General features: G+C 65.5%; 107 protein-coding genes (1 of these 107 cut by a window edge). 45 read left to right on the top strand and 62 right to left on the bottom strand.

The window, feature by feature from the left end; genetic code table 11:
* The 4 genes from QW845_RS28220 to QW845_RS28205 all read right to left on the bottom strand — a co-directional run.
* Window positions 1–2,791 carry the 5' portion of a multidrug efflux RND transporter permease subunit gene (locus QW845_RS28220; protein ID WP_315804774.1) on the bottom strand. 365 nt of this gene lie to the left of the window's left edge, so 2,791 of the gene's 3,156 nt are visible here — the first part of the coding sequence; its start codon is at window positions 2,789–2,791; its stop codon lies beyond the left edge, outside the window.
* Between the two features lie 6 nt (window positions 2,792–2,797).
* On the bottom strand, window positions 2,798–3,994 hold the full coding sequence (locus QW845_RS28215; RefSeq protein WP_315804844.1) for an efflux RND transporter periplasmic adaptor subunit: 1,197 nt from the start codon (window positions 3,992–3,994) through the stop codon (window positions 2,798–2,800).
* Between the two features lie 283 nt (window positions 3,995–4,277).
* A complete protein-coding gene (locus QW845_RS28210; RefSeq protein ID WP_315804773.1) occupies window positions 4,278–5,306 on the bottom strand; it encodes a cyclopropane-fatty-acyl-phospholipid synthase family protein in 1,029 nt (342 codons plus the stop codon).
* On the bottom strand, window positions 5,303–6,118 hold the full coding sequence (locus QW845_RS28205) for a DUF1295 domain-containing protein (RefSeq protein ID WP_315804772.1): 816 nt from the start codon (window positions 6,116–6,118) through the stop codon (window positions 5,303–5,305). The genes QW845_RS28210 and QW845_RS28205 overlap by 4 nt, the downstream gene beginning before the upstream one ends.
* A 181-nt stretch (window positions 6,119–6,299) precedes the next feature.
* Between QW845_RS28205 and QW845_RS28200 the strand changes: the two genes are divergently transcribed.
* From QW845_RS28200 to QW845_RS28190, 3 genes are read left to right on the top strand one after another with little or no spacing between them, the layout of a single operon-like run.
* A complete protein-coding gene (locus QW845_RS28200) occupies window positions 6,300–7,289 on the top strand; it encodes a flagellar motor protein MotA (protein WP_315804771.1) in 990 nt (329 codons plus the stop codon).
* 54 nt (window positions 7,290–7,343) lie between these two features.
* A complete protein-coding gene (locus tag QW845_RS28195; protein ID WP_315804770.1) occupies window positions 7,344–8,372 on the top strand; it encodes a peptidoglycan -binding protein in 1,029 nt (342 codons plus the stop codon).
* A complete protein-coding gene (locus QW845_RS28190; RefSeq protein ID WP_315804769.1) occupies window positions 8,369–8,818 on the top strand; it encodes a GNAT family N-acetyltransferase in 450 nt (149 codons plus the stop codon). The genes QW845_RS28195 and QW845_RS28190 overlap by 4 nt, the downstream gene beginning before the upstream one ends.
* Window positions 8,819–9,019: 201 nt before the next feature.
* On the opposite strand, the gene QW845_RS28185 is transcribed toward QW845_RS28190, so the two are convergent.
* Complete coding sequence (locus QW845_RS28185; RefSeq protein WP_006614616.1) at window positions 9,020–9,220, bottom strand: hypothetical protein; 201 nt, start codon at window positions 9,218–9,220, stop codon at window positions 9,020–9,022.
* A 143-nt stretch (window positions 9,221–9,363) separates the two neighbouring features.
* Window positions 9,364–11,220: an ABC transporter ATP-binding protein/permease gene (locus QW845_RS28180; protein WP_315804768.1), complete on the bottom strand. Its 1,857-nt coding sequence runs from the start codon at window positions 11,218–11,220 to the stop codon at window positions 9,364–9,366.
* 222 nt (window positions 11,221–11,442) lie between these two features.
* Between QW845_RS28180 and rpmE the strand changes: the two genes are divergently transcribed.
* Entirely contained in the window at window positions 11,443–11,670 is a 228-nt protein-coding gene (rpmE, locus tag QW845_RS28175) for a 50S ribosomal protein L31 (RefSeq protein WP_012046762.1), read from the top strand.
* A 158-nt stretch (window positions 11,671–11,828) separates the two neighbouring features.
* On the opposite strand, the gene QW845_RS28170 is transcribed toward rpmE, so the two are convergent.
* Both QW845_RS28170 and QW845_RS28165 read right to left on the bottom strand, forming a co-directional pair.
* Complete coding sequence (locus QW845_RS28170) at window positions 11,829–12,341, bottom strand: DUF1465 family protein (RefSeq protein WP_315804767.1); 513 nt, start codon at window positions 12,339–12,341, stop codon at window positions 11,829–11,831.
* Between the two features lie 614 nt (window positions 12,342–12,955).
* Window positions 12,956–13,147 (bottom strand): DUF1192 domain-containing protein, encoded by a 192-nt coding sequence (locus QW845_RS28165; RefSeq protein WP_315713892.1) that lies wholly within the window; start codon window positions 13,145–13,147, stop codon window positions 12,956–12,958.
* An 86-nt stretch (window positions 13,148–13,233) separates the two neighbouring features.
* Here QW845_RS28165 and QW845_RS28160 point away from each other — a divergent pair, with 86 nt between their 5' ends.
* Both QW845_RS28160 and QW845_RS28155 read left to right on the top strand, forming a co-directional pair.
* Complete coding sequence (locus tag QW845_RS28160) at window positions 13,234–14,232, top strand: NAD(P)H-quinone oxidoreductase (RefSeq protein ID WP_315804766.1); 999 nt, start codon at window positions 13,234–13,236, stop codon at window positions 14,230–14,232.
* Between the two features lie 169 nt (window positions 14,233–14,401).
* Window positions 14,402–17,281: an EAL domain-containing protein gene (locus QW845_RS28155; protein WP_315804765.1), complete on the top strand. Its 2,880-nt coding sequence runs from the start codon at window positions 14,402–14,404 to the stop codon at window positions 17,279–17,281.
* Between the two features lie 164 nt (window positions 17,282–17,445).
* Here QW845_RS28155 and QW845_RS28150 read toward each other — a convergent pair whose 3' ends face one another.
* Window positions 17,446–17,925, bottom strand: coding sequence for a MarR family winged helix-turn-helix transcriptional regulator (locus QW845_RS28150; protein WP_315804764.1), 480 nt, complete (start codon window positions 17,923–17,925; stop codon window positions 17,446–17,448).
* 300 nt (window positions 17,926–18,225) lie between these two features.
* Here QW845_RS28150 and QW845_RS28145 point away from each other — a divergent pair, with 300 nt between their 5' ends.
* Window positions 18,226–20,082, top strand: coding sequence for a feruloyl-CoA synthase (locus QW845_RS28145; protein WP_315804763.1), 1,857 nt, complete (start codon window positions 18,226–18,228; stop codon window positions 20,080–20,082).
* 165 nt (window positions 20,083–20,247) lie between these two features.
* Window positions 20,248–22,233, top strand: coding sequence for a cache domain-containing protein (locus tag QW845_RS28140; RefSeq protein ID WP_315804762.1), 1,986 nt, complete (start codon window positions 20,248–20,250; stop codon window positions 22,231–22,233).
* 16 nt (window positions 22,234–22,249) lie between these two features.
* On the opposite strand, the gene QW845_RS28135 is transcribed toward QW845_RS28140, so the two are convergent.
* From QW845_RS28135 to QW845_RS28105, 7 genes are all read right to left on the bottom strand, one after another.
* Entirely contained in the window at window positions 22,250–23,248 is a 999-nt protein-coding gene (locus QW845_RS28135; protein WP_315804761.1) for a dipeptide ABC transporter ATP-binding protein, read from the bottom strand.
* On the bottom strand, window positions 23,248–24,246 hold the full coding sequence (locus QW845_RS28130; protein ID WP_315804760.1) for an ABC transporter ATP-binding protein: 999 nt from the start codon (window positions 24,244–24,246) through the stop codon (window positions 23,248–23,250). Before QW845_RS28130 ends, QW845_RS28135 begins: the two co-directional genes overlap by 1 nt.
* The gene (locus tag QW845_RS28125; protein ID WP_315804759.1) at window positions 24,246–25,187 is read right to left on the bottom strand and encodes an ABC transporter permease; all 942 of its coding nucleotides are present in this window, start codon (window positions 25,185–25,187) and stop codon (window positions 24,246–24,248) included. Before QW845_RS28125 ends, QW845_RS28130 begins: the two co-directional genes overlap by 1 nt.
* Window positions 25,153–26,112: an ABC transporter permease gene (locus QW845_RS28120; RefSeq protein ID WP_315804758.1), complete on the bottom strand. Its 960-nt coding sequence runs from the start codon at window positions 26,110–26,112 to the stop codon at window positions 25,153–25,155. The genes QW845_RS28125 and QW845_RS28120 overlap by 35 nt, the downstream gene beginning before the upstream one ends.
* Window positions 26,113–26,152: 40 nt before the next feature.
* Window positions 26,153–27,946, bottom strand: a complete 1,794-nt coding sequence (locus QW845_RS28115; protein ID WP_315804757.1) for a peptide ABC transporter substrate-binding protein — start codon at window positions 27,944–27,946, stop codon at window positions 26,153–26,155.
* Window positions 27,947–28,192: 246 nt separating this feature from the next.
* Entirely contained in the window at window positions 28,193–29,986 is a 1,794-nt protein-coding gene (locus QW845_RS28110) for a peptide ABC transporter substrate-binding protein (protein ID WP_315804756.1), read from the bottom strand.
* Between the two features lie 119 nt (window positions 29,987–30,105).
* Window positions 30,106–30,363 (bottom strand): hypothetical protein, encoded by a 258-nt coding sequence (locus QW845_RS28105; protein ID WP_315804755.1) that lies wholly within the window; start codon window positions 30,361–30,363, stop codon window positions 30,106–30,108.
* Between the two features lie 142 nt (window positions 30,364–30,505).
* Here QW845_RS28105 and QW845_RS28100 point away from each other — a divergent pair, with 142 nt between their 5' ends.
* Complete coding sequence (locus QW845_RS28100) at window positions 30,506–32,014, top strand: sensor domain-containing diguanylate cyclase (protein WP_315804754.1); 1,509 nt, start codon at window positions 30,506–30,508, stop codon at window positions 32,012–32,014.
* Window positions 32,015–32,060: 46 nt separating this feature from the next.
* Here the strand turns inward: QW845_RS28100 and galU are convergent, their stop codons facing one another.
* A complete protein-coding gene (gene galU, locus QW845_RS28095) occupies window positions 32,061–32,942 on the bottom strand; it encodes a UTP--glucose-1-phosphate uridylyltransferase GalU (RefSeq protein ID WP_315804753.1) in 882 nt (293 codons plus the stop codon).
* A gap of 218 nt (window positions 32,943–33,160) precedes the next feature.
* Between galU and QW845_RS28090 the strand changes: the two genes are divergently transcribed.
* Both QW845_RS28090 and QW845_RS28085 read left to right on the top strand, forming a co-directional pair.
* On the top strand, window positions 33,161–34,555 hold the full coding sequence (locus tag QW845_RS28090; RefSeq protein ID WP_315804752.1) for a lytic murein transglycosylase: 1,395 nt from the start codon (window positions 33,161–33,163) through the stop codon (window positions 34,553–34,555).
* Window positions 34,556–34,696: 141 nt separating this feature from the next.
* Window positions 34,697–36,439, top strand: a complete 1,743-nt coding sequence (locus QW845_RS28085) for a DUF459 domain-containing protein (protein ID WP_315804751.1) — start codon at window positions 34,697–34,699, stop codon at window positions 36,437–36,439.
* 130 nt (window positions 36,440–36,569) lie between these two features.
* On the opposite strand, the gene QW845_RS28080 is transcribed toward QW845_RS28085, so the two are convergent.
* From QW845_RS28080 to QW845_RS28070, 3 genes are all read right to left on the bottom strand, one after another.
* Entirely contained in the window at window positions 36,570–36,941 is a 372-nt protein-coding gene (locus QW845_RS28080) for a CsbD family protein (protein ID WP_315804750.1), read from the bottom strand.
* A 74-nt stretch (window positions 36,942–37,015) separates the two neighbouring features.
* On the bottom strand, window positions 37,016–37,750 hold the full coding sequence (locus QW845_RS28075) for an SDR family oxidoreductase (RefSeq protein WP_315804749.1): 735 nt from the start codon (window positions 37,748–37,750) through the stop codon (window positions 37,016–37,018).
* A gap of 121 nt (window positions 37,751–37,871) precedes the next feature.
* Window positions 37,872–39,014 carry a PQQ-dependent sugar dehydrogenase gene (locus QW845_RS28070; RefSeq protein WP_315804748.1) on the bottom strand — a complete coding sequence of 381 codons (1,143 nt, stop codon included), beginning with the start codon at window positions 39,012–39,014 and terminating at the stop codon, window positions 37,872–37,874.
* A gap of 136 nt (window positions 39,015–39,150) precedes the next feature.
* On the opposite strand from QW845_RS28070, the gene QW845_RS28065 reads away from it, so the two are divergent.
* The gene (locus QW845_RS28065) at window positions 39,151–39,930 is read left to right on the top strand and encodes an SDR family NAD(P)-dependent oxidoreductase (protein WP_315804747.1); all 780 of its coding nucleotides are present in this window, start codon (window positions 39,151–39,153) and stop codon (window positions 39,928–39,930) included.
* Between the two features lie 133 nt (window positions 39,931–40,063).
* Window positions 40,064–40,951 carry a TauD/TfdA family dioxygenase gene (locus tag QW845_RS28060; protein WP_315804746.1) on the top strand — a complete coding sequence of 296 codons (888 nt, stop codon included), beginning with the start codon at window positions 40,064–40,066 and terminating at the stop codon, window positions 40,949–40,951.
* Between the two features lie 191 nt (window positions 40,952–41,142).
* Here QW845_RS28060 and QW845_RS28055 read toward each other — a convergent pair whose 3' ends face one another.
* On the bottom strand, window positions 41,143–41,793 hold the full coding sequence (locus tag QW845_RS28055; protein ID WP_315713870.1) for a YqgE/AlgH family protein: 651 nt from the start codon (window positions 41,791–41,793) through the stop codon (window positions 41,143–41,145).
* Between the two features lie 136 nt (window positions 41,794–41,929).
* Between QW845_RS28055 and QW845_RS28050 the strand changes: the two genes are divergently transcribed.
* The 3 genes from QW845_RS28050 to QW845_RS28040 all read left to right on the top strand — a co-directional run bounded on the left by QW845_RS28050 (window position 41,930) and on the right by QW845_RS28040 (window position 45,082).
* Complete coding sequence (locus QW845_RS28050; protein WP_315804745.1) at window positions 41,930–42,769, top strand: protein-disulfide reductase DsbD domain-containing protein; 840 nt, start codon at window positions 41,930–41,932, stop codon at window positions 42,767–42,769.
* A 112-nt stretch (window positions 42,770–42,881) separates the two neighbouring features.
* Window positions 42,882–44,258, top strand: a complete 1,377-nt coding sequence (locus tag QW845_RS28045) for a lipopolysaccharide biosynthesis protein (RefSeq protein ID WP_315804744.1) — start codon at window positions 42,882–42,884, stop codon at window positions 44,256–44,258.
* Between the two features lie 164 nt (window positions 44,259–44,422).
* On the top strand, window positions 44,423–45,082 hold the full coding sequence (locus QW845_RS28040) for a L,D-transpeptidase (RefSeq protein ID WP_315804743.1): 660 nt from the start codon (window positions 44,423–44,425) through the stop codon (window positions 45,080–45,082).
* 15 nt (window positions 45,083–45,097) lie between these two features.
* On the opposite strand, the gene QW845_RS28035 is transcribed toward QW845_RS28040, so the two are convergent.
* The 8 genes from QW845_RS28035 to QW845_RS28000 all read right to left on the bottom strand — a co-directional run bounded on the left by QW845_RS28035 (window position 45,098) and on the right by QW845_RS28000 (window position 52,514).
* Window positions 45,098–45,349, bottom strand: coding sequence for a SemiSWEET transporter (locus QW845_RS28035; RefSeq protein ID WP_006614646.1), 252 nt, complete (start codon window positions 45,347–45,349; stop codon window positions 45,098–45,100).
* 112 nt (window positions 45,350–45,461) lie between these two features.
* Window positions 45,462–46,253, bottom strand: coding sequence for a 3-hydroxybutyrate dehydrogenase (locus QW845_RS28030; RefSeq protein WP_315804742.1), 792 nt, complete (start codon window positions 46,251–46,253; stop codon window positions 45,462–45,464).
* A gap of 4 nt (window positions 46,254–46,257) precedes the next feature.
* Complete coding sequence (locus QW845_RS28025; RefSeq protein WP_315804741.1) at window positions 46,258–47,433, bottom strand: patatin-like phospholipase family protein; 1,176 nt, start codon at window positions 47,431–47,433, stop codon at window positions 46,258–46,260.
* A 145-nt stretch (window positions 47,434–47,578) separates the two neighbouring features.
* Window positions 47,579–48,094: a CAP domain-containing protein gene (locus tag QW845_RS28020; RefSeq protein ID WP_315804740.1), complete on the bottom strand. Its 516-nt coding sequence runs from the start codon at window positions 48,092–48,094 to the stop codon at window positions 47,579–47,581.
* Window positions 48,095–48,539: 445 nt separating this feature from the next.
* On the bottom strand, window positions 48,540–49,577 hold the full coding sequence (locus tag QW845_RS28015) for a sulfate ABC transporter ATP-binding protein (protein WP_315804739.1): 1,038 nt from the start codon (window positions 49,575–49,577) through the stop codon (window positions 48,540–48,542).
* On the bottom strand, window positions 49,567–50,475 hold the full coding sequence (gene cysW, locus QW845_RS28010; RefSeq protein WP_315804738.1) for a sulfate ABC transporter permease subunit CysW: 909 nt from the start codon (window positions 50,473–50,475) through the stop codon (window positions 49,567–49,569). Before cysW ends, QW845_RS28015 begins: the two co-directional genes overlap by 11 nt.
* An 8-nt stretch (window positions 50,476–50,483) precedes the next feature.
* Entirely contained in the window at window positions 50,484–51,320 is an 837-nt protein-coding gene (gene cysT, locus QW845_RS28005; protein ID WP_315804737.1) for a sulfate ABC transporter permease subunit CysT, read from the bottom strand.
* Window positions 51,321–51,527: 207 nt separating this feature from the next.
* Window positions 51,528–52,514 carry a sulfate ABC transporter substrate-binding protein gene (locus tag QW845_RS28000; RefSeq protein ID WP_315804736.1) on the bottom strand — a complete coding sequence of 329 codons (987 nt, stop codon included), beginning with the start codon at window positions 52,512–52,514 and terminating at the stop codon, window positions 51,528–51,530.
* 296 nt (window positions 52,515–52,810) lie between these two features.
* On the opposite strand from QW845_RS28000, the gene QW845_RS27995 reads away from it, so the two are divergent.
* On the top strand, window positions 52,811–53,407 hold the full coding sequence (locus QW845_RS27995) for a hypothetical protein (protein WP_315804735.1): 597 nt from the start codon (window positions 52,811–52,813) through the stop codon (window positions 53,405–53,407).
* On the opposite strand, the gene QW845_RS27990 is transcribed toward QW845_RS27995, so the two are convergent.
* From QW845_RS27990 to cysG, 5 genes are read right to left on the bottom strand one after another with little or no spacing between them, the layout of a single operon-like run.
* Entirely contained in the window at window positions 53,404–54,129 is a 726-nt protein-coding gene (locus tag QW845_RS27990; protein ID WP_315804734.1) for a phosphoadenylyl-sulfate reductase, read from the bottom strand. The genes QW845_RS27995 and QW845_RS27990 overlap by 4 nt on opposite strands.
* Window positions 54,126–54,644 carry a DUF934 domain-containing protein gene (locus QW845_RS27985; protein ID WP_315804733.1) on the bottom strand — a complete coding sequence of 173 codons (519 nt, stop codon included), beginning with the start codon at window positions 54,642–54,644 and terminating at the stop codon, window positions 54,126–54,128. Before QW845_RS27985 ends, QW845_RS27990 begins: the two co-directional genes overlap by 4 nt.
* On the bottom strand, window positions 54,631–56,286 hold the full coding sequence (locus QW845_RS27980) for a nitrite/sulfite reductase (protein ID WP_315804732.1): 1,656 nt from the start codon (window positions 56,284–56,286) through the stop codon (window positions 54,631–54,633). Before QW845_RS27980 ends, QW845_RS27985 begins: the two co-directional genes overlap by 14 nt.
* Window positions 56,287–56,296: 10 nt before the next feature.
* The gene (locus tag QW845_RS27975; protein WP_315804731.1) at window positions 56,297–56,611 is read right to left on the bottom strand and encodes a DUF2849 domain-containing protein; all 315 of its coding nucleotides are present in this window, start codon (window positions 56,609–56,611) and stop codon (window positions 56,297–56,299) included.
* Window positions 56,612–58,042, bottom strand: coding sequence for a siroheme synthase CysG (cysG, locus tag QW845_RS27970; protein ID WP_315804730.1), 1,431 nt, complete (start codon window positions 58,040–58,042; stop codon window positions 56,612–56,614).
* A gap of 234 nt (window positions 58,043–58,276) precedes the next feature.
* Here cysG and cysD point away from each other — a divergent pair, with 234 nt between their 5' ends.
* Both cysD and cysC read left to right on the top strand, forming a co-directional pair.
* Window positions 58,277–59,071 (top strand): sulfate adenylyltransferase subunit CysD, encoded by a 795-nt coding sequence (cysD, locus tag QW845_RS27965; RefSeq protein ID WP_315804843.1) that lies wholly within the window; start codon window positions 58,277–58,279, stop codon window positions 59,069–59,071.
* Between the two features lie 15 nt (window positions 59,072–59,086).
* Window positions 59,087–61,003, top strand: coding sequence for an adenylyl-sulfate kinase (cysC, locus tag QW845_RS27960; protein WP_315804729.1), 1,917 nt, complete (start codon window positions 59,087–59,089; stop codon window positions 61,001–61,003).
* Between the two features lie 226 nt (window positions 61,004–61,229).
* On the opposite strand, the gene QW845_RS27955 is transcribed toward cysC, so the two are convergent.
* Complete coding sequence (locus tag QW845_RS27955; protein WP_315804728.1) at window positions 61,230–62,213, bottom strand: cytochrome-c peroxidase; 984 nt, start codon at window positions 62,211–62,213, stop codon at window positions 61,230–61,232.
* A 371-nt stretch (window positions 62,214–62,584) separates the two neighbouring features.
* Here QW845_RS27955 and QW845_RS27950 point away from each other — a divergent pair, with 371 nt between their 5' ends.
* The 3 genes from QW845_RS27950 to QW845_RS27940 all read left to right on the top strand — a co-directional run bounded on the left by QW845_RS27950 (window position 62,585) and on the right by QW845_RS27940 (window position 64,717).
* Window positions 62,585–63,313 (top strand): MgtC/SapB family protein, encoded by a 729-nt coding sequence (locus QW845_RS27950; RefSeq protein ID WP_315804727.1) that lies wholly within the window; start codon window positions 62,585–62,587, stop codon window positions 63,311–63,313.
* Window positions 63,314–63,775: 462 nt separating this feature from the next.
* Window positions 63,776–64,303 carry a hypothetical protein gene (locus tag QW845_RS27945; RefSeq protein ID WP_315804726.1) on the top strand — a complete coding sequence of 176 codons (528 nt, stop codon included), beginning with the start codon at window positions 63,776–63,778 and terminating at the stop codon, window positions 64,301–64,303.
* A gap of 21 nt (window positions 64,304–64,324) precedes the next feature.
* Window positions 64,325–64,717, top strand: a complete 393-nt coding sequence (locus QW845_RS27940) for a hypothetical protein (RefSeq protein ID WP_315804725.1) — start codon at window positions 64,325–64,327, stop codon at window positions 64,715–64,717.
* 11 nt (window positions 64,718–64,728) lie between these two features.
* Here QW845_RS27940 and QW845_RS27935 read toward each other — a convergent pair whose 3' ends face one another.
* Together QW845_RS27935 and QW845_RS27930 are read right to left on the bottom strand one after the other, a co-directional pair.
* Entirely contained in the window at window positions 64,729–65,295 is a 567-nt protein-coding gene (locus tag QW845_RS27935; RefSeq protein WP_315804724.1) for a PIN domain-containing protein, read from the bottom strand.
* Window positions 65,282–66,061 (bottom strand): hypothetical protein, encoded by a 780-nt coding sequence (locus tag QW845_RS27930; RefSeq protein ID WP_315804723.1) that lies wholly within the window; start codon window positions 66,059–66,061, stop codon window positions 65,282–65,284. Before QW845_RS27930 ends, QW845_RS27935 begins: the two co-directional genes overlap by 14 nt.
* Window positions 66,062–67,373: 1,312 nt before the next feature.
* On the opposite strand from QW845_RS27930, the gene QW845_RS27925 reads away from it, so the two are divergent.
* Entirely contained in the window at window positions 67,374–69,536 is a 2,163-nt protein-coding gene (locus QW845_RS27925) for a malate synthase G (RefSeq protein ID WP_315804722.1), read from the top strand.
* 64 nt (window positions 69,537–69,600) lie between these two features.
* Here QW845_RS27925 and QW845_RS27920 read toward each other — a convergent pair whose 3' ends face one another.
* Window positions 69,601–69,756, bottom strand: a complete 156-nt coding sequence (locus QW845_RS27920) for a Thivi_2564 family membrane protein (protein ID WP_315804721.1) — start codon at window positions 69,754–69,756, stop codon at window positions 69,601–69,603.
* Window positions 69,757–69,931: 175 nt separating this feature from the next.
* Here QW845_RS27920 and QW845_RS27915 point away from each other — a divergent pair, with 175 nt between their 5' ends.
* Window positions 69,932–72,025, top strand: a complete 2,094-nt coding sequence (locus QW845_RS27915) for a methyl-accepting chemotaxis protein (protein ID WP_315804720.1) — start codon at window positions 69,932–69,934, stop codon at window positions 72,023–72,025.
* Window positions 72,026–72,038: 13 nt separating this feature from the next.
* Here the strand turns inward: QW845_RS27915 and QW845_RS27910 are convergent, their stop codons facing one another.
* Both QW845_RS27910 and QW845_RS27905 read right to left on the bottom strand, forming a co-directional pair.
* Window positions 72,039–72,698, bottom strand: coding sequence for a DUF2865 domain-containing protein (locus QW845_RS27910; RefSeq protein ID WP_315804719.1), 660 nt, complete (start codon window positions 72,696–72,698; stop codon window positions 72,039–72,041).
* 15 nt (window positions 72,699–72,713) lie between these two features.
* The gene (locus tag QW845_RS27905; protein WP_315804718.1) at window positions 72,714–73,466 is read right to left on the bottom strand and encodes a L,D-transpeptidase; all 753 of its coding nucleotides are present in this window, start codon (window positions 73,464–73,466) and stop codon (window positions 72,714–72,716) included.
* A 222-nt stretch (window positions 73,467–73,688) separates the two neighbouring features.
* Here QW845_RS27905 and QW845_RS27900 point away from each other — a divergent pair, with 222 nt between their 5' ends.
* From QW845_RS27900 to QW845_RS27890, 3 genes are all read left to right on the top strand, one after another.
* Window positions 73,689–74,807: an AI-2E family transporter gene (locus tag QW845_RS27900; protein ID WP_315804717.1), complete on the top strand. Its 1,119-nt coding sequence runs from the start codon at window positions 73,689–73,691 to the stop codon at window positions 74,805–74,807.
* Between the two features lie 80 nt (window positions 74,808–74,887).
* Window positions 74,888–75,259, top strand: coding sequence for a YqjD family protein (locus QW845_RS27895; RefSeq protein ID WP_315804716.1), 372 nt, complete (start codon window positions 74,888–74,890; stop codon window positions 75,257–75,259).
* Between the two features lie 103 nt (window positions 75,260–75,362).
* The gene (locus tag QW845_RS27890; protein WP_315804715.1) at window positions 75,363–75,806 is read left to right on the top strand and encodes a hypothetical protein; all 444 of its coding nucleotides are present in this window, start codon (window positions 75,363–75,365) and stop codon (window positions 75,804–75,806) included.
* A gap of 57 nt (window positions 75,807–75,863) precedes the next feature.
* Here the strand turns inward: QW845_RS27890 and QW845_RS27885 are convergent, their stop codons facing one another.
* On the bottom strand, window positions 75,864–76,304 hold the full coding sequence (locus QW845_RS27885; RefSeq protein WP_315804714.1) for a hypothetical protein: 441 nt from the start codon (window positions 76,302–76,304) through the stop codon (window positions 75,864–75,866).
* A gap of 375 nt (window positions 76,305–76,679) precedes the next feature.
* Here QW845_RS27885 and QW845_RS27880 point away from each other — a divergent pair, with 375 nt between their 5' ends.
* Window positions 76,680–77,135, top strand: a complete 456-nt coding sequence (locus QW845_RS27880; RefSeq protein ID WP_315804713.1) for an energy transducer TonB — start codon at window positions 76,680–76,682, stop codon at window positions 77,133–77,135.
* 81 nt (window positions 77,136–77,216) lie between these two features.
* Here the strand turns inward: QW845_RS27880 and QW845_RS27875 are convergent, their stop codons facing one another.
* On the bottom strand, window positions 77,217–78,020 hold the full coding sequence (locus QW845_RS27875) for a response regulator (RefSeq protein WP_315713838.1): 804 nt from the start codon (window positions 78,018–78,020) through the stop codon (window positions 77,217–77,219).
* Window positions 78,021–78,215: 195 nt separating this feature from the next.
* Here QW845_RS27875 and QW845_RS27870 point away from each other — a divergent pair, with 195 nt between their 5' ends.
* A complete protein-coding gene (locus tag QW845_RS27870; RefSeq protein WP_315713837.1) occupies window positions 78,216–78,452 on the top strand; it encodes a NepR family anti-sigma factor in 237 nt (78 codons plus the stop codon).
* Window positions 78,453–79,001, top strand: a complete 549-nt coding sequence (locus tag QW845_RS27865) for a sigma-70 family RNA polymerase sigma factor (protein ID WP_006612137.1) — start codon at window positions 78,453–78,455, stop codon at window positions 78,999–79,001.
* Between the two features lie 126 nt (window positions 79,002–79,127).
* Here QW845_RS27865 and QW845_RS27860 read toward each other — a convergent pair whose 3' ends face one another.
* From QW845_RS27860 to urtA, 15 genes are all read right to left on the bottom strand, one after another.
* On the bottom strand, window positions 79,128–80,783 hold the full coding sequence (locus tag QW845_RS27860) for an HWE histidine kinase domain-containing protein (RefSeq protein WP_315804712.1): 1,656 nt from the start codon (window positions 80,781–80,783) through the stop codon (window positions 79,128–79,130).
* Window positions 80,784–81,076: 293 nt separating this feature from the next.
* Window positions 81,077–81,700, bottom strand: a complete 624-nt coding sequence (gene ureG, locus QW845_RS27855; RefSeq protein ID WP_315804711.1) for an urease accessory protein UreG — start codon at window positions 81,698–81,700, stop codon at window positions 81,077–81,079.
* 69 nt (window positions 81,701–81,769) lie between these two features.
* Complete coding sequence (locus QW845_RS27850; RefSeq protein ID WP_315804842.1) at window positions 81,770–82,492, bottom strand: urease accessory protein UreF; 723 nt, start codon at window positions 82,490–82,492, stop codon at window positions 81,770–81,772.
* Window positions 82,479–83,090 (bottom strand): urease accessory protein UreE, encoded by a 612-nt coding sequence (locus tag QW845_RS27845; RefSeq protein WP_315804710.1) that lies wholly within the window; start codon window positions 83,088–83,090, stop codon window positions 82,479–82,481. Before QW845_RS27845 ends, QW845_RS27850 begins: the two co-directional genes overlap by 14 nt.
* A gap of 42 nt (window positions 83,091–83,132) precedes the next feature.
* Window positions 83,133–83,432, bottom strand: a complete 300-nt coding sequence (locus QW845_RS27840) for a putative quinol monooxygenase (protein WP_172243535.1) — start codon at window positions 83,430–83,432, stop codon at window positions 83,133–83,135.
* A gap of 48 nt (window positions 83,433–83,480) precedes the next feature.
* A complete protein-coding gene (ureC, locus tag QW845_RS27835) occupies window positions 83,481–85,196 on the bottom strand; it encodes an urease subunit alpha (RefSeq protein ID WP_315804709.1) in 1,716 nt (571 codons plus the stop codon).
* A 54-nt stretch (window positions 85,197–85,250) separates the two neighbouring features.
* A complete protein-coding gene (locus QW845_RS27830) occupies window positions 85,251–85,790 on the bottom strand; it encodes an HD domain-containing protein (protein ID WP_315804708.1) in 540 nt (179 codons plus the stop codon).
* A 3-nt stretch (window positions 85,791–85,793) separates the two neighbouring features.
* Window positions 85,794–86,099, bottom strand: coding sequence for an urease subunit beta (locus QW845_RS27825; RefSeq protein ID WP_315804707.1), 306 nt, complete (start codon window positions 86,097–86,099; stop codon window positions 85,794–85,796).
* A 124-nt stretch (window positions 86,100–86,223) separates the two neighbouring features.
* The gene (locus tag QW845_RS27820) at window positions 86,224–86,526 is read right to left on the bottom strand and encodes an urease subunit gamma (RefSeq protein WP_015669637.1); all 303 of its coding nucleotides are present in this window, start codon (window positions 86,524–86,526) and stop codon (window positions 86,224–86,226) included.
* 48 nt (window positions 86,527–86,574) lie between these two features.
* Entirely contained in the window at window positions 86,575–87,411 is an 837-nt protein-coding gene (locus QW845_RS27815; RefSeq protein ID WP_315804706.1) for an urease accessory protein UreD, read from the bottom strand.
* A 58-nt stretch (window positions 87,412–87,469) separates the two neighbouring features.
* A complete protein-coding gene (gene urtE / locus QW845_RS27810; protein ID WP_315804705.1) occupies window positions 87,470–88,165 on the bottom strand; it encodes an urea ABC transporter ATP-binding subunit UrtE in 696 nt (231 codons plus the stop codon).
* 3 nt (window positions 88,166–88,168) lie between these two features.
* On the bottom strand, window positions 88,169–88,930 hold the full coding sequence (gene urtD, locus QW845_RS27805) for an urea ABC transporter ATP-binding protein UrtD (protein ID WP_315804704.1): 762 nt from the start codon (window positions 88,928–88,930) through the stop codon (window positions 88,169–88,171).
* A 4-nt stretch (window positions 88,931–88,934) separates the two neighbouring features.
* Window positions 88,935–90,098 carry an urea ABC transporter permease subunit UrtC gene (gene urtC / locus QW845_RS27800; RefSeq protein ID WP_315804703.1) on the bottom strand — a complete coding sequence of 388 codons (1,164 nt, stop codon included), beginning with the start codon at window positions 90,096–90,098 and terminating at the stop codon, window positions 88,935–88,937.
* Window positions 90,095–91,708 carry an urea ABC transporter permease subunit UrtB gene (urtB, locus tag QW845_RS27795; protein WP_409997975.1) on the bottom strand — a complete coding sequence of 538 codons (1,614 nt, stop codon included), beginning with the start codon at window positions 91,706–91,708 and terminating at the stop codon, window positions 90,095–90,097. Before urtB ends, urtC begins: the two co-directional genes overlap by 4 nt.
* Window positions 91,709–91,796: 88 nt before the next feature.
* Complete coding sequence (gene urtA, locus QW845_RS27790; protein ID WP_315804702.1) at window positions 91,797–93,119, bottom strand: urea ABC transporter substrate-binding protein; 1,323 nt, start codon at window positions 93,117–93,119, stop codon at window positions 91,797–91,799.
* Between the two features lie 508 nt (window positions 93,120–93,627).
* Here urtA and QW845_RS27785 point away from each other — a divergent pair.
* The 3 genes from QW845_RS27785 (at window position 93,628) to QW845_RS27775 (ending at window position 95,866) form a co-directional block, all read left to right on the top strand.
* On the top strand, window positions 93,628–95,037 hold the full coding sequence (locus tag QW845_RS27785; protein WP_315804840.1) for a DEAD/DEAH box helicase: 1,410 nt from the start codon (window positions 93,628–93,630) through the stop codon (window positions 95,035–95,037).
* Window positions 95,038–95,061: 24 nt separating this feature from the next.
* The gene (gene infA / locus QW845_RS27780; protein WP_315804701.1) at window positions 95,062–95,352 is read left to right on the top strand and encodes a translation initiation factor IF-1; all 291 of its coding nucleotides are present in this window, start codon (window positions 95,062–95,064) and stop codon (window positions 95,350–95,352) included.
* A gap of 301 nt (window positions 95,353–95,653) precedes the next feature.
* Complete coding sequence (locus QW845_RS27775; protein WP_006612155.1) at window positions 95,654–95,866, top strand: cold-shock protein; 213 nt, start codon at window positions 95,654–95,656, stop codon at window positions 95,864–95,866.
* Between the two features lie 171 nt (window positions 95,867–96,037).
* Here QW845_RS27775 and QW845_RS27770 read toward each other — a convergent pair whose 3' ends face one another.
* From QW845_RS27770 to QW845_RS27755, 4 genes are all read right to left on the bottom strand, one after another.
* Entirely contained in the window at window positions 96,038–96,598 is a 561-nt protein-coding gene (locus QW845_RS27770) for a TadE/TadG family type IV pilus assembly protein (RefSeq protein WP_315804700.1), read from the bottom strand.
* 68 nt (window positions 96,599–96,666) lie between these two features.
* Window positions 96,667–97,212: a TadE/TadG family type IV pilus assembly protein gene (locus tag QW845_RS27765; protein ID WP_315804699.1), complete on the bottom strand. Its 546-nt coding sequence runs from the start codon at window positions 97,210–97,212 to the stop codon at window positions 96,667–96,669.
* A gap of 534 nt (window positions 97,213–97,746) precedes the next feature.
* Complete coding sequence (locus QW845_RS27760; protein WP_315804698.1) at window positions 97,747–98,247, bottom strand: pilus assembly protein N-terminal domain-containing protein; 501 nt, start codon at window positions 98,245–98,247, stop codon at window positions 97,747–97,749.
* 134 nt (window positions 98,248–98,381) lie between these two features.
* A complete protein-coding gene (locus tag QW845_RS27755) occupies window positions 98,382–99,209 on the bottom strand; it encodes a sterol desaturase family protein (RefSeq protein WP_315804697.1) in 828 nt (275 codons plus the stop codon).
* A 451-nt stretch (window positions 99,210–99,660) separates the two neighbouring features.
* Between QW845_RS27755 and QW845_RS27750 the strand changes: the two genes are divergently transcribed.
* From QW845_RS27750 to QW845_RS27705, 10 genes are all read left to right on the top strand, one after another.
* On the top strand, window positions 99,661–99,825 hold the full coding sequence (locus QW845_RS27750; RefSeq protein ID WP_231317342.1) for a Flp family type IVb pilin: 165 nt from the start codon (window positions 99,661–99,663) through the stop codon (window positions 99,823–99,825).
* A gap of 326 nt (window positions 99,826–100,151) precedes the next feature.
* Complete coding sequence (locus tag QW845_RS27745; protein ID WP_315734617.1) at window positions 100,152–100,676, top strand: prepilin peptidase; 525 nt, start codon at window positions 100,152–100,154, stop codon at window positions 100,674–100,676.
* 126 nt (window positions 100,677–100,802) lie between these two features.
* A complete protein-coding gene (gene cpaB, locus QW845_RS27740) occupies window positions 100,803–101,603 on the top strand; it encodes a Flp pilus assembly protein CpaB (protein ID WP_315713815.1) in 801 nt (266 codons plus the stop codon).
* A gap of 17 nt (window positions 101,604–101,620) precedes the next feature.
* Entirely contained in the window at window positions 101,621–103,102 is a 1,482-nt protein-coding gene (locus QW845_RS27735) for a type II and III secretion system protein family protein (protein WP_315804839.1), read from the top strand.
* A 22-nt stretch (window positions 103,103–103,124) separates the two neighbouring features.
* Window positions 103,125–103,865 carry a CpaD family pilus assembly protein gene (locus QW845_RS27730; RefSeq protein WP_315804696.1) on the top strand — a complete coding sequence of 247 codons (741 nt, stop codon included), beginning with the start codon at window positions 103,125–103,127 and terminating at the stop codon, window positions 103,863–103,865.
* Entirely contained in the window at window positions 103,862–105,130 is a 1,269-nt protein-coding gene (locus tag QW845_RS27725; protein ID WP_315804695.1) for a CpaE family protein, read from the top strand. The genes QW845_RS27730 and QW845_RS27725 overlap by 4 nt, the downstream gene beginning before the upstream one ends.
* Window positions 105,131–105,151: 21 nt before the next feature.
* Window positions 105,152–106,615, top strand: a complete 1,464-nt coding sequence (locus QW845_RS27720) for a CpaF family protein (protein ID WP_315804694.1) — start codon at window positions 105,152–105,154, stop codon at window positions 106,613–106,615.
* A gap of 11 nt (window positions 106,616–106,626) precedes the next feature.
* Window positions 106,627–107,601: a type II secretion system F family protein gene (locus tag QW845_RS27715; protein WP_315804693.1), complete on the top strand. Its 975-nt coding sequence runs from the start codon at window positions 106,627–106,629 to the stop codon at window positions 107,599–107,601.
* 8 nt (window positions 107,602–107,609) lie between these two features.
* Window positions 107,610–108,584 carry a type II secretion system F family protein gene (locus QW845_RS27710; protein ID WP_315753445.1) on the top strand — a complete coding sequence of 325 codons (975 nt, stop codon included), beginning with the start codon at window positions 107,610–107,612 and terminating at the stop codon, window positions 108,582–108,584.
* A gap of 84 nt (window positions 108,585–108,668) precedes the next feature.
* Entirely contained in the window at window positions 108,669–109,910 is a 1,242-nt protein-coding gene (locus QW845_RS27705; protein ID WP_315804692.1) for a Zn-dependent hydrolase, read from the top strand.
* 25 nt (window positions 109,911–109,935) lie between these two features.
* Here the strand turns inward: QW845_RS27705 and QW845_RS27700 are convergent, their stop codons facing one another.
* Window positions 109,936–110,742 carry a tetratricopeptide repeat protein gene (locus QW845_RS27700; protein ID WP_315804691.1) on the bottom strand — a complete coding sequence of 269 codons (807 nt, stop codon included), beginning with the start codon at window positions 110,740–110,742 and terminating at the stop codon, window positions 109,936–109,938.
* 193 nt (window positions 110,743–110,935) lie between these two features.
* Here QW845_RS27700 and QW845_RS27695 point away from each other — a divergent pair, with 193 nt between their 5' ends.
* Window positions 110,936–112,318, top strand: a complete 1,383-nt coding sequence (locus QW845_RS27695) for a leucyl aminopeptidase family protein (protein WP_315804690.1) — start codon at window positions 110,936–110,938, stop codon at window positions 112,316–112,318.
* The gene (locus tag QW845_RS27690) at window positions 112,311–113,150 is read left to right on the top strand and encodes an NlpC/P60 family protein (RefSeq protein ID WP_315804689.1); all 840 of its coding nucleotides are present in this window, start codon (window positions 112,311–112,313) and stop codon (window positions 113,148–113,150) included. The genes QW845_RS27695 and QW845_RS27690 overlap by 8 nt, the downstream gene beginning before the upstream one ends.
* Window positions 113,151–113,593: the final 443 nt, after the last annotated feature.

Below are 113,593 nucleotides of genomic sequence, written 5' to 3'. Positions count from 1 at the left end.
CGATGATGGTGATCAGCGCCACCGTGAAGTACACGTCGTTCGACAGGCCGCGCAGATTGGCGGCGACGACGGCGCCGAGGATGCCGAGCGGCACGGTCAGGAGCACCGCGAGCGGGATCGTCCAGCTCTCGTAGAGCGCAGCGAGACACAGGAACACGACCAGCGCCGAGAGACCGAGCAGCAGCGGCGCCTGCGAGCCCGACAGCTTCTCCTGCAGCGACTGCCCGGTCCATTCATAGCCGAAGCCGCGCGGCAACTTGCCGGCGAGCCGCTCCATCTCCTTGAGCGCATCGCCCGAGGTGTAGCCCGGCTTGGCTTCGCCGGAGATGCGGATCGCCGGATAGTAGTTGAAGCCGGCGATCTGGGTCGGTCCCTTGGCCCATTGGATGGTCGCGAACGACGAGAACGGCACCAGCTGTCCCTTGGCGTTCTTGACGCTGTAGTTGAGGATGTCGTCCGCGTTCATGCGGCTGATGCGGTCGGCCTGCACCACGACCCGCTGCATGCGGCCGCGGTTCGGAAAGTCGTTGACGTAAGTAGAGCCGAGATTGGTCGAGATCGTGTTGTTGATGTCCTCGAAGGTGACGCCGAAGGCGCCGGCCTTCTCGCGGTCGATCATCAGATTGACCTGGGGACCCTGCGGCAGGCCTTCGATGAAGACCTTCTGCAGCACCTGGCTGGCATTGGCCTCGGCGATCAGCTGGTCGGCGGCCGCGGTCAGCGCGGCATAGCCCTTCTGGCCGCGGTCCTGCAGGCGGAAGCTGAAGCCGGAGGAGTTGCCGAGATTGTCGATCGGCGGCGGCTGCAGCGCGGTGATCTTGGCGTCGCGCAAGCCGGCGAGATCGCGGTTGATGTCGGCGACCAGTGCCGCGGCGCTGTCATGCTTGCCGCGCTCCGACCAGTCCTTCAGCGAGATGAAGGCCTGGGCGGTGTTGACGCCCTGGCCGGCATAGCTGAAGCCGGTCAGGAAGGTGACGTCCTCGATGCCCGCGCGCTTGGCGAGATACTTCTCGACCGCCTCCACCGCGGCCTGCGTCCGCGCGTAGGACGAGTCCGCCGGCGTCTGCACGTCCGTCGTGATGAAGCCCTGGTCGTCGACCGGCAGGAAGCCGCCGGGCAACTGGATGAAGGCGAAGGTCAGCCCGACCAGGAAGATCGCATAGATCAGCATCAGCCGGCCGGTGCGCTTCAGCGCGCCGCCGACCACGCCGGTGTAGCGGTTGCGGCTGTTGTCCATGAAGCGGTTGAACCAGCCGAACAGGCCCTTCTTCGCGTGACCGTGACCGGCCGTGACCGGCTTGAGCAGGGTCGCGCACAGCGCCGGCGTCAGCGACAGCGCCAGCAGCGCCGAGAAGCCGATCGCCGCCACCATGGTAACCGAGAACTGCCGGTAGATGATGCCGACCGAGCCGGGGAAGAACGCCATCGGCACGAACACCGCCATCAGCACCAGCGTGATGCCGATGATCGCGCCGGTGATCTGGCCCATCGCCTTGCGCGTCGCCTCCTTCGGCGACAGCCCCTCCTCGGTCATGATGCGCTCGACGTTCTCGACCACGACGATGGCGTCGTCGACGAGGATGCCGACCGCGAGCACCATGCCGAACATCGTCAGCATGTTGATGGAGTAGCCGACCAGCATCAAGGTGGCGCAGGTGCCGAGCAGCGCCACGGGCACCACGATGGTCGGAATGATGGTGTAGCGGATGTTCTGCAGGAACAGGAACATCACCACGAACACCAGCACGACGGCTTCGACCAGGGTCATCAGCACCCGCTTGATCGAGGCCTTCACCACCGGCGTGATGTCGTAGGGAATCTCATAGGTGATGTTGGAGGGGAAGAAGCGCGACAGCTCCTTCATCTTGGCCTCGACCGCACCAGCGGTCGCCAGCGCATTGCCGGTCGGCGACAGCAGCACCGAGAGACCGGCGGTCGGCTTGCCGTTGAGGCGGGTGTTGAACTGATAGCTGAGGCCGCCGATCTCGACGCGCGCGACGTCGCGCAGCCGCACCGTCGAGCCGTCGGGGTTGGCGCGCAGGATGATCGCGCTGAACTCGTCGGGTGAATCGAGCTGGCCCTTGACCAGCACCAGCGCCGAGGTGCGCTGCGAGGTCGTCGCGGGCTCGGCGCCGATGCTGCCGGAGGCGACCTGCGCGTTCTGGGCGCCGATCGCCTTGGTGACGTCGTCGGCGGTCAGACCGTAGCCGATCAGCTTGGCCGGATCGAGCCAGACGCGCAGCGAGCGCTCGGTCGAATACAGCGTGGCACGGCCGACGCCGGGGATGCGCCGGATTTCGCCGAGCACGTTGCGGATCATGAAGTCGCCGAGGCCGACCTCGTCGAGGCTGCCGTCGGTCGACTGCAGGGTGATGATTTGCAGCACCGCGGCGGAGGCTTCCTCGACCAGGATGCCCTGCTGGATGACGGCGCGCGGCAGCCGCGCCTCGACACGCTTGAGGCGGTTCTGCACCTCGACCGAGGCATCGTTGGTCGACGTGCCCGGCACGAAGTTGGCGGTGATCTCGACCTGGCCGAGCGAGTCGCTGGTGGATTCGAAATTGAGGATGCCGGAGGCGCCGTTGAGCTCCTCCTCGATCAGCCGCGTCACGCTGTTGTAGAGGTTCTCGGGCGACGCGCCGGGATAGCTGGTCGAGATCGAGATCGAGGGCGGCGCGATGATCGGATATTGCGCCACCGCCAGCAGCGGGATCGCGATCGCGCCGATCAGGCAGATGAACAGCGCGACCACCCAGGCGAAGATCGGCCTGTCGATGAAGAAGCTCGGCATGGCGACTTACCGCGACGTCGACTTCGATTCGAGCTGCGTCGCGGCGCTGACCTCGGTCCAGACCTGCGGCGCGACCCTGTCGCCGGCGGCAAACTTCTGGAAGCCGTCGACCACGACCTTGTCGCCGGCGCGCAGGCCGTCGGTGATCAGCACCAGGCCATCTTGGATCGGACCGGTGCGGATCGGCCTCGCGATCGCGCGGTTGTCGTCGCGGATGACGTAGACCTCGGAGCCGCCGGCCGCATTGCGCTGCACCGCCTGCTGCGGCACGCCGACGGAGTCGCTGTCAATGCCCTGCTCGATGCGGACGCGGACATACATGCCCGGCAGCAGCTCGCGCTTCGGATTGGCGAACTCGCCGCGCAGGGTGACCTGACCAGTGGCGGCATCGACCTTGGCGTCGGAGAACAGCAGCTTGCCCGGGATCGAGTACGGCGTGCCGTCGTCGAGCACGAGACGGACCTTGATCGCGTCGGGCGAGATCTGGTCGAGATCGCCGGACTCGAACGCGCGGCGCAGGCGGTTCAGCTCGCTCACAGACTGGGTGAAGTCGGCATAGATCGGGTCGAGCTGCTGGATCGTGACCAGCGAGGTCTCGTTCTGGACCGCGATGGCGCCTTCGCTCACCTGGGCCGCACCGACGATACCGTCGATCGGCGCGCGCACGGTCGCGTAGTCGAGATTGAGCTGGGCGCGCGCGAGATCGGCCTTGCGGGCCTCGATATCGGCCGCAGCCTCACGTTCCGACGAGATCGCCTTCTCGTTCTCGACGGCTGGCGCCGCGCGCTCCTTGAACAGCTGCGCGATGCGGTTCGCCTGCTGCACGGCGCGCTCATGCACCGCTTCGGCCTTGGCCAGCGCCGCACGGCTCGACAGGATCTCGACCTCGAAGGGTCGCGGATCGATCCGATAGAGCGGATCACCCGCCTTGACCTCGCTGCCCTGACGGAACAGCCGCTCGACGACGATGCCCGAGACGCGCGGGCGCACGTCGGAGACGCGGGTCGGCGCGATGCGGCCGGGCAGCTCGCGCACGATCGCGCGCGCCTTCTGCTCGACGGTCACGATGCCGACCTCGGGGATGACGATCTGCTCATTGGCGGAGGCCTGAGCCTGGATGGGGTCGTTGCAGCCGGCCAGCAGCGGCGCGGCGGCCGCGAGCATCAATGCACTGCTGACCAGCGACGCGCGAAAACGAGACATGAGTGGAGGAGCCCCCTCGATGATGATGAAAACCAGTCGACCGGATGGCCCGGTCATGGCGCCATTCTGGCGCTCGCCTTGCGTGCAACATAGAAAATAGCTGCTGCGACGCAACGCGGAACCTGGGCGGCTTGATGTCACACGAACTACGTAGCTGATAGATTTAGCTTTTTCGCGACTCACCTGATTGTGAGCGCTTTGTGGCAACAAGTTCCGGGCAGGTTCCGCAGAGCGAAACGCGAATCCCATGACGGCGCTGCGGCATCCCGCCGCAGCGAACAAATTAGTTGGCCGGCCGCAGACGGTAATGGCTGACGCCCCATTCGCGGCCTTCGTCATGGCCGAACAGACCCGCGGTGGCGAGGAAGAACCAGCGCCAGCGGCGCATCCAAAGCGTCGCGTCGTCGCCATAGACGGGCTGCAGCACCTGCAGGATGCGGTCGCGGTCGGCGTCGAAATTGGCGAGCCAGTCCCGCGCCGTGCGCTGATAATGCGCGCCGCTCCAACGCCATTCTTTCTCGACCGCGAACAGATCGTCGTACTGCCGGATCAGCCCGTGGCTCGGCATGATGCCGCCGGTGAAGAAGTGCTGCGCGATCCAATCCTCGCGATCGTTGCGGTCGAACAGGTAGGATGCGGTGCGATGGGTGAAGATGTGCATGAACAGCCGGCCATCCGGCAGGAGCCATGCCCGGACCCGCGACAGCAGCTCGCGCCAGTTCATCATGTGCTCGAACATCTCCACCGAGACGATGCGATCGAACCGCGCGTCGGGAGCGAACCCGTTCATGTCGGCGGTGACGACCCGCAAATTGAGCAGGCCGCGCGCGGCCGCCATCTCCTCGATCGCGCGGCGCTGCGAATGTGAGTTGGAGACCGCCGTGATCTTCGCACGCGGGAACTGCCGGGCCATGAACAGCGACAGCGAGCCCCAGCCGCAGCCGAGCTCCAGAATGCTCTGGCCGTCCTGCAGATCGGCATTGGCCACCGTCTGGCGCAGCGCCTCCTCCTCCGCCTCCTGCAGGGTCGAGACCGGCTCCTTGTAGAAGCAGCAGGAATATTTGCGGTTCGGCCCGAGCACGCGGGCGAAGAACGCCGCCGGCACCTCGTAGTGCTGGCTGTTCGCCGCGTCGGTATGCTCGGCGATCGGCCGCGTCGTCAGCAGGCGGGCGAACTCTGCGTCGCCCATCGCATCGGCCCCGCCGAGCCGCGCCGCCGTGCGCGCGCACAATTCGGAGATCGCCGAGCGGATGACGGCATCGGGCAGCGGCACACGCTCGGCGGCGCCGATGATGGTCGAGATGAAGCTCATGCTGTGGCTCCGTTGCGGGGCGGCAGGGGAAAGAACGCGCTGGTGCGCGCCTGGTAGGCCCGGTAGCGATCGCCGCGCGAGCGCAGCATCTGCTGCTCCAGCGGCGGGATGCCGGTGACGTGGACCAGGATCCAGTACATGAACAGCGGCGCGAGCAGGCTGGCGAAGCCCCACGGGTGGTCGAACGACAGCGCGATGACCGGGTAGGACAGCCAGCACACCCATTCGAAGAAATAGTTGGGATGGCGCGACCAGCGCCACAGGCCGACGTCGCACACCTTGCCCTTGTTGGCGGGATCGGCGCGGAACGCCTTGAGCTGAGCGTCGGCGACGCCCTCGCCGGCGATCCCTGCGAACAGCACGAGGATGCCGAGATAGTCCTGCAGGCGCAGCTCGGCGGCCGGCGCATGGGCGGCGACGAACATCGCGAACACCAGCGGGACCGAGCCCCAGGCCTGCTGCTGCAGGAACAGGAACATCTTTCGCGGTGCGGCCGCGCCCCATTGCCGGGCAAACTCCGCATAGCGCGGGTCGTCGGAGATGCCGCGGCTGCGCGCCGCAACATGGCCGCCGAGCCGCAGCGACCAGACCGCTACCAGCACCGCGACCAGCCATTGCCGCGCGTTGGGGGCGGCGCCGCCGGCGGGCCAGATCGCGCCGGCGGCGCCGACCAGCCCGACGGAAAACGTCCAGATCGTGTCGACCCAGCCGGAGTTGCCGCTGCGCTGCTGCACGACCCAGGCGAGCCCCATCAGCACCGACATCGCCACGGCCATCGCCAGCAGCGCTTGCAGATATTCAACGACGGTCATGACAAAGCCAGGGCGTTCCCGCTAGATATGAGCCACGGGACTAACTACGCCGCGGGTGCCCGCCGGTTTCAGCCATAGTTCCGCGCAGGGGACGGGATTGCGCCGATCGCGGCTTTTTTCCCGCTGCTGCTGTGCCATAGTGGATTTCAGGGACCGGTCCCCGCAACGGATGTCATCGACAATGCCTCAAGGCTCCCCCTCCCGCTCCGCGATGGACGTCGAACGGACCAAGCTGTCCACGCCCCGGATCTTCCTGGTGCGGATGCTGGTCTTCCTGGTGCTGTGCGCCCTGGTCGGCGTCGTGCTCTACAAGCAGATCGTCATGGCGTTCTTCGCCAATCCCGGCCTCAACGCCCTGATCGGGGCCGTGCTGCTGATCGGCGTCATCCTGTCGTTCCGACAGGTGGTCCGGCTTTATCCGGAAGTGTCCTGGGTCAACAATTTCCGCATCGCCGATCCCGGCCTGGCGGTGCCGCGCCACCCGGTCCTGCTGGCGCCGATGGCCGCCATCCTCGGCCGCGAGCGCTCCGGGCGGATGTCGATCTCGCAGCAGACCATGCGCCATCTGCTCGACTCTATCGCGACCCGGCTCGACGAGGCCCGCGACATCTCGCGCTACATGACCGGCCTCCTGGTGTTCCTGGGCCTGCTCGGCACGTTCTGGGGCCTGATCGAGACGGTCGGCTCGGTCGGCAAGGTGATCGAAGGGCTGAAGGTCGGCGGCGACGCCGGTGCGCTGTTCGACACGCTGAAGGGCGGCCTTGCCGCGCCGCTGGGCGGCATGGGCATCTCGTTCTCGTCCTCGCTGTTCGGCCTCGCCGGCTCGCTGATCCTCGGCTTCCTCGACCTGCAATCGAGCCAGGCGCAGAACCGCTTCTATACCGATCTGGAGGACTGGCTCGCCGGCACCGTGCGGGAATATGGCGGCAGCGGCGACACCGGTGCCGACCTCTCGGTTGCCATCGAGCGGCTGCGCACCGCCATGGAAGAAGGCTCCAACCGCGGCGCCACCGCGGCGATGGCCAACCTCGCCGAGGCGATCCAGGGCCTGGTCGGGCACATGCGCACCGAGCAGCAGATGATCCGCGAATGGGCCGACGGCCAGGGCGAGCAGAACCGCGAGATCAAGCGGCTGCTGGAGCGGCTGGCGCGGCAGACGGAGAAGAGTTGAGCTGCTCCGTCGGCCGGCCCAGGCCGAACTACTAGACGAGCTAGGAGACGCTGAATGGCGCTTGCCCGTACCCGCCGCGGAGATTCCGGCCTCAACTACTGGCCGGGCTTCGTTGACGCGCTGTCGACGCTGGTGCTGTCGATCGTGTTCCTGCTGACCGTGTTCCTGGTGGTGCAGTTCTTCCTGTCGCAGGAGGTCACCGGCAAGGACAAGGCGCTGGAGCAGCTCAACGCCAAGATCGCGCAGCTCAACGAGATGCTGTCCCTGGAGAAGCTCGGCAAGCTCTCGCTGGACGACCAGGTTGCGCAGCTGCGCGCCGGGCTCGCGAACGCCGAGGCCGAGCGCGACCGCGTCAAGGGCCTCTATGACGGGCTCGCCAATGCCGGCAGCAATGCCGCCGGCCGCGCCAACGAGCTCAACCGGGCGCTCGACTCCGAGAAGCAGGTCACGGCGCGGGCGCTGGCCCAGATCGAGGTGCTCAACCAGCAGATCAGCGCACTGCGCCGCCAGCTCGCCGCGCTCGAGGATGCGCTCGATGCCTCGGAGAAGCGCGACAAGGAATCGCAGAGCCGCATCGCCGATCTCGGCTCGCGCCTCAACGTCGCGCTGGCACAGCGGGTGCAGGAGCTGACCCGGTACCGCTCGGAGTTCTTCGGCCGGCTGCGCGCCATCCTCGGCAACCGTCCCGACATCCGCGTCGTCGGCGACCGCTTCGTGTTCCAGTCGGAGGTGTTCTTCGACACCGGACAGGCCACCCTGCTGCCCGAGGGCCAGCAGGAGCTGAACTCGGTGGCGACCGCGCTGGTCGACCTCGACAAGCAGATCCCCGCTGAGATCTCCTGGGTGCTGCGGGTCGACGGCCACACCGACGTTCGTCCGATCAACAGCCCGGTGTTCAAGTCGAACTGGGAATTGTCCTCGGCGCGCGCCATCTCGGTGGTGCAATATCTGATCTCGCTCGGCGTACCGGCCCAGCGCCTGGTCGCGGCGGGCTTCGCCGAATTCCAGCCGCTCGATCCTGCGAACACCGAGGAAGCGTTCCGCCGCAACCGGCGTATCGAGCTGAAGCTGACGGAGCGGTGACGTCGAACTCCACCCTGCGCCCCTATCGCGCCGAGGACGAGGACGCGGCGATCGCGCTGTGGCAGGAGACGTGGCAGCTCGCCTATCCCGCCATCGATTTTGCCGCGCGCGTACCGTGGTGGCGCGAGCGCTGGCGCAATGAGCTGGTGCCGAACGCAGAGGTGATCGTCGCCGAGACGGAGGGGACGCTCGCCGGCTTCGTGACGATCGACGCAACAGGCTATCTCGATCAGCTCGTGGTCTCGCCCCAACATTGGGGCTCGCCGCTCGCCACGCAGCTGGTCGATGCCGCCAAGCAGAAATCTCCTGGAGGCATCACGCTGCTGGTCAACAAGGATAACGCTCGCGCGATCAGCTTCTACAGGCGCAACGGCTTCGTCGATGCCGGCGAGGACGTCAACCCGACCTCGGGCCGTCCCGTGCTGCGGATGGCGTGGACGCCTTAGTCGCCGCGACGGGCCGCATCACGGTCACATCAACGATGTCGTCCCGAACGACCGGGCGCAGCAAGGGCAGATCCGGCACCCATACTCCGCAGCAGACGTTTTGAAGGACGCGGCCACGGGCATTTGCCCGTCAAATATCGGGCTGTGGTTATGGGCCCCTGCTTTCGCAGGGGCGACACCGAGTGTGGGGTGGCCAGGCAACTACACGCCGCGGAACAGCACGCCGATGGTCAGCACCACGAAGGCAATCGCCAGCGCATCGAAGGCGTGCGCTGCCGACAGCAGCGGCACCGACGCGTGCATGTAGTGCGCGAGCATCGCGACGAGCGCGAGCACCAGCGCGATCGCGAAGATGACGAACGAGGGTGGGGTGAGGGCAAAACTGCCACGGCGATAAGGCATGCGCGTTGCTCCTGTGCGGTTGGGCGCGCAGCTGGACGGCGCGCCATCTGTTCCGGCAGGGAACGTATAAAGCGGGAGAAAGGTTGCAGGGTCGGGAACAAGAATTCCGAGAGTGTTGCCGCTCATCCACGGTGTTGCCGAAACTACACGCCCTCGAACTGCAACCGCGCCAGCCGCGCATAGAGGCCGTTGGCCGCAACCAGCGACGTGTGCGTGCCCTGCTCGACGATGCGGCCGCGGTCCATGACCAGGATGCGGTCGCAGGACAGCACCGTCGCGAGGCGATGCGCGATCACCAGGGTGGTACGGTCCTTCATCAGCCCCTCGAGCGCGGTCTGCACCAGCGTCTCGCTCTCGGCGTCGAGCGCCGAGGTCGCCTCGTCGAGCAGCAGCAGCGGCGCATCGCGCAGGATGGCGCGCGCGATGGCGATGCGCTGGCGCTGACCGCCGGACAGCGTGACGCCGCGCTCGCCCAGCGCCGCGTCGAAGCCGTTCGGCAGGCGGCGGATGAATTCGCTGGCATGAGCGAGATCGGCGGCACGCTCGACCTCGGCGTCGGTCGCCTCGGGCCGGCCGAAGCGGATGTTCTCGCGCGCGCTTGTCGCGAACACCACGGATTCCTGCGGCACCAGCGCGATGCGCTCGCGCATCTTGCGCGGGTCGGCCGCGCGTACCGGCACACCGTCGAACGAGATCGAGCCGGAGGCCGGATCGTAGAAGCGCAGCAGAAGATGGAACAGCGTGCTCTTGCCGGCGCCGGAGGGGCCGACGATCGCGACCTTCTCGCCGGCGCTGATCGCAAACGAGACGTCATCGAGGACGCGGACGTCGGGGCGGCTCGGATAGGCGAAGCTGACGTGGTCGAAGCCGAGGTCGCCGCGCGCCGGCTCCGGCATCGGGCGCGGCTGCGCGGGCGCCGTGATCTCCGGCTGCACATGCAACAGCTCGAACAGCCGCTCGGCCGCGCCGGACGCCGCCGACACTTCGCCCCAGACCTCCGAGAGCTGGCCGAGACCGGCGGCGGCAAAGGCCGCGTAGAGCACGAACTGACCGAGCCGGCCGGCGCTGATCGCGCCGGTCAACACGTCGTGCGAGCCGACCCAGAGGATCGCGACCACGCTGGAGAAGACGATGAAGATGATGATCGCGGTGAGCACGCCGCGCGCCTGGGTCGAGACCCGCGCCGCCTCGTAGGCCTGCTCGACCTCGCCGCCGAAACGCGCCGCGGCGAGCTTCTCGCTGGTATAGGCCTGCACCGTCCTGATCGAACCGATCAGCTCGGACGCATAGGCCGAGGCGTCGGCGAGCGTGTCCTGGGCGTTGCGCGACAGCCGCCGGACCCAGCGCCCGAACGCCACCAGCGGCAGCACGATCAGCGGGATCGCCAGCAGCACGAAGCCGGACAGCTTCGGGCTCGTGATCACCATCATCGCGGTGGCGCCGATGAACAGCAGCAGATTGCGCAGCGCGATGGACACGGAGGCGCCCGCCGCCGATTTGATCTGGGTGGTGTCGGCGGTGAGCCGCGACACCAGCTCGCCGGAGCGGGCGGAATCGAAGAAGGACGGCGACAGCGACATCAGATGCGCGAACACGTCGCGCCGGAGATCGGCGACGATGCGCTCGCCGATCGTCATGACGAGGTAGTAGCGGGCCGCGCTTGCCAGCGCGAGCACCGCCACGACGGCGATCATGACGCTGAAATAGCTGTTGATCAGCTCGATGCCCTTCGGCGTGAAGCCGAAATCGATCATGCGGCGGACCGCGATCGGCACCAGCAGCGTGGTCAGGGCCGCGACCGTGAGCGCGATCAGCGCCAGGAGGGCGCGGCCGCGATAGCGCAGGACATAGGGAGACAGCGCCAGCAGCGGGCGCAGCTTCGAGCGCCGCACAGGGGTTGCCGGCTCGGCCAATGCCTCGACGGCCGCAACGGCATCTCCGACCGGATCCTGCCCCGTGGCAGCGCCCTGCCGTTCGTCAAGCCGTTCCACTGCGCTCATGAGCCACCTGAGAATTCTTCCAAATGCGATCTGCCGTCCTGATAGGCCCGCCGGACCGGGCTTGGCAAATCCGGAAACGTACCAAGGTGTTCAACCGCGACCTTGGCTTGTTTTGGGCAGAACCTTGGGCTATAGAGCCCGCCAATTGTCCCCCTTCAGTGACGACGGGATCAGGCGCGGCCGCGCCGCATCATGTCTTCGCATCGTGCCGCAGGATCAGCCATGAAAGCCGACATTCACCCGAATTATCATACGATTACGGTCGTGATGACCGATGGCACCGAGTACCAGACCCGCTCGACCTGGGGCAAAGAGGGCGACAAGCTCAACCTCGACATCGACCCCAAGTCGCACCCGGCCTGGACCGGCGGCACCCAGCAGATCATGGATCGCGGCGGCCGTGTCTCGCGCTTCCAGAAGAAGTTCCAGGGCTTCCTCAAGAAGGATTGATCCTTCCTGGGCCCTCGGCACCGGCCATCCTGGCCTGCGCCGATGGACAGCTCACAGCAAAACGCCCCCGGACACGGGGGCGTTTTTGTTTCTGGGCTGGACGCAACGAGACCTCCGGGTGAGGCGAGCGGCCCGGCAGGGCCGCCCGATGCCGCGGCCTACTGCTCGAACGCGGCCTTCAGCCGATTGAGATGCGGGACCAGCGGATTGCCGATCGCGCTCTGGTCCGGCGGCGGGGAATGAATGGTCGAGTCGAGCCGGCGGACCCGCACCTGAAGGCTCATCGAGCGCGAGATCAGGCTCTGCAGCTGCTGCGGCAGCTTCTCCAGCAGATCATCCGGCCCGGGATCTGCGGCGGTCAGCTTGACCTTGGTCTTCTCGCGGTTGGCCTGGCTCAGGGTCATCTCGCCCTCCTTCACCGCGCGGTGCAGGAGCAGCCAGGACGCCAGCTGCATCAGGCGGGTGGTGAGACGCATGCTCTCGGTCGCGTAGGTCAGGCTGACGGCGCGGTCGAGCGCCTTGGCCTCGTTGCGGCCGTCGCCATCGAGATAGGCGGCGGTCTCCTCGACCAGATCCATGCCTTCCCGGAACAGCGCGCCGAATGCAGCAGAATTGGTGAGCCGCTCGTTGAACTGAACCAGAGCGCCATCGCTCAGCAAACGGTCCGACATGGTTAACGCCTCTTAAACGCGACTGTTTACGCAACCCGGCAACGGCGCCGGTATGATGAACAAATCATTGCGCGGCCGGTTTCGAGAGTCCAGCAGCAACGCCTTTTATGGTTTCCACGGCGTGGGCCATGCCGTGCCCTCGTACCACTTGCGACTGCAACACGGCCGTTTCAGGCCGAGTCGCACGATCAGCTCAACTAGCAACCATGATCACGGCAATAGTTTGCAGTGGTCGAACCAGGATCGTCACGCCTGCCGCGGCGCACAGGATTTTCGCGCGTGACCGGCTGGCGACCGAAGACCGGCACGGGCGCAATGAGCAGGTACGACAATCGTTCCACGATCGCCCGCCTGCGGATGGACGAGCGCGCCACGGGCGACCGCCCGGTTCGCCCGGCTCGGCGAGCGCGCAAAAAAAGAGCCGCCGTTTCCGGCGGCTTTGAAGTTGATAACAGGGAGGCGTCAAACAGAGTGGACAGGAGCCACTCGGTGTCCAAACGAGGACGGTTCCGGTTGTAAACGCGAAAGCTTAATCAACCGTAAATGGCGAAAATTTTTCAATCTTCGTTAGCCATGTCGGCCACTGGCCGACCGTGTTTCCACGGCCGCGAGGCTCACGACTTGAAGATGCTGGCGGCGGCATCACGCGAGGCGCGCTTTTTCGCCACCGCCTGCTCGATGCGCTCGATCTCGGCGCGGAGCAGCGCCACCCGGCTGGTCAGCTCCTCGACCGACAGCATCGACAGATCCTGCCCGATCTCGTGCGAAACGGCCTTGCGCGGCCGGTCGTCGTCCTCGTTGGCCATCTCACCCTCCTCCCGGTTGCCAGCCATGCCCCGGCTGGCTTAAGCACGCGGCAGCATCGCTTTCAGCCCTCGCCGAAGGATTTCTCATGGAACAGCTGCCCGCGCAAATGACCGTGGTCGCCATCAGCCAGCCGGGCGGACCCGAGGTGCTCAAGCCGGAAACCCGGCCCCTCCCCAAGCCGGGCCCCGGCGAGATCCTGATCAAGGTGAAGGCCGCTGGCGTTAACCGTCCCGACGTCGCCCAGCGCTCCGGCAGCTACCCGCCGCCGCCCGGCGCCAGCGACCTGCCCGGGCTGGAAGTGGCCGGGGAGGTCGTGGCGCTCGGCGAGGGCGCGGTCCGGCACAAGCTCGGCGACACCGTGATGTCCCTGGTCGCCGGCGGCGGCTATGCGCAATATTGCATCGCACAAGACGCGCAGGCGATGGCGGTCCCCTCCTCACTCTCCATTCTGGAGGCCGGCGCCCTGCCCGAGACCCTGATGACGGTCTGGCACAACGTATTCGAGCGCGGCGGTCTGAAGGCGGGTGAGACCCTGCTGATCCATGGCGGCTCTTCGGGCATCGGCACCATGGCGATCCAGCTCGCCACGGCATTCGGCGCCAAGGTGCTGGTCACCGTCGGCTCGCAGGACAAGGCCGACGCCTGCGTCAAGCTCGGCGCCATCAGAGCCATCAACTACAAGACGGAGGACTTCGTCGCCGTGGTCAAGGAGGCGACTGGCGGCAAGGGTGCCGACGTCATCCTGGACATGGTCGGCGGCGACTACATCGAGCGCAACTACGACGCCGCGGCGATCGATGGCCGTATCGTCCAGATCGCCTTCCTCGCCAGCCCCAAGGCGTCAGTCAATTTCGTCAAGCTGATGGTGAAGCGCCTGACCCATACCGGATCCACGCTGCGCCCGCGCAGCAACGCCGACAAGGCGGCGATGGTGGCGGCGATCGAGGCCAAGGTGATGCCGTTCCTGCGCGAGGGCCGCATCAAGCCGCTGATGGACTCGACCTTTCCCCTCGTGGACGCCGCGAAAGCGCATGCACGCATGGAGACCAGCCAACATATTGGCAAAATTGTGTTGGAAATCTAGGCGCAGTCTAAACAGAGCGTGTTTGGAAACTCTTTGATTCTCCTCGCTTTCGTGCCAATGATCGCGCACATCTGAACCGTGCCTGGAACGGCTCCAATTAGCCCGGCGACGACCTCTTTCGATTTGGCTTGTTTCGCTTTGGATTGGTGTCGAACGCGGAGATTTGACATTGCGTCTGATCAGGTGCCTCGCGTCGTTGGCGGCGCTGGGCCTCGTGATGTGTGGTGCCGCTGCCCCCGCTCAGGCCGTTGACGCCGTCAGCGTTCGCAGCGACGCGCCTGCGATCGACCTCACGGGCATCCTCGATCATCAGCGCAGCGAGAACGACCGCATCCAGGTCTCGACCGCGCCCGGCACCGACGGCATCGTCCGCCGCATCGAGGTGCGGGCCCGCGAGGGCGGCCAGAACTGGATCGTGTTCGCGCTGGCCAACAACACCGACGACCAGCTCGACCGCCTGATCGTGGCACCGCACTACCGCGTGGTCGGCTCCGGCGTGTTGTGGCCCGATCTCGGCCTGTCGCGCATCGCCACCATCACGCCCTCGGTCGGCGACCTGCCGGAGCGGCAGGAGAGCCCGACCGCCGACGTCTTCCGCGTCACCCTCGATCCCGGCTCGGTCGTCACCTTCGTGGCCGAGCTGCGCACCGACAAGCTGCCGCAGCTCTATCTGTGGGAGCCCGAGGCCTACAAGGACAAGGTCAACTCGTTCACGCTGTACCAGGGCATCGTGATCGGCATCTCCGGACTTCTCGCCCTCGTTCTCACGATCCTGTTCGTGGTCAAGGGCAGCATCATGTTTCCGGCGGCCGCGGCGCTGGCCTGGGCGGTGCTGGTCTATATCGGCGTCGATTTCGGCTTCTGGGGCAAGGTCCTGGACATGTCGAACAATGCCGAGCGCGTCTGGCGCGCGGCCGGCGAGGCGATCCTCGCCGCGACCCTGCTGGTGTTCCTGTTCGCCTATCTCAACCTGTCGCGATGGCACGTTCGCTACTCGCACATCACGCTGGGCTGGCTGTTCTTCTTAGGGTCCCTGGTCGCGGTGGCGCTGTTCGACCCGGCGGTGGCCTCGGGCATCGCGCGCATGTCGCTGCTCCTGATCGCCGTGCTCGGCTTTGCGCTGATCGTCTATCTCTCCAGCCACGGCTTCGACCGCGCGGTGCTGCTGATCCCGACCTGGTTCCTGCTCACGGTGTGGGTCGCCGCCGCCGGCATGACGGTCGCGGGCCAGGTCACCAACGACATCGTCGGTCCGGCCCTGCTCGGCGGCCTGGTGCTGATCGTGATGCTGATCGGCTTCACGGTGATGCAGCACGCCTTCGCCGGCGGCGGCGCCACCACCGGCATCGTCTCCGACGTCGAACGCCGCGCGCTGGCGCTGGCCGGCTCCGGCGACCTGATCTGGGACTGGGACGTCTCCGCCGACAAGGTGTTCACCAGCCCGGAGACCGAGAGCCTGCTCGGCCTCAAGCGCGGCACGCTCGAAGGCCCGGCCGCCAAATGGCTCGAGGTGCTGCATCCCCTCGATCAGGACCGCTTCCGCGCCGCGCTCGACAGTGTCCTCGACCAGCGCCGCGGCCGCCTGGTGCAGGACTTCCGATTGCGCACCCCCGACGGCCATTTCATGTGGTTCGCGCTGAAGGCGCGGCCCGTGGTCGGCTCGGACGGCGAGGTCTCGCGCGTCGTCGGCACCTTGACGGACGTGACCGAGTTCAAGAATGCCGAGGAGCGCCTGCTCCACGACAGCGTGCACGACAACCTGACCGGCCTGCCCAACCGCAAGCTGTTCATCGATCGTCTTGCCGCCGTCGCCAATTTCGCCAAATCGATGCCGGCCATGCGGCCGACCCTGATGGTGATCGATCTCGACCGCTTCAAGCAGGTCAACGACTCCGTCGGCATCGCGGTCGGCGATTCCATCCTGTTGACCCTGGCGCGGCGGCTGTCGCGCATCCTCAAGCCCCAGGACACGCTGGCGCGGCTGGCCGGCGATCAGTTCGGCCTGATCCTCTTGTCGGAGCAGGACCCCGCCCGCATCACCGCGTTCGCCGAGACCATCCGCAAGACCATCCGCGCGCCGATCGCCTTCAACGAGCGCGAGATCTTCCTGACCGCCTCGATCGGGCTCGCGCTGTCCGACCCGCAGACGCAGCTCTCGGAGGACATCATCAAGGATGCCGAGCTTGCGATGTATCACTCCAAGCGCATCGGCGGCGACCGCATCGACGTCTACAAGCCGGCGATGCGCGCGCGCAAGAACGACCGCCTGACCCTGGAGAGCGAGCTGCGCCGCTCGATCGAGCGCCAGGAGATCACGATCCTGTACCAGCCGATCGTGCGGCTGGAGGATCGCTCGGTCGCCGGCTTCGAGGCGCTCGCGCGCTGGGATCACCCCAAACTCGGCCGGATGTCGCCGATCGAGTTCATCACCATCGCCGAGGAGATCGGCCTGATCGTCGATCTCGGCACCTTCGTGCTCGACCAGACCGCGCGGCAGCTCTCGGTGTGGCAGCGCGCAACGCGGCTGCGCGAGCCGATCTTCGCCAGCGTCAACGTCTCCTCGCGCCAGCTGCTCCGCCACGACCTGATCCACGACATCCGCTCGGTGCTGGCGCGCTCGTCGGTGGCACGCGGCTCGCTCAAGATCGAGCTGACGGAATCGCTCGTGATGGAAAACCCCGAGCACGCCGCGCAGATGCTGGCGCGCATCCGCGAGCTCGGCGTCGGCCTGTCGATCGACGATTTCGGCACCGGCCATTCGTCGCTGGCCTATCTGCAGCGCTTCCCGTTCGATACCTTGAAGATCGATCAGTCGTTCGTGCGCACCACGGCGCGCGGCACCCGTCCCGTGATCCTCAAATCGATCATCGCGCTGGCGCACGACCTCGGCATGGACGTGGTGGCCGAAGGCGCGGAGACCGACTCCGATGCCGTCGAGCTCTACCAGCTCGGCTGCGAATACGCCCAGGGCTACGCCTTCGGCGAGCCGATGGATGCCGATGCCGCGATGCGGCTGCTGACCGAAGAGCGGCTGGAAGCGGCGAGCTGAGGGCCGCAATGCATCCATGATGGCAACAGCCTCAGGATGCATCTTTCCTTTTGCCTCGTTTGAGGTAGAGTTACCACGGTACCGCGTAAAGGGTGCCGTGTGAGTGATGACCAATGCGTGCTTGCGGGGCAGAAGGCTCGCGACCTGGCCCGTTCGCGACGAGCCTAGTCCGTCTCGAACTGCGACAGCGCCGTGAGCGCGCGGCGATAATTGTCGGCACCGAGCCGGCATGCCACCCGCTTCTCGTGCGCCGCGACCAGGGCATTGGCCTTCTTCAGGATCAGGCGGCCACGCGGCGTCAGGCCGAGCGCATGGGCCCTGCGGTCGTGCTCGGAGCGTTCGCGCACGATCAGACCGGCCTGCTGCAGGTCGTCGAGCAGCGCGACCATGCGCGCGCGCTCGATGCCCAGCGCGCCGGCGATCGCGATCTGCGCGGCGCCGGGATTGGCGGCGATCGTCTCCAGGATCGAATAGAGGATGACGTCAAGTTCGACCGCCGCAAGCGCGGCGTTGACGTCGCGGAAGATCCAGTGCTGCAGACGGCGGACGAAATAGCCGAGATGGTTCTCGAGCTCACCGAGACCGATCCCGGACTCCCGGCTGGTTGCGTCTCGCTGCGCTCCGGCGCTCGCGCTCTTGGGCATGCTGGCTCGCTGACATGAAGCATCCCTGCCTAGACCGATGCCGTCGCCAGGGCAAGCCGCCCCGATTGGTCACATCCACAATAATTGCAAAGTACAACCATTCTGTTAGTCTCGCGCTCAACGACTACACCATGGGAGGGAAACGCATGCCGTCAAAGACGACGACGGCTGCCTGCATTGCGACCGCAATGCGGCGGCAGATGGCACCCGATCGCGGCGCCTGCCGCGCGGCATCCTCCCTCCCCGCCTCCTCCCGCATTGCGGCTTCCGCGATCACGTCCCGCAGCCCGGAGACACGCCATGGCTGATGCAGAACGCCGCGCCTCCGAGCCTGCGATGTTCGCCGAGCCGTCGATCGAGGCTGTCAGGCGCGACGACGGCACGATCATCCTGCGCTCGCGCACGCCGCTGCAGCCGGCCGCGCGCTGCACCGGCGAATGGCTGGAGCATTGGGGCCGCCATTTCCCGGATCGCACGTTCCTGGCCGAACGCCGTGGCGACAACTGGACCTGGCTCACCTACGGCGAAACATTGATGCAGGTCCGCGCCGCCGCGGCCTGGATGCTCGCCCAGGGCCTGGGTCCCGAGCATCCGCTCGCGATCCTCTCCGACAACAGCATTGCGCACGCCGTGCTGGCGCTCGCCGCGCAACATGTCGGTGTCCCCGTCTGCGCGATCTCGCCGGCCTATTCGCTGATGTCGACGGATCACGAGAAGCTGCGTGCGATGATCCGTCTGCTCGATCCAGGCGCCATCTTCGTCGCGCAGCGCGAGCCGTTCGCGCGCGCGCTCGCCGCCATCGACGGCCTGCACCGGGCAACGATCATCGCCGGCGATGGCGATGGAACGAGCGCGGTGCCGCTGCAGACCCTGCTCGCGACGAAGCCAGGCGCCGAGGTCGACCGCGCCTTTGCCGCCGTCACGCCGGACACGGTGGCCAAGCTGCTGTTCACCTCGGGCTCGACCGGGCAGCCGAAAGCGGTGATCAACACGCACCGGATGCTGACCATGAGCCAGCAGGCCAAGGCGCAGCTCTGGACGTTCCTGCGCGAGGTCGAGGGCGGCCCCGTCATCGTCGACTGGCTGCCATGGAGCCACACCTTCGGCGCCAACCACAATTTCAACCTGGTGCTGAGCCACGGCGGGTCGATCTACATCGACGGCGGCAAGCCGGCGCCCGGCCTGTTCGAGACGTCGCTCGCCAATCTGCGCAGCCTGGTGCCGACGATCTATTTCAACGTCCCGCGCGGCTTCGACATGCTGGTCGCCGCACTCAGGGCCGATGACGATCTGCGCCGCAGATTTTTCTCCGGCGTCAGGTGCATCCTCTATGCGGCCGCGGCCTTGCCGCAAAATCTGTGGGATGCGCTCAACGAGATGAGCCGCGCCACGATCGGCCGTCCTGCGCCGCTGGTGTCGGCGTGGGGCGCCACCGAGACATCGCCGCTCGCGACCGACTGCCACTTCTTCGCCGAGCGCGCCGGCAACATCGGCGTGCCCATCCCCGGCACAGAGCTCAAGCTGGTGCCGACCGGCGAGAAGCTGGAGGTCCGCGTGCGCGGGCCGAACGTGATGCCCGGCTATTGGAAGGCGCCCGAGATCACGACCGCGGCTTTCGACGAGGAGGGCTTCTACAGGATCGGCGACGCGGTGAAGCTCGCAGATCCCGAGCATCCGGAGCGCGGCCTGTTCTTCGACGGCCGCATCACCGAGGATTTCAAGCTCAGCTCCGGGACATGGGTGAACGTCGGCGCGCTACGCGTCGCCGGCATCGCGGCGCTGGCACCGTTGGCGCAGGATATCGTGATCGCCGGCCACGGCACCGACGAGGTGCACTTTCTCATCGTGCCCAACATCGCGGCCTGCCGCGGCGTCACGGGGCTGACCGAGACGACGCCAGCCAGCGACGTTCTGGCGCATCCATCGGTGCGCACCGCCATCGCGCGAGGATTGGCCAGGCTTCGCACTGACGCGGTCGGCTCGTCGCGCTATGCGAGCCGTGCGCTGTTGATGGCGGAGCCGCCCTTGCTCGATGCCGGCGAGATCACCGACAAGGGCTATATCAACCAGCGCGCGGTGCTCAGCCGCCGCGCCGATCTGGTCGCACGACTGAAGGATGAAACCGCGACCGAGCTGATCAGGCCCGACATGTCCTGATCCGGAACTACACGACTACTCGACTCACTCACAAAATGTCGCACGTATAATTACGGAAACGCCTCGCGAATACGGCAATTAGCTACCAGTCACACTTAACCGGGCATCAACTGCGAATCCTTAAAATGGCTTGCATCTAGCTCCCTCATTTGTCCGGACCGCCCCATGGCCAAGCCGCGTTTCTCTCTCGCCCTCCGCATCTACGCGATCATCGGCCTGTCATTCTGTGGACTGGTCGGGCTCGCCGCAACGCAGAGCCAGAACCTCGAGACCGCTCTCAAGGATCAGCGGCAGAGCGAGCTGAGCCATCTGGCACAGACGGCAGTCAGCATCGCCCGCGAGGAATATGACGCGATCGCGCGCGACAAGGTGGCGCCCGAGGTCGCGCAGAAGAAGGCGGCCGAGCGAATCGGCAAGCTGCGCTACGGCAGCGGCGACTATTTCTGGATCAACGACATGGGTCCGAAGATGGTCATGCATCCGATCAAGCCGGAGCTGAATGGCCAGAACCTCGCTGACAACAAGGACCCGACCGGCAAGCGGCTGTTCGTCGAAATGGTCGATGTCGTCAAGCGTCAGGGCGCCGGCGTCGTCGACTACATGTGGCCGAAGCCCGGCAAGGATGCGCCGCAGCCGAAGATGTCCTATGTCGCCGGCTTCGAGCCCTGGGGCTGGATCATCGGCACCGGTGTCTATGTCGACGATCTCGAAGCCCAGATGTGGGAGAGCAAGCGCAGCGTGTTCATTGCCGCCATGCTGGTGATGCTGATCATCGGATCGATCACGCTGATCATCGCGCGGCGGATGTCATCGGCGCTGGCCGCGATGAGCGGCGCGCTGACCGAGCTCGGCAACGGAAACTTCGACATCAAGCTGCCGGGTCAGAACCGCAGCGACGAACTCGGCGACATGGCGCGCTCGATCGAGCAGTTCAGGCAGAAGACCGAAGAGAAGGCGCGGCAGACCGCGATGCTCGAAGACGAGCAGCGCCAGGTCGCCGAACGCATCAAGACCAGGGCGCTGCAGGAGATGGCCGAAGCCGTCGAGCAGGCCGCCAGCAACGCGGTCGGCGAGGTCGCGCAGGGCACCGGCCACATGGCCGACAATGCCAAGTCGATGACCGACAGTGCGCTGACGCTGGAGCGCAACTCGAGCAGCGTTGCGGCGGCGGCCGAGCAGGCTCTCGCCACCACCCAGACGGTCGCCAAGGCGTCCGCCCAGCTCGCCGCCTCGATCTCGCAGATCTCCAGCCAGGTCAGCTCGTCGCGCGAGCTCACGCGCAAGGCCGTCGCCGCCTCGTCCGATGCCCAGGCCACCATCGCGAAGCTGTCGGAGGCCGCCGACAAGGTCGGCGCCGTGACCAGTCTGATCAGCGAGATCGCCGGCCAGACCAATCTGCTGGCGCTGAACGCCACCATCGAGGCCGCCCGGGCCGGCGATGCCGGCCGTGGCTTTGCGGTCGTCGCCTCCGAGGTCAAATCGCTCGCCGAGCAGACCGCCAAGGCGACCAGCGAGATCGCGCAGCAGATTGCCGAGATTCAGGACTCGACGCGCGCCTCGGTGACCTCGATCGGGGCGATCGGCGAAGTCATCCGCAACGTCGAAGCCGTATCCTCCGGCATTGCCGATGCGATCCAGGCGCAGAACGGTGTGACCATCGAGATTTCGCGCACGGTCGAAGAGACGTCCGCCGCCGCGCGCGAGGTCGCGAGCCAGATCGCCGAGGTCTCGCGCGAGGCCAGCGAGGCCGGCCGGCGCTCGACCGACATCCGCGACGGCTCGACCGTTGTCGCCGACAAGGTACAGCGACTGCGCACCGAGCTGGTGCGGGTGATCCGGACCTCGACGGCCGACGTCGATCGCCGGCTGTCGACGCGGCTCAACATCAATCGCCCGGGCACGCTGCAGGTGAACGGCGAAGCGATCCCCGTCACCGTGCGCAACCTCTCGCTCGGCGGCGCCCTGCTCGAAGCCGTTCCGGTTCGTCTGACGATGAACACGTCGGTGACGCTTGCCATCACCGGCATGGTGTCCGATCTGCCGGGGACCGTGACCCGCGTCGGCGACCGCACCGCGCTGGTGCAGTTCGCACTGAACCCGGAGCAATCGGCGCGGCTGACGGCGCTGGTCTCGGACCGTCAGGCGGCGTAGCGCGCCGACCTCCGCCTCAACGGAAATGGCAGGCGACGAGATGCCCCTCGGCGCTCGCCTTCAATGGCGGCACTTCCTTGCTGCAGACGTCCTTGGCGATCGGGCAGCGGGTGTGAAAGTGACAGCCCGATGGTGGATTGATCGGGCTCGGCACCTCGCCCTTGAGCCGCACGCGCTTGCGCTTGATGCTCGGGTCCGGGATCGGCACTGCCGACAACAGCGCTTCCGTGTAGGGATGTTTCGGCGCCGAATACAGCTGGCGTGACGGCGCGGTCTCGACGATGCGGCCGAGATACATCACCGCGACGCGGCGGCTGATGTGCTCGACGACCGAGAGGTCGTGCGCGACGAACAGATAGGCGATGCCGAACTTCTGCTGCAGGTCCTCGAGCAGGTTGATGACCTGGGCCTGGATCGACACGTCGAGCGCCGACACCGGCTCGTCGCAGATGATCAGCTTGGGCTCGACCGCGATCGCACGCGCAATGCCGATGCGCTGGCGCTGGCCGCCGGAGAACTCGTGCGGATAGCGCGTCATGTGATCGGCCTGCAGGCCGACGGTCTCCAAGAGATGAACGATGCGCGCCTCGTATTGCTGGCGTGAAGTCGCCAGCCCGTGGATCGTCAGCGCCTCGCCGATGATGGCGCCGATGGTCATGCGCGGGTTGAGCGAGGCATAGGGGTCCTGGAAGATGATCTGGATGTCGCGGCGGAGCGCGCGCAGGCCTTCGCCGGACAGCGCGATGACGTCCTTGCCTTCGAAATTCAGCTCGCCCGAGCTCGGCTCGATCAGCCTGAGGACGCAGCGCCCGGTGGTCGACTTGCCGCAGCCGGACTCGCCGACGAGGCCGAAGGTCTCGCTCGGCTCGATGTGGAAGTTGACGCCGTCCACCGCGCGCACGCTGCCGATCTGGCGCTTCAAGAGCCCACCCCGGATCGGGAACGCCTTGGTCAGGTTGCGTACGCTGAGCAGAGGCGCGGGTGCGGCGGGCGTGGCAATCGCAGCTTCGGTCATCACAGTAACGTCTCTTCGGCGCGGATGCACGCCACCTTGTGGCCGGGCTCGATCTCGCGCAGCAGAGGCTGCGCGGTCCTGCAATCGGGAATGGCGAAGCGGCAGCGCGAGGCGAAGCGGCAGCCCTCCGGCGGATTGACCAGCTTCGGCACGCTGCCGGGAATGCTCTCCAGCCGGCTCTTCCTGACCGCGTCGAGATCGATGCGCGGGATCGAGCGGATCAGGCCCTGCGTGTAGGGATGGCGCGGATTGGCGAACAGACGATCGACCGGCGCCTCCTCGGCCACCCGGCCCGCATACATCACCACGACGCGCTGGGCGACCTCGGCGACGACGCCCATCGCGTGGGTGATCAGCATGATCGACATGCCGAGCCGCTCCTTCATGTCGAGCAGCAGATCGAGGATCTGCGCCTGGATCGTGACGTCGAGCGCGGTGGTCGGCTCGTCGGCGATCAGGAGCTTCGGGTTGCACGACAGCGCCATCGCGATCATCACCCGCTGGCGCATGCCGCCGGAGAAGTGATGCGGATAATCGTGCACGCGGGCTTTCGGATTGGGGATCTGCACCAGCGCCAGCATCTCCGCCGCCCGATCCATCGCCGCCTTCTTGGACAGGCCCTGATGCAGCCGGATCACCTCCGCGATCTGATCGCCGACGGTGTAGACCGGGTTGAGCGAGGTCATCGGCTCCTGGAACACGATCGCGATCTCGCTGGCGCGGATCTTGTTCATCTCGGACGAGCCGAGCGACACCAGGTCACGACCCTGCCACAGGATCTGGCCCCCGGCGATGCGGCCGGGCGGCATCGCGATCAGCTTCAGCACCGACATCGCGGTGACGGTCTTGCCGGAGCCGGACTCGCCGACCACGCACAGGGTCTCGCCGCTGCCGATCGAGATGTCGACGCCGTCGACGGCCTGGACCTCGCCCTCGTCGGTGTTGAAATAGGTCTTCAGCCCCTTGATCTCGAGCAGCGGAGCCACGCGCGCGTCCATCACATCACCTTCCGCGGATCGAGCGCATCGCGCAGGCCATCGCCGATGAAGTTGATCGCGATGACCGTGAGGAAGATCGCGCCGCCGGCGAACAGCGCCCAATGCGGCGCGATGTCGAGATAGTCCTTGGCGTCGAACAGCAGCCGGCCCCAGGTCGGAATGTCCGGCGGGAAGCCGAGACCGAGGAACGACAACGTCGATTCCGCGATGATCGCCGCCGCGACGTCGATGGTGCCGGCGACGATCACGGGTCCCAGCGCGTTCGGCAGGATGTGGCGGACGACGAGACGGGCGTTGGAGGCGCCGAGCGCGCGCGCCGCCTCGACGAACTCCTTCTCGCGCAGCGACAGGAACTGCGCGCGCACCAGCCGCGCCACCGGCATCCAGCGGAAGCCGCCGATCACGAGCACGATCAGGACGAAGGTGCCGCCCTCCGGCCCGACAAGGCCCTTCAGCAAGTCGCGGAACAGATAGATCACGAGCAGCAGCAGCGGCAGCTGCGGCAGCGACAGGAACAGGTCAGTCAGCCACATCAGCGCGGCATCGACCGGCCCCTTGGAGTTGCCGGCAATGGCGCCGATGACCACGCCGACGAACAGGCCGACCGCCATTGCCGCAAAGCCGACGGCGAGCGAGATGCGGCCGCCATAGATCATGCGCGCCAGGAGATCCTGCCCGAGATCATCGGTGCCAAACGGATGGTCCCAGGACGGCGCCGCGAGCCGCGCGGTGAAATCGATCTCGTTGATCGGCACGCGCCAGATCCACGGGCCAACGACGATCGCAAGCGCCAGCAGCGCCAGCACGACAATACTCGCGGCCGCGAGGCGGTGACGCAGGAAGCGCCTGACCGCATCTCGTCCGGGCGAGAATCGGCGCTTCGTCGAAGCCGGCGCGAGCGGCGTCTCAACGGAAGGAGATGCGTGGGTCAAGCCAGCCATACAGGATATCGGCGATAAGGTTGAATAGGACGACGAGGCAGGCGAACACGAAGGTCACCGCCATGATGACGGGCGTATCGTTCGCGAGGATCGCGCTGATCAGGAGCGAGCCGATGCCGGGAATGCGGAATATCTGCTCGGTGACGATGGCGCCGCCGAACACAGTCGGCATCTGCAGCGCCACCAGCGTCACCACCGGAATCAGCGCGTTGCGCACCACGTGCTTGACGATGACCTTGCTCTCGTCGAGCCCCTTGGAGCGCGCCGTCGTGACGTAATCGAGCTTGATGACGTCGAGCACGGCCGAACGCACGTAGCGCGTATACGACGCGGCCTGGTAGAGGCCGAGCACGGTGACCGGCATCACCGCCTGCTTGAAGTTTTCCCACCACCACATCCAGCCCGTGGCCTGGATGTCGGCACGATAGACGAATGGCAGCCAGCCGAGATTGACGCTGAAGATCAGGATCAGCAGCAGCCCGGTAAAGAAGGTCGGCAGCGAGAAGCCGATGAAGGCGAAGGTGTTGGCGATCTGGTCGAAGATCGAATAGGGCCGGCGTGCTGCAAGCACGCCGACCGGAATCGCCACGATCAGCGCGAGGAGCTGCGCGGTTCCGACCACGTAGAGCGTTGCCGGAATGCGCTGCAGGATCAGTGTGTCGACGTTGACGCGGCTGGCGAAGGAGAAGCCCCAGTCGCCATGCAACATCGCAATCAGCCAGTGGAAGTAGCGCACCATGATCGGGTCATCCATGCCGAACTTGACGCGTAGGGCCTCGCGGACCTCCGGGGGAATGTTCGGGTTGCTCGCGAGCTCGCCGAACGGATCGCCCGGTGCGAGCGCCAGCAGCACGAACAGGATGACGCTGATGCCGAGCAGGCTCGGCACCGCGACGATGAGGCGCCTGAGGAGGTAGTTTCCCATCGCTCAGCCTCTCAGATGTCTAATCATGCTGGTGGCGCAATCAGGTCTCGCGATACCAGTTGGCGATCTGCCAGAGATCGTTGTCCCAACCGCTCTTGTTGGCGACCATGCCGTTCTTCAACCCGATGCAGTTGCGGCGATTGATCTCGGGCAGGATGTAATTGTCCTGAACGACGAGATCGTTGAGCTTAATGAACAGCGCCGCGCGCTTGACCGGGTCGAGCTCGCTCGAGGCCTGCTTGTAGGTCTCGTCATATTCCTTGTTCTGCCAGCGCGAGACATTGCGGCCCTGCCACTTGTTCTCCTTGTTCGAGACCTCCCACGAGGTGAACTGGTTCATGAAGAACTGCGGATCCGCCTGCGGCATCGTGGTCTGGTACATCTCCATGTCGCAGTAGAAATGGGTGTAGGTGTCGGGGTTGGCCGCGTCGGAGGAGAAGAACACCGACGCGACGACCGATTTCAGCTCGACCTCGATGCCCGCCTTCTGAAAAGCCTGCTTGATGATCGCCTGGTTCTTCTGGCGCGGCGCGTTGATCGACGTCTGGAATACCAGCTTGATCGGCTTGCCGTCCTTTTCGCGAATGCCGGACGAGTTCTTCTTCCAGCCCGCCTCCTCCAGGATCTGATTGGCCTTGTCGATGTTGAACTCGAACTTGTTGTTCGGCGAGCGGAAGCGCTCGGGATTGTTGAGGAAGTTGGGCGTCGCGACGCCAGCGCGCCCGTAGATGAACTTCTGCACCGAGGCGCGATCGATCAACAGGTTGATCGCCTTACGGACGGCCGGATCGGAGAACACCGGATGCTTGGTCTTGATGCTCGCGCGCTCGCCGTCGACCTCGGTCCAGGGATCGGTGACGTTGAGCGCGATATATTCAATGTGACCGGTCACCGTGAGCTGCGCCTTGCCCTGGCCGCCGGCCTCCAGCTTGGTCAGGATCTCGTCCTCGACCTGGAGATTGTAGGCGTAGTCGTATTCACCGGTCTGCAGCACCGCGCGTGCCGCCGACACCGCGTCGCCGCCGCCCTTGACCTCGACCGTGTCGAAATAGGGCCGGTTTTCCTGATGATAATCGGGGTTGCGCTTGGCGGAGATGGAATCGCCGGGCTTGAAATCGACGTAGACGTACGGGCCGGTGCCCACCGGCTTCAGATTTGCCGGCGCCTCACGCGACTTGCCGCCGATATAGTCGGCGAACAGATGCTTCGGAATCACCGGACCGTAGGCTGCAACGAAGGCATCCGCCCAGAACGGCGTCGGCTGCTTGAACGTCAGCTTGACAGTGTGGTCGTCGATCTTCTCTGCCGATTTGATACCCCGGTAGCTGCCGATCGAAACCGCAGCGGTGTCGGGATTGACGGAATATTCCCAGTTGAAGATCACGTCGTCTGCGGTGAACGGCTTGCCGTCGTGCCATTTCACGCCCTGCTTCAGCTTCCAGGTGACCGACAGGCCGTCGGCGCCGAGCAGGCCGTTCTCCTTGCTCGGAATCTTGGCCGCGAGAATCGGCACGAGATTGCCGTCGGCGTCCCAGCCGGCGAGCGGCTCGTAGAACAGCCGGCAGGCCTCCTGATCCTTGGTGCCGTTGGCGAAGTGCGGGTTGAGCAAAGTCGGCGCCTGCCAGAACAGCAGCTTGAGCGGGCCGCCGCCGCCGGCCTTGGTCGGCTTGTATGCGATCGGCTCGGCGGCCATCGCAACGCCGGAATGGGCGAGCATCGCGCCGGCCATCGGCGCGGTCAGCCCCACGGCAATCATCCGCTGCACAAATTCGCGCCGTGACAGGCGTCCTGCTTTGACATCAGCGATCTGGCTACGGAGGTCACGCTCGTTCATTCATCGACTCCAAAGTGGTGCTGAATGCCAAAAACGCGTCCCCGTCATGCATCGATCGGGAACTGCACAAAATTGGATCAGCCTTCGAAGCGACTGTCAAAGCAGAATCCGGGCCAATTCCGCAATAAAGAATGGATCGATTGTCGCACTTCGCAGATGCGGGAAGAATGACTGCCAGAGCATCCCGGAAAATGGAACTACGTCGTCAACGACGGTCGCCCCGCACCGGGACGCCGTAAGGAGTGCTCAGCTCTCGCGATACCAGTTGGGCAGCTGCCAGAGGTCGTTGTCCCACCCCGAGGAATGGGTTTGCAGACCCTTGCGGATGCCGCTGACGCGCGGACGATTGAGCTCCGGCAGCACGTGACGACCGGCGCAGACCGCGTCGTTGAGCTTGATGTAGAGCGCCGCACGCTTCACCGGATCGAGCTCGCGCGTGAGCTCGTTGTAGAGATCGTCATACTCCTTGCTCTGCCAGCGCGAGATGTTGCGACCCTGCCATTTGTTGGCCTTGCTCGCCACTTCCCACGACACGTACTGAGTCATGAAGGCCTGCGGCTCGGGCGACGACATCGTGATCATCAGCATTTCCATGTCGCAATAGAAGTGCGTGTAGGTGTCGGGATTGGCGACGTCGCTGGAGAAGAACACCGAACCCACCACCGACTTCAGCTCGAGCTCGATGCCGGCCTTCTGGCAGGCCTGTTTGACGATCGCCTGGTTCTTTTGCCGCGGCCCGTTGGTGGAGGTCTGGAAGACGAGCTTCAGCTGCTTGCCGTCCTTCTCCCGAATCCCGCTCGTCCCCTTCTTCCAGCCGGCGTTCTCCAGGATCTCGTTCGCCTTGTCGATGTTGAACTCGAAGCGCGTGTTGGGCGAGCGATAGCGCGCGGGATTGTTGACGCAGTTCGCCGTGGCGATGCCGCCGCGGCCATAGACGAATTTCTGGATCGATGCGCGATCGATCAGGAGGTTGATGGCCTCGCGCACCGCCGGGTCCGAGAACAGCGGGTGCTTGGTCTTGAGGCTCGACCGCTCGCCGTCGACCTCGACATTGGGATCGGTGGCATTGAGCAGGATGAATTCGAGATTGCCGGTCGGCACGATCTCGGCGACCCCGGTCCCGCCGGTCTCCAGCTTGACGAGGATCTCGTCCTCGACCTGCAGATTCCAGGCGTAGTCATATTCGCCGGTCTGCAGCACCGCGCGTGCCGCCGATACCGCGTCGCCGCCGCCCTTGATCTCGAGCGTGTCGAAATGCGGCCGGTTCGGAACGTGGTAGTCGGGATTGAGCCTGCCGGTCAGGATGTCGCCCGGCTTGAAGTCGACGAACAGATAGGCGCCGGTGCCGACCGGCTTGAGATTGTTCGGCGCCTCGCGCGACTTGGCGCCGACGTAGTCGCCGAACAGATGCTTCGGAATGATGGCACCGCGGCCGCCGACGAACGGCGTGAACCATTGCGGCGTCGGCTGGCTGAACACGAGGCGAACAGTGTGGTCGTCGATCTTCTCGATCGTCTTGATGTCCTTGTAGTCGCCGATGGTGACCGCGGACGTCTCTGTGTTGGTGGCATATTGCCAGTTGAAGATCACATCGTCGGCAGTGAACGGCTGGCCGTCGTGCCACTTCACGCCCTGCTTGAGCTTCCAGATGACCCAGGTGCCGTCGGCCGCGACGGTGCCGTTGGCCACGCTGGGAATCTCGCTCGCCAGCACCGGGACGAGATTGCCGTCGGCGTCCCAGCCGGCCAGCGGCTCGTAGAAGGCGCGCGCGGATTCCTGGTCCTTGGCGCCGATGGCGAAATGCGGATTGAGCAGGGTTGGCGCCTGCCAGAACAGGAGCTTCAGCGCGCCGCCGCCGCCCGCCTTGGTCGGCTTGTAGGGGAATTCCTGCGCCGCCATTGCCACTCCCGAATGCGCCAGCATCATGCCGGCCAGCGGCGCCGTCAGTCCGGCCGCCAGCATCCGCTGCACGAAGTCGCGGCGCGACAGCCGCCCGTCCTTGACCGCGGCGATCTCGTGGCGCAGGTCCTGCTCGTTCATGTCCGTCTCTCCAGATCCTCAGTCACAATGCGGGCTCGATCGCGCCCTGAAAGCTCAACCACACTGCAGTACCGCCCGGAAAGCAGGATGCAGGCCAATTGTCGCGGACATGATGCAGCTCAGCGCTCCGGCTTCAGCTTGCGGAAGCGGACACCCTTGCCGTCGGGCAGCCGGGTCGCGACATACCCCGCCGCCAGGCAGGCCTCGCGCTGCGGCATCTTCTCCTGCGGACTCCTCAGGCTGTCCCACCACGAGGCGCGCTGCGCCGCGCGCGGCAGGCCGTCGCCGATCATCTCCTCGATCTCCTCGAGGCTGAGCACCAGTTCGGGGCGGGTCTGCCGCTTCAGATAATCTCGAAGCGCATCATAGTCCGGCAAGTCTCGACTCCCTCATACCAGCGCGTGTGCGGCCGCCTTGACGACAGGCGCAGCGAACGCAACCGCTCGTTAACCTAACATGCGTTACTTCGGCCTGATCCGTCAGTCTACGGACGGGGTTTCACGGGGACGGGACGAGCCGATGCGCTGGACACGCCGAACGGGCCGGGCGACGCAGCCTTGGCGGCTCTCGGCGCGCACGCTGATCACCTGCTCCATCTCGACCATCATCGGTTTCTCCGCCATCTGCGCCAGCGTCATGATCGACCTGCGCCGGAGCGAGGAGGTCCGCGCCCGGCAGGCGCTGGAGAACATGGCCGCCAGCATCGGCGCCGACATCAGCCGCAACGTCGAGCTCTACGATCTCTCGCTGCGGGCCGTGGCCAGCAACATGTTGCTGCCCGAAATCAACGAGGTCAGCAAGCCGGTCCGCCAATTGATCCTGTTCGACCGTTCGTCGACCGCGAAGAATTTCGGCATCATCCAGGTCTTTGACGCCCGCGGGCGGCTGTCGCTCGAATCGTCGACGCTCGACCCGCTGCCGGAGGACCGCAGCGACGCCGATTTCTTCCAGGTGCATCGCGACGGGCCCGACACCGGGCTCTATGTCGGGCGGCCCGCCCAGCATCATGGCCAATATTCCATCGTTCTCAGTCGCCGCATCTCGACGCCGGACGGACGCTTCGCCGGCGTCGTCGCCGGCTCGATCCGCCTCGGCTATTTCCGCGACCTGTTCGCGCGGCTCACGCTCGGAACGGGCGACAACATCACCGTGCTCCGGCGCGACGGCACCGTCATCGTCGGCGCGCCGTTCGATCCTGCCGCGATCGGACGCAACCTGGCGCGGGCGCCGGCCGTGACCCGCGCGCTCACCGAGCCGGCCGGCTGGTCGAGCAGCCATGGCGCGCTCGACGATCTGCCGCGGCTCCTGGTCTGGCGCAACGGCACCGAGCCGCTGGTCGTGATCGCCAGCAAGTCGTGGGACAGCGTCTTCGCCTATTGGCGCAACGAAGCTGCGCAGATCGGCGCGATGATGCTGGCGCTGATCGTGTTCGTGCTGGCTGCGACGCAGGTCGCCGCGCGCGAGATCCAGCTCCGGGCGAAGGTCGAATCCAGGCTGGAGCAGCTTGCCACCACGGATCCACTGACCGGCCTGAAGAATCGGCGCAAGTTCGACGAGACCATCGAGCTCGAATGGCGGCGGGCGCAGCGCGCCGGCGCGCCGCTGGGGCTCTTGATGATCGATGCCGATCACTTCAAGAGCTACAACGACACCCACGGGCACCAGGCCGGCGACCAGGTGCTGGTCGGCATTGCCGTGTGCATTTCCGATTCGGTGCGGCGCGCCGGCGATTGCGCCGCGCGCTATGGCGGCGAGGAGTTCGCGGTGCTGCTGCCGGGGACCTCGGAAGCGGATGCGCTGCGCGTCGCGGAGACGATCCGCAGCAAGGTCAAGCTGTGGGCGGGAGAGGCGTGCACCACCTCGATCAGCATCGGTGCCGCCAGTGTCACGCCGTCGCGCGACACGGATTGGACCGGCCTGCTCAATGCCGCCGACCGCGCCCTCTACATGGCCAAGGCCGCAGGCCGCAACCGCTGCGCCAGCGCAGCGGTGCATAACCCGTCACCCGCGGCCTCGCTGGCGGCGTGATGCCACCAACTGTCTCGAAGGCGCGGCATTTCTCGTCGGCTGGGCCTCAGCCCTTGCCGTCGAGATAGCGCTTCATGTCCTCGCGCAGGCCATCGCGCAGGTCGGGTCGCGCCATGGCGAAGGCGATGTTGGCCTTCAGGAAGCCGGACTTCGAGCCGCAATCGTGCCGCTCGCCGTCGAAATCCACGCCGTAGAATTTCTGCGTCTTGGACAACCCGATCATCGCGTCGGTGAGCTGGATCTCGCCGCCGGCGCCGCGCTCCTGCGTCGCCAGGATCTTGAAGATCTCCGGCTGCAGGATGTAGCGGCCGGTGATCGAGAAGTTCGACGGCGCGGTGCCCTTGGCCGGCTTCTCGACCATGCCGTCGACCTCGAAGATCTTGCCGTCACGCTTGCCGACGCCGCAGATGCCGTATTGATGGGTCTGGTCGGCCGGCACCTCCTGCACCGCGAGCACATTGCTCTTCTCGGGCAGCTTGTTCGCGGCGGCGATCATCTGCGCCAGGCACCCCGGCGCGTTCAGCACCAGTTCGTCCGGCAGCACCACCGCGAACGGCTCGTCGCCGACGATGTCGCGCGCGCACCACACGGCATGGCCGAGCCCGAGCGGGGCCTGCTGGCGGGTGAAGCTGACGGCGCCGGCCTCCGGCTGGTCGCGCGCCAGGATTTCCATCTCGGTCTTCTTGCCGCGCGCCGCGAGCGTCGCGTCGAGCTCGTACATGCGGTCGAAATGATCCTCGATCGCGGTCTTGTTTCGCCCGGTCACGAACACGAAATGCTCGATGCCCGCCTCCTTGGCTTCATCGAAGACGTATTGGATGAGCGGCTTGTCGACGATCGTCAGCATTTCCTTCGGCATCGCCTTGGTGGCGGGAAGGACGCGGGTGCCGAGACCGGCGACCGGAAAAACGGCTTTGCGGATCTTCATGGGGATGACTAGACCTTGTGGCGATATGAATGCGAAATCGATCGCATTTTAGGTAGCTCGTTTGCAGCCGAGAACAAAGGCGGATGTTGGTCCGGTGTCCCGCTCGACATGGACCGAACGGCTAAATTTCGCTGCGGAAATCGTTAACCTTGTTAATCTCCCGTTAAGCAGGACCGGGCCTCGTGGAGGCCGATCTTCCATGCGATCTGGATCGAGACATGATGCGACGGAACGTGATGCTGACAGCTCTGAAGGCGGGTGCCGGCGCGGCGGTTCTGGTCACGGCGTTGACGGTGGTGTCCGGTTCCGCTGTCGCGCAATCCGGCGGCGGGCCGCTGAACTTTCTCGACGGCCTGTTCACGGGCACCTTGACCAAGGGCAACCCCGCCCCCAACCAGCCCCCTGCCGCCGGCGGGCCGCAGCCGTGGAGCGGCGAGGACGGCGCCTCCGGCCATCCGCTGATGACGGCGGCGGCGATCCGCGAGGCCGCCGGCAATTTCGACAATTGCGTCGCCGGCATGTGGCCAGATGCCGCAAGGCGCAACATCACGCAGGACAATTTCCAGCGCTTTACCGCCGGCCTGTCGCCGGACCTGCGCATCATGGACCTGCTCGACGCGCAGCCCGAATTCACCAAATCGATCTGGGACTATCTCGACATCCTGGTGAACGACAACCGGCTGGCGAAGGGCCGCGAGGTGCTGGCGAAGTACAAGCCGCAGTTCGATGCGGCCGAGCGTGCCTACGGCGTCGACCGTTACATCGTCGCCTCGATCTGGGGCATCGAGTCCAACTACTCGACCCAGATCGGTGACCGCAGCGTGCTGCAGTCGACCGCGACGCTCGCCTGCATCGGCCGCCGCCAGGCCTATTTCAAGGATGAGTTCCTCTCCGCCCTGGAAATCCTCAATCGCGGCGATCTGCGCCCCGAGCAGCTGCGCGGCTCCTGGGCAGGCGCCTTCGGCCCGACCCAGTTCATGCCGACCGCGTTCAAGCGCTTCGCCGTCGATGCCGATGGTGATGGCCGCCGCGACGTCGTCGACAATCCGGCCGACCTGATCGCCTCGACCGCCAACAATCTGAAGAAGGACGGCTGGCAGAGCGGCCAGAGCTGGGGCTACGAGGTCGTGGTGCCCCAGGGCTTCAACTACATGCTCGCCGACCGCGCCAAGAGCATGAGCTTCCGCCAGTGGGAACAGCTCGGCCTGCGACGGGCCAATGGTCAGCCGTTCCCGACTAGCGCCGAAAAGGCCTATCTGCTGGCGCCGGCCGGCGCCCAGGGCCCCGGCTTCCTGATGCTGCAGAACTTCCGCGTCATCATGAAATACAACCCTGCGGAAGCCTATGCGCTGGCGATCGGACACTTCGCTGACCGCCTGCGCGGCGCGCCGCCGTTCGTTCAGGCCTGGCCGCGCGAGGAGCGAACGCTGTCGCGCGGCGAACGGCTCGAGCTGCAGCAATTGCTCGCCGAGCGCGGATTTTACCGCGGAACGCCGGACGGCCAGTTCGGTGGCCAGACGCGCGAGGCGCTGCGGAACTTCCAGGCCTCGATCGGGGCGCCGGCGGACGGATTTGCCACCTCGGACGTGCTCGAACGGCTGCGGGCGCGCTGATCGCAGCCCAATCTGCCCTGCCGGTAACCTTCTGGGGTGATTACCGGCGCGCCGTCAACACCATCCGGTGAATGCCCGTTTGCGGCCTGATTCGCGTCCTATTATATGGATCGTCACGATCACGCCGCGCGACGGGTGCGCATGTCAAAGCTGAAGTCCATCCTCAAGCTGTTGAACGAGCCCGGCCCGCTGGTCGTGCTGGCGGTCGTCATCGCCATGCTCGTCGGCATCGCCGGCCCCGCCTCGGCCCAGTTCTTCAACTTCAACCCGTTCGCTTCGCCCCGCCCGGCCCCGCGCGGCGGTGGAGGTGGCGGAGGCTGGTTCGGCGGCGACTTCTTCGCTCCGTTCCCGCAGCAACAGCCCAAGCGGGTGATCCAGGACTATTCCAAGGCGCCGCCGCCGGAAAAGCGTGACGGCGCCCCGGACCGCTACGTGCTGGTGCTGGGCGACGCCATGGCCGACTGGCTCGCCTATGGCCTGGAAGAGGCCTATGCCGAGCAGCCCGACATGGGCGTGACCCGCAGGATCAGGACCACGTCGGGCCTCATCAAGTACCAGCCCAGGGGCGAGCCGGCCGACTGGGCCGCCGCCGCCAAGGGCATCCTGGCGACCGAGCGCGCCGACGCCATCGTCATCATGCTCGGCCTCAACGACCGCATCTCGCTGCGCGAGCCTGCGGTGGAGAAGACCGAGAAGCCGGACGACAAGAAGGGCGACAAGGCCAAGAAGGATGCCAAGGGCAAGCCCGGCGAGACAAAGCCCGGTGAGGCCAAGCCGGGCGAAGCCAAGCCGGACGGCAAGGCCGACACGGCGGCCAAGCCCGACGACAAGGCTGCCGATACCGATCTGCCGCAGGACGAGGTCGACAACGACACGCCCGCGGTCGCGGCACCGGAGAAGGCCGCCCGCTCGCCGGGCGGCCTCTATGAGTTCCGGGACGAGCGCTGGGTCGAGCTGTATGCGAAGAAGATCGAGGAGATGATCGCGATCGCCAAGAGCAAGGGCGTGCCCGTGCTCTGGGTCGGCCTGCCCGCGGTTCGCGGTCCCAAGGGCACCGCGGACACGCTGTTCCTCGACTCGCTGTATCGCGATGCCGCCGGCAAGGCCGGCATCACCTATGTCGATGTCTGGGACGGCTTCGTCGACGAGTCCGGCCGCTTCCTGCAGAAGGGCCCGGACTTCGAGGGCCAGATCCGCCAGTTGCGCTCCTATGACGGCGTCTATTTCACCAAGCCGGGCGCGCGCAAGCTCGCCCACTATGCCGAGCGAGAGATCAACCGGCTGCTCGCGGCCCGTTCTGCGCCGCTCGAGCTGCCAAACGAGCCGGCGACGCCGGACGCCAATGCCGTGCCCGGCCAGCCGGCGCCGCGGCCGGTCGCCGGCCCGATCCTGCCGCTGGTGGCGTCATCCGTCGGCACCGACCAGTTGCTGGGCGGCCCCGGCTCCCGACCTGCGGCGGTCGACGCGCTGGCGGCCCGAACCCTGGTCAAGGGCGAGGCCCTGAGCCCGCCGGCCGGCCGCGCCGACGATTTCGTCTGGCCCCGCCGCGAGGTCGGCCGCGAACAGGCCAAGGAGCCGCCGAAGGAGCTGACCCGGCCCGAAGCGCCGATGGCAGCGACCACGCCGGCGGAAGCAACGCCGGCCGCGCCGACACCGGCGCCACCGAGACAGAAGCGGCTGACCGCGCCGACGGCCCCCGGCCAGCAGCCGCCAGCCCAGGCACAGCAGCCGAATCAGCCAGGTCAGGGCGTCCGTGAATTCTTCGGCTTCGGCGCGCCTCAGCAGCCGGCACGGCCCCCTGCCGCGCGCAATCCGAACGTGCCGCCGCGGCCGCCAGCATCGGTCGGCCGCTCGGCGGCAGCGCTGGAGTCCCAGGGACGCTGATCGTGGCCGCGCCTGAGCGCCAGGGGTGATCGACGCGATCGTCCGAAACGAAATGCCCACAACAAGATCGGCCCGCATTCGCGGCGAATGCGGGCCGATTGTCATCTGATCGTCAGGGGGACTTACGGATTCAGTAGCGCCAGCGCTGCGGCGGCTGCGGCCGACTCGGCGAGCGCATCAGCATCGCCAGCAGGAAGCCGATGCCGCCGGCGACCAGGAGCGCGCCCATCGGATTGTCCTGAACCCGCTTGGTCAGGGCCTGCGTGCCGTCACGCAGCGTCTCGGAGCCGTTACCGAATTTATCCTTGGCGAAATCCATCGCCGCATCGCCGGCCTCGCGCGCCGCGTCCTTGGCCTGGCCATACATGTTCTGCACGACGCCCGCGGCCTCGCGTGCACGGCCCGAGGCCTGCGTGCTCTTGTCGCCCAACATCTCGCCGACGCCGCCCTCGATCTTGCCTGCGACATCCTTGGCCGTACCGGTCAGCCGATCCTGATCCATTGCCGCTCTCCTTCTCTGCACTGTGCGGGATTGCTGGCCTGCTAACCGGCCAGCGCGGCGCAGGTTCCGAACGACTACAAAATCAGGCCGCCGTCGACGACGAGGGTCTGGCCGATGATGTAGGACGACAGTGGCGAGGCCAGGAACAGCGCCGCACCGGCCATGTCCTGCGGCGTCCCCAGCCGCCGCAGCGGGATGCGCTGCAGCGCGCCCTCGAGGCGCTTCGGATTGGCGGTCGTCACTTTGGTCATCTTGGTGTCGACGAGCCCGGGCGCGATCCCGTTGACGCGGATGCCGTCTTCCGCCCACGCCTCAGCCAGGGTTCGCGTCAATCCCATCGCGCCGGTCTTCGAGGCGTTGTAGGCCGGATTGCCCATGGTCGAATGATAGGCCGCAGTCGACGAGACGATGATGAGCGCGCCCCTGGCATCGCGCAGCAGGCCGTGAAATTTCGTCGCACAGGCCATCAGGCTGATGAGGTTGACCTCGACCACCTTGCGGAAGCCCTCCATGGCGAATTCGCCGCGGCGGTACAACACCGCGCCCTGCGCCAGCACCAGCACATCGAGCCGATCGAGCCGCGGCGCGAAGCTTTCGATCGCGCCGGGATCGCTCACATCGAGCTGATGGTAGTTCACCCCTGCGAGATCGGAGCCCTCTCCTTCGGCATAATCGGCAGCGCTCGCCCGCGTGCCGCTGATGTCGACGCGCGCGCCCTGCGCGCGAAACGCCTGCGCGATGCCGTTGCCGATGCCGCTCGATCCGCCGATCACCAGCACCGAACGTCCCGTGAAATCGAGTGCGTTCATCTCCCCACTCCTTCCATTGTTGTTTGTCGGATGGTGTGGGGATCGGCGCAGGCCCTGTCAACGGCATCGCGGCTGTGGCGACACCGGCATCGGCACCTTTCGCATCAATGCTGCTGCGCAGCTAATTCATCGGCGTCAGCCGCAGCAGGCGGCCGGGCGAATCGTCCTCGATCACCCAGACAGCGCCATCCGGCGCCACGGCGACATCTCGGATACGCTCGCCCATGTCCCAGCGCTCGGCCTCGTCAGGCTGACCATCGGGCCGGAAGGCAACGCGGACCAGCGCCTGCGCCCGCAAGCCTCCAATCAATGCCGATCCCTTCCATTGCGGAAACATCGGACCATCATAGAAGACGAGGCCGGCCGGCGCGATCACGGGATCCCAATACAGCGCCGGCGGCGCGAGGTCGGGCCGCGTCGCATGCCGCGGGATCGGCGTGCCGTCGTAGTTGTCGCCGTTGGACACCAGCGGCCAGCCGTAGTTCTTGCCCGGCTCGATCAGGTTCAGCTCGTCGCCGCCGCGCGGTCCCATCTCGTGCAGCCAGAGCTTGCCATCTGATGCGAAGGCGAGCCCGTACGGATTGCGGTGGCCGCTGGTCCACGTCTGGGCCGGCACGCCCTTGTCCTCGGCCATGGGATTGTCCGACGGAGTCGCGCCGTCGAGATTGAGCCTGAGCACTTTTCCGCGCGCCTGCCGTGGATCCTGCGCGCTGTTCGGCTGCATGCGGTCGCCGATGGTCAGGAACAGATGCGTTCCCGACGGATCGAACGCGATGATGCCGCCGGGCTGGCCGCCGCCGCCGGCCGGCGTCTGGCGCCAGATGACGACGGGGTCGGTCAGCGCGGCGCTGTCGTTTGCGAGCGACAGCACTGCGCGGGTCAGCACGAGCCGGCTGCCCTCCCTGCTCGGCTCGGTGTAGGTGAGATAGATCTGCGACGTCGTCGCGAAGCTCGGCGACACCGCAATGTCCAGGAGACCGTTCTGTCCGCGCGCCGCGACCGCAGGCACGTTGCCGATCTGGATCTTCTTCCCATCCTGCGTGACGAGAAAGATCCGGCCGGGCTTCTCCGTGACCAGCATCCGCCCGTCGGGCAGGAAGGCGATGGCCCAGGGCGTATCGAACTCGGCAACGCTCCGCGCCTCGAACGGCCGCACCGCGCTTGCCTTGCGATCGCCGGCGTTGATGCTCTCGGCTCGCGCGGCCGTGGTCGCAACGAGTCCCATCACCAATGCCAAGCGCATGAAGGTCGTGGAGAGCACCATGATCACTCCGGTTTGTTGTTTCGCGTCGCTAGCAACGAGAATTCGGCCATGCTGGATCGGTGCCTATCGAATGCGTCCGATCAGTGATAATCCCGACGGCGAGCATGCGATGCGCATTTTTCCGTGAGCCGCAAATATGCACCAGCACAGGCAACTCAGCCGCTCGGTCGAGGGATTGACCGTCCTGATCACCGGCGCGGCGTCGGGGATGGGGCGCGCGACCGCGCACGTGTTCGCAGATGAAGGCGCCAGGGTCGCAGTCACCGATATCGATGAGGACGGAGCCCGCGCGGTGGTGGCGGATATCCTGGCCTGCGGCGGAACATCACGTGCCTGGCGGCTCGACCTCGCCGACCGCGACGCCATCAGCGCCGTCGTTGGCGAGGCCGCGGCGCATTTCGGCGGGCTCGACATCGTCGTCAACAATGCCGGCATCTCGGTGCGCGTCGCGATCGACGACGCGGCCTACGACGAGGCCTGGACAAGAGGGCTTGCGATCATGCTGACGGCACAGCAGCGCGTCATCCGTGCCGCGCTGCCACATCTGCGCCGCTCGAACAGCCCGCGCATCGTCAACATCGCCTCGACCGAGGCGCTCGGCGCAACTGCGCTGCACAGCGCCTATTCGGCTGCAAAGGCCGGGGTGACCGGATTGACGCGCGCGCTCGCGGTCGAGCTCGGCCGCGATGGCATCACCGTCAACTGCATCTGTCCGGGACCGATCACGACCGCCATGACCGCGCGCATTCCGGACGAGCAGAAGGCGGTCTATGCGCGGCGCCGCACCGCGCTTGGCCGCTATGGTGACCCCGAAGAAGTGGCGCACATGACCTTGAGCCTGAGCCTGCCGGCCGCCTCGTTCCTCACCGGAGCGGTGATCCCGGTGGATGGCGGGCTGATGGCCCGCAATGCGTGATGTCTGCCGCCCCGGCATGACAGCCGTGCACGCGGCGCTCCGCGCCTTGCGTTGACTTCGCACATCGCCGGCGTAGCCTCCATCAGAAGAAGCGGACAGGAGTCCGCCCTCATGAGGACGCGAGGAGGACACCATGGCAATCGCCATCCGACAGCTGCACCCGCATTTCGTCGGCGAAGTGTCCGGTATCGATCTGCGCAAGCCTCTCGCCGGGGACGACGTCGCGCAGCTGCAGGCCGCGATCGATCACTACGCCGTTCTCGTATTTCATGATCAGGACCTCACCGACGCGCAGCAGCTCGGCTTTGCGCTCAGCTTCGGCGAGCGCGAGCAGGCGCGCGGCGGCACCGTCACCAAGAAGGAAGACTACCGCCTAACCACTGGCCTCAACGACGTCTCCAATCTCGGCAAGGATGGCAAGCCGCTGCCACCGGACCATCGCACGCATCTGTTCAATCTCGGCAACTGCCTGTGGCACTCCGACAGCTCGTTCCGGCCGATCCCGGCGAAATACTCGATTCTCTCCGCGCGCATCGTGAACCCGAAGGGCGGCAACACCGAATTCGCCGACATGCGCGCCGCCTATGACGCGCTCGACCAGGAGACCAGGGACGAGATCGAGGATCTCGTCTGCGAACATTCGCTGATGTATTCGCGCGGCGCGCTCGGCTTCCTCGACTACACGGACGAGGAGAAGGAGATGTTCAAGCCGGTCAGGCAGCGACTGGTGCGAACGCATCCCGCGCACGGCCGCAAGTCGCTCTATCTGTCATCGCATGCCGGCGCCATCATCGGCATGAGCATGCCGGAGGGCCGGCTGCTGCTGCGCGACCTCACCGAGCATGCGACACAGCCCGAGTTCGTCTACGTCCACAAATGGCGGCTGCACGACCTGATCATGTGGGACAACAGGCAGACCATGCACCGCGTGCGCCGCTATGACCAGTCGCAGCCGCGCGACATGCGCCGCGCCACGGTCGCCGGCACCGAACCGACGGTGGCGCAGCAGGCGGCGGAGTAGCGCCCTTTCACACACTGTCGTGAGAGATGCCGTCATTGCGAGGAGCGAAGCGACGAAGCAATCCAGAGTCGCGGGCGGGACTCTGGATTGCTTCGCTTCGCTCGCAATGACGGTTGGAGAAACAGGCGATACCTCGATAACGCGCTTCTTCGATCCCGGCGCGCGCCGGACCATCAGCAGGATGATCGCCTCTACGCATGCCCCGCGGCGTTGGAGAGCATGCCGGGATCGATGCCGATCTTGCGCAGCGCGAGATCGTATTTGGCGTCGACATTGTCGCCGAAGATCAGCTCCGGATCGGCGTCGCAATGCAGCCAGCCATTGTCCTGGATCTCTTCCTCCAACTGGCCGGCGCGCCAGCCGGCATAGCCGAGCGCGAGGATCGCGTGCTTTGGACCGTCGCCCTTGGCGATCGCCTTGAGGATGTCGATGGTCGTCGTCAGGCAGACGCCGTCGTTGATCTTCAAGGTCGCGTTGGCGATGAAGTAGTCGCTCGAATGCAGCACGAAGCCGCGGCCGGTATCGACAGGGCCGCCGCTCAGCACCTTCATCGTCTCGGCGCTGTCGGGCAGGCTGATCTGATCGCTCTTCTCGATGATATTCAGTTGCATCAGGAGCTGAGGGAAGTCGATGCTGCCCGCCGGCCGGTTCACCATGATACCCATGGCGCCCTCGGCCGAGTGCGCGCAGAGATAGATCACCGAGCGCTCGAACCGGGAATCGCCCATCACGGGCATTGCAACCAGCAGCTGGCCGTCGAGGTAACCACCGTGAGAGGTGTGATCCCCGATCCCCGTCACTTTGCGGCGAATGTCGCCCAGCCTTTTTGCCTCAGGATTCATCCGCAAGGACTCTCATGATCATCGATATCCTGATATTGGGATGCGCATCTGTCAATCAAGGTTCAGGTCCTCGCGAGGAAATCTGCTCACAAGCATTTCAATGGTTTGCGCCCGAACCGCACTCTAAAGACGTCTCATGTCCGCCTTGGTTCCTCACCACTCTGCCACACTGCTGGTCGCGACCGTCGTATCATCCTGCCTTGCGTTCGGCGCGCAGGCGCAGGATTCCTCGCCCTGGCAGCGCGACAGCCACTCCGCGGTGCGCCTGCTCGCGGGCTCGCGCAGCGGTCCGGTCATGCTGGGCGGCATCGCCCTTGCGCTGCAGCCGGGATGGAAGACCTATTGGCGGACGCCCGGCGATTCCGGCGTGCCGCCACGGTTCGACTTTTCCAAGTCGGAGAACGTCGAAGCGGTGACGGTTCTGTGGCCCGCGCCGACAAAGTTCGATGACGGCGCCGGTGGACACTCGCTCGGCTATCATGATCAGGTCGTGCTGCCGCTGCGCATCGTCGCCAAGAACCCCGACAAGCCGATGACCCTGCGCGCCGACATCAGCTACGCGGTTTGCGAGAAGATCTGCATTCCCGTCGAGGCAAAGGCCGAGCTCGCCTTCACCAGCGTCGCCAGCACCGAAGATACGACGCTCTCGGCGGCCCTCGACACGGTGCCGAAGCCGGCCACTGTCGGCGATGCCAATCCCTTGACGATCCGCGACGTCAAGCGCGACGGCCAGAAGGACGTCGTCGTCGACGTCGCCGTCGCCGATCCGCGCAGCGTCCAGCTCTATGTCGAGGGTCCGACGCCCGACTGGGCGCTGCCGATCCCGACCGCGCGCGACAGCGGCATGCCGGGCATCAAGCGCTTCGCCTTCGAGCTCGACGGCGTTCCGCCGGGCGTGAAGCCGGACGGCGCGGCGCTGAAATTCACGCTGGTCGGCCCCGACAAGTCTTACGAGTTCAATTTCACTCTGCCGTGACGGCTGGTGCGCCGCGCGACCGACGCGGCGCCGGTCCAACTCAATCTTAACGTTGCGTTGATAGGGAGGACCATCGCCGCCATCCGCGCGGCCGTGGAGCCGGACCCCCGCCGTGGCCGTGATGGATGCCCGCAATGACCCCGCACCGACCGGCCTCGCGGCCCGCCTGAAGGCGCGCTTGGCCGCGCTCGGCGGCAGCGGCGAGGCTTCGCTGACGCGCCGCCTCGCCGGCACCATCTTCCTTATCCGCGTGCTCAGCGCCGGCCTGGCCTATCTCAGCCAGATCCTGCTCGCGCGCTGGATGGGCGGCTCGGACTACGGCACCTACGTCTATGTCTGGACCTGGGTGCTGCTGCTCGGCAGCATGCTCGATGTCGGCATCGCCTCCTCGGCGCAGAAGATCATTCCGGACTACCGCACCTCGGGCCAGCAGGCGCTGCTGCGCGGCTTCCTCTCCGGCGGACGCTGGCTGACCTTGGCGACCTCCACGGCTGCCGCGCTGCTGCTCGCCGGCCTGGTCGCGCTGCTGTCGCCCTGGATCGACGCCGGCGAGCGCATGCCGCTCTATATCGGCTGTCTCACCCTGCCCGCCTTCGTCGTCGCCAACACCCAGGACGGCATCGCCCGCTCGCACGACTGGATGACGCTCGGGCTGATGCCGCAATTCATCATCCGCCAGACGCTGATCATCGGCTTCACCGCCGGCGCCGTCGTGCTCGGTCTCGATCTCGGCGCCACCGCGGCGATGGCCGCGAGCGCGGCCGCGGTGTGGCTCGCGATGCTCGGCCAGATGCTGGTGCTGAACGACAGGCTCCGCCTCCACATCGAACCGGGACCGAAGCAATATGATCTGCGCGGCTGGCTCGCGATCTCGCTGCCGATCCTCCTGGTCGAGAGCTTCTATCTGCTGCTGTCCTACACCGACGTGCTGGTGCTGCAGCAGTTCCGCTCTTCCGAGGAGGTCGGCATCTATTTCGCGGTGGTGAAGACGCTCGCGCTGGTGTCGTTCATCCACTACGCGATGTCGGCGACGACGGCGCATCGCTTCGCCGAATATCACGCGCTCGGCGACAAGGTGCGGCTGTCGGCCTATGTCGCGCATGCCATCAAGTGGACGTTCTGGCCGTCGCTCGCGGCGACGCTGGTGCTGCTCGCGCTCGGCAAGCCGCTGCTGTTTCTGTTCGGCGCGCAGTTCACCGCCGGCTACGACATCATGTTCATCGCCGCGATCGGCCTCGTCGTGCGCGCCGCGATCGGGCCGGTCGAGCGGCTCTTGAACATGCTGGGCCAGCAGCGCGCCTGCGCCATGGCCTATGCGGCGGCCTTCGTCATGAACCTCGTGCTCTGCATTCTGCTGGTGCCGCAGTTCGGCGGCCACGGCGCCGCGGCGGCGACCTCGCTGTCGCTGGCCTTCGAGACCGTGCTGCTGTTCCGGATCGTCAAGCAGCGGTTGGGGCTGCATGTCCTCGCCTTCGGCAAGGCATCTTGAGGAAACCATGTTGACGCATCTGTTGCGTCATCTTGTCCTCGTCTTGTCGGAACTGCGAGCGCAGCGCGCCGCGCGCGACGATCACGCAAGTGTTGGGTGCAACGCCTTGATATTGGCGCGATCCTCCAGGCACATGATTTGATCGCGCGCTGGGGGAGAATGAGATGTCGAGACTGGGGGTCGCACTCTCGCTGGCCGGAACCGTGATGCTGGCCGGCTGCATGGAAGCGACGCTGTCGCCGACGTCGGACGCGGCGTTGACGCCGCGCGACCGCCAGTTGCTGTCGCGCGCGCCTTATGCCGAGGCGCAGATCCCGCAACAGTTCCAGCGGCACATCGTCGACTACACAAGGCAGGAGCAGCCGGGCACGATCGTCGTCGATACCGATGCGCGCTTCCTGTACTACGTTCTGCCGGACCGCAAGGCGATCCGCTACGGCGTCGCCGTCGGCGAGGAGGCGATGGCGTTCTCCGGCGTCGCCACGGTCGGCAAGCTCGCCGAATGGCCGGACTGGGTTCCGACCGCCGACATCCAGGCGCGCCTCGGGCCGTATCCCAAGCGCGTCGCCGGCGGCCCGGCGAATCCGCTCGGCGCCCGCGCGATCTATCTGTACGAGGGCAACAAGGACACCCTGTACCGCATCCACGGCACCAACCAGCCCGAATATATCGGCCAGGCGATCTCGTCGGGCTGCATCCGCATGACCAACACCGACGTCGCCGACCTCTACACCCACGTCCAGCTCGGCTCGACCGTGGTCGTGCTGCCTCCGGGCCAGAGCGTCGCCTCCACCACACCGAACGTGTTCGCGCGCCGTAGCTGATCGGCTGGCGTCCCGCTAGCCGTAGCGCAGCTTCAAGCCGAGGATCGCCGCCACCAGGCCGAGCGTGATGGCGTTGGCGACGACCAGCGGCAGATCGCTGATCAGCGCGCCGTACAGCAGCCACATCGAGTTGCCGGTGGTCTGCAGCACGAACATGCCCATCGAGATGTCATGGGTCGAGCGCGAGCGCCAGGCCTTGATGACCTGCGGCAGGAACGAGCATGTGGTGCAGGTGGCGGCGCCGAGGCCGATGATGGTGGTCAGCAAGGTGAGGTCCGTGGGCGTGCGTCCAAGAGAAGCACGCTTGTAGAACGGACCGCGCCGAAGCGAAACCCGCCTCGGCGCGAAACTGGCGCTTTGTCCGGCGCTTGCGCAGCGATCAAGCCGCGGTCCAGCCGCCGTCGATCGAGAGATTGGTGCCGGTGATCTGCGCCGCATCGTCACCGCACAGGAACAGCGCCAGCGCCGCGACCTGCTCGGATGTCACGAACTCCTTGGTCGGCTGCGCCGCCAGCAGCACGTCGTTGATGACCTGCTCCTTGGTGAGGTTGCGCGCCTTCATCGTGTCCGGAATCTGCTTCTCGACCAGCGGCGTCCACACATAGCCCGGCGAGATGCAGTTGCAGGTGATCTTGAAGGTCGCGAGCTCGAGCGCCACGGTCTTGGTCAGGCCGGCAATGCCGTGCTTGGCCGAGACATAGGCCGACTTGAACGGCGAGGCGACCAGCGAATGCGCCGACGCCGTGTTGATGATGCGGCCCCAGCCGCGCTTCTTCATGCCGGGCACCGCGGCGCGGATGCCGTAGAACGCGGAGGATAGGTTGATCGCGATGATCTGCTCCCACTTCTCCGGCGGGAAGTCCTCGACCGGCGAGACGAACTGGATGCCGGCATTGTTGACGAGGATGTCGACCGCGCCGAACGTGGTCTCGCCGAGCGCGATCATGCCGGCGATCTCGGCCGGCTTGCTCATGTCCGCCGGCGAGTGCACGGCCTTGACCTTGTAGTCGCTCTCGATCGCCGCCCGCTCCTTCTCGATATCGGCAGGCGCGCCGAAGCCGTTGAGCACGATGTTGGCGCCGGCGGAGGCGAAGGCGCGTGCATAGGCCAGCCCGATGCCGCTGGTCGAGCCGGTCACGACCGCGGTCTTGCCCTTCAGATTCGTCGTCATTGCTTCACTCCTTCTTGGCGGCAGCGGGACTGCCGTCCTGCGTGAGATCGTAGGTGACCATGGTCTCGCCGGACTGCGGCCGCTGCAGCCAGTCCTTGTGGCGCATCGACTGGTGGACGTCGCGCACGCCCGCCTCCCAATGCTCGACCATCGCGACATGGGAGAAGTCGTAGTCCTTCGATGAGCTCTCGTAGCTCTTGCTGCGATAGATCAGGTGCACCACCGTCACCGTGTTCTCCTGCGCCGCCTTGCACAGGATCTCGAGCGACGGATCGTTGCGCAGCTCGTCCGGCAGCCGGGCGTAGAGCTCGCGCAGCGCCTTGCGCGTGTTGTGGATCATGCGGTTCTTGTCGGTGTTCATCCGCGTCCGGCTGGAATAGCGAATGTCCTTCTCGCGCTCCGCGGCCTCCAGCAGCGTTCGCGGCAGATCGCCGCGCGCGGAGAACAGATCGACCTGGAAGATCAGGAGATCGCGATCGGTCTCCATGTCGAGCACGTAGTCGAGCGGCGTGTTGGAGGCGATGCCGCCATCCCAATAGTGCTCGCCATCGATCTCGACCGGCGGGAAGCCGGGCGGCAGCGCGCCCGACGCCATGATGTGCTCGGGCCCGATCCGCTTGCCCCGCTTGCTGAATTCGACATTGTCGAAATAGGTGAAATTGCCGGTGGTGACGCCGACGGCGCCGACGGAGAGCCGCGTCTTCAGATCGTTGATGCGGTCGAAATCCACCAGCCGCTCCAGGGTCCGCTTCAGCGGCGCGGTGTCGTAATAGCTGACCGACTGCGGCGTGCCCGACGGCCACAGCGGCGCCGGCGGAAAGCGCGGCGTGAAGAAGCCGGGCACGCCGAAGGCCGCGATCAGCCCGGCGCTGACTTCGTTGAAGGCCGAGCGGTGATGATCACCATTGAGCAGCGGCTTCCACGGCACCGGCGACGACACCATCTCCCAGAATTCCTTGAGACGGCCGATGCGTTTCTCGCGGTCGTTGCCGGCGATGATCGCGGCATTGATGGCGCCGATCGAGATACCGGCAACCCATTCCGGTTCGAAATCAAAATGGCACAGCGCCTGATAGGCGCCGGCCTGATAGGAGCCAAGCGCGCCACCGCCCTGCAGGACGAGCACGCGTTGCGATTCGGCTGGAGTTGCAGGCAGCGGGGGAAATGGATGTTGCGTCATCACTGCGGTCATTAGCAAAGCAAGGCGCCACCGTGGCGTCACTTCGCGGTGACGTCAATCCACCCCCAGGGATAGCACCCTGCACCGGGACGCGTGTCGGCGTCGAGCGAGCCTCCGCTGCACAGGCCCGGAGCGGGCCTGCCCGTTATGACGGCTTCTTGCCGTCCGGCGCGGCGAGGATCATGGTCCAGAACACCTTGTACTTGGTGTTCGGAGCATAGCTCGCGGCGATGCCTATTTTTGTGACACCGCTCTTGAGCATGTTGGCGCGGTGGGGCGGCGAGTCGCGCCAGCCGGAAAACGCTTCCGCCAGCGTGTGATAGCCGGCCGACACGTTCTCGACCGCGACGGTGGCGTCGTAGCCCGCGCCGTTCAGCCGCTTGGCCAGCGGGGCGCGCACGTCATGATCGAGCTTGTTCTTGTCGGCCATCGCCTGCGACTGCGACTCCGCCAGCCGCATCAGCTCGGGATCGACCTCGACCGTGCCGAGCCCGTTGTTCTGGCGGTATTGCGAGATCATCGTCGCGGCAGCGACAGCATCGAGCTTGGCGCCTGCGACCGCCATGTCGGCATACATCGTCGGCGCCTGCACGACCGGCGTCTCGGCCGCGCAGCCGGCGAGCAGGAATGCCAAGGAGAAAGCGAGTGCCCGATGCTTCAATGAACCAGTCCCTATGCCGATACGAGAGGCGGGTTGTTGCACATCAACCGTGGCTGAAAGGTGAATCGGCGGTATGTTCCGTCGGTACAATTGCGGCCATTCCGGCCGGTTACGGTTCGTTGACCATAAGAGCGGCGCGGTCAAGCCTGCCGGGTGGGACAAAGCCTCTTTAGCCCTGCCAATCGTGTGACGAGCAAGGCGCCCCAAAGCCGGTGTCGTCCCGGCCTCCGCGCCGGGACCCATAACCCCAGGGAGTGGTTCGAGGCAGGCGGGACGACCAGCCGTTTCTAGCCGCGACATCACCCGGTATGGGTCCCGGCGTTCGCCGGGACGACAGCGGAGGCTACGGCGCGCAGCTGCGCCAATTAGGACGTTGCCGGGCTTCCTGTTTGGCCGACTGTCTTGGACCAACTACCTATAGTCGGGGGCTGAGCTCAGCGTGTCGTCACCCGCCCGCAAAAATCCGATAGTGCCGTGGCTTCAATCCGACCCGTTCGCCGATGCGGAGGTCGCGGTCGCGTGGCGCGTCGATCTCGATGGTGGATCCCTCCGTCAGCGCGATCTCGGCGCGCTGCACCGGGCCGAAGCTGCGGACGTGGGTCACGGCACCATGCAGCGTGCCGCTGTCAGCCGGACCGATCAGCATGTCGTGACGACGCACGAACAGAGTGGACGCGCCCGCGGCATCGCCAGGCGCAGCAATGTCCAGCGGCCGTCCGTTCAGATGCACGGCGCCGCCGGTGATCTCCACCGGCAGCATGATCGACTCGCCGATGAAGCCGTGGACGAAGGCGGTCGCCGGCGCGTCATAGACGTCGCTCGGCGAGCCGACCTGCTCGATGCGGCCCTTGTCCATCACCACCACGCGGTGCGCGACCTCGAGCGCCTCCTCCTGGTCGTGGGTGACGAAGATCGAGGTGACGTTGATGGAGTGATGCAGGGTGCGCAGCCATTGCCGCAGCTCCTTGCGTACCTTGGCATCGAGCGCGCCGAACGGCTCGTCGAGCAGGAGGATGCGCGGCTCGATCGCGAGCGCGCGCGCCAATGCGATGCGCTGGCGCTGGCCGCCGGAGAGCTGGCTCGGATAGCGGTCGGCGAGCCAGTCGAGCTGGACGAGATCGAGCAGCTCCTTCACGCGCGCGCGGATCTCGGCCTCGCTCTTGCGGATGCGGCGCGGCTGCACGCGCAGGCCGAAGGCGACGTTCTCGAACACGTTCATGTGCCGGAACAGCGCGTAGTGCTGAAACACGAAGCCGACGTGGCGCTCGCGCGCGCCGCGATCGAGCGCACTCTCGCCGTCGAACAGGATCTCGCCGGAGTCGGGCCATTCCAGCCCCGCGATGATGCGCAGCAGGGTCGTCTTGCCCGATCCGGACGGGCCGAGCAGCGCCAGCAATTCGCCGTCAGCGACCTTGAGATCGACGCCGTCGAGCGCCTTGAAGGTGCCGAACGTCTTGACGACACCCCTGACTTCAATGGTCACGCGGACCTCCCTCATCGAGTTGCCGTTCGAGGACGGTTTTGACGACCAGCGTGATCAGCGCGAGCATCGCCAGCAGCGAGGCGATCGCGAACGAGGCGACCATCTGGTATTCGTTGTAGAGAATCTCGACCAGCAGCGGCATCGTGTTGGTCTCGCCGCGGATGTGGCCGGACACGACCGAGACGGCGCCGAACTCGCCCATCGCACGTGCGTTGCAGAGAAGCACGCCGTACAGCACGCCCCATTTGATGTTCGGTAAGGTGACGCGGAAGAAGGTCTGCAGGCCGGACGCGCCGAGCGAGACCGCCGCCTCCTCTTCCTGCGTGCCCTGCTCCTGCATCAGCGGAATCAGCGCGCGGGCGACGAACGGGAACGTCACGAACACGGTCGCGAGCGCGATGCCGGGAAAGGCGAACAGGATCTGCAGGCCATGGCGCTGCATCCATGGACCGAAGAAACCCTGCGCGCCGAACAACAGCACGAACACGAGGCCCGAGATCACCGGGCTCACCGAGAACGGCAGATCGATCAGGGTGATCAGGAACGTCTTGCCCGGGAAGTCGAACTTGGCGATCGCCCAGGCGGCGCACAGGCCGAACACGAGATTGGTCCCGACCGAGACCAGCGCCACCAGCAGGGTGAGGCGGATCGCGTCCCACGCCTCGGCATCGGCGAGCGCGCTGAAATAGGCCGCGATGCCCTTGCCGAACGCTTCCACGAACACGACGATCAGCGGCAGCACCACGAACACCGACAGGAACGCCAATGCCAGCGTCGTGATGACGATGCGGACCAGGCGCGGCTCGGTACGCGGATCGGGTCGGCCGGCCTGCGCGACGCGCCGGCTGGTCGCGGACGATGCCACGGACGGCGCCTGCAGGGTCATCTCCACGCTCATGTCGGGTCCTAGTTCAAGGGCGCCCGGCTCTGCGCCCAGCGCTGCAACCGGTTCACGGCAAAGATGATCAGGAACGCCACGACGAGCATCACCACCGCGATCGCGGTGGCATCGGCGTAGCGGAATTCGGACAGCCGGATCACGATCAGCAGCGGCGCGATCTCGGAGACGTTCGGCAGATTGCCGGCGATAAAGATCACCGATCCGTACTCGCCGACCGCGCGCGCAAAGGCGAGTGCGAAGCCAGTGAGCAGCGCCGGCGTCAAGCTCGGCAGGATCACGCGGGCCACGATCTGCCAGCGCCCGGCGCCGAGGCTCGCCGCCGCCTCCTCGATCTCCGGATCGAGATCGATCAGCACCGGCTGCACGGTGCGGACGACAAAGGGGATGCCGATGAAGATCATCGCAACGAAGATGCCGAGCGGCGTGAACGCCACCTTGATGCCCATTGCGGCGAGCGGCGCGCCGAGCCAGCCCTTCTGGGTGAACAGCGCCGTCAGCGCCACGCCCGCCACAGCGGTCGGCAGCGCAAAGGGAACGTCGACGATCGCGTCGAACAGGCGGCGCCCCGGAAAGCGGTAGCGCACCAGCGCCCACACGACGATGGTGCCCATCACCAGGTTCACGCAGGCCGCGGCGAAGGCGAGTCCGAACGAGATCTTGAGCGCGCTCAAGGTGCGCCGGCTGGTGACGATGCCCCAGAACTGGTCGAGGCTGAGATCAGTCGAGCGGACGAACAGTCCCGCCAGAGGAATCAGAACGATCAGCGACAGCCAGGTCAGCGTCAGTCCCATGGTGAGACCAAAGCCCGGCAAGGTGCTGCGGCGTGGTGCAAGTACGTTCAAAAAAAGGCCTGGTCCGTTGATGATCAGTGTCGATAGTCGGTGTCCGCCCGCGGCCCCCCGTCTCGTCTTGTCGATCGAGACCGGGGACAGCGTCTCACGCGCAATGTCGCAGATTGCCGCAACACCAGCTTACTGCCTTCGTTTTTTCTGCCTTGCCGTCGAGGCCGTAGCAGACCGGCGGTCACCAACTCGTTCCCTATGATTCGATCAATTCTTGTAGATTTGATCGAAGATCCCGCCTTCCGCAAAGTGTTCCTTCTGAGCCTTGGTCCAGCCGCCGAACACCTCGTCGATGGTGAACAGCTCGACCTTGGCAAAGTCAGCCTCATGCTTCTTCGCGACCTCAGGATCGCGCGGACGGTAGGAGTTGCGTGCGGCAATTTCCTGACCTTCCTTTGTATACCAGTATTTCAGGTAGGATTCAGCCACACTTCGCGTGCCCTTCTTGTCGGCCACCGAGTCGACCACCGCAACTGGCGGTTCGGCCAGGATGGAGAGCTGCGGCGCGACGATCTCGAACTTGTCCTTGCCGAACTCACGCAGGGCCAGATGCGCCTCGTTCTCCCAGGCGAGCAGAACGTCGCCGACCCCGCGCTCCACGAAGGTCACGGTGGCGCCGCGGGCGCCGGTATCGAGCACAGGGACGTGCTGATAGAGGTCGCCGACGAACTGCTTGGCCTTGTCGGCCGAGCCGAACTTCTTCAGCGCATAGCCCCAGGCGGCCAGGTAGTTCCAGCGCGCGCCGCCGGATGTCTTCGGATTGGGCGTGATGACGTCGACGCCCTTCTTGAGCAGATCGTCCCAGTCCTTGATGCCCTTGGGATTGCCTTTGCGCACCAGGAAAACGATGGTCGAGGTGTAGGGCGATGCATTCTGCGGCAGCCGCTTCTGCCACTCCTTGTCGAGCAGCCCCCTGCCGGCGATCGCGTCGATGTCATAGGCAAGCGCCAGAGTCACGACATCGGCCTGCAGCCCGTCGATGACGCTGCGGGCCTGCGCGCCGGAGCCGCCATGCGACTGCTTGACCTCGACGCTCTTGCCGGTCTCCTTCTGATAGCTCGCCGCGAACGCCTTGTTGAACTCGACGTAGAGCTCACGGGTCGGGTCGTAGGAGACGTTGAGCAGGGTGATGTCGGCCGCATAGGCCGGGCCTGCCCATGCCAGTCCCGCGACCACAGCCAGAACACGCCGCATGATTCGAGCACTCCATTTCCAGGCCCCGCGATGTTGCAGGCGCGCACGCCAGATCGCCGGATGTGCACGTCAGAGTCAACGAAAGCGGATTTTCTTGTTTCCGGCAGGACATGGGCATTTTGCTATGAAGCGCCGCGCAACGGGATTGGCATTCTTCGCCGCGACACATTGCCGTCATCGGCGCGCTGGTGACCACGATAGGGCGCGATCTCGAAAAGATTGCAACAGGGCGAGGCTTGACATTGTTCACTTTATGTTCGCAAAATAGCCGGCAACCTCAGCAGGAGAACAGAGCGGTGGCAACGAGGGACGTGATCGACGGGAGCGCACTCGCACGCTGGCTGAAGCTGGCCATCATGACAATCGTGTTGCCCGCTTTCCCCGCTCTGCTGGTGATGTCCACGGTCGCCCGGGCCGACGATCGGACCGGCTTCCGGGTCGGCGAGATCGACGGCGGCCCGGTTGCCCGGATCGACGTTCGGCTAAAGACGAAGAAATATCCGGGAATGCTGCGCTGCCTCGATCAATCCATAGCGCTCTATATCGTCGACCGCGATGGTGCTGTCCCTCCGCCTCTCCGCAATCTCAAGGACAGGCCCGCGGAATTGCAGGATGCCAAGCAGCGCACGCTGAAAGCGTCTGCGACCTATCTGCCTGGCAAGACGGCGAAGGACGGCGTCATGCTGTTCAAGGTTGAGGGGCTGAAGGCCTCGTCTTTCGCAGGCACCGGATTGATGCTCTGGGATCTCGCGCCGCCTGACTCTGCAGATCTCAGCGCGACCGCCGACAAGATCATATGGGCGGACACTGTGACCAACTTCACCTTTGTGATCCGGGCCGACAACGGCGAACAAGTGTTACCGACGGTCCTGAAATCCTGTGGTGTCTCTTAGCTCGACGACGTCACCACCGTGTGGATGCCGCATTCCGTCTTGCCGCGGCCCCGCCAGCGTCCGGCGCGGTCGTCCTCGCCGGTGTCGGAGCGGCTGGTGCAGGGCATGCAGCCGATCGAACGGAAGCCGGCGGCCATGAGCGGATGCTGCGGCAGGTTCGCGGAGCGATAGATGTCCGCGATGTCTTCGCGGGTGACATTGGCGAACGGGTTGAACTTCGCCCGGGCGCCGTCCTGCTCGACGACTTGAATCGCGGCACGCAGGCCGCCCTGGAAACGCTTGCGGCCATTGATCCAGGCCGTAAACGGCACCAGCGCGCGCGCCAGCGGCTCGACTTTGCGGATCCGGCAGCAGGCGTCGGGGTCGGAGAACCACAGCTCGTTGTCGGCGTCCTCGCGCTTCAGTGCTGCGGCATCCGGCTTGATCGAGCGCACGTCGCGCAGGCCGAGGAGCTCGATCAGCTGGTCGCGATAGGCGAGCGTCTCTGCGAACATGTGCCCGGTGTCGAGGAAGATCACCGGAATCGCCGGATCGACATCGGCCGTGACCTTCAGCAGCGCCGCCGACTCCGTGCCGAACGACGACACCACGGCGAGCCGCTCGCGCCCGATCGCCCCGAGAGCGGCAGCAATGATCTCCTGCGGCGCAGCGGTGCGCAACGCGGCGTCGAGCGCCGCGACTGGGATCTCCGCAACGGAAGGCGATGCAGCCAGCGTGCTCACAGCCCGGCACTCTCCGAATGGCGCAGTTGCAGGCGCTGATGCAGCGCGGAGATCCGGCCGTCGCCGGCCGGCTGGTAGAACACCGAATAGCGCTTCACGGTCTCGGTGAAGGCCTCGGCGTCGGCCTGCTTCTTGACCTCGAAGGCGTCGAAGCCGGCGCGCAGCATGAACACGAACTGGTCGCGCAGCACCTGGCCCGTCGCGCGCAGCTCGCCGCGATAGCCATAGCGCTCGCGCAGCAGGCGCGCCTGGGTATAGGCGCGGCCGTCGCGGAAGCTCGGAAACACCAGCGCGACCAGCGCAAGGCGATCGAGGTATGGCACGAGATCGTCGACATCGCGATTGTTCGGCCAGATCACGCCGAGCTTGCCGAGGGCGCGGCTGACCAGCGCGTCGGGGCCGGCGAGGAAGCGCGTCTCCGGGACGAGGATCGCACCCTCTGCCGGCAGCTCGGCATCGTCGGTGATGCGGACGAACGCGTCCGCGATGATGTGTCCGCCCTTAACGAGTGGCATAAACCCGCTCCCTGAATGGTTCGACCCCGAGCCGCTTCACCGTGTCGACGAACAGCTCCTCAGGGTGCGCGCGCAGCGCAAGATAGGCTTCGACGATGTCCTCGACGACATCGGCCACTTCGGCATAGGGTACCGCGGGTCCGATCAGGGTGCCGAGCGCGGCGCCCTCGTCGGCACGGCCGCCGATCGTGATCTGATAGAATTCCTCGTTGTTCTTCTCGACGCCGAGGATGCCGATATGGCCGACATGGTGGTGGCCGCAGGCATTGATGCAGCCGGAGATGTTGATGTGCAGCCGGCCGATCAGGTTCGCCGTGTCGTGGTTGGCGAAGCGCCGCGTGATCTCCTGCGCGATCGGAATCGAGCGGGCGTTCGCCAGCGAGCAGTAGTCCAGGCCCGGACAAGCGATGATGTCGGAGACGAGATTGACGTTGGGGATGGCGAGCCCGATCGCCTCGAGCGCCTTCCACACCGCCGGCAGATCACGCTTGCGGACATGCGGCAGCGCCAGGTTCTGCTCATGCCCGACGCGGATCTCGCCGAACGAGTATTTGTCGGCGATGTCGGCCAGCGCATCCATCTGGTCGGCGGTCGCATCGCCCGGCGGCTTGCCGATCGGCTTCAGCGACACGGTGACGATCGCATAACCCTGCACCTTGTGCGAGACCACCGAGTTCTTGCGCCAGGCCTCGAACTTCTGATCATGCGCGGCCTGCCTGAGCTCGTCCGGCATTGCTGGCTGCGTCTCATAGGCCGGATAGAAGAAGCGCGAGCGGATGTCCTCGACGATGCCGTCGTCCAGCTTGAGCACGCCGTCACGGATCTGCTGCCACTCCTCCTCGACCTCGGCCGCGAACTTCTCGATGCCGAGCTCATGGACCAGGATCTTGATGCGCGCCTTGTAGATGTTGTCGCGGCGGCCGTACTGGTTGTAGACGCGCAGGATCGCCTCGACATAGCTCAGGATGTCATGGCCGTGCACGAACGGCTTGACCGTCTTGGCGATGAAGGGCGAGCGTCCCAGGCCGCCGCCGACCAGCACCTCGAAGCCGGTCTCGCCCTGCTCGTTCTTCTTGAGACGAAGACCGATGTCGTGGATCTTGATCGCGGCGCGGTCGTGCTCGGACGCCGTGATCGCGATCTTGAACTTGCGCGGCAGGAATGAGAATTCCGGATGAAGCGTCGTGAACTGGCGCAGCAGCTCGGCCCAGATCCTGGGATCCTCGATCTCGCCCGGCGCGACGCCGGCCCATTGGTCGGAGGTCACGTTGCGCATGTTGTTGCCGGAGGTCTGCATCGACTGGATGCCCACTTCCGCCAGATCGGCCATCGCATCCGGCAGCTCGGCGAGCTTGATCCAGTTGAACTGGATGTTCTGCCGCGTCGTGAAGTGGCCATAGCCGCGATCGTAGCGCCGCGCGACATGCGCCAGCCTGCGCAGCTGGTTCGACGCCAGCGTGCCATAGGGGATGGCGACACGGTACATGTAGGCGTGCAGCTGCAGATAGACGCCGTTCTGCAGCCGCAGCATCTTGAACTCGTCCTCGGACAATTCGCCCGAGAGGCGCCGCTTCACCTGGTCGCGGAATTCGGCGACGCGCTCGTTGACCAAAGTGCGGTCGATTTCGTCATAAGCATACATGACAGGGCCTTCAGGCTTGAGCCGGGAGCGCGATGGAAGCGCCCGTCAGCCGGATGTGTTCGCGCATGTTGCCGGGCTTGACCGCACCGTCGGCGCCCACCTCGACCGGGGCGATGTAGGGACCGATCGCACCGAGATCGTCGGCCACCGCTTCGGTCAGCAGGGCGCGCGCCTCGTCGGCGGTGCGCACGATCGCCGCATCGGAGAGCTCATCCGACCAGCTCTTGGCGCCGGTGCGGTAGATCACCGCGCCGTCCCAGGTCCGGTTCGCGGTGATGATCGAGGGACCGGCGATCTTGATCTTCTGTTGCAGCGGGGAGGTCATTCAGACGGGTTCCAGGAGTTGTGCGATCACGCCACTGAGGGTCTGCTGACGCCACGGCGCGGAGTGCGCCACGACATCGCCGATGATGAGGATGGCCGGGCCGCCATCGATTTGGCCGACGAGATCCGGCAACTGATCGAGCGTGCCGACCGCCGCCTGCGCATCGGGGCGCGTCACCTTGGCGAACACGCCGACCGGCGTCTGCGGCGAGCGGCCGGCGGCGAGGAGCCCCGCGCGCACCGCCGGCGCCGCGGTCATGCCCATATAGACGACGACGGTCATCTTGGTGTCGGTCAGCGCAGACCAGTCGACCGCCTCGGCATCGCGCTCCTTGTGCGCGGTGAGGAAGGTGATGCGCAGCGCTTTGCTGCGGAAGGTCAAGGGCACCTCGAACTGCGCGGCGGCGCCGAGGCCGGCGGTGATGCCGGGCACGATGGTGTAGGACACGCCCGCCTTGCGCAGCGCGTCGACCTCCTCGCCGCCACGGCCGAACACGAAGCCATCGCCGCCCTTCAGCCTGACCGCGCGCTTGCCCTCGCGCGCCGCCTCGATCAAGAGCTTGTTGACGGCATCCTGGCCGATGCCGGGCTTGCCGACCCTGCGGCCGACCGGCACGCGCGAAGCATCGCGGCGAATGCGGTCGAGAATCTCGGGTGTGACGAGCTCGTCGTAGTACACGACGTCGGCGTCCTGCAGCGCCCGCAGCGCCTTGATGGTCAGAAGATCGGGATCGCCCGGACCGGCGCCGACCAGGGTCACATGCCCGTTGCTGCGGCCGGCATGATCGGCGCCCGCAAAAGCACTGGGATCGGCAATGCCGTGCAGCGCCGCCTCGGCCTCCTGCTTGCGCCCCGCCAGCACCAGCGCGCCGATCGGGCCGTCGACGATGCGCTCCCAGAAGCGGCGGCGCAGCGGCATCTCCGCAATCAGCGGATTGATGGTCTTGCGGAAGTCGCCGATGAAGCCCGCGAGCTCGCCGATCCGCGCCGGCAGCAGCGCCTCGATGCGCTCGCGCACGCGGCGTGCCACGACGGGCGACGAGCCGCCGGTGCCGATCGCCACGACGACATCGCCGCGATCGACGATCGCCGGAAAGATGAAGCTGGAATGCGCGAGGTCGTCCATCACGTTGACGGGCAGACCGACGCTGCGTGCCCGCGCGGACATCGCCACGCCGATGTCGCCGGCGCCCGCGCACAGCACGGCGATGACGCCAGTGAGATCGGCGCTCAGCGGGTCGCCTTCGGCGCGCTCGATCTGGCCGTGCTCATCGCGCAGACCCGCGAGATCGAAGTCGCCGTCGGTGGCGAACCAACGAATCCGCGCGCCCGCGGACAGCAACACGCGAAGCTTGGCGCGCACGAGCTCGCCCGCGCCGATCAGCAGCACGGGGCCGGTCTTCAGGTCGAGAAACACCGGCAGATATTGCATTGCGTTCTTCAGCTTCGGCACTTCGGGGTTGACTGGAATTATTTTCTATATAAGTGTCTCGCCTACGACGTAAAGAGAAAATTATTCCTTGGCTTCGCCATAGAATTTTCTCCCAGGCAGGCGATGGCTGATAGCATGCACATTCTCACCAACGACGTTTCCAGAGATCGGTTGCCCTCCTCCGAGATCGAGCAAGCATCTTCCATGCCGCGCGTCCTCAACGCCGCGCCGGCGATGGACCATCTCGATGAGCTGGAGGCGCAGAGCATCTACATCCTTCGCGAGGCCTTTGCACGGCTGAAGAAGCTGGCGCTGCTGTGGTCGCTGGGAAAAGATTCCAACGTGATGATCTGGCTGGCGCGCAAGGCGTTCTTCGGCCGCGTGCCGTTTCCGGCCATGCATGTCGATACGGCCAAGAAGTTTCCGGAGATGTACGCCTTCCGCGACACCTACGCGAAGGAATGGGGCCTGGACCTGAAGATCGAGCCGTGCCCGCCGATCGATGCCGTCGATCCGACCTTGCCGCCCGCGGCGCGCTCGGCTGCGCGCAAGACCGAAGGCCTGAAGATGGCGCTCGCCAAGCACGGCTTCGATGGCCTGATCGCCGGCATCCGCCGTGACGAAGAGGCGACGCGCGCCAAGGAGCGCGTGTTCTCGCCGCGCGGCGCCGAAGGCCATTGGGACGTGCGCGACCAGCCGCCGGAATTCTGGGATCACTTCAACGCCTCGCCGCCGCAGGGCGCTCACTTGCGCATCCATCCGATCCTGCATTGGACCGAGGCCGACATCTGGGCCTACACGGCGCGGGAGAACATCCCGATCATCCCGCTGTACCTCTCGAAGAACGGCAAGCGCTATCGCTCGCTCGGCGACCAGGACATCACCTTCCCCGTCGCGTCCACCGCCTCGAACATCCCCGAGATTCTCGCCGAGCTCGAAAGCACCAAGGTGCCCGAGCGTGCGGGACGCGCGCTCGACCACGAGACCGAGGACGCCTTCGAGCGGCTGCGCGTCGCCGGCTATCTGTGAGCGGAGCCTGAGGCAATGAACATGAGAGTCCCGGCCGCCGCTCCCGCCACACCGAACGGCACCACCCGTCCCCAGGTCCGCATCGTGATCGTCGGCCATGTCGATCACGGCAAGTCGACCCTGGTCGGACGCCTGCTGCACGAGACCGGCAGCCTGCCCGAGGGCAAGCTCGAAATGCTGCAGGCCGTCTCGGCCCGCCGCGGCATGCCGTTCGAATGGTCGTTCCTGCTCGACGCGCTGCAGACCGAGCGCGACCAGGGCATCACCATCGACACCACGCAGATCCGCTTCCGCACCAATGCGCGCGAGGTCGTGCTGATCGACGCGCCCGGCCATGCCGAATTCCTGCGCAACATGATCACCGGCGCCGCGCAGGCCGACGGCGCGGTGCTGATCATCGACGCGCTCGAGGGCGTGCGCGACCAGACCCGCCGCCATGGCTATCTGCTGCATCTGCTCGGCGTGAAGCAGGTGGCGGTCGTCGTCAACAAGATGGACCGTGTCGATTTCGGCGAGGACCGCTTCGATGCGATCAAAGCCGAGATCTCGGCGCATCTCGAAGGCCTCGGCGTCAAGCCGGTCGCCGTGATCCCGATTTCCGCGCGCGACGGTGATGGCGTCGCCGCGCTAACGTCGCGGATCGGCTGGTACGACGGCCCGACCGTGGTCGAGGCGCTCGATGGGCTGGAGCCGGCCAAGCCGCTGTCGAGCCTGCCGCTGCGCCTGCCGGTGCAGGCGATCTACAAGTTCGACGATCGCCGCATCGTCGCCGGCCGCGTCGAGGCCGGGGAATTGCGCGCCGGCGACGAGATCGTGATCATGCCGGCCGGCAAGATCGCCAAGATCAAGACCGTCGAGGGCTGGCCGCAGACCCCGGTGACCACGCCGCAAGGCGCAGGCCGCTCGGTCGGCATCACCCTCGACCGCGAGCTGTTCATCGAGCGCGGCGACGTCATCGCCCATGTCGGCCGCGAGCCGCAGGCGGCGCGCCGGCTGCACGCCCGCATCTTCTGGCTGCACGACCAGCCGCTCGCCAAGGGCGACAACATCCTGGTCCGGCTGGGCACCCGCGAGGCGCGCGGCAGCGTGGTCGCGATCGAGAAAGCCGTCGATCCGGGCTCGCTATCCAACGAGCAGAACGCGTCGATCGCGCGCAACCATGTCGGCGAGATCGAGATCGCGCTGACCCAGCCGGTCGCCGTCGATCCCTACACCGAGAATGCGCGCACCGGCCGCCTCGTCATCGAGGTGCAGGGCCGCATCGCCGGCGGCGGACTGGTGCTGTCGATCGCAGCCGGCAAGCGCGCCGCGCCGGTCGACATCATGCCGGTGGAATCGGCCCTGCAGCCGCAGGAGCGCGCCGACCGCTATCGCCACAAGGGCGCGGTGGTCTGGATGACCGGCCTGCCCGGCGCCGGCAAGTCGACCTTGGCGCGTGCGCTGGAGCGGCGGCTGTTCAGCCGCGGCGGCGCGCCCGTGCTGCTCGACGGCGACACCGTGCGCGCCGGCCTCAACAAGGATCTCGGCTTCACGCCGGAGGACCGCGCCGAGAACATCCGCCGCCTCGCCGAGGTCGCGACCCATCTCGCCCGCAACGGCCACATCGCGATCGTCGCCGCGGTGTCGCCGGCGCGCGAGGACCGCGCGGCTGCGCGCCGCGTGGCCGGCGACCTGTTCCGTGAGGTCTACGTCGCCACCGCCGCCGAGATCTGCGAGAGCCGCGACCCCAAGGGCCACTACGCCAAGGCCCGCGCCGGAAACCTGCAGAACTTCACCGGCATCGGCACCGACTACGAGCCGCCGCTCGATGCCGAGTTGGTAATCGACACCGCGACGCGCGGGATTGCGGACGCCACCGACGAGCTCGAGGCGCTGCTGTCGCGGACATCAGTGCTGTTCGACGACATCGCCGATCTCGGCGCGAATATCTGAGGCGCCGTACAAGCTCCCAAAGCTTGTAGCAGGCGGCCTGCCCCAAACCGTCCTTCATACCCAATGTGCAGCTCTGGCTTCGGAGCTGACCCCTCATGGTGAGGAGCGCCGCCTTCGGCGCGTTCAGGCGATGCTCTCGCATCGCCTTGAGAACCATGAGGCCCAGTCATCGCAGATCTTCGGCGAGGTATCGCCGCGACGACGATTGTTAGTTCCGGCCCGCCGCCTACAGCGCTCCGACATAGGCGGTGAGATCGTCGAGCTCGGCCTCGGTCGGCAGCCGCGTCTCCATCTTCTTGGCATAGAACTCCCACATCAGCTTGACGGCGTCGCGCAGCGAAGCCGTGCGGCCGTCGTGGAAATACGGCGCGGTCGACGCGGCCGCATGCAGGGTCGGCACCTTGAACTTGCCGCCGGTGCCGATGTCGTCCTTGCTCTTCTTGTCGAAGCTCGGCAATTGGTGGCAGGTGCCGCAGCCGCCGTCGCCGATATAGAGCTCATAGCCGCGCCTGACGGCCGCGCTGGCATCCTCCCGCGGCGTGCCGTCCTCCTTGACCTGCCAGTTGGCCGGATAGTTCAGCGTGCGCACATAGGCGACCAGCGCCGCCAGGGTCTCCGGCGACGGCTCCGGCCCCTTCATGCGGTTGACGATGATGCCGCGGATGCTGTCCTCCAGCGTCGGCGCCTGGCCGGCCCAGCCGAACACCGCACGCTCGCCGACGCCCCACAGCGTCGGCGTATTGCGGCCGTTGGGATCGCCGTCGGCGACCACGTCGAGGCCGACATAGGTCTTGTTGTTGGTGTGCCCGGTCGAGAAGTGACAGGTGGCGCAGGATGCCTTGCCGCCGCCGGAGAGGCTTGCGTCGTTGAACAGCTCCAGCCCCTTGGCGGCGAGCTCCACTTCGGAGAGCTGCGCGGGTGCCGCCACGGCCGCACCGACCGTAGTGGGCGAGGCCACCGGCGCCTCGGTCACGACAGGTGCTGAGGCCTTCGGCCTCCTCTTCGCCGCGGCCTGGCGGAGTCTCGGCCTGTACTCGGGCACGGCCGGGTGCGCGGATTTCGGCTTCAGCGCCGACGCGAGCATTTGCAGCAAGGTCGGCTTTTCCGGAGCCGCCGCAAGGTATGGCGCCGTCGACATGTCGGCGGCGAGGGCGGGCACGGCGAGCAGACCGAGGCACAGGACGATCGACCGCAGCCCAGTGAACGACATGATGCGTCTCCCCACACCCCGCTAGATGCAATTAGTTATCGATAGCCTTTACGTCCGAAGTGGGACTGTGCGGGGGCAATGAATCGGCGCAGGTGGGATCGAGCGACAACATCGCGCCCGCCTGCGAGCGCCTCGCCGAGGTGCCGTCCGCAGCGCGGCCACGAGTCGGCCTCGTGACATGACGCGCGACATCGGCGCACAGCGATCGCCGCAGCCAAGCGTGGTCACATCCTGCCCGAAGAACTACGGAGGAGTGCGCTGGTTCGCTCTTGGACGCCAGCCTGGCCATCGGGCCGCCGGACGATCTGCAAGCAGAAATTAGCACTTCATCCGCACAGTTCACGGCACGCGCAGCAACGCTGTCGAGGCGCATGATGGAGCATCTGGCGGCCTATTGGTCGAGGGCGGAGCTGGAGACGAACGGAATTCTGCTGCTGCACCTGATGGGTGCTGCGGCCGTCGGCCTGTTGCTGGGCTACGAGCGCACCTATCACGGACGCGCGGCCGGCATGCGGACCTATGCGCTGGTCTGCGTCGCATCGACCTTGCTGACGGCGATCAACGGTTTTCCCGGCAGCTGGTATGGCGGCATCGCGGTGTCGCCGACCGTGTCCGATCCGACACGCGTGATCCAGGGCCTGATGACCGGCATCGGCTTCCTCGGCGCTGGCGTCATCATCAAGGACGGCTTCACCATCCGCGGCGTGTCGACCGCCGCCTCGATCTGGATGACGTCGGCGATCGGCATCATCATCGGCATCGGCCTCTACGGCACCGCGCTGTGCGCTACGGCCTTGTCTCTGGCCGCGATGACCCTGCTCGGCGCGGTCGAGCAATGGCTGCCGCACCAGACCACGCTGTCGCTGTCGGTCGTCTATCGCCACGGCCTGCAGCCGAGCGAGGCCGAATTGCGCGAATGCATGCGGGCTTATGGCTTCGACGTGCTGGACTGGTGCTACGAATACAGCGAGACGAAGCGCCAATTCCATTTCGAGCTGGTGCTGCAGGCCGCCGGCCGGTTCGAAACCGCGCAGATGGCGCGCGACCTCTCCGGCGCCGAAGACGTCGTCGAGTTCCGTTTGGCGCCGTCGCGCGCGTGAGGGCGGAGTAGTCCGGGATCGACCGTAGCCCGCACGAGCGCAGCGACATCCAGGACTAGCCGCACAAGAGCTCACGCGGGCCACGTCCGCTGCACTGGCGTTCGTTCGTATTCGTTGGGTGGGCAAAGCGGCGCCGAAACGGCGGCGCGTGCCCGCCGTCTCAAACCGAGCAAGCAAATGTTGGCCGGGCCGCTCCCGCGCGATGCGCGGGCGCGTCTTTGCCCACCGTACGACCTCAGTATGAGACCAACAGCGATACGCAATACAGCGCCCTCGCCCCTTGCGGGAGAGGGCATCTCAGGCCCATCCGCACGCTCGGCGGCGGCTCGGTTGGCTGGCGACAGGAGCTGTGCGCGCGGTATTCCGGGGATAACGGCATCCATCGGTTGCATACCGGCCCGCGACGGGCCTCAAAGGTGGTCGGTCGTTACGACCGCCGAGCCAAGCTGGAGCGCGCCGTCAATGGCATTCCGGCGCAAGGAGATGCAGGCTGCGATCACGGGGCAGGGAAAATCAATGAATGATCTGAAACCCTATCAAAAGCCGAGCCTGACGCTCACGGCCGGCGCGCGCTTCATTCGCGGCTTCACGCGGATCGGCGCGGTTATCGCTGTGCTGACGGTGGTGATCGGCGTCTCGGCCTCCATTATGGCCGGGATCAACAGTTACAACTCTGATGTAGACAAGCACGAAGCTGCACAGTGTATCGCGCGGCTCGCGCGCAGTGGCGTCACGTTCAAGCCGAAATACGAATACAGCAGAGATCTCGACTATGACGTGGGCGGATGCTCCGGTGGATACAGGTTCTCCTACAACTCCGTCGCCCAAGTGATCGCCATCGCCGACGCGCCAGCGCCGACCCTCCTGACAAGCGATGGCGTGACAAACCTCGGCATCGGGTTGATGATCACCGGCATCATTGCCGTCGTGGCCTATCTCGGCTTCTGGTGCATTGGCTGGCTCTGCGCCGGCTTCACGCGGGACGCATAGCTATTTAGGGGAGCTGAAAACGTGGCTCAATCTGACGATGGCGGTGCCGTATATTTTCTTTTCGGGTTGGCGGCTCTTTGGTTCTTTGCTCCGGACAGTTGGACGAATGCGCTTTGGTATGGCGTAAAATACCAAGTTGGCTTCGATAAAATTCAGACGAGCACCAAGCCAAAAGACTGCGACTTCATGCACGCGCCTCTTGGTGACAAAGGCTGCAGCTACAAGGTGCACGTGAAGGCCTATAATGCAGGCGGTGCGTTGGTCGGTGGGGAAGACGCGCCAAAATACGGGCGCGATAGCAAAACCGGAAGCCCCATCATCTCTTACAACGATGGCAAGACGTGGGACTGGTATGCGGGGGATACTCCGGATCCCAAAGTGGCATCCGTCGTCGTTTTTTGGCTCAAGGAGTAGACGGACTCGCCTCAACCTTCGTCGCCGGATATGGCTTCAACGCCCGCAGTCGCCGGTTCAAGTTGAAGGTCGAGCTGGTCCTTCTCAGGTGGCAGCGGCAAGTCTGCCAATCGGATGACCTTGATCTTCGCACGCGCGCCAAGAGCAGCAATGTCGCTATCGTCAGAGTAAATTTCAGTCACGCCGTGGACCTTCGCTATGGCAACAATCTGACGATCAAACTTCACCTTTTGCCACGGAGCTGTTGAGTTTGCTTTTTTGTTGCCGTTTGCAAGAGCTGTGCGGGACATCGCCGCAACCTCCAGCGCTGCCCGCGTATCGAAAGGCTCGATGCTAAACACCGCATACTTTTGCAGTTCATCAACGATCTGCTGCGAGGCCGCAGCTCCTGCCTTTACGAGCGCCTCACCCAACGCAGGTGTCGGAATGATGATTTTTGATTTTGCCTTGTTCAGCCGCGCGACCAAATAGTCGATCCGCTCTTTGGCGCGATCGATCGGCTTTCCGTCAGCGCCGCGGGGGACTCGCGTCTCAGGCCGGAGCATCAGCAGCAGGTTGGTGGAATCAATGACCACCATTTTTTCGGCTCCCCCGTCCCTTCCGCTCATCGGTCAGCTCGGTATATGCGTCGTCACCCCATTCCGTTGGGATGTCGCGAAGAGCCGCGAGCGCGTCAGCGAGCGAGGCATCCTGCAGAGGCTCAATGCTCTCGATCCGAAAATGCTCAAGCGTCCACTCGCCATCGCCCTCACGCACCCAGCGGCCTCGCCCGAACAGGCGCACGGGCTCGAACAGCTTGGCACCAAGCTGCTTTGCGATAGCGCGGGTAGTTTCGCAGCCGCTGATCTGCCGACCTTCTGATTGAAGCGTCACGTGGATAGTCGCATCCTTGCCGCGCACCCCGGTGACGAATCCGTCGATCGAGCCCTGCTGGCGCACGGTTAACTTCTCTTCGGTCAGCTCGCGGCCGGGAAAGCGGATCACCACCGCGCCACGAGGCGCGGCATCCCGCAACACGCCAACAGCATTGTCGGCCCTGAGAAGTGTGTTCAAGGCATTGAAGGCACGCTGAGCGTCAGCGTTAGCGTCTCCCGCCCGCACCGCGACCATACGATCGTGAACCTTCGGCGCGGCTTCACGGTCAACGCGCGCGTTCAGAATGGTGCTGCCCTTGGTGAGACCGCGAAAGTGGACGGAGTCGCGCTCGCCGAGCAGGATCGCCAGCTCATTCATGTATTGAGCAAGGCGGCCCATCGGGATCGTCGCCGGGGTATAGGCATCGATCTTGAACCGGTAATGCTCGGTGCCGTCAGCGCGGCTTTTCCGCTTGCGAGGCGTGGCCATGGAGAACTCAGCGAAGGGAGACCTGTATAGACCCCAGTAAAGCAGAGGGATTTTAACAATACCACCAATGCGCGCACTGACTTTCGGGGGTGACCCGGTCCCCGGCGACGCGCTAAACGGGCGGGGAATCGATGCTCGGCGACGTCATCAACAGCTTTTCCCGCGCTCGGCCAGCCTGGACAGAACGGCGGGCCGTGGATGTCCATCGCGTTGTTTTTATGAGACTATTCGGGACCTCGCATCTCCCGCAAGGGGAGAGGGTCCATTCATGGGGCACTGCGGCTCGCTTTCAAGGCGCGACGTCAGAGACCGAATACGTTTTCCGCCGTAGCCGATCCGGAGAGGTCAGAAGCTGTCGACTTCATGATAAGCGGAGCACGTTCGGACTTTCATGAACGGCGCACTATTCAAATTCGCCTGTTCCGAAAAACCGAATTCACAATCCCCTCAACCTGATTTGCCCTGTCCAGTCCTTGTCCGAAAATATTCTACTTTCTTTTTTTCGGAAATCATGTATATCTCTCCGCATCCCGTCCCACACGAGGGACAGTTCGCGACCGTCACGGACGTCGGGTGCGGGATGCGGTGGGCGCTTTGGGCTGCGGCGTGAGCGATCATGTCGACGGACAGTCCCGAGGCGCACGGCCAAGCCGTGGGGTCCTGGCATCCCGACGCTGATGCCACGTCTGCGACAGCGCCAACGCGCTGCGCGGGCAACGGTGACCAGAAAGCCCGGCGCACCGGGGAGACCACGGAGCAACCGTAAGACCATCGCGCAGGGAAGGCCGGATGTCCGGCTCGTACCTGTGGTGACTGCCGCCTGCATTTTTTTCTGCAGGCGGGCCATGGGTGCAGCCTGCACCCGGCCTTCCCTGCGCCTCTCGTTAGCAGAGGCGTTCAACTGGCAAAGCTCGGACGCCAACAGGCGCCGCGAGAACGTTGGCGACTGTTCGCAAGCGCACGATCCAAATGAGCAGCGAGATGCAACCTCAGGCGTCGTTGCGAGCGAAGCGAAGCAATCCAGACCATCTCCGCAGCGACAGTCTGGATTGCTTCGTCGCTTCGCTCCTCGCAATGACGGCGGAGGCCGGGGCAAGGGCCGCGGGCTTCCGCAACACCGGATCGACAGGATCGGCCCCTCGCCCCCGATCTCGGAACCGACGCCCTCCCCGACCAACTGCGATACCCCTCCCCCCCTTCCGTGGCTCCCGCTTTGGCGCTAAATGCACTGCACACGCCGCCTTCGAGGCGGCCATTCAGCATGCCCAATTCGCGCGCAACGCCGCGCCCTCCGAGAGAGAAACGTCTCATCATGACCCGTATCGACGCCCATGGACTGAAGATCGCCCCCGTTCTGTTCGACTTCATCGCCAAGGAGGCCGCGCCGAAGACCGGGATCGATCCGGACGCGTTCTGGGCCGGCGTGGCCGCGATCCTGCGCGATCTCGGCCCTAAGAACCGCGAGCTGCTCGCGGTCCGCGACGCCCTGCAGGGCAAGATCGACGCCTGGCACCTCGCCAACAAGGGCAAGGCCTTCGACCTCGGCGCCTACACGGCGTTCTTGAAGGAGATCGGCTACCTACTGCCCGAGCCGGCGACCCACAAGGTCGAGACCGCCAATGTGGACGAGGAGATCGGCAAAATCTGCGGACCGCAGCTGGTGGTGCCGCTGACCAACGCCCGCTACGCGCTGAACGCGGCGAATGCGCGCTGGGGCTCGCTGTACGACGCGTTCTACGGCACCGACGCCATCCCGCATGACCCGAGCGAAGCGGGCAAGGGCTACAACAAGGCCCGCGGCGACAAGGTGATCGCCAAGGCCAAGGCCTTCCTCGATACGGCCGCGCCGCTCGCCACCGGCAGCCACACCGACGTCACCGCCTACAGCGTCATTGCCGGCCAGCTCTCGGCCAAGCTGAAGAGCGGCAACGCCACCGCGCTGAAGGACGCCGCGCAGTTCGCCGGCTATCAGGGCTCGGCGGAGACGCCGTCCGTGATCCTGCTCGCCAACAACGGCCTGCACGTCGAGGTCGTGATCGACCGCAGCCATGTCATCGGCAAGGACGATCCGGCCGGCGTCTCCGACATGATCCTGGAAGCCGCGGTCTCGACCATCCTCGACATGGAGGATTCCGTCGCCGCCGTCGACGCCGAGGACAAGGTGCTGGTCTACCGCAACACGCTCGGCCTGATGAACGGCACGCTGTCGGCCGATTTCGAGAAGGGTGGCAAGACGCTGACGCGCGCCCTGAACAGCGACCGCAGCTACACCACGCCGGCCGGCGGCACGCTCACCCTGCACGGCCGCAGCCTGCTGCTGATCCGCAATTGCGGGCACCACATGTTCACCGACGCCGTGCTCAACTCCGAGGGCAAGGAGGTGCCGGAGGGCATTCTCGACGCCGCCGTCACCGGCCTGCTGGCGATCCACGACCTCAAGGGCAACTCCAAGGTCAAGAACAGCCGCACCCGCTCGATCTATATCGTCAAGCCGAAGATGCACGGCCCGGACGAGGTCGCGCTCACGGTCGAGCTGTTCGCGCGCGTCGAGAAGATGCTCGGCCTGCCGGAGAACAGCATGAAGGTCGGCATCATGGACGAGGAGCGCCGCACCACGGTCAACCTCAAGGCCTGCATCCAGCAGGCGTCGAAGCGCATCGTCTTCATCAACACCGGCTTCCTCGACCGCACCGGCGACGAGATCCACACCTCGATGGAAGCGGGTCCGATGATCCGCAAGAACGAGATGAAGGCGCAGCCCTGGATCAAGGCCTATGAGGACTGGAACGTCGACATGGGCCTGATCGACGGCCTGCCCGGCCACGCCCAGATCGGCAAGGGCATGTGGGCGGCGCCGGACAAGATGGCGGACATGCTGGCGCAGAAGATCGGCCACCCGCAGGCCGGCGCCACCACCGCCTGGGTGCCGTCGCCGACCGCGGCGACCCTGCACGCCCTGCATTATCATCAGGTCAACGTGCACGCCCGCCAGGCCGAGCTCACCAAGGGTGGCCCGCGCGCCAAGCTCGGCGACATCCTCACCATCCCGGTGTCGAACTCGAACTGGGCGCCGGACGACGTCCGCCAGGAGATCGACAACAACTGCCAGGGCATTCTCGGTTACGTCGTGCGCTGGATCGACCAGGGCGTCGGCTGCTCCAAGGTTCCGGATATCCACGACGTCGGCCTGATGGAGGACCGTGCGACGTTGCGCATCTCCAGCCAGCATCTCGCCAACTGGCTGCACCATGGCGTGGTCAGCAAGGACCAGGTGATGGACTCGCTGAAGCGCATGGCCGTCGTGGTCGACAAGCAGAATGCCGGCGATGCGCTCTATCAGCCGATGGCACCGTCGTTCGACGGCGTGGCGTTCAAGGCGGCCTGCGACCTCGTTTTCGAAGGCCGCACCCAGCCGAACGGCTACACCGAATACATCCTCACGGCGCGGCGGCGCGAGGCGAAGGCAAACGCCTGATGCGAAAAGCCCCGGCCATCCGCCGGGGCTTTTTTTGATCAGTCGGAGGTAACATGATGCCGGATCATATCACCGCGATGAAGCGGAGCAGCGAGATCACACCGAGCACGATGACGATGACCCGGCAGATCTGCTTGGCGCGGCCGTCGATCGGCAGCAGGTTGATCAAATAGAGAATGAGGATGACGACGAGAAAGGTGACGAGTGCACTGATCAGCATGACGAGCCCCTTGGCGAGAACGATGCGCTGGCGTTGGTCAGCTAACCCGCTTGCGGGCTGGTAGTTCCGCACCCGGAACCGTGAGCCCTCTGGGCCGCCTCCGTAGTTCCACGGAGCCACCCCTCATCCAGATTTTTACCGGTTTGCGGTCAGATACGGTGAATCGGAGATCAACATGCTGAACCGCCTGACCATTTCCACGACGTTGAAGGCCATCATCCTGGTGACGGCGTGCCTGTTTGTCGGCCTGTTCGCCTCGCGGGCCTATTATTCGTGGCAGCAGCTCAAGCTCACCGCGCGCATCACCTCGATCGTCGATGCCTCCGGAAGCATGTTCAAGGCGATGGACAAGCTGCGGGCCGACCGCTCCACCTCGAACCGCATGGTGACCGTGGACGAGAAGGTCGAACCGGAGACCGAGCGATACGTCCGCGCCCTGCGTGACGTTGCCATGCCGTCCATGGGCCGCGCGCTCGGCATCCTTCCGGGCATCGCGTTTGCCGACAAGGCGGCGCTGCTCTCGCAATTCCAGCAATTGCTGGCGACGCTGAGCGATCAGCAGAAGGAATTCTGGCTGGAGGTCGCCAAGCCGAAGGCGTCGCGCCGATTGGCGCTCGGCAAGGAATACATGCAGACCGAGGACAGGCTGCTGGAGACGCTGGAGAAGATCCAGGCCATTCTCGCCGCCGAGGTCAACCACGCGGACCCGACCATCGATCAGCTGCTGCAGATCAAGCAGATCGCATGGCTGCTGCGCAACACCGCCGGCGACGCCTCCTTCCTGGTGTCGAACGGGCTCGCCGCAGGCAAGATCACGCCCGAGGCGCGGCTGAACTATACCAAGGCGGTCGGCGGCGCCGAGGCCGCATGGAAGGCGCTCGAACTGGCGACCACCGGCGCGAAATGGCCGGCCGCGATGACCGCCGCGCTGGAGACCACACGCAAGGCCTATTTCGACGCGGAATACACCGCGTTGAGGGATCGCCTCGTCAACGCGGTCGCGAGCGGCGAGACGCCGGAGATGGTCGCCAACAAATGGAGCCCGTTCACGGTCGGGCGCCTCAATGCCGCGGTTGCGGTCGCCGAGGCCGCGCTTGAAACCGCAAGGACCTATATCGAGGAGCAGCATGCGGCCGCCATGCGGACCCTCGGCATCGAACTCTGCCTCCTGATCGCGGCGACCGGGATCGGCGGCGCCGCGCTGATGCTGGTGAGCCGCCGGGTGATCCAGCCCCTCAACAGAATGCGCGATGCCATGCTGGCGGTTGCGGGCGGCGACCTCGGCGTCGAGACGGGCTACATGCAGCGCCAGGACGAGATCGGGGCGCTGGCGGGCGCGCTCGAAACGTTCAAGCAGCAGGCCAAGGACAAGCTCGCGATCGAGGCCCAGGAGCGCCAACGCAACGAAACGACGGTTGCGCGCCAGCGGGCGATCGAAAGCTATGTGAGCGAATTCGAGGGGCTGGTGCGCGATTCGCTCGAGCAGCTTGGCCGCGCCTCCACCGGCATGCAGGCGACGTCCGCCGGCCTGACCAACGTATCGCGGCAGACCAACGCCCGCGCCGAGGAGGCCTCGAAGGCCTCCAGCGATGCCTCGATGAGCGTGCAGACGGTGGCCTCCGCCGCGGAGGAATTGAACGCCTCGATCGCCGACATCAGCAAGCAGGCGTCGCATGCGGCCGGGATCGCCAGCCGCGCGGTGGAGCAGGCCCGCATGACCGACGGCACCGTGCAGGGGCTGGCGCAGTCGGCGAACCGGATCGGCGAGGTGGTCGGGCTGATCAACAGCATCGCCTCGCAGACCAACCTGCTGGCGCTGAACGCCACCATCGAGGCGGCGCGCGCCGGCGAGGCCGGCAAGGGTTTCGCCGTCGTCGCCTCCGAGGTGAAGACGCTGGCGAGCCAGACCGCAAAGGCGACCGACGATATCTCGGAGCAGATCGCCGACATCCAGCGTGTCGCCAATGACGCGATCGACGCGATCAAGCGCATCGGCGGCATCATCGGCGAGGTCAACGAGGTGGCGACCGCGATCGCCGCGGCGGTGCAGGAGCAAGGGGCGGCGACGCAGGAAATCTCGCGCAGCACCCAGTTCGCGGCCGACGGCACCAAGCACGTCTCCGACAACATCACCGGCGTGAAGTCGGACGCCGATGCCGCTGCGGCGGCCGCCGACAACGTGCGCAATGCCTCAGAGACGCTGGAGAGCCAGAGCAGGAACCTCGGTCATCAGGTCACGGACTTCCTCGGCAAGATCCGCGCGGCCTGACGGCCTCGCAGGATCAGTCGGACGCCATCACCGGCGCGCGCTCGTACTTCGCGCGCAGTGCCGCGGGCGCCGGCGAGAAGTTCAGCTCGGCACGCTTGCCGCTGCCGGTCCGGTTGGCGACCTTGAGGCCGTCGTCGCTCGCGACGACGTCGCCCTTGCGCAAGGTGGGGTCGTTGTCGATCGACACCTTGGCAAGGCCGAATTGGTCCTTGCCGTTGCAGGTGCAGCCGTCGACGATCTCGGTGCGATACTTGAAGGCGTTGGGCAGCGCCGAATATGGCTTGCCGCCATCCGTCTCGGCGGCGTCGATCGAGCTGCCGTAGACGATCTCGGTCTTGGCCGCCGGGCAGAAGCTGTTGCAGGCGGCTTCCTTGCTCTGGTCGCCGGTGGCTCCGAGCGGGAAGTAGCGCCCGTCGCAGGTGCGGACACACCAGGCGACGCTGCTGCTGCCGCCGCGATAGCTGACATCGCCCCGCGGGGCCGGCCGTGGCGCCGGTGGCGCCTCGTCGGCGAACGGCATCCGGATGTAGGGCGCCTGGCGCTGCGGCGCGTTGAAGCCGCCGAACAGCGCGGAGAAGAAATCCTGCGCCCCCGCCGAGGTCGGCGCTGCCAACGCACCCGCGGTTGCCATGGTTGCCACTGCGATCGCGGCGAGTGCACGTCGACCTTTCATCGTCCCACTCCCAGATCAGTTGATGGCCGAGACCGGCAGCGACATCGCCTGACGCCCCGACGGCAGCGAGGTCACGCGCGGCGCCCGGTCGGAATTCGCGCGCGCCTGCAGCGATGCGGCCTTCGGCAGCACGACGACCTTCGTCCCCACCTGCACGCGGCTGAACAGGTCGCTCACGTCCTCATTGGTCAGGCGGATGCAGCCCGAGGACACGAACTTGCCGATCGTGGTCGGATCGTTGGTGCCGTGGATGCGATACTCGCTGGAGCCGAGATACATGGCCCGCGCGCCGAGCGGATTGCCCGGGCCGCCAGCCATGAAACGCGGCAGATAGGGCTGGCGCGCGATCATCTGCGCCGGCGGATGCCAGTCCGGCCATTCCGCCTTGCGGGTCACCGTCTGCACACCCGACCAGGTGAAGCCCTCGCGCCCGACGCCAACGCCATAGCGCAGCGCGCGGCCGCCGCCGAGCACGTAGTACAGGTAAGTATTGGCGGTATCGATGATGATCGTCCCCGGCGCTTCCCGCGTATCCAGATTGACGATCGTGCGACGCAGCCGGTCCGGAAGCTGGCTGTCCTCGTCCTGCTCCACGGCGGGTGCAGTCGCCTGGTCGGGCGGGAAGGCCTGCTGCTGCTCGACCGGCGCATAGCCGAGGCTCTGCGCGTGAGACGCGGCGGGACCCGCGACGAGAAGAACCGCGACGCCGACGATCAGCGAAGCGGTCCGCCGCGAAAGGTTGCGATGGCCGGAAACGAGCTGTGTCATGGAGTGCCCCTGTCAGACGAGCATCGCGGTGCGATGCATGATTGCCTTCCAAACGCCGAACGGCTCGCCGCAGTTCCGGCTCCGCTGTGGTCGCCCTGCGTCAGTCAAGCGTAGCTGCTGTCACGTTCTCGCGACGGAACCCGGCGCCGTCTCGCCAGTTAGGCGAAAGAAGAACGTCATCACGCGAACTGTGCGCGAACGACCCGATCGGGGGGACCTATGGTGCGTGTACTTCCCACCGAGCGGCTGCTCGCGAGCGGGAGCGAAGGCGCGGCGCTGGATGAAAGCCGCCACGAGCTTCCTCCTGTGATCAGGCGGGCCGAAGTTGTCGCCATCGCGCTCGTGATTCTTACCGCGATCTGCGTCACCGGCGTTCTCTACGTCGCCCGCGGGTTCTTTCTGCCGATCGTGATGGCGTTCGTGGTCGGCACCATGCTGTCGCCGGCCGCCAACTTTCTCGAACGCCACCACGTGCCGCGCGGCGTCGGCGCCGTGCTGATCGTGATCGCCGTTGCCGCGGGACTGGCCTTCATCATCGGCCTGATCTCGGCGCCGGTCCTCGACTGGACCAATCGCCTTCCCGAGCTCGCCACGACGCTCAAGGCCAAGCTGCACGTCTTCGATCGGCCGCTGGCGCTGTGGCACGAAATGCAGGCGGCGATCGGCGGTGGAAGCGGGCAGGCCTCGACCAGCCTGGAGCTGCCCAAGTTCGATTGGGTTCAGCCGACGATCGAATTCCTGTCGCCGACCTTCACGGAATTCCTGCTGTTCTTCGCCACGCTGGTGCTGTTCATCGCGAGCTGGCGGGACCTGCGGCGCACCTTGATCATGACCTTCGGTGATCATGAGGCCCGGCTTCGGACGCTGCGCATCCTGAACGAGCTCGAACTGCACCTCGGCAACTATCTGCTGACGGTCACGCTCATCAACACCGGGGTCGGCATCGCCGCAGGCCTCGCCTGCGCCATCGCCGGCATGCCAAACCCCGCCGGGCTCGGCGCGCTCGCAGCGACGCTGAACTTCATCCCCATCATCGGCCCGATCGCAATGTTTGCGGTGCTCGTCCTGGTCGGCGCGGTCGCATTCCCGACCCTGAGCGCCGGCATGGTCGCGCCCGCCATCTTCGCCGTGATCACCTTCATGGAAGGCCATTTCGTCACGCCGACCATCATCGGCAGGCGGCTCGCGCTCAACGCACTCGCGGTGTTCATTGCGCTGGCATTCTGGACCTGGCTGTGGGGCCCGATGGGAGCCTTCCTCGCCTCGCCGCTGCTGATCGTCGCCCTCATCGTCAAAGAGCATCTGCTGCCGGACGATACGCCGCAACTGCCGGCGGACTAATTCGGTTTCCAGCGTCGGAACTTCGGCTGAGACCCCGCGTTTGTCGAGCAGACGCAATCACCTTGCTCCGGGAGCTTGCCATGCCACCGACTGACGGTGAGACCGCCCTGAAAGATCTCGTCGACAAAGCGAACTACGAACGCCTGCAGAAGGATGTCCACGCCGTGAAAAACGATATCGCAGCTCTCACCGAACAGATCACCGACGCGCTGAATGCTTTCGCCGGGCAGGCGAGCAAGCAGGCCCGCAGCGGCTATCGACAGGCGCGCGAGAACGCGGACCAGACGCTCGACGACATGTCCGAGCGCGGCACGGCCATGTTTGGTGCGGCCCAGGAGGCCGCGAACTCGCTGGAGGAGCGCCTCGAGGACGTGATCTCGCAGCGTCCGCTCGCCACCGTGGGTCTCGCGCTCGGACTTGGATTTCTCATCGGCGCCGCCTGGAGACGCTGAGGATTTGGCCCCTGAAATCCAGAGGCTTGTCTCGTTTCGGCGCCGCGTCTTCGGCGCCGATTTGAGTCTGTTGCGCAGATGAATGAGATCGGGAGGGAATGACATGCTGCAGCGCCTGATTGCGGACTTCCAGGAATCGACCGGGCATGCCGTTAGGCTCACGTCGCTCGCAATCGCTGCAGCGGTCGGACTGTTCGTAACCACGAGCTTTCTGTGCGCCGCCGCTTTCGTCGCCGTCCTGGATCGATACGGGCTCGTGGCCGCGTGCCTCACCGGTGCCGCCATCTTCTTCGTGGTGACGTTGATCGCCGCGATCAGCTACATGGCGCGCAAGCGCGCGATCGAGAGCCGTGCCGCGCGAAGCGCGGAAACGGCGCGGTCGGCAGTCCAATCGGCTTTTGCAGACCCGATGCTGCTGGCCAGCGGCTTGCAGATCGTCCGCATGATCGGCATCAAGCGGCTGATTCCCATTCTGGCCGTCGGCGGTCTGGCGCTCGGATTCATGGTCAGCCGCCCAGCGGCGGAGGAGCAAACGCCCGCAGAGTGAGGATCCAAGGCGTTGATCGAGTGCTTAGGCGGCGGATCGGGTGCAAGCTGCTATCAACTAAGTCACACACCGTCCCGGTTGCAGGCGCTTGGCGATCTCCGTCAGCACCGACACCGACGGCTCGCACGCCACCGGATGCTCGACGGCCTGCCGCTCGTTGCCGGTGGTGATGAGCTGCGATCCCTGCGGCGACGGCAACGAGCCCGCGCTCACAGCGGCGGGGTTGACGGGAAGCCGCACCAGGAAGGACGTCTCCGCGAAGGCTGCCAGCTTGATCGACACAGTTTGTGACGGCGCCACAGTACCGCTTTGTTGCGCGCGGTCAGACTTGGCGGCCCGGTTCACGTCGTTCGCGGTCGCGACGATCGTCTCGCGGGCGGAGTTCTGGAGCGGCAGGTTGGCGCCAAGATCATGGCCGGAGGCCAGTTGCATTGCACCCACGAGCATTGCGGAAGCCGCAAGCGAACCCAAAACGATAACCTTCCTGGTCTGCGACATGTCTCTGCTCCCCTCGCCGCAAGGCGATCGGCATACCAACGTAAGTCGCAGGAACTGGGTTCTCGGTCGGGCAAATCACTTAACCGTGTGTAAACTGCGGCGACATTCTTCAAATTCGTGGCGTCAAAAAATTCGATCTCACGCGGAACGACTTTTCGGGTCGCGCGTCATCTTGGCAGCCGGTTATTCCCCCTGCCCCATTGACCGGCGACGCGGGGCACCGCCGTGGTGATGCCGGCGGTGCCCCGCATTCTTTTCTGATCCATCTGCTCGATCGGATCCCAGCCCGACATTCCCGGCGCTTTATCCGCTTTTCCCCTGAGGTATATGTGGCAGTGGCGCGGCCACGTTCATCGTCCGCGCATGGGGGCGGAGATGCTGAGCTCGTTGGATGGCGTGCGGAAGGGGCTTGGGCTAGCGCTGGCTCTCCTGTGCCTGTTTCCCGCGATGGGAGCGGCTGAGAGCGCCAAGGAGACCTGGATCAAGAATCTCGTCGCACAATTGAAGATTCAGCGCCGTTATCCACTGCGGGCTTCGGATGAGGGCGGGACGGCCAAGGTCCTGTTCCACATCGACCGCGAGGGTCATCTCATCTCGGCGGTGCTGGCGGAAACGACCGGCGATCCCGCGCTTGACCAGGAGGCGCTCGCCATGGTCCGGCGCGCCCAGCCATTTGCCCCACCTCCGCCGGAGCTGGCGGATGGGGATCTGACGTTTCTCGTGCCGATCGTTTTCGCGCCCCGGCGGACGTCGCAAATCTTGCAGACGGACATCGATCCGAGTGACGCGGTCCTGAAGGCACGACTCGGCGGGGTGTGCCGCGGCTGCTGATCTCGCAATTCGATGCTGCAAAAGAAGCCGGCGCGCTCCACGAGGAACGCGCCGGAACAGGATCGTGCACGCGTGGCCTGATCAGGCTGCCGGCTTCGGCATCCGGTTGCGCGAATTGCGCTGGAAGAACAGCGCCTGACTCGCCACCGCCGACACCATGGCCGGCTGGAACGGCTTGGAGATGAGGAACGCCGGCTCGGGCCGCTCACCGGTGAGGAAGCGCTCCGGATAGGCGGTGATGAAGACCACCGGTACCTCGAAGGTGCGCAGTAGCTCGTTGACGGCGTCCAGGCCGGACGAACCATCGGCGAGCTGAATATCAGCCAGGATCAGACCGGGCTTCTTGTTCTTTGCGAGAGCCACCGCATCGGCATGAGTGCGCGCCACGCCGATGACGTTGTGGCCGAGATTCTTGACCAGGCTCTCGAGGTCCATCGCGATGAACGTCTCGTCCTCGATGATCAGCACATCGGTAGCGATTTCGGCGGCGAGCTCCCGTCCGGCAGCATCCGCCAGCCGGCGGGTTTCCGCGACGTCGATGTCGAGGATGAAGGCCACTTCCTCCTCTGGAAAACCCTCGAGCGAGAGCAGCAGGAAGGCCTGGCGCGGTAAGGGGGTGATATTCGAGAGCCGCCGTTCCGGCGGCATCGGCAGGGTCGCCACTTCGGCGTCGTCGTTGAGCGCCACCGAATTCCAGATCTGGGTGAACAGGCGGAACAGGGCCGCCCGCGGTCCATAGCGCTCGTCCAGCAGCGCCGGGTCTTGGATCAGAGCCTCCAGCATTGCTCCGACATAGGCGTCTCCGGAACCCTGGCTGCCGGTGAGGGCCCTCGCATACCGGCGCAACAGCGGCAAATGTTCAGCAACAAGCTGTGATCGGCTCATCCCCACTCCATTCGGTCATCTGGGCTTCCGCCCGGGTTCCATGATGCGCTGATTACGCCCGAACCGACGAAAAGTTCCCCAAACGCGTGGAACTTTTATCGCCCCGTCGCATTAGTTCCCGACAGACCCTCTCGGTGGCGAGAATAATTCTTGAAGCTTCAGGGACTTAACTCTCGGGGAAACGTGGAAAAGGTCATGAAAGATGTAAAGTCTCAAGCCAGCAAGAATGCGGCACCGCGCAAGCCCGGCGGACTGAACGCGGAAATTCAATCCAGAATCGGTCATCAACTCCGCGCGATGTACGACGACGTCGTCCGTCAGGGAGTGCCGGACCGCTTCGCGGATCTGGTGCGGAAGCTTGATGCGCCGGCAGCACAGTCCCACGTGGAGAACGGCGGGGGATCCAACGACCAAACCGACGGGAGGGAGTGAATGCCTCTCACTGATTCCTTGCGGGACGATATCCTCGCGGCCGTCCCCAGCCTTCGCGCATTTGCGATTTCCTTGAGTGGTAACAGCGATCGTGCCGACGACCTCGTGCAGGAAACCCTGCTCCGGGCGCTGGCCAACATCGACTCGTTTCAACCGGGATCGAATCTGCCTGCCTGGCTGTTCACGATCCTGCGCAACCTGTTCCGATCCGACTACCGCAAACGCCGGCGCGAAGTGGAAGATGCCGAAGGCAACTACGCCAAGACGCTCAAGACACATCCCTCGCAGGGCGCGCATCTCGAGTTCGAGGAGTTCCGCGCGGCGCTCGAGAAGCTGCCTCAGGACCAGCGCGAGGCACTGATCCTGGTCGGTGCATCGGGCTTTTCCTACGAGGATGCGGCAGCGATCTGCGGCTGCGCGGTGGGCACCATCAAGAGCCGCGTGAACCGCGCGCGCTCGAAGCTGGCAGCGCTGCTCTACGTCGAAGGCGCCGAGGATTTCGGCCCGGACGAGACCGTGCGGGCGGTGATCGGCGGCAGCGGCGGCTGATAAGCCAAGCCGTCGCAAACGAACCAGCAAAGAGGCGGCTCCTCAGCGAGCCGCCTCTTCTTGTTGTTGATCTCTTGTGCCCGGGATCGTACGCCCCGGCAGCCTGTTCGCCGACCAGCGCTGCGGCTATCGCGCCGGATGCAGTGGTGCGGAGAACTGCTCGGTCCGATCGCGCTCGGTCATGTCGATGACCGTCTCCATCGGCGCGCTCAGCTCATAGACATAGCTCGCCTCGGTGAAGAAGCGCTTTGACGTGCCGCCGAGCGCCTCCGGCGCAACGCGATCGAGCAGGATCAGTCCGAAATCGCTGTCCGGCCGCCGCGTTGCTTCACTGGTGTTCAATTCCTCCCAACGGAAGTGGAAGACGGCATTCGGCTCCTCGCCAGTCACCTCCCATTTGGCGGTGATGTGCGGGTGCTTTCCCACCAGCGAGAGGCCTTCGTCCGAGTGCGAGGCGAGTTCAAAGAACAGCAGCGACAGGCTCTGCGCGGCACGCGCGCTCACGGTGATGTCGGGTCCGTTGACCGCAATCCTGTCGGCATGCGGGATGGCGCGAGCTTCGAACAGTCCGCGCAATTGCACGCCCTGCCATTGACTCTCGCTGAGCAGCGTGACGACGTTCGACATCGCATGGATCCGCCCGATCAGCAGCTCGCGCGCGACATCGATGTCGCTGCCATGACGCAGCGTGCGCGTCACGATGGACTGGATCACCGCCAGGATGTTCTTGACCCGGTGGTTCAGCTCGTCGATGACCGCCGTCAGTCGGCGCTCGAAGCCGATCCGCACCTGGATTTCGCGACTCAGGCGCAGATTATTGTAGGCGACGTAGCCGAACAGGCCGCAGATGATACCGGTCAGCGCCATCCCGATGACGCCGACGATCGCCGCGGTCTGTTGCGCACGCCGGACCGCATTGCTCTTGGCGTAATAGACCAGCGACCAGTCGTGATTGCCGAAGGCTACGGTGCGGGTCGACGACGGAGCAGGATCGTCCGGCCCCCGGGTCCGGCTCGTCACCGCGCCCTGATCATTGGCAACCAGCTCGTCCGAGGCGTTGCGCGGATCCTTCAACGCTACCGAGAACAACGACAGATCGTCATTGGTGAGCAGCAGCGGCCCGATCTCGTAGGAAAACGTCACGAAGCCCGCCGGCGCAGTGGCACCTTGCGGGACGACCGGGGCTGCCAGCACGATCCCGATCGGACCGTCGCTCCGCACCAGAGGGGTGGGGTCGGAAGCGACCGGCTTGCCCTCGGCCATGGCGCGCGCAAGCATCGGTCCGACGATCGGCTGCCGGTCGAGTGCGATGCCGGGAAGCCTGGAGGTCTCGGCATTGCGTGGCTCGAGATCCATCAGAACGTCCAACGGACGATCGACGTTCGGCCCCAGCGGCGTGTCGTCGAAATTGCGAATGGTTGGATTCGGGAAGCCAGCCTGGCGCAGCTCGGTTTGCGCGATGGAGAGCTCATCCGGCCGCAGCCGCGCGATCCACGATGCCACCACGAAGTCGGTCTTGAACGCGTAGATCGACGATCGCAGCGGCTCCAGCATATTGGCCTTGATCACCGAGGGAGCGCGGAACAGCCCGGAGGCCACCCGGGCCAGCAGCTCACGTTCGGTCAGCCGGTCCTGGACGAGGCTGGCATGGACGTCGATGGCTCGGGCCAGCGCAATGCGATCGAGGGCCAGCTCCTGGTCGTGGACGCGATAGGCGGCCAAGCCGGACAGCGCCGTCCCGACCAGCGCGATCAAACCGATGATGACACCCAGCCGGAGCACTCGTTTACTCTGAAGTAAAGGGTTGGCGAAGGAGGAGACGAGTCATCCAATAACCGGGCCTGCAACTCAAGGACGCACCTCGGGGCGATCGGAAGTGATCGGAGCGATCAGTGGATAGCGATCCCAGGATACCGGTGCATCGGCGCCGAGACGCCTTGGGCAAGGCGCACCCCGGGTCGAGGAAACACCCGAGGGCTCAAGTTGTTCCGGCCGGATGAGGCTTTTTTGCGTCTGTCATTGCAGCAGACGCATCGGGCAACGAAGAACGCTGCGACGCAGATCAGTCCCGGCGCTCAGGCCGACGGCTTCAGACCGCCCTTGGCTTCGATGAAGCCGATGATCCGGTCAAGCCCCTGGCTCTTCTTCAGATTGGTCATGACGAAGGGCCGTGCGCCGCGCATGCGCTTGGCATCCGTCTCCATCTTCTCCAGAGAAGCGCCCACATGGGGTGCCAAGTCAATCTTGTTGATCACCAGAAGGTCGGAGCGGGTGATACCCGGTCCGCCCTTCGACGGGATCTTGTCGCCCGCCGCGACGTCGATGACGTAGATCGTGATATCGGCGAGTTCCGGCGAGAACGTTGCCGCGAGGTTGTCGCCGCCCGACTCGATCAACACCAGGTCGAGTCCGGGAAACTTGGCCCGCATGTCGGCCACTGCGGCGAGGTTCATGGAAGCGTCCTCGCGGATCGCAGTGTGCGGGCAGCCGCCGGTCTCCACGCCGGCGATACGATCCGGGGTGAGCGATCCCGAGCGAACGAGAAACTCCGCGTCCCACTTGGTGTAGATGTCGTTGGTGATCGCGGCGATGTCGTAGCGCTCCCGCATCGATTTGCACAGGAGATCCATCAGCGCAGTCTTGCCGGACCCGACCGGGCCACCGACGCCAACGCGGAGCGGACCGTGAGACGATGCCATGTCATTTACCCTTCTGTCGTACGCGTAACCGCGCGGGGCCGTGATCGGAGCAGCCGTTGCCCCGCTTCATCACGACCGAAACAGCCTTGTATATTGCGTCTCGTGATGAAGGCTTGCGAGATCAGCGCGAAATGTTGCGCCGCCGATGTCGTCGAGCGAGGCGAGCAGGGCGCGGTCCGCCGTCGCAGCGACGACAGGCTCCAACGCGGCGAGCACGCGCTGGCTGTCGGTCTGCCCCAACGGTACGAGACGACTGCCGGCGGAAATCCAGTTCGACGTCAGGGCGTGCAGGAAGCCGTGCAGCAGGGGTCCCAGAGGAACGCCGTGAACAGCGCCGACCAGCCCCACGGCGACCGGATAGACGATGCTCTCACATCGCGCCACCGCCTCGTCGAGGCCTGCGCAGTTCCAGGCGGACCGCGCGATCTCGATGAAGGCACGGCCCTGCGCCGTGGTTTCGAGCTGACGCTCGCGCGACGGTACGAAAGCGGCGGCAAGCTCGGCCACCTCGCGGAGGCTTGCCATATCGTCGAGCTCAGCCGCGCGATACGCGTGCGCGAGGAAAGCCGCGTCGCATAAGCCGGAGCCATTGGTCAGCATCGTCGCGAGCCAGCCGCGCAGCGCCGCCGCATCGCCGATGTCGCCCGCCTCGACCGCCCATTCGATGCCGCTCGAATAGGAGAATCCGCCAATCGGAAACGCCGGCGACAGCCATGTCAGCAGCCGATACAGCGCAGCCGGATCCGTGGCGCTGATTGCAGCCGGCCGAGCCCCCTCCTCACTTGTGCTCATGAGCATGGGAATGACCGTGATCGTGATGGTCATGGCCGCAGTGCTCGTCATGCACGTGATGATCATGTGCATGGCCGTGGTCGTGATGCGCGTGATCGTGCCCGGCATGATCGTGATGATGATCGTGGCCGTGGTGATCATGATCATCATGGCCATGCGCATGGCTGGGCTCGGCGTAAGCACCGCCCTCCGGATCGAACGGCGCCTCGATCTCGATGACGCGCGCGCCGAGGCCCTTGACCATGGCCTCGATCACGTGGTCGCGGCGAATGCGCAGGCTCTTGGGCATGAGCTGCGTCGGCAGGTGCCGGTTGCCGAGATGCCAGGCGAGCCGCACCAGATGATGCGGATCGGAAGCCCGGATCTCGAGCAGCGGCTCGGCCGCCGCCACGACCTCGATCAGCCGGCCGTCCTCCAGCACCAGGGCATCGCCACCGCGCAAGGCGGTGGCGTGCTCGAGGTCCAACAGAAACTCCAGCCCACGCGTTCCGGTCATCACCAGCCGCCGCCGGTGCCGGTCATCGAAATCGAGCAGGACGGAATCGGCGGCGGCCTCTTTCCAACGATGCTGCCCGAGCACGCGTGTCGCGCGGATCATGCTGAAACTCTCATTCTCTTATTCCGCTCACTCTTATTCCGCTCAGCGGACATCGACCTTCTCAGGCGTAATGATCTCGATCTTCGGCGGGGCCGCCATGCATTTGACCGCGACGCGCCCGAACGTCTTCATGTGCTCGGTCGCGCGGTGCGGCACCAAGGCCTCGGCGTTTTCCCACTGCTCGACGAAGACCATCCTGCTCGGGTCGGTGACGCTCTCATGCAAATCATAGGCGATATTGCCGGGTTCTTTGCGGGTCCCCGCAATGCAGGCGGTTGCAGCGGCAATGAATTCCGCACGGGTTTCGGGCTTGATGGTCAAGGTGGCAACGACATAGATCACGCAGCAGTCCTCCCGGTACGTTTCTGGTTCTGGGTACCGAGCGGAAGCTTAGAACATGAAGTAGCGCTGCGCCATGGGCAGCACCTCGGCCGGCTCGCAGGTCAGGAGCTCGCCGTCGGCGCGCACCTCATAGGTCTCCGGATCGACCTCGATCTTCGGCGTCGCGTCGTTGTGGATCATGCTCTTCTTCGAGATCCTGCCGCGGGTGTTTTGCACCGCATAGAGCTTCTTGGACAGGCCGAGCTTGCGCGCGAGCCCGCCGGTGACGGCAGCCTTCGAGGTGAAGATCACCGAGGAGGCCGTCAGCGACTTGCCGAACGCGCCGAACATCGGCTGGTAATGCACCGGCTGCGGCGTCGGGATCGAGGCGTTGGGATCGCCCATCGGAGCTGCGACGATGGTGCCGCCCTTGATGACGCAGTCGGGCTTGACGCCGAAGAAGGCGGGCGACCACAGCACGAGATCGGCGAGCTTGCCCTTCTCGACCGAGCCGATCAGCTTCGACACGCCATGGGCGATCGCCGGGTTGATCGTGTATTTGGCAATGTAGCGCTTGACGCGAAAATTGTCGTTGTCCTTGCCCTTGTCCTGCGGCAGCGCGCCGCGCTGCTTCTTCATCTTGTCGGCGGTCTGCCATGTGCGGATGATGACCTCGCCGAGCCGGCCCATCGCCTGCGAATCCGATGACATCATCGAGAGCGCGCCGAGATCGTGCAGGATGTCCTCGGCCGCGATCGTCTCCTTGCGGATGCGGCTTTCGGCAAAGGCGAGATCCTCGGCGATCGACGGATCGAGATGGTGACACACCATCAGCATGTCCAGATGCTCATCGATCGTGTTGCGCGTGAACGGCCGCGTCGGATTGGTCGACGACGGCAGCACGTTCTTCAGGCCCGCGACCTTGATGATATCAGGCGCGTGGCCACCGCCGGCGCCTTCGGTGTGGAAGGCGTGGATCGTGCGGCCCTTGAAGGCCTTGATCGTGTCCTCGACGAAGCCGGATTCGTTGAGCGTGTCCGAGTGCAGCATCACCTGGACGTCGTAGTCGTCGGCCACTGACAAGCAATTGTCGATCGCCGCCGGCGTCGTGCCCCAGTCCTCATGCAGCTTCAGCGCGCAGGCGCCGGCCTTGATCATCTCGACCAGCGCGGCCGGGCGCGAGGCGTTGCCCTTGCCGGAAATGCCGAGGTTCACCGGAAAAGCGTCGAACGACTGCATCATCCGCCCGATGTGCCATGGGCCGGGCGTGCAGGTCGTCGCGAAGGTGCCGTGCGACGGACCGGTGCCGCCGCCGAGCAGCGAGGTGACGCCACTCATCAGCGCATGCTCGATCTGCTGCGGGCAGATGAAGTGGATGTGGCTGTCGAAGCCGCCGGCGGTGAGGATCTTGCCCTCGCCCGCGATCACGTCGGTGCCCGGGCCGATCACGATGGTCACGCCAGGCTGGATGTCGGGATTGCCGGCCTTGCCGATCGCTGAGATCATGCCGTCCTTGATCGCGACGTCGGCCTTCACGACCCCCCAATGATCGACGATCAGCGCATTGGTGATGACGGTGTCGGCGGCGCCCTGCTTGTTGGTCGCCTGCGACTGGCCCATGCCGTCGCGGATGACCTTGCCGCCGCCGAACTTCACCTCCTCGCCATAGACGGTGAAGTCCTTCTCGACCTCGATGATCAGGTCCGTGTCGGCGAGCCGGACCTTGTCGCCGGTCGTGGGACCGAACATGTCGGCGTAGACGGAACGCTTGATCTTGACGGACATCGTTGGCCCCCAATTAGCTCTGCTTGTCTTGTTCTCGCAACGCCGACGGTCCGCTCACAGCGTCCCCCGCGCGTTCGCAACGGTCTCGTCGAACAGCGCGTCCAGCGCCACATTCACACCGCGGCAGCCTGCGACGACCTGCTCGGCCCAGCCAAGATACTCCATCAGCTCGAGCTGCTGCTCGAGATCCGGCTCGAACACAATGCGGGCGCGGATGTTGCTGATCTTGTCGGCGATCTTGATCTGCTTGGCGCCATCAGACTTGCCGGGAGCCGCGATGACCTGGACCGCGCGCCGCTCGCTCTTCGGCAGGGTCATGTCGTCGGTGACCTCCTCGACCAGCCCGGCGACGCGCGAGCCGAAACGCTGCATCAGCTCGTCGTGGCTGGTGTCGGTGTCCTCGATGCTGTCGTGGAGCCAGCCGGCCGCGACGAGCTCGGCGTCCTCGCCGTTGCAGGCGACCGCGAGGATGTTGGCGACCTCAGCGAGATGATTGATGTACGGCTCCTCGTCGCGGCCCTTGCGCTGCTGGCCGGCATGACGGCGCGCCGCCAGCTCGGCCGCTTCGGAGACGAGGCGCAATCCGGTCAGCATCGTCTACAGCTTGCCCATCACGTCGCCGCGGAAGCCGTAGACCGTGCGCTTGCCGCCGAGCGCGACCAGCTGCACCTCGCGGGTCTGGCCGGGCTCGAAGCGCACCGCCGTGCCGGCGGCGATATCGAGCCGCATGCCCCTGGCTTTCTTGCGGTCGAACTTCAGCGCCGGATTGGTCTCGAAGAAATGGTAATGCGAGCCGACCTGGATCGGCCGGTCGCCGGTGTTGGCGACCGACAGCGTCACGGTCTTGCGGCCGGCATTGAGCTCGATCTCGCCGTCCTGGATGAAAAATTCGCCGGGGATCATGTGTCTTTCTCCGTCATTCCGGGGCGGTCCGCAGGACCGAACCCGGAATCTCAAAATCGATTGCAGACAATCTCTGGATTCCGGATTCAGCCCTGCGGGCTGCCCCGGAATGACGTGCAAGAACTTAGCGGATCGGCTCGTGCACCGTGACCAGCTTGGTGCCGTCCGGAAACGTCGCCTCGACCTGGATGTCGTGGATCATCTCGGGGATGCCCGGCATCACCTGATCGCGGGTCAGGACCTGGGCGCCGGCCTGCATCAGCTCGGCCACGGTGCGGCCGTCACGCGCGCCTTCCAGAATGAAGTCGGAGATGATCGCGACCGCTTCGGGATGGTTCAGCTTGACGCCGCGCTCGAGCCTGCGGCGGGCCACGATGGCGGCCATCGAGATCAGGAGCTTGTCCTTTTCGCGGGGAGACAGGTTCATGCGGACTCTCTGGTGATCGTCTTCTAATGATCGTCAGTTGGTAAACGTCTAGTTGAGCCACAGCCGCGGCAGCGGTCCGGCCGATGCGCAGCCGAGCACCGCCATCATGTCGGCGCGCAGGCTCGCGGCATCTTGGGCACAGAAGCGCGCCATTGCAAATCCATTCCAGGCGGACAGTCCGGCCTCGCCCCGAAACGCCGGCAGGCTCTCCCTGATGCGCTCCACCAGCGCGGCGTCGCCGGGCACGATCAGCGCAGTCCCGATGGCCGCGGCGCCCTTGGCGATCGCGGGCTGCGCCAGCTTGTCGCCGATGTCGCCGTCGAGGCGGACCGTCTCGGCGAACACCAGCTTGCCGCCGCGCTTGAGCCGCCAGCGATCGACGAACTCGCCCTCGCGCATGCGCTCGCCCATGGCCGTGCGGCCGAACACGACGATCTCGCACAACAATAGCGAGGCGGTGTCGGCGAGGTCGATGTCGATGCGGCGATGAATGCGGGCGCGGTCGAACAGGATGGTCTCCTGCGGCAGCCACGAGATGTGCGCGCCGGCATGAGCCGTCAGCGCGATATCGAGCTCGGCTGGCTTGCCCGGCGCGCGATAGACCTTCTCGGCCGCGGCGCTCGACAGCGTGACGCGGCTGCCTTCGCCCGCCGCGACCTCGATCGCGAAATGGTCGCCGCCGGCGATTCCGCCGGCGGTGTTGACGAACATCGCCGACAGACCGTCGTCCTCGGGCGAGGGAAAGCGGACGCGCAGCGAGCCGGATTCATGCAGGTGATGGCGCCGCGTCACGTCGTCCTGCAGCCGCACGTCGAAGCGCACCGCGCCGCGGGCGCGGTTGGCCTCGAAGATGTCGGCAGCGGCGTTGGCGGGATCGGCCCGCATCGATCCCCTCCCCTGGGACCAGACGCGGGCGAGACCGCGTCGAGAAGCTACGTGATGATCACAGCGCCATCTGGCGGCTGATCTCGGCCTGGTCGAGATTGGCGCGGGTGCAGGTGAACTTCACCGCGCCGCGATCCATGACGGCGAAGTTGTCGCCGAGTTCGCAGGCAAAGTCGAGATATTGCTCGACCAGGACGATGGCGATGTTGCCGAGATTGCGGAGGTACGAAATCGCCCGGCCGATGTCCTTGATGATCGACGGCTGGATGCCCTCGGTCGGTTCGTCCAGCAGCAAGAGCTTCGGCCGCATCACCATGGCGCGGCCGATCGCAAGCTGCTGCTGCTGGCCGCCGGAAAGATCGCCGCCGCGGCGGCCGAGCATCGATTCCAGCACCGGAAACAGCGAGAATACGTCGTCCGGGATGCTGCGATCGGCCCGCTTCAGCGGCCCGAAGCCGGTCTTGAGATTCTCCTCGACCGTGAGCAGCGGGAAGATCTCGCGGCCCTGCGGCACGAAGCCGATGCCCTTGCGCGCCCGCTCATACGGCTTCAGGCGGGTGATGTCGGCGCCATCGAAGGTGATGCTGCCCGACGCCAGCGGATATTGCCCGACCAGCGCCCTCAGCAGCGAGGTCTTGCCCACGCCGTTGCGGCCGAGCACGCAGGTGACCTTGCCCGGCTCCGCCGCGATCGAGACGCCGCGCAGCGCCTGGGCGGCGCCGTAATAGAGGTTGATGTCCTTGACGTCCAACATCGCCTAGCGTCCCAGATACACTTCGATCACCCGATCGTTCGACGACACCTGATCGATGGTGCCCTCGGCCAGCACCGTGCCTTCGTGCAGGCAAGTGACCTTGACGCCGAGCTCGCGAACGAAAGTCATGTCATGCTCGACGACCATGACGGTATGATCCTTGTTGATCTCTTTGAGCAGCTCAGCCGTCTGATGCGTCTCGACGTCGGTCATGCCGGCGACCGGCTCGTCGACCAGCAGCAGCTTCGGGTCCTGTGCCAGGAGCATGCCGATCTCCAGCCACTGCTTCTGGCCGTGCGAGAGGCTGCCGGCGAGCTTGCGTCGGGCATCCTTGAGCCGCACCGTCTCGAGCACCCGGTCGATCTGCTCGGCCTCGCCCCTCGAGCCGCGCCAGAACAGCGTCCCCTTGACGCTGTGGTCGACATTGAGCGCAAGCAGCAAATTGTCCTCCACCGACTGGCTCTCGAACACCGTCGGCTTCTGGAACTTGCGGCCGATGCCGAGCTCGGCGATCCGCGTTTCGTCGAGCCGGGTCAGGTCGGTCTTGCCGTCGAACAGCACCGTGCCCTCGTCGGGCTTGGTCTTGCCGGTGATGATGTCCATCATCGTGGTCTTGCCGGCACCGTTCGGGCCGATGATGGCGCGCATCTCGCCGGGCTCGAGCGTCAGCGAAAGATTGTTGATGGCGTGGAAGCCGTCGAACGAGACGTGCACGCCGTCGAGATAGAGTAGCGACGACGTCGCGCGGGTGTCCATCACGTTCATGCGCTCACTCCGCCATCTTGGGTTCGGTGACGCCGTCCTCGCGGGCGGCGCTCTCGGCGTTCAGCCTCCTGCTGCCGAGCTGATCCCACCAGGAATTGAAGGTGCCGATAATGCCTTTGGGCAACAGCAGAGTGACGAGCACGAACAATGCGCCGAGCATGAACAGCCAGTAGGGCGCCAGCACGCCCGAAGTGAAGAAGGTCTTGGCGTAGTTCACGACGACGGCGCCAAGCGCAGCCCCGACCAGCGTGCCGCGGCCGCCGACCGCGACCCAGATCACGGCCTCGATCGAATTGCCGGGCGCGAACTCGGAGGGGTTGATGATGCCGACCTGCGGGACGTAGAGCGCGCCGGCGACGCCGGCCATGCAGGCCGACAGCGTGAACACGAACAGCTTGTAGGACTCGACGCGGTAGCCGAGGAAGCGCGTCCGCGACTCGGCGTCGCGGATCGCTATCAGCACCTTGCCGAGCTTCGATGACACGACCGCCCGGCAGATCAGGAACGCCAGAATGAGCGCAAGGCAGCTCAGCGCGAACAGCGCGGCGCGGGTGCCTTCCGCCTGGACGTTGAAGCCGAGAATGTCCTTGAAGTCGGTCAGGCCGTTGTTGCCGCCGAAGCCGAAATCATTGCGGAAGAAGGCGAGCAGCAGCGCGTAGGTCATCGCCTGGGTGATGATCGACAGATACACGCCGGTGACGCGCGAGCGGAAGGCGAGCCAGCCGAAGCAGAAGGCGAGCAGGCCGGGCACCACGAGCACCATCAAAGCTGCAAACCAGAACATGTCGAAGCCGTGCCAGTACCAGGGCAGCTTGGAATAGTTCAGGAACACCATGAAGTCCGGCAGGATCGGGTTGCCATAGACGCCCCGGGTGCCGATCTGGCGCATCAGATACATGCCCATCGCGTAGCCGCCGAGCGCGAAGAACGCGCCATGGCCAAGCGAGAGAATGCCGCAATAGCCCCAGATCAGGTCGATCGAGAGCGCCAGGATCGCGTAGCAGACATATTTGCCCCACAGCGCGACCAGATAGGTCGGCACCTGCAAGGCCGAGCCGGCCGGCAGCAGCAGGTTGGACAGCGGGATCAGCACGCCGCAGGCGGCGACCACGAGCACGAAGATGGTTGCGGCGCGATCGAGCGACCGGGTGAGGACGTGCGGCATCATGCTTCCACCGCCCGGCCCTTGAGCGCGAACAAGCCGCGCGGGCGCTTCTGAATGAACAGGATGATCAGCACCAGGATCGCGATCTTGCCGAGCACGGCGCCGGCGACCGGCTCCAGGAACTTGTTGGCGATGCCCAGCGTGAAGGCGCCGACCAGCGTGCCCCAGAGATTGCCGACGCCGCCGAACACCACGACCATGAAGGAATCGATGATGTAGCTCTGGCCGAGGTTCGGGCTGACGTTGTCGATCTGCGACAGCGCCACGCCGGCGATGCCGGCAATGCCTGAGCCGAGCCCGAAGGTGAGCGCATCGACCCGCGAGGTCGCGATGCCCATCGAGGCCGCCATGCGCCGGTTCTGTGTCACCGCGCGCATCTCCAGACCAAGCGCAGTGTAGCGCAGCATCGCCAGCAGGATGGCGAACACGGCCATCGTGAAGCAGAGGATCCAGAGCCGGTTGTAGGTGATGGTGATCTGGCCGAGCTCGAACGCACCGCTCATCCAGGAGGGATTGCCGACCTCGCGGTTGGTCGGACCGAACGCCGTGCGCACCGCCTGCTGCAGGATCAGCGACAGGCCCCAAGTCGCGAGCAAGGTTTCCAACGGACGCCCGTAGAGGAAGCGAATGATGGTGCGCTCGATCAGCACGCCGATCGCGCCGGCGACCAGGAAGGCGAGCGGGACGGCAATCAGCAGCGAATAGTCGAACAGCGCCGGGTACCGCGTGCGGATGACCTCCTGCACGACAAAGGTGGTGTAGGCGCCGAGCATCACCATCTCGCCATGGGCCATGTTGATGACGCCCATCACCCCGAAGGTGATGGCGAGGCCGATGGCGGCGAGCAGCAGCACCGAGCCGAGCGACAGGCCGTACCAGGCGTTCTGCACGCCGGACCAGATTGCGAGCGAGCTCTGGATCGATGAGATCGCGCTGGCAGCAGCCTTGGTGACGGTGGCCGGCTGGTCGCCGCCGCTGATCTCGGTCAGCAGCGCAAGCGCCTCCTGGTCGCCGCGCGACCTGATGGTGGCGACCGCCTCAAGCTTGTCCACCTCGCTCGCGTCGGACTTGAACAGGAGGATGGCAGCCCGCGCCTCGGTCAACGCCTGCTTGACCGCGCGATTGGTTTCCTTGGCGAGCGCCGATTCCACCGTCGGCAGCGTCGCCTCCTCATGCGACTTGAACACCGATTTGGCGGCGGTCAGGCGTGTGTTGGTATCCGGCGACAACAGCGTCAGGCCACCCAGCGCAGCATCCACGCTGCGCCGGAGCCGGTTGTTGAGGCTGACCGCCGCGGCATTGTCCGGAAGTTTGTCGACGGCAGCGCCGGTCGCGGCATCGATGATCTTGCCGTCGGTCTGCTTGACATAGACCTTCTTCGTTTCGGCATCGAACATCAGCCGCTCGTCCTGGAGCGCGCTGATGATCGGAAAAGCCAGCGGGTTGCCCGACACCGCGATCTCGCCGACGGCCTCGTCCGTGTCCGAGAAATCATCGTTCGCGAGCTTCGCGACCGACTCTTCGAAACTGGCTGCGAAGGCGGGAACGGAAACGGCGATCAGGGCGAGCAAAACAAGCAGACGGCGAATGATCGCCAGAAAAACAGCAGGCACTGGACAACCCCGGCAGGAGTTCAGGAGGTCAGGAGAAGGCGGCAACATCGCCGCCTTCTCCTGTCGTCATGGTCGCGTCAGGTCGGGATCAGGAGCCCGAGCCCAGGCACTTGTTGGTCTTGACGTTGAAGTTGCCGCACTTCTTGCCGACCCAATCGCCGATCAGGTCCTTCGAGCCCTCGAGCTCCTTCGACCAGGCGTCGCCCGGGACGAGATCCTTGGTCTTGTAGACGACGCTGAACTGGCCATCGCCCTTGATCTCGCCGATGAACACCGGCTTGGTGATGTGGTGGTTCGGCAGCATCTTCGACACGCCGCCGGTCAGGTTCGGCGCCTCGATGCCCGGGAGCGCGTCGATGACCTTGTCCGGATCGGTCGACTTCGCCTTCTCGACCGCCTTCACCCACATGTTGAAGCCGATATAGTGGGCCTCCATCGGGTCGTTGGTCACGCGCTTCGGATTCTTGGTGTAGGCCTGCCACTCCTTGATGAACTTCTCGTTTGCCGGGGTCTTGATCGACTCGAAATAGTTCCAGGCAGCGAGATGGCCGACCAGCGGCTTGGTGTCGATGCCGGCGAGCTCTTCCTCACCCACCGAGAACGCGACCACCGGGATGTCCTTGGCCTTGATGCCCTGGTTGCCGAGCTCCTTGTAGAACGGAACGTTGGCGTCGCCGTTGATGGTCGAGACCACGGCGGTCTTCTTGCCGGCCGAGCCGAACTTCTTGATGTCGGCCACGATCGTCTGCCAGTCGGAGTGACCGAACGGCGTGTAGTTGATCATGATGTCGTCCTGAGCCACGCCCTTCGACTTCAGGTAGGCTTCCAGGATCTTGTTGGTGGTGCGCGGATAGACGTAGTCGGTGCCGGCCAGCACCCAGCGCTTCACCTTCTCTTCCTTCATCAGGTAGTCGACCGCCGGGATCGCCTGCTGGTTCGGCGCCGCACCGGTGTAGAACACGTTGCGCTCGCTCTCCTCGCCCTCGTACTGGACCGGGTAGAACAGGATGCTGTTGAGCTCCTTGAACACCGGCAGCACCGACTTGCGCGACACCGAGGTCCAGCAGCCGAACACGACCGCGACCTTGTCCTTGGTGATCAGCTCGCGCGCCTTCTCGGCGAACAGCGGCCAGTTCGAGGCGGGGTCGACGACGACGGCCTCGAGCTTCTTGCCGAGCACACCGCCCTTCTTGTTCTGTTCGTCGATCAGGAACAGGATCGTATCCTTCAGCGTGGTCTCGCTGATGGCCATGGTGCCGGACAGAGAATGCAGAACGCCAATCTTGATGGTGTCGTCAGCGGCCTTGGCCGGGCCAAAGCCGGCTGCGCCGAGCGCCAGGCCGGCAGCAGCAGCCAGCCAGCGACGGCGGCTGAACGGCGCCGTTAATTCCTGAGTGAGTCGAGTAAGCATGAGGTAATATCTCCCTGACGCAGACGTGCTTCGCAGCCAAGGCGGCCGGCGGTCTGCGGCGGAAGAATCGCAAGAAGTGTGCCATGCCGTGCACATCTGGTAAGGCATTGACACAGAAGTGGAACTTCGCGTTCTCGTGGCACGAGGTCGCAGCCTTCCGCCGTCGAAACGAGCAAGCTCGATGATTAATCAGATAGCATGTAGCGCAGGATTTGTGCACTTTGTTTTGAATGGCTAAATTTAAAGCAGCCAGGTACCACCCGGAAAGCCAATCCGTTGCGCAGCGGCCTTGCATGTGCCGTCCACCTGTTCCATATATCTGGTAGATCGAGGCGAATCGGCCGGATCTTTGCAAGCCGCGTGTTCTTTAGCTCGACCCGAGCTTCTGGCTTTGCATTCTCACCCATCCAATCTAGGCGCTCCAAACACGCGGGTGTCTCTCAACCACCCACCCGCGTCCGGCTGCCTGCCGACACGGGCCTTATCCTCTTATGGAAAGCCCAATCTTTTGACATCCTTCCAGGATTTTAACCTCGCCGACGCGCTGACGCGCGCGCTGAAGGAAGAGAACTACACCACCCCCACCCCGATCCAGGCCCAGACCATCCCGCTCGCGCTCGAAGGCCGCGACGTGATCGGCATCGCCCAGACGGGAACCGGCAAGACGGCCTCGTTTGCGCTGCCGATCCTGCACCGCCTGCTGCAGAACCGGATCAAGCCGCAGCCGAAGACGGCACGCGTGCTGGTGCTGAGCCCGACCCGCGAATTGTCGGGTCAGATCCTCGACAGCTTCAACACCTACGGCCGGCACATCCGCCTGAGCTCGGCGCTCGCGATCGGCGGCGTGCCGATGGGACGCCAGGTCCGCGCTGTGATGCCCGGCCTCGAAGTGCTGGTTGCCACCCCTGGCCGGCTGCTCGATCTGGTCCAGAGCAACGCTTTGAAGCTGACCCATGTCGAGTTCCTTGTGCTCGACGAAGCCGACCGCATGCTCGACATGGGCTTCATCAACGACATCCGGAAGATCGTGGCCAAGCTGCCGATCAAGCGCCAGACGCTGTTCTTCTCGGCCACCATGCCTAAGGACATCGCCGAGCTCGCGGACGCCATGCTGCGCGACCCCGCGCGGGTCGCGGTGACCCCCGTCTCCTCGACGGTCGAGCGCATTGCCCAGCGCGTGATCCACGTCGACCACTCGGCCAAGCCGAACCTTCTGGCTCAGTTGCTCAAGCAGGAGCCAGTCAACCGCGCACTGGTGTTCACCCGGACCAAGCACGGCGCCGACAAGGTCGTGAAGAGCCTGGAAAAGGCCGGCATCCCGTCCCAGGCGATCCACGGCAACAAGTCGCAAAATCACCGCGAGCGCACTCTGGCCGCCTTCCGCTCCGGCGAGATCCGCACCCTGGTCGCGACCGACATCGCGGCGCGCGGCATCGACGTCGACGGCGTCAGCCATGTCGTCAATTTCGACCTGCCGAACGTGCCCGAAACCTACGTCCACCGGATCGGCCGCACGGCGCGCGCCGGTGCCGAGGGCGTTGCGATTTCGCTCGTGGCGGGATCGGACGAGCTGTCCTATCTTCGCGACATCGAACGGCTGATCAAGATCTCGCTGCCGCGCGACGATCGCCGCACGCCCGGCCTCCGCGAAGCTGCAGCACCGGCTAAACCGCCTCAGCGCGGTGGCCGTCCTGGCATGCAGAATGCGCGGACCAACGAGGGTGGCACCGCCGCAAAAGGCCCTCGCCGTCGCCGTCGTTCCAATGCTAAGATGGCGTCTCTGCCAGGCAATCGTCAGGAGCCCCAGCGGCCGTCGCAAGGCGGCGGCAAGGCCGGGTCGATTCAAGGCGTTGCTTTCCTGCATCGCGAGGGCAGACCCAAAAACCACGCTCACAACCGCAACCAACGGCCAAACTAGACGTCTATCGATCTGGAGAAAGACATGGCTAAGGAAGAGCTGATCCAGTTCGAAGGGCTGGTCACCGAAATCCTTCCCGATGCACGCTATCGGGTACAACTCGACGCGGGGCACGAGATCGTTGCCTACACCGCCGGCAAGATGAAAAAGAATCGCATCAAGACGCTCGCGGGAGACCGCGTGACCGTCGAGATGTCGCCCTACGACCTCGAAAAGGGTCGGCTGATCTTCCGCCACAAGGACGAGCGTCCCAGCTCGCCCGGCGGTCCTCCGCGTGGCGCAGCGCAGCGCGGCGGCCAGTTCCGTCGGCGCTAGGGGGATTGGGCGGAGCAATGTTCCGCCCGGCCCGGCGGATTGATCAAGCCTTGCGCAATCAGCGACAATTCAGCGCGTCGGCATCGAGCCGGCGCGTCAAAAAATCATGCACTCTCGCGCAGCTCAGGATTGTTTTGCGCGGGCATTTCCAATAATATATCCCGCAATCGATTTTCGGCCGGACGAGATTAGCTATTACCGGTACAGCCGGTTCAGACGCTGACGACCCTTCCAAAAATTCGATCTAACCAGCCCAGGAGACTGGGTTACGCATTTGGTATCTGAGAAGGGAACTACCCCCGTGAGCATGGGAACCGTGAAGTGGTTTAACGCAACCAAGGGCTATGGCTTCATTCAGCCGGACGACGGCGGCAACGACGTGTTCGTGCACATCAGCGCCGTCGAGCGCGCTGGTCTCGGCACGCTGCGCGAAGGCCAGAAGATCTCCTACGAGATCGTGGCGGACCGCCGTTCGGGCAAGTCGTCGGCCGACAATCTCCGCGCCGCCAATTGAGCGACGCCAGGGCAATCGCCTACGATTGCCCACCTGGACAACGAAAGGCCGCCTTGTGCGGCCTTTTTTTATTTGCCGGCTGTTCGCCGTCGGATTGTGATCACCTGGAACGCCGTCTGCTGCCCGCGCGCAAGCGGACCCGCACCGCGCAGGATTAGTCCGGCGCTCAGCTCAGCAGGAGGTCGCCGGGCTATACATCACACAGGTCGACTGCCGCGGCCGGGTATAGGCGACGTCGCTGAGATTGACGCCCGTCTTGCCCATGACGTAGCCGATCGTCGGAACGTATTGGTAGTTCACCTCGCTGAAGATCAGATAGGTGCCGGACACCAGCAATTCAGCCGGCACGCCGACCGTCATGCCCACGGTCCGCGGCGTCGACCCCTTACTCCACTTCACCGTCGCCTGCATGGTGGTGGGATCGACATAGAGTTCGGTGATCGTCGCATTCACCGGCGTGGTCGAGTACGGATACATGATGCCGGTCGAGGCGGCGAAGAAGTTCGACATGTCGCTGTCGCCGACCGTGGTCGACTGCGACGTCAGATCGGACAGGGTGCGCGCCATCAAAGTGACCTTGCGGTCGACGGCGATGGCCGAGCAGAATTCGACCGTGCCGAAGAACATCACCAGCATCAGCGGCACGATGAATGCGAACTCGGTGGCCGCGACACCGCGACAATCGGCAGCGAAGGCGTCGATGCGACGCCACAGGCGCAGGCGCGAAGACATACCCGGCATTCTTCCCAACGGCATGATGAATTCCTGGTGTCCCTCAGAAGCAGCTCGCGAGGTCCGTGTTATGAATACGGCTCGTTCTTGAATGCGGCCGTACCCACCAGCAGCCGCTTGCTGCCGCTCAGGTTGGCGATGTTGTAGCCGAGGCCGGTCACGAAGATCGGCCACTGATAGAACAGCCTGACGACGACAATGTCTCCGGCGGCGCCCGGACTGTAGGTCATGTTGTTGACGAAGTTGCCGCTGTTGTCGATCTGGTTGCTGATCGAGACGCTCCCGAACGAGGAGTAGCTCTTCACGTCGATATAGATCTTGTTGCAGTCGAACAGCGCGGGAACCTGGGTGCAGACGTAGCTCGCGAATTGCGACTGCGTATAGGAGCCCTGTTGCGCCTGTCCGGTCAGGATCATGCGCGCCGAGTCCTGCGTGATGGTCTCGAGCACCTGGCCGGCAAAGAACATCAGCGCCGTTTCGATGATCGCGAACAGCAGCGCAAAGAAGACCGGCGCGACCAGCGCGAATTCGAGCGCGGCCGATGCCCGCCTGTTGCGCCGGAAGCGGCGCAGCAGCCGGCGCATCGAAGCTGTCGAGGAGACGGAGGCTTGCATGGGGTCATCCGGACTGGAAAGGCACATCAACCTGAGTGAAACGAATAGCGGAAACTCCTTGGGAAAGAGTTTCCTACGATACGGACAGTATGGCCCGCCGCATCAACCTCCCGCTAACCATGCTTGGGCAGGGCGATCGCATATGGTGAAAGAGGCTGGGCGCGCAGTCTTTTCGCGACCATCCTTCGAGACGCCCGCCTTCGGCGGGCTCCTCAGGATGAGGGCCTTTCTCCGCCGCCAAGCTGTTGATCCTCATGGTGAGGAGCCTCGCTCTTGCGACGCGTCTCGAACCACGAGGCCATGAAAGGTCCGCCCGGGAAAACCATATGCGATCGCCCTGCATGCTTGGGGGTGGCTCGCAGTCAGCCCTTCGAGGCAGCGCGCCACCTGTCCGACCCGATCATCGAAACCAAACGAATCGGGCTATCGAGCCGCAGCGCCAGCGGCAAGGCTCACCGCATCGTCGGTGCGGACGCGCGTGGAGAGGCGGTCAGACGTCGCCATCGACCCGGCCAGGCATGGCCAAGCCAGCGCTCAGTTGGTCTTCGACGCCGCTGCCGCGTTGCCGCTCGCCGTGCTGGACATCGTTCCAGCCTGGTCGAGCACCGATTTGAAGTAGTTGTCGCCGTCGCCCAAGGTCACCCGGCGCTGGCAGATCGGCATGCAGCTATAGGTCTCACGATCGACGCCGCGATACACCGTGACGAGCTGGTCGGTGGGTCCGGCGACCTGGATCTGGCGATCGATCAGCACCTGTCCGCCGCGATCCATCGCAATGAAGTTGGTGGCACCGTAGCTCTTGCCGGTGACGACGATGATGCCGCCGCTCTGCAAGGTCACATCGGCGATCATCGGATTGCCTACGACGAGGGTCGCGACCCGGTCGGGCAACTTGACCAGCTTGGCCTGGTCGACATTCACGGCGATGGCAGGATCGGGTTCCGCCGAGGCGGCAGCCGGCCACAGCAGCACGGCGGCGACAGCCGCCCGCAATGCGAAGGAAACAGAAGGACGACGCGATACACAGAACGACATACTCAACCCCGGGACCTTGACGAGCCGTCTCAAGCGATACGCAGCGGTGACGGCGCCCGACGCGGCAAATCTGCGCTCAATTGGTGAACGTTCTGCAAACGCCGCCATCTCAGCTCGGGCGGTTGCAGAACACGTCATCTTCGGAACGGAAACGCGAGCTGACCGCCGAACTCACCGGGCATCGTCGCCTCGTCCTTGCCGTAGGCCATGGGCAACTGCCCCTCCGGCATCCGGAACGTGCCGAACAGGATGTCCCAGATCGGGAACGTGCCGGCGAAATTGGTGTTGCCGCCCTGCTCCATCGACGTGTGGTGCCAGCGATGGAAGACGGGCGTGGCGAGGACATATTTCAGCGGGCCCAGCGTCCAGTTGAGATTGGCGTGGACGAAGGCCGAATGGAACGTCGTGAACGGTCCAACCCAGATCATGACATTGGGCGAGATGCCGGCCATCAGTAGGATGACGTCGACCGCGATCGTGCCGAGGATCAGGTTGATGGGATGGAAGCGGGCCGCCGAAATCCACTCCAGATCTTCCGAGGAGTGGTGGACCGCGTGGTATTTCCAGAACTCGCCGCCATGGAACAGACGATGCGTCCAGTACAGCATGAAGTCGGAGAGCACGAGAAAGAGCAGCCCCTGCAGCCATTCCGGAAGCTGCGCCAGCGGGCCGTGCCCGTTCTCATAGAAGGCGATCAACTCGTCGGCGTCGCGGATCTTGAAGAGAACGCTGGCGCCGAGCACGAGAAAGCCGATGCGGAGCACCCGCGCGAAAACCGGCACGAAGAACCAGTAGACCACGTCGGTGACGAGCTCGCGCTTCTGCCACCACGGCTTGCCGGGATTGCAGGCCCAGAAGTGGCTGAGCACCGAGAACACCACTGCCAGCACCAAGGTGATCGGCAGCACCTTCTCGATGGTCTGGCCGAGCATCAGCGCGACTTCCCATGGCAGACCGGACATCACATTCCTCATCTCATGAACTTTTCCGAGGGGTACTCCTTGGCGCTTAAGGAGCCGTGAACCTCGTGGCCGGCCGAGCTGGGCTGCCGATCGGTCCAGCACGATCGACGCGGAGCCAAGGGCTCGCCGGCCAGGTCGACGGGACCATATGCCTATGGTGCGGAATGCGGCGCAGGCTCCTGCGCTGGAAACATTGGGCGCGGCAGTGGAAGCTCGCGCTCATCTTTTCAGCGAGATTGGCACAGCGCGTGCCGTGGATCATTTAGAATGATCACGGTCCGCTTCATCCTACGTTTACTCTGCACAATAACAGCCATTTGTCGCCGGGTTTCGGCGACCGAATTAACTACGCCGAAATTCCTGCCCCCTAGGGTGGCCGCATGGTCACGGTGCTGAGAACGCCGCAACGACCAGAGTTTGTTCGACCAGCCACGTGTACATGGAGTTACCTATGAAGAATCTTCTTGCTCGCTTCGTGAAGGATGAATCCGGCGCGACCGCGATCGAATACGGTCTGATCGCCGCCGGCATCTCGCTCGCGATCATTGCCGCAGTGAACGGTCTCGGCTCCAGCCTGAGCTCCAAGTTCGGCGCGATCAACACCTCGCTGAAGTAAGCGGTCGTCACGGCCGAGCAAAGAAGGCCCCGGACATCCGGGGCCTTTATCATTTCCACCTTCAGCTCCGCGGCGTTCAGTGATGCGTAACCACGTTTTGTCCGCAGCCGCGTCCCGGCCTCCGCCCAGCGGGACCGACGTCGCCTTGCGTTGGATCTGCGGCGGCCTCGGCCTGTCCATCCTCGCTCTGGCGGCCCGCATCGTCAGCGTCTGGTGAGATCGACAACCGGCCGGCCATTCCGGCTGTTTCCCGATCATTTATTTCTTGCAGCTAGATTCTGGCGCAGCGGCGCACCCATGCCCCGCGTCGATGCCATTGAGAGCCCATGACCCTCGATCTCGCGCGCCTCCTGCTGTTTCCGGCCCTGATGGCCTTTGCCGCGGCGAGCGACCTGTTCACGATGACCATTTCGAACCGGGTCTCCCTGGCGCTCGTCGCCGGCTTCCTGGTTCTGGCGCCGCTGAGCGGGATGAGCATGGCGGACATGCTGATGCATCTCGGTGCCGGCGCGACCTTGCTGGTGATTGCGTTCACCTGCTTTGCTTTCGGCTGGATCGGCGGCGGTGACGCCAAGGTCGCATCCGCCGCCGCCCTGTGGTTCGGCTTCGCCCACCTGATGAACTACCTGTTGTACGCCTCGATCTTCGGCGGCGTGCTCACCCTCGCTCTCATGCAGTTCCGGCAATGGCCGTTGCCCTACATGCTGGCGGGGCAACCCTGGCTTGCACGCCTGCACGCCAAGGAGAGCGGCGTGCCCTATGGCATCGCGCTCGCCCTGGGCGCTCTGATGGTCTATCCGGAGACCGATTGGGTGAAGGCGATCGACGCTGCGCGTCTTGCATTGCTCTGAACACACCGTGTCAACGCGGTGTTAAGGCGATTTAGATACGCCTCATTAACCATGCTTTGACGAATAACTGCTCAACTCCCATCACGGCGGCGGAAACGTCGCGGCGTCATGTGGAAAGTGAAGCGTATGAATACCGCACGCATTGTGGTTCTGACCATCGCTGTAGGCGCTGGCGGCGTGGCCGCATATCTCGCGAGCGGGTCCGACGACCGGCCGGCTCAAGTTGCCGCGCCCGCGCCGCAGATGCCGACCGTCGACGTTCTCGTCGCCAAGGGCGACATCGCCCTCGGCCAATCCCTCAAGCCCGAAGATCTGCAGTGGCAGAGCTGGCCGGCGGCCACGGCCAGCGCCAGCTTCATCCGCCGCAACGAGCGGCCTGAAGGACAGACGCAGATCACCGGCACGATCGCGCGGGCGCCGTTCATTGCCGGCGAGCCCATCCGCGAACAGAAGCTCGTCAAGGCCGACGGCTCGGGCTTCATGGCCGCGATCCTGCCGGCCGGCATGCGCGCCGTGTCCACCGAGATTTCGCCGGAAACCGGCGCCGGCGGCTTCATCCTGCCGAACGATCGCGTCGACGTGATCCTGTCCAAGCGCGAACGCAATCCGGATCAGCCCAACGCGGGCGACGTCGTCAGCTCCGATATCATCCTGTCGAACATCCGCGTGCTGGCGATCGATCAGGCTCCGAAGGAAAAGGACGGCCAGACCACGGTGGTCGGCAAGACGGTCACGCTGGAGCTGAAGCCAGAACAGGCCGAGACGCTCGCGCGTGCCCGTCAAACCGGAACGCTGTCCCTGGCGCTCCGCAGCATCGCCGACGTCAACGTGGCCGAGCGCCGCACGGACGAGACCAGCCGCAAGCGCAGCGACAGCGTTGCCGTCGTCCGCTTCGGCATCCCCAGCACGATGACGACGCAGAAGTGAGCAAGAGGACCACCAAGATGACCTGCAGCGAAAATCAGCGGAAGATGCGGACCCTGCTGGTCCGCGCGCTGTCGTTTTCGGCCGCCGCTGCGCTGACCCTCAATCCGGCGATCGCGCCGGTGATCGCGGCAGACTATCGCCCGGCGACTGCAGCCGCCGCCGCGGACGGTCAGATCAATGCACGTTTCCTTGCGCTCGGCATCGGCAAGTCCGTCGTCATCGATCTGCCGCGCGACATCAAGGACGTTCTTGTCGCCGATCCGAAGATCGCGAATGCCGTCGTGCGCTCGTCCCAGCGCGCCTACATCATCGGCGCGGCGATCGGTCAAACGAATATCGTCTTCTTCGACGCGCAGGGCCAGCAGATCGCGGCCTACGACATCGCGGTCAAGCGCGACCTGAACGGCGCGCGGGCGGCGCTGAAGCAGTTGCTGCCGAATGCCGATATCCAGATCGAAGGCCTTGCCGACAGCATCGTGCTGACCGGATCGGCATCGAGCCAGATCGAAGCCCAGCAGGCCGGCGAACTCGCCGCTCGGCTCGCCGGCGGCGCCGACAAGGTCGTCAACTCGATCACCGTGCGCGGCCGGGACCAGGTCATGCTGAAGGTGACTGTCGCCGAGGTACAGCGCTCGGTCGTCAAGCAGCTCGGCATCGATCTCTCCGGCCAGCTCAACTACGGAACGGCTGTTATCAAATACGCGAACTCCAATCCGTTCACCGCCTACGGCAGCAATCTCGTCTCCAACAACGCCGTGACCGCGTCGTTAGGCGGAGCGACCCCGACGGTGCAGGCGACACTGCGCGCGATGGAGAACGCGGGCGTGATCCGTACGCTCGCGGAACCCAATCTGACCGCCATCTCGGGCGAGTCCGCGACCTTCATCGCCGGTGGCGAGTTTCCGGTTCCCGCCGGTTACTCCTGCGACCCGACGACCCATGTCTGTACGACGCAGATCAGCTTCAAGAAGTTCGGCATCTCGCTCAACTTCACGCCCGTCGTGCTCAGCGAGGGCCGGATCTCGATGCGGGTGATGACCGAGGTCTCCGAGCTCTCAAACGAGAATTCGATCACGCTGTCGCAAGCCGTCAGCGCGTCGACGGTCAACTCGTTGACGGTTCCCTCGATCAAGACCCGCCGCGCCGAGACCACGCTGGAGATTCCTTCCGGCGGCGCCATGGCGATGGCCGGCCTGATCCAGCAGCAGACCAAGCAGGCGATCAGCGGCATGCCGGGCCTGATGCAGCTGCCGGTCCTCGGCGCGCTGTTCCGCAGCCGCGACTACGTCAACAACCAGACCGAGCTGATGGTTCTGGTGACGCCGTTCGTCGTCCGCGCCGTGGCACAGAAGGATCTCTCCCGCCCAGACGACGGCTTTGCGGCCGCCTCCGATCCCCAGGCCGATCTCCTGGGCAGCATCAACCGCATCTACGGCGTACCCGGCCGGGTCGAACCCGGACGCAACTATCGCGGCACCTATGGCTTCATCACGGACTGAGCCGGGACAAGGACCTGCAACGATGACCACGAAACCCAGCCCCGCTCGACACCGCCGACTGCAACTTGCCGTGGCCCTGGCCGGCGCAGCGGTCCTGCTCGGCGCTTGCAACTTCCGCAGAGATCCGGCCGTCACGGCCAGCATCCCCGACGACTACCGGCTACGCCACCCGATCGCGATCCAGGAGGCCCCGGACTCCCTGGTCGTCTTCGTCGGCCAGGGCCGTGGCGGCCTGACGGCCGAGCAGCGCGCCGACGTGATGGGACTGGCCCAGAGCTGGATTCGCCAAGGCACGGGCGGGATCAGCGCCGACGTGCCGAGCGGCACCCCCAACGCACGGGCGGCCGCCGACTCGATGCGGGAGATCCACTCCCTGCTGGCCGCCGCCGGCGTCCCGCCGCACGGCATCACCGTCCGCAACTATCAGCCGAAGGACCCGCGCCAGATGGCCGCGATCCGGCTGAGCTATCCAAAACTGTCGGCCACGGCGGGGCCCTGCGGGATCTGGCCGGACGACCTCGGGCCCTCGATCAAGAACAAGAACTGGTTCGACAACAAGCCTGACTGGAACTACGGCTGCGCCTACCAGCGCAACATGGCGGCAATGGTCGCAAACCCGTCGGATCTCGTGCAGCCGCGATCCGAAACGCCGTCCTATACCACCCGGCGCACGGCGTTATTCGACAAATATCGCAAGGGACAATCAACCGCGATCACGTATCCAGAGGCCGACAAGGCCAAACTCAGCGACACAGGCAAATGATCAGCTACGCCCGACAGACCCAAGAGGAGCAGCCTGACGTCGTGCCGCCGCCGGCCGACGATCACATCGCGCCCGCGCCGCGCGTGTCCGTGCAGGCGTTCTGTGAGACGGTGGAAACCGCCGCGACGGTTCAGGCCGCCGGTGAGGACCGGCGCCTCGGCAAGGCCCATCTGAAGGTTCAGATGGGTGGCATGGCGGCCGCGATCGAGGCCTACCGGTCTGCCCCGACCCCGAACGTCATCATCCTGGAGACGGATGCACGCACCGACATCCTGGCCGGCCTGGATCAGCTCGCTACGGTTTGCGACCCCGGCACGCGCGTCGTCGTGATCGGCCGCGTCAACGACGTCACGCTGTATCGCGAGCTGGTTCGTCGCGGCGTCAGCGACTATGTGCTGTCGCCAGTGACGCCGATCGACGTCGTCCGCTCGATCTGCAACCTGTTCTCGGCGCCGGAAGCCAAGGCTGTCGGACGGATCATTGCCGTCGTCGGCGCCAAGGGCGGCGTCGGAGCCTCGACCCTGGCCCATAACATCGCCTGGGCGATCGCGCGCGACCTGGCGATGGACTCCGTGGTGGCAGATCTTGATTTGGCGTTCGGCACCGCCGGCCTCGACTACAACCAGGATCCTGCGCAGGGCATCGCGGACGCCGTGTTCTCACCGGACCGGATCGACATCGCCTTCATGGACCGGCTGTTGTCGAAATGCACCGATCATCTGAGCCTGCTGGCCGCGCCTGCGACGCTCGACCGGGTCTATGATTTCGGCGCTGAGGCATTCGATGCGGTGTTCGACACGCTGCGGGCCTCGATGCCCTGCATCGTGCTCGATGTTCCGCATCAATGGGCAGGCTGGACCAAGCGGGCGCTGATCTCCGCGGACGACATCCTGATCGTCGCGGCGCCGGATCTCGCCTCGCTGCGCAACACCAAGAACATGTTCGATCTCCTCAAGGCCGCCCGGCCGAACGATCGCATGCCGCTCTACTGCTTGAACCAGGTCGGCGTTCCCAAGCGACCCGAGATCAATGCGAGCGAGTTCGCCAAGGCGATCGAAAGCCCGCCGATCGCCACGATCCCGTTCGAGCCGCAGATCTTCGGCGCGGCCGCCAACAACGGCCAGATGATTGCGGAAATGTCTCCCAGCCATCGGACGACGGAGATGTTTCTCCAGATCGCGCAGCGGCTCACCGGCCGCAGCGAGACAAAGAAGCCGAAAGGCTCCTTCCTGTCGCCTCTGCTGGACAAGCTGAGGGCGAAGTAAGCACGCGTGGAGTTCTAAGTCGTGTTTGGTAAGCGTAGCGGATTGGACAACGATACCAGGGCCCTCAGGCCGGCCGCGCCGGCGCCCGAGCCGGCGCCGACTGCGCCACGCGCGGCGGCTCCGGCCGTGCCGTCGCCACCTCTGGCTCCGACCCGGCAGGCTCCGCCGCCGCCGCCACCGGTTGTCGAGGCCCGGCGCTCGGACAGTTACTATCAGGTCAAGGCGACGATCTTCGGAGCGCTGATCGAAGCGATCGATCTCGCTCAGCTGGCCAAGCTCGACGGCGAATCCGCGCGCGAGGAAATCCGCGACATCGTCAACGAGATCATCGCGATCAAGAATATCGTGATGTCGATCGCCGAGCAGGAAGAGCTGCTCGACGATATCTGCAACGACGTGCTCGGCTATGGCCCGCTGGAGCCGCTGCTGTCGCGTGACGACATCGCCGACATCATGGTCAACGGCGCCGGCACGGTCTTCATCGAAGTCAACGGCAAGATCCAGCGCACGGGCATCCGGTTCCGCGACAACCAGCAGCTCCTGAACATCTGCCAGCGCATCGTCAGCCAGGTCGGCCGCCGCGTCGACGAATCCTCGCCGATCTGCGACGCGCGTCTCGCCGACGGCTCCCGCGTCAACGCCATCGTTCCGCCGCTGGCGATCGACGGCCCCGCGCTCACCATTCGTAAGTTCAAGAAGGACAAGCTGACGCTCGATCAGCTGGTCAAGTTCGGCGCGATCTCGCCGGAGGGCGCGGAGATCCTGCAGATCATCGGCCGCGTCCGCTGCAACGTGCTGATCTCCGGCGGTACCGGTTCGGGCAAGACCACGCTGTTGAACTGTCTGACCAATTATATCGATCACGACGAACGCGTCATCACCTGCGAGGACGCCGCCGAGCTCCAGCTGCAGCAGCCACATGTGGTGCGCCTCGAAACCCGTCCGCCCAACATCGAGGGCGAAGGCCAGGTGACGATGCGCGAGCTGGTGAGAAACTGCCTGCGTATGCGACCCGAGCGCATCATCGTCGGCGAGGTCCGCGGACCCGAGGCCTTCGACCTGCTGCAGGCCATGAACACCGGTCACGACGGATCGATGGGCACGCTGCACGCCAACAACCCGCGCGAAGCTTTGTCCCGCTGCGAATCCATGATCACGATGGGCGGCTTCTCGCTGCCGTCGCGGACCATCCGTGAGATGATCTGCGCCTCGATCGACGTCATCGTCCAGGCGGCGCGCCTGCGCGACGGCTCCCGCCGCATCACGCACATCACCGAGGTGATGGGCATGGAAGGCGACACCATCATCACCCAGGACATCTTCCTCTACGACATGATCGGCGAGGACGCGAACGGCAAGATCATCGGGCGCCACCGCTCGACCGGAATCGGCCGGCCGCGATTCTGGGAACGTGCGCGCTACTACGGCGAAGAGAAGCGGCTTGCGGCTGCACTCGATGCCGCCGAAGTCGCGAGCAAGGACTGAGGAGAGACCCCATGAAGCTCCAGGCTCTCGCCCTTGCCTTCCTCGCCGCCACCGCGATCGGCGGCATCGCCTGGGTGTTCCTCTATCCCCTGCTGTCGGGTGAGCGGAAGGCCGAGCAGCGGCGCAGCACCGTCGCCAAGTCCGAGCCGGTGGTCCGACAGGCCGAACGCAGCCAACGCTCGCGCCGCGAGCAGGTCGAGTCCTCGCTGAAGGATCTCGAGGCGAAGGCCCAGAAGCAGAGTAAAGTCCCGCTGAACATGCGGATTTCGCAGGCGGGACTTGACTGGACCGTGCAGAAATTCTGGATCGTTTCCGGCGTCCTCGGCTTCGTCGTCTGCGCCGTTGCCTTCTTCGCCGGTGGCGGCCCGCTCGGCGCGCTCGGGCTCGGCTTCGCCGCCGGTCTCGGTCTGCCGCGCTGGATCCTCGGCTACCTCAAGAAGCGGCGCGAGAAGAAATTCCTGGCGGCATTGCCGGACGCCGTCGACGTGATCGTGCGCGGCATCAAGGCCGGCCTGCCGCTGTTCGAATCCATCAAGGTCGTCGCCGCCGACGCGCCGGAGCCTTTGCGCAGCGAGTTCCTCGGGATCATCGAGACCCAGGCGATCGGCATGCCGCTCGGCGAGGCTTGTGCGCGGCTCTATGAACGGATGCCGCTTCCCGAAGCCAACTTCTTCGGCATCGTCATCGCGATCCAGCAGAAGTCGGGCGGCAATCTCTCCGAGGCGCTCGGCAACCTCTCGAAGGTGCTGCGCGACCGCAAGAAGATGAGCGAGAAGATCCAGGCGATGTCGATGGAGGCCAAGGCGTCCGCGGGCATCATCGGATCGCTGCCGCCGATCGTGATGCTGCTGGTCTATCTGAGCACGCCCGAGTACATCTCGTTGCTCTGGACCCATCCGACCGGCCAGCTGATGCTGGTCGGCTGCGTGATCTGGATGTCGATGGGCATCCTGGTCATGAAGAAGATGATCAATTTCGATTTCTGAGGTGGACCATGGTCGACATTCTGGTCTCCAAGCTGCACGACCCGCACTTCATGACGATGTTCTTCGCCGCCATCGCGGCGACGGCCACCGTCTATACGCTGATCATGCCGCTGTTCGCAGGCGAGAACCTGAACAAGCGCATGAAGGCGGTCGCCAGCGAACGCGAGCGGATCAAGCAGCGCGAGCGCGAGCGGTTGAACGCCGGCGAGAAGGTCTCGCTGCGGCAGACGCCGAAGCAGCTCATCTCTCGCGTGGTGGAGGATTTCAACCTCACCAAATGGCTCGCCCAGGAGGCGGCCCGCGAGAAGCTCATCATGGCGGGCTACCGCGGCCAGGCGCCCTACATCACCTTCCTGTTCGCGCGCCTGGTGACGCCGCTGGTGCTGTTCGTCGGGTCCGTGCTGTACGTCTTCGTGATCGCGCATCTGCAGAAGTCGATGCCGGTCAAGATCGGCATCTGCGTCGGCATGGCCTATCTCGGCCTGCAGGCGCCGATGCTGTTCCTCAGCAATGCGATCTCCAAGCGCCAGCTGTCGATCAAGCGCGCGTTTCCCGACGCGCTCGACCTGCTGCTGATCTGCATCGAATCCGGCATGTCCATCGAAGCCGCCTTCCGCAGGGTTGCCATCGAAATCTCGAGCCAGTCGATCGCATTGTCGGAGGAGTTCACGCTGACCACCGCGGAGCTCTCCTATCTGCAGGACCGCAAGGTCGCCTATGAGAACCTCGCCCGCCGCACCGGCCTCGAGGGCGTGAAGTCGGTCTGCCTCGCGCTCCAGCAATCGGAGCGCTACGGCACCCCGCTCGGGCAGTCGCTGCGCGTGATGGCGCAGGAAAATCGCGACATGCGCATGAACGAGGCCGAGAAGAAGGCCGCGGCGCTGCCGCCGAAGCTGACGGTGCCGATGATCCTGTTCTTCCTGCCGGTGCTGTTCGTGGTCATTCTGGGACCGACCGGCATCAAGGTCGCGGCCATGCAGTAGACGTAGACCGCTCGCGAGAAATTTCGCTTGCGGTCAGGGCTCTACCCTGGAAGCTAGGCGGAGCATGATCGAGGTCTCCGCCTGATGTCCGACAAGCTCCGCCGCGCCGACGGCGCCCGCGTCCTGGCCGATCTGAACGCACTGCGCGCCTTCGGCACCTACAAGACCGGCGTGCACCGGCCGACCTTCTCCGACGCCCATCGTCAATCGCTCGCTTGGCTCGCCGAGCGCCTGCCCGATGCGCAGCTGACGCCTGATATCGACGGCATCGGCAACGTGCTGGGCACCAGCGCCAAGCCCGGCCCCAAGCTGCTGGCCGGATCGCATCTGGAGAGCCAGAATCAGGCTGGCTGGCTCGACGGCCCGCTCGGCGTCGTCTACGCGCTGGAGGCGGCGCGCGTGCTCAATCCCGATCCGTCTATTGTCGGTGCGGTGGAGATCGCCTCCTGGTGCGACGAGGAGGGCCATTTCGGCAGCATGCTCGGCAGCCGCTCCTATGTCGGCGACGTCAGCGAGGCCGAAATCGATGCTGCCCGCGACCGCAGCAGCCCGCGCACGCTGCGGGAGGCGCTTGCCGAGATGGGCCTTGCCGGACGGCCGCGCCTGCAGGCCGAGCCCGGCCGGCATATCGGCTATCTCGAAGCTCATATCGAGCAGGGCGACACGCTCGAGGCGGGCGAGCTCAAGATCGGCGTCGTCACCTCGATCGTCGGCATCTGGCAATACCGCATCACCTTCACCGGCGAGCAGAACCATGCCGGCACGACGCGGATGGCGGTGCGCAAGGATGCCGGGCTCGCGCTCGCCAAGTTCTGCGTCGCGATCGACGCGCGCTTTCCGGCCGCCTGCGGCCCGCGCACGGTGTGGACCACGGGACGCATCACGCTCGATCCGGGCGCACCGAGCATCATCCCCGGCCAGGCCGAGATGCTTTTCCAGATCCGCGACGACAATGCCGCCGTGGTCGACCGGCTCGAAGAGCTGCTGCGCGAGATGGCTGCGCAGGCGTCAGACGCAGGTCCCTGCCATGTCGCCGTCGAGCGCATCCGTACCGGCGCGCCAGCCATGATGGACGGCACGTTCCAGGATGCGGTCGAGGCCGCCAGCCGCGATCTCGCCGCCGGCAGGTCGCTGCGGATGCCGAGCGGCGCCGGACACGACGCGCAGGTGCTGGCCACCATCATGCCGGCGGGCATGCTGTTCGTGCCGTCGATCGGCGGCATCAGCCATCACTGGACCGAGAACACCGCCGATGCCGACATCGTCACCGGCGCCGACGTGTTCGTCGATACCTGCCGCCGCCTGCTGGCGGGCGCCACACGATAAGGCTCGCGATCAGCGAGGCACGTCGTCAGTCCGGCGGATTGAGCGCGGCCATCGGCGCCGCGTTGCGCGCCTTGCCCTTGCTTTGGCTCTGCCCCTGGATCATCTGCTTCAGGTAGGCGACGTTGGCGGCGGCCTCGTCCGGCGGCAGATCGGCCCGCGCGATCTGCTCGGCCTCCGCGAAGCGTCCCTGCAGGCCGACGACGAGCGCGAGGTTCTGGCGCACCCGCGCGTCCGCCCGCTGCGAGCCGTAGGCCTGGCGCAGCACCTCCTCGGCCTTCGGCAGCTCCCGCGTCAGCATGTAGGACAGGCCGAGATTGGAGAGCACCGAGGGCTCGCCGGGCACGATCTTCAGCGCGCTGTCGTAATAGCGCCGCGCCTCCTCGTGGCGGCCCATCTGGTCCAGCGCGGTGCCCTGCACCGACAGCAGTTTCCAATCGGGATTGTCGGGCGAATGCGCGCGCGACAGCACGTCGAATGCGAGCTTGAAATTGCCGTTGTCGGCCAGCGCTCGGCCATAGGCCGCAAGCACGGTCTTGTTGCCCGCGTTGGCGAGCGTGGCCTGCTCCAGCACCGCAACCGCCTGCTCACGCTGGCCGTTGTTGCGCAGTGCCTGGCCATAGGCGACGGCAATGGCCGCATCCTTGGGATTGGCGCGGTAGCGCTCGCCATAGACCTCGACCGCGCGCTGCGGGGTCGCGGGCGGCGGCTCGGCGCGACTGCCTAGCGAGCCCGTGACGTCGGACATGGTCTGGCAGCCGCCGAGTCCCGCAGCGACGAGCGCGGCGAAGGCGACGGACGCGAGGAGCCGGGGAATGGAAGGCGGTTGACGCATGTCACTTGGACTCGACCGGGCGAATTGAACGCGCCAGCAATAAACTGTTAACGCTAACAGCCGGTTAATGGCGCGATCCCGGCGCAGACGTCACATTTGCGTCGGCTTGCGGGCGAGGCGCCCGGCGCGATTGCGGCGGCCTTCAAACTCTGCGAAGTCTGGCTCAAGCGCGCCAGTTAGGGAACCATTAGGCATGCCGTCGATGTTCGAGACCGCCTCCACAACGTCCGCCATCCCGATCACCTTCGTGACAAAGGCGAGCTGGCCGGGGATCAAGGAGAGCCTGTCGGCTGAAGCGCGCAACTTCGCCGAGGCCAACGTCTACACCGCCAAGCCCGGCAGCTATCTGGCGCTGCCCGGCGCGGACGGGCGCATCGCTCAGGTGCTGTTCGGCATCGAGGACGACGACGCCAAGCACCGTGACCTGTTCCGGCCGGGCGCCCTGCCCGGCCTGCTGCCCGCCGGCACCTATCGCTTCGCCAATGCGCCGCATGATGCACGGCTCGCCGCGCTGGCGTTTGCGCTCGGCAGCTACCGCTTCGGCCGCTACCGCAAGGCCGAGACGCCGGAGGTCCGCCTCGTTCCGCCGGACGGCGTCGACGCCGCCGAGCTGAGCCGCCTGGCCGACGCGGCGACATTGGCGCGCGACCTCGTCAACACGCCGTCGAACGACATGGGACCCGAGGAGCTCGAGGCCGCCGCGAAGCAGGTCGCCGACCGCTTCGGCGCACGCTTCACCAGCATCGTCGGCGACGATCTGCTGGAGCAGAACCATCCGCTGATCCACGCCGTCGGCCGCGCCTCGACGCGCGCGCCGCGGCTGATCGAGCTGGTTTGGGGCGACGCATCGCATCCCAAGGTCACGCTGGTCGGCAAGGGCGTCTGCTTCGACACCGGCGGGCTCGACCTGAAGCCGTCGAGCAGCATGCTGCTGATGAAGAAGGACATGGGCGGCGCCGCCAATGTGCTGGCGCTGGCGCAGATGGTGATGGACGCCGGGCTCAAGCTGCATCTGCGCGTGCTGATTCCGGCGGTCGAGAACGCGGTCGCCGGCAACGCCTTCCGTCCGATGGACGTGTTTCCGTCGCGCAAGGGCATCACGGTCGAGATCGGCAACACCGATGCCGAGGGCCGGCTGGTCCTGGCCGATGCGCTGGCGCTCGCTGACGAAGACAAGCCCGATCTGCTGATCGACATGGGCACGCTGACGGGCGCGGCCCGGGTCGCGCTCGGTCCCGAGCTGCCGCCGTTCTACACCCAGGACGAGGCGCTCGCCGCCGATGTCGCGCGCTGCGCCGCCGCCGAGAACGATCCGCTGTGGCGCATGCCGCTGTGGGCGCCGTATGATAGTTGGCTCGACTCCAAGGTCGCGACCATCAACAACGCGCCGTCGGGCGGCTTCGCCGGCTCGATCACCTGCGCGCTGTTCCTGCAGCGCTTCGTCGAGCACGCCAGGAGCTGGCTGCATCTCGACATCTTCGCCTGGACGCCGTCGGCCAAGCCCGGCCGCCCCGAGGGCGGCGAGTGCCAGGCCGCGCGCGCGCTCTACAAGCTCTTGAGCGAGCGCTATGGCTGATCCGAGGCTCACGCCGGCACGCGGCGATATCGCGGCCAGGCATCTCCAGGGACAGGTGACGGCTGCGCGCTTCGTCGACGGCGAGACCCTCGTCGTCGTCGATCCGATCGCGCCACTGCGGCTGCAGCCGCATTCCGGCGCCGAGCAGGCGACGCAGGCGCTGAAGGGCGAGCGCGTCACGGTCTACGACCGCAATGGCGAAGGCTGGGCCTGGGGCCAGCTCGAAAGCGACGGCTATGTCGGCTGGCTGCCGGAGGCGGCGCTGGCGGCGCCCAGTGCTGCGCCGACGCACAAGATCAGCGCACTGCGCAGCTTCGCGTTTCCCGGACCGTCGATCAAGCTGCCGCCGCTCGAGACGCTGCTCATGGGAGCGACCATCGCGGTGACGCGTGAGGAAGCGAGCTTCGTCGTCACGCATGAAGGCTGGTTCGTGCCGAAACAGCACGTCGTGGCGCGCGATCAGCGCGAGCCCGATTACGTCGCCGTTGCCGAGCGCTTCGTCGGCACGCCCTATCTCTGGGGCGGCAAGAGCAGCCTCGGCATCGACTGCTCGGGGCTGGTGCAGGTGTCGCTGAATGCCGCCGGCGTGCCGTGCCCGCGCGACAGCGACATGCAGCTCGCGGCGCTGGGCCGCGTGCTCGACGGCGGCGAGCCGCTTCGCCGCGGCGATCTGATCTTCTGGAAGGGCCATGTTGCGATCGCCCGCGATGCCGATACGATGGTCCATGCCAACGCGTTTCATATGGCGACGGCGATCGAGTCGGTCAGCGCCGCGATTGCACGGATCAAGGCCACCGGAAGCGACGTGCTCGCGATCAAGCGGCTCGATTGAGATCGTAGCCGCGCGACTTGATCACCGCGACGCGTTGGCTCAAGCTCTGAGTCCCGTTACACGGCCCATGAATGGGCCCTCTCCCCTTGTGGGAGAGGGCATGTAGGACAGAGCAGCAAGCTCGGTCGGGTGAGGGGCCTGTATCCACGAGCACCTTCTTTGAAGAGACAACCCCTCACCCAAGCAAGTTCGCGGAGAGGCCGAAGATGCCCTTTCCCACAAGGGGAGAGGGCGCTGTATTGGCCATCAACGAGCCTAAGCAATAGAGACGCGCGTCTCCTCCTAACCAAGAGACTCGCATGCTCTCTCCTCCGTCATTGCGAGCGCAGTGAAGCAACCCGGGCCGCGCAAGGACTCTGAATTGCGTCGCTGCTGTTTAGCCCGGAGACATAGCTTACACCTGTTCGGGGACATGGTTGACACTTTTGGGGTCACGCAAATCG

Source organism: Bradyrhizobium sp. SZCCHNS3002, from assembly GCF_032377435.1.
Taxonomy (GTDB): Bacteria; Pseudomonadota; Alphaproteobacteria; order Rhizobiales; family Xanthobacteraceae; genus Bradyrhizobium.
Note: the sequence above shows the minus strand (reverse complement) of the source record. Positions and strands in the feature narration are given on the sequence as shown.

Bases quoted from the DNA above. Each gene is read 5' to 3' on its own strand.
- QW845_RS28215 (WP_315804844.1), bottom strand. From the start codon at position 3,994: ATGTCTCGTTTTCGCGCGTCGCTGGTCAGCAGTGCATTGATGCTCGCG.
- QW845_RS28210 (WP_315804773.1), bottom strand. From the start codon at position 5,306: ATGAGCTTCATCTCGACCATCATCGGCGCCGCCGAGCGTGTGCCGCTG.
- QW845_RS28205 (WP_315804772.1), bottom strand. From the start codon at position 6,118: ATGACCGTCGTTGAATATCTGCAAGCGCTGCTGGCGATGGCCGTGGCG.
- QW845_RS28200 (WP_315804771.1), top strand. From the start codon at position 6,300: ATGCCTCAAGGCTCCCCCTCCCGCTCCGCGATGGACGTCGAACGGACC.
- QW845_RS28195 (WP_315804770.1), top strand. From the start codon at position 7,344: ATGGCGCTTGCCCGTACCCGCCGCGGAGATTCCGGCCTCAACTACTGG.
- QW845_RS28185 (WP_006614616.1), bottom strand. From the start codon at position 9,220: ATGCCTTATCGCCGTGGCAGTTTTGCCCTCACCCCACCCTCGTTCGTC.
- QW845_RS28180 (WP_315804768.1), bottom strand. From the start codon at position 11,220: ATGAGCGCAGTGGAACGGCTTGACGAACGGCAGGGCGCTGCCACGGGG.
- rpmE (WP_012046762.1), top strand. From the start codon at position 11,443: ATGAAAGCCGACATTCACCCGAATTATCATACGATTACGGTCGTGATG.
- QW845_RS28170 (WP_315804767.1), bottom strand. From the start codon at position 12,341: ATGTCGGACCGTTTGCTGAGCGATGGCGCTCTGGTTCAGTTCAACGAG.
- QW845_RS28165 (WP_315713892.1), bottom strand. From the start codon at position 13,147: ATGGCCAACGAGGACGACGACCGGCCGCGCAAGGCCGTTTCGCACGAG.
- QW845_RS28160 (WP_315804766.1), top strand. From the start codon at position 13,234: ATGGAACAGCTGCCCGCGCAAATGACCGTGGTCGCCATCAGCCAGCCG.
- QW845_RS28150 (WP_315804764.1), bottom strand. From the start codon at position 17,925: ATGCCCAAGAGCGCGAGCGCCGGAGCGCAGCGAGACGCAACCAGCCGG.
- QW845_RS28145 (WP_315804763.1), top strand. From the start codon at position 18,226: ATGGCTGATGCAGAACGCCGCGCCTCCGAGCCTGCGATGTTCGCCGAG.
- QW845_RS28140 (WP_315804762.1), top strand. From the start codon at position 20,248: ATGGCCAAGCCGCGTTTCTCTCTCGCCCTCCGCATCTACGCGATCATC.
- QW845_RS28135 (WP_315804761.1), bottom strand. From the start codon at position 23,248: ATGACCGAAGCTGCGATTGCCACGCCCGCCGCACCCGCGCCTCTGCTC.
- QW845_RS28130 (WP_315804760.1), bottom strand. From the start codon at position 24,246: ATGGACGCGCGCGTGGCTCCGCTGCTCGAGATCAAGGGGCTGAAGACC.
- QW845_RS28125 (WP_315804759.1), bottom strand. From the start codon at position 25,187: ATGGCTGGCTTGACCCACGCATCTCCTTCCGTTGAGACGCCGCTCGCG.
- QW845_RS28120 (WP_315804758.1), bottom strand. From the start codon at position 26,112: ATGGGAAACTACCTCCTCAGGCGCCTCATCGTCGCGGTGCCGAGCCTG.
- QW845_RS28115 (WP_315804757.1), bottom strand. From the start codon at position 27,946: ATGAACGAGCGTGACCTCCGTAGCCAGATCGCTGATGTCAAAGCAGGA.
- QW845_RS28110 (WP_315804756.1), bottom strand. From the start codon at position 29,986: ATGAACGAGCAGGACCTGCGCCACGAGATCGCCGCGGTCAAGGACGGG.
- QW845_RS28100 (WP_315804754.1), top strand. From the start codon at position 30,506: ATGCGCTGGACACGCCGAACGGGCCGGGCGACGCAGCCTTGGCGGCTC.
- galU (WP_315804753.1), bottom strand. From the start codon at position 32,942: ATGAAGATCCGCAAAGCCGTTTTTCCGGTCGCCGGTCTCGGCACCCGC.
- QW845_RS28090 (WP_315804752.1), top strand. From the start codon at position 33,161: ATGATGCGACGGAACGTGATGCTGACAGCTCTGAAGGCGGGTGCCGGC.
- QW845_RS28085 (WP_315804751.1), top strand. From the start codon at position 34,697: ATGTCAAAGCTGAAGTCCATCCTCAAGCTGTTGAACGAGCCCGGCCCG.
- QW845_RS28080 (WP_315804750.1), bottom strand. From the start codon at position 36,941: ATGGATCAGGATCGGCTGACCGGTACGGCCAAGGATGTCGCAGGCAAG.
- QW845_RS28075 (WP_315804749.1), bottom strand. From the start codon at position 37,750: ATGAACGCACTCGATTTCACGGGACGTTCGGTGCTGGTGATCGGCGGA.
- QW845_RS28070 (WP_315804748.1), bottom strand. From the start codon at position 39,014: ATGGTGCTCTCCACGACCTTCATGCGCTTGGCATTGGTGATGGGACTC.
- QW845_RS28065 (WP_315804747.1), top strand. From the start codon at position 39,151: ATGCACCAGCACAGGCAACTCAGCCGCTCGGTCGAGGGATTGACCGTC.
- QW845_RS28060 (WP_315804746.1), top strand. From the start codon at position 40,064: ATGGCAATCGCCATCCGACAGCTGCACCCGCATTTCGTCGGCGAAGTG.
- QW845_RS28055 (WP_315713870.1), bottom strand. From the start codon at position 41,793: ATGAATCCTGAGGCAAAAAGGCTGGGCGACATTCGCCGCAAAGTGACG.
- QW845_RS28050 (WP_315804745.1), top strand. From the start codon at position 41,930: ATGTCCGCCTTGGTTCCTCACCACTCTGCCACACTGCTGGTCGCGACC.
- QW845_RS28040 (WP_315804743.1), top strand. From the start codon at position 44,423: ATGTCGAGACTGGGGGTCGCACTCTCGCTGGCCGGAACCGTGATGCTG.
- QW845_RS28030 (WP_315804742.1), bottom strand. From the start codon at position 46,253: ATGACGACGAATCTGAAGGGCAAGACCGCGGTCGTGACCGGCTCGACC.
- QW845_RS28025 (WP_315804741.1), bottom strand. From the start codon at position 47,433: ATGACGCAACATCCATTTCCCCCGCTGCCTGCAACTCCAGCCGAATCG.
- cysW (WP_315804738.1), bottom strand. From the start codon at position 50,475: ATGAGCGTGGAGATGACCCTGCAGGCGCCGTCCGTGGCATCGTCCGCG.
- QW845_RS28000 (WP_315804736.1), bottom strand. From the start codon at position 52,514: ATGCGGCGTGTTCTGGCTGTGGTCGCGGGACTGGCATGGGCAGGCCCG.
- QW845_RS27985 (WP_315804733.1), bottom strand. From the start codon at position 54,644: ATGCCACTCGTTAAGGGCGGACACATCATCGCGGACGCGTTCGTCCGC.
- QW845_RS27980 (WP_315804732.1), bottom strand. From the start codon at position 56,286: ATGTATGCTTATGACGAAATCGACCGCACTTTGGTCAACGAGCGCGTC.
- QW845_RS27975 (WP_315804731.1), bottom strand. From the start codon at position 56,611: ATGACCTCCCCGCTGCAACAGAAGATCAAGATCGCCGGTCCCTCGATC.
- cysG (WP_315804730.1), bottom strand. From the start codon at position 58,042: ATGCAATATCTGCCGGTGTTTCTCGACCTGAAGACCGGCCCCGTGCTG.
- cysD (WP_315804843.1), top strand. From the start codon at position 58,277: ATGGACCATCTCGATGAGCTGGAGGCGCAGAGCATCTACATCCTTCGC.
- cysC (WP_315804729.1), top strand. From the start codon at position 59,087: ATGAACATGAGAGTCCCGGCCGCCGCTCCCGCCACACCGAACGGCACC.
- QW845_RS27955 (WP_315804728.1), bottom strand. From the start codon at position 62,213: ATGTCGTTCACTGGGCTGCGGTCGATCGTCCTGTGCCTCGGTCTGCTC.
- QW845_RS27950 (WP_315804727.1), top strand. From the start codon at position 62,585: ATGATGGAGCATCTGGCGGCCTATTGGTCGAGGGCGGAGCTGGAGACG.
- QW845_RS27945 (WP_315804726.1), top strand. From the start codon at position 63,776: ATGGCATTCCGGCGCAAGGAGATGCAGGCTGCGATCACGGGGCAGGGA.
- QW845_RS27935 (WP_315804724.1), bottom strand. From the start codon at position 65,295: ATGGTGGTCATTGATTCCACCAACCTGCTGCTGATGCTCCGGCCTGAG.
- QW845_RS27930 (WP_315804723.1), bottom strand. From the start codon at position 66,061: ATGGCCACGCCTCGCAAGCGGAAAAGCCGCGCTGACGGCACCGAGCAT.
- QW845_RS27925 (WP_315804722.1), top strand. From the start codon at position 67,374: ATGACCCGTATCGACGCCCATGGACTGAAGATCGCCCCCGTTCTGTTC.
- QW845_RS27920 (WP_315804721.1), bottom strand. From the start codon at position 69,756: ATGCTGATCAGTGCACTCGTCACCTTTCTCGTCGTCATCCTCATTCTC.
- QW845_RS27915 (WP_315804720.1), top strand. From the start codon at position 69,932: ATGCTGAACCGCCTGACCATTTCCACGACGTTGAAGGCCATCATCCTG.
- QW845_RS27910 (WP_315804719.1), bottom strand. From the start codon at position 72,698: ATGAAAGGTCGACGTGCACTCGCCGCGATCGCAGTGGCAACCATGGCA.
- QW845_RS27905 (WP_315804718.1), bottom strand. From the start codon at position 73,466: ATGACACAGCTCGTTTCCGGCCATCGCAACCTTTCGCGGCGGACCGCT.
- QW845_RS27895 (WP_315804716.1), top strand. From the start codon at position 74,888: ATGCCACCGACTGACGGTGAGACCGCCCTGAAAGATCTCGTCGACAAA.
- QW845_RS27890 (WP_315804715.1), top strand. From the start codon at position 75,363: ATGCTGCAGCGCCTGATTGCGGACTTCCAGGAATCGACCGGGCATGCC.
- QW845_RS27885 (WP_315804714.1), bottom strand. From the start codon at position 76,304: ATGTCGCAGACCAGGAAGGTTATCGTTTTGGGTTCGCTTGCGGCTTCC.
- QW845_RS27880 (WP_315804713.1), top strand. From the start codon at position 76,680: ATGCTGAGCTCGTTGGATGGCGTGCGGAAGGGGCTTGGGCTAGCGCTG.
- QW845_RS27875 (WP_315713838.1), bottom strand. From the start codon at position 78,020: ATGAGCCGATCACAGCTTGTTGCTGAACATTTGCCGCTGTTGCGCCGG.
- QW845_RS27870 (WP_315713837.1), top strand. From the start codon at position 78,216: ATGAAAGATGTAAAGTCTCAAGCCAGCAAGAATGCGGCACCGCGCAAG.
- QW845_RS27865 (WP_006612137.1), top strand. From the start codon at position 78,453: ATGCCTCTCACTGATTCCTTGCGGGACGATATCCTCGCGGCCGTCCCC.
- ureG (WP_315804711.1), bottom strand. From the start codon at position 81,700: ATGGCATCGTCTCACGGTCCGCTCCGCGTTGGCGTCGGTGGCCCGGTC.
- QW845_RS27850 (WP_315804842.1), bottom strand. From the start codon at position 82,492: ATGAGCACAAGTGAGGAGGGGGCTCGGCCGGCTGCAATCAGCGCCACG.
- QW845_RS27845 (WP_315804710.1), bottom strand. From the start codon at position 83,090: ATGATCCGCGCGACACGCGTGCTCGGGCAGCATCGTTGGAAAGAGGCC.
- ureC (WP_315804709.1), bottom strand. From the start codon at position 85,196: ATGTCCGTCAAGATCAAGCGTTCCGTCTACGCCGACATGTTCGGTCCC.
- QW845_RS27830 (WP_315804708.1), bottom strand. From the start codon at position 85,790: ATGCTGACCGGATTGCGCCTCGTCTCCGAAGCGGCCGAGCTGGCGGCG.
- QW845_RS27825 (WP_315804707.1), bottom strand. From the start codon at position 86,099: ATGATCCCCGGCGAATTTTTCATCCAGGACGGCGAGATCGAGCTCAAT.
- QW845_RS27820 (WP_015669637.1), bottom strand. From the start codon at position 86,526: ATGAACCTGTCTCCCCGCGAAAAGGACAAGCTCCTGATCTCGATGGCC.
- QW845_RS27815 (WP_315804706.1), bottom strand. From the start codon at position 87,411: ATGCGGGCCGATCCCGCCAACGCCGCTGCCGACATCTTCGAGGCCAAC.
- urtE (WP_315804705.1), bottom strand. From the start codon at position 88,165: ATGTTGGACGTCAAGGACATCAACCTCTATTACGGCGCCGCCCAGGCG.
- urtD (WP_315804704.1), bottom strand. From the start codon at position 88,930: ATGAACGTGATGGACACCCGCGCGACGTCGTCGCTACTCTATCTCGAC.
- urtC (WP_315804703.1), bottom strand. From the start codon at position 90,098: ATGATGCCGCACGTCCTCACCCGGTCGCTCGATCGCGCCGCAACCATC.
- urtA (WP_315804702.1), bottom strand. From the start codon at position 93,119: ATGCTTACTCGACTCACTCAGGAATTAACGGCGCCGTTCAGCCGCCGT.
- infA (WP_315804701.1), top strand. From the start codon at position 95,062: ATGGCTAAGGAAGAGCTGATCCAGTTCGAAGGGCTGGTCACCGAAATC.
- QW845_RS27770 (WP_315804700.1), bottom strand. From the start codon at position 96,598: ATGTCTTCGCGCCTGCGCCTGTGGCGTCGCATCGACGCCTTCGCTGCC.
- QW845_RS27765 (WP_315804699.1), bottom strand. From the start codon at position 97,212: ATGCAAGCCTCCGTCTCCTCGACAGCTTCGATGCGCCGGCTGCTGCGC.
- QW845_RS27760 (WP_315804698.1), bottom strand. From the start codon at position 98,247: ATGTCGTTCTGTGTATCGCGTCGTCCTTCTGTTTCCTTCGCATTGCGG.
- QW845_RS27755 (WP_315804697.1), bottom strand. From the start codon at position 99,209: ATGTCCGGTCTGCCATGGGAAGTCGCGCTGATGCTCGGCCAGACCATC.
- QW845_RS27750 (WP_231317342.1), top strand. From the start codon at position 99,661: ATGAAGAATCTTCTTGCTCGCTTCGTGAAGGATGAATCCGGCGCGACC.
- QW845_RS27745 (WP_315734617.1), top strand. From the start codon at position 100,152: ATGACCCTCGATCTCGCGCGCCTCCTGCTGTTTCCGGCCCTGATGGCC.
- cpaB (WP_315713815.1), top strand. From the start codon at position 100,803: ATGAATACCGCACGCATTGTGGTTCTGACCATCGCTGTAGGCGCTGGC.
- QW845_RS27735 (WP_315804839.1), top strand. From the start codon at position 101,621: ATGACCTGCAGCGAAAATCAGCGGAAGATGCGGACCCTGCTGGTCCGC.
- QW845_RS27730 (WP_315804696.1), top strand. From the start codon at position 103,125: ATGACCACGAAACCCAGCCCCGCTCGACACCGCCGACTGCAACTTGCC.
- QW845_RS27725 (WP_315804695.1), top strand. From the start codon at position 103,862: ATGATCAGCTACGCCCGACAGACCCAAGAGGAGCAGCCTGACGTCGTG.
- QW845_RS27715 (WP_315804693.1), top strand. From the start codon at position 106,627: ATGAAGCTCCAGGCTCTCGCCCTTGCCTTCCTCGCCGCCACCGCGATC.
- QW845_RS27710 (WP_315753445.1), top strand. From the start codon at position 107,610: ATGGTCGACATTCTGGTCTCCAAGCTGCACGACCCGCACTTCATGACG.
- QW845_RS27705 (WP_315804692.1), top strand. From the start codon at position 108,669: ATGTCCGACAAGCTCCGCCGCGCCGACGGCGCCCGCGTCCTGGCCGAT.
- QW845_RS27700 (WP_315804691.1), bottom strand. From the start codon at position 110,742: ATGCGTCAACCGCCTTCCATTCCCCGGCTCCTCGCGTCCGTCGCCTTC.
- QW845_RS27695 (WP_315804690.1), top strand. From the start codon at position 110,936: ATGCCGTCGATGTTCGAGACCGCCTCCACAACGTCCGCCATCCCGATC.
- QW845_RS27690 (WP_315804689.1), top strand. From the start codon at position 112,311: ATGGCTGATCCGAGGCTCACGCCGGCACGCGGCGATATCGCGGCCAGG.